At 43.8% G+C, this 96193-nt stretch carries 88 protein-coding genes, 1 tRNA gene, 10 pseudogenes, 1 riboswitch and 1 other annotated feature; of the genes and pseudogenes, 83 read left to right on the top strand and 16 right to left on the bottom strand.

Annotated features, from left to right (window positions below):
• The coding region (locus HMPREF0501_RS09055; RefSeq protein WP_050755771.1) for a hypothetical protein at positions 1–222 on the bottom strand (222 nt) is incomplete at its 3' end.
• Positions 223–413: 191 nt separating this feature from the next.
• Here HMPREF0501_RS09055 and HMPREF0501_RS06905 point away from each other — a divergent pair.
• The 13 genes and pseudogenes from HMPREF0501_RS06905 to HMPREF0501_RS06960 all read left to right on the top strand — a co-directional run bounded on the left by HMPREF0501_RS06905 (position 414) and on the right by HMPREF0501_RS06960 (position 14230).
• Positions 414–1082: a L,D-transpeptidase gene (locus tag HMPREF0501_RS06905; RefSeq protein WP_006917216.1), complete on the top strand. Its 669-nt coding sequence runs from the start codon at positions 414–416 to the stop codon at positions 1080–1082.
• Between the two features lie 185 nt (positions 1083–1267).
• Complete coding sequence (locus HMPREF0501_RS06910) at positions 1268–2332, top strand: YSIRK-type signal peptide-containing protein (RefSeq protein ID WP_006917218.1); 1065 nt, start codon at positions 1268–1270, stop codon at positions 2330–2332.
• Between the two features lie 87 nt (positions 2333–2419).
• Positions 2420–4765 carry a mucin-binding protein gene (locus HMPREF0501_RS06915; protein WP_040456107.1) on the top strand — a complete coding sequence of 782 codons (2346 nt, stop codon included), beginning with the start codon at positions 2420–2422 and terminating at the stop codon, positions 4763–4765.
• Between the two features lie 20 nt (positions 4766–4785).
• On the top strand, positions 4786–5499 hold the full coding sequence (locus tag HMPREF0501_RS09305) for a mucin-binding protein (RefSeq protein ID WP_155801173.1): 714 nt from the start codon (positions 4786–4788) through the stop codon (positions 5497–5499).
• A gap of 385 nt (positions 5500–5884) precedes the next feature.
• Positions 5885–6880, top strand: a complete 996-nt coding sequence (locus HMPREF0501_RS06925) for a sensor histidine kinase (protein ID WP_191975870.1) — start codon at positions 5885–5887, stop codon at positions 6878–6880.
• Complete coding sequence (locus HMPREF0501_RS06930) at positions 6877–7437, top strand: response regulator transcription factor (RefSeq protein ID WP_006917221.1); 561 nt, start codon at positions 6877–6879, stop codon at positions 7435–7437. Before HMPREF0501_RS06925 ends, HMPREF0501_RS06930 begins: the two co-directional genes overlap by 4 nt.
• Positions 7430–7501, top strand: a pseudogene (locus HMPREF0501_RS09390) (hypothetical protein); the annotation flags it as partial. The gene HMPREF0501_RS06930 and the pseudogene HMPREF0501_RS09390, both read left to right, overlap by 8 nt.
• A gap of 246 nt (positions 7502–7747) precedes the next feature.
• Complete coding sequence (locus HMPREF0501_RS06935) at positions 7748–8359, top strand: hypothetical protein (RefSeq protein WP_006917222.1); 612 nt, start codon at positions 7748–7750, stop codon at positions 8357–8359.
• A 20-nt stretch (positions 8360–8379) separates the two neighbouring features.
• Entirely contained in the window at positions 8380–9183 is an 804-nt protein-coding gene (locus HMPREF0501_RS06940; protein WP_006917223.1) for a PhzF family phenazine biosynthesis protein, read from the top strand.
• Positions 9184–9287: 104 nt separating this feature from the next.
• Entirely contained in the window at positions 9288–10679 is a 1392-nt protein-coding gene (locus HMPREF0501_RS06945) for an MFS transporter (protein ID WP_006917227.1), read from the top strand.
• Positions 10680–10824: 145 nt separating this feature from the next.
• A pseudogene (locus HMPREF0501_RS06950) lies at positions 10825–11868 on the top strand (zinc-binding dehydrogenase).
• Between the two features lie 168 nt (positions 11869–12036).
• A complete protein-coding gene (locus HMPREF0501_RS06955) occupies positions 12037–13428 on the top strand; it encodes a DHA2 family efflux MFS transporter permease subunit (protein WP_006917229.1) in 1392 nt (463 codons plus the stop codon).
• Positions 13406–14230 carry an alpha/beta hydrolase gene (locus HMPREF0501_RS06960; RefSeq protein ID WP_050755772.1) on the top strand — a complete coding sequence of 275 codons (825 nt, stop codon included), beginning with the start codon at positions 13406–13408 and terminating at the stop codon, positions 14228–14230. The genes HMPREF0501_RS06955 and HMPREF0501_RS06960 overlap by 23 nt, the downstream gene beginning before the upstream one ends.
• 46 nt (positions 14231–14276) lie before the next feature.
• Here HMPREF0501_RS06960 and HMPREF0501_RS06965 read toward each other — a convergent pair.
• Together HMPREF0501_RS06965 and HMPREF0501_RS06970 are read right to left on the bottom strand one after the other, a co-directional pair.
• Positions 14277–15622, bottom strand: a pseudogene (locus tag HMPREF0501_RS06965) (APC family permease).
• A gap of 106 nt (positions 15623–15728) precedes the next feature.
• On the bottom strand, positions 15729–16283 hold the full coding sequence (locus HMPREF0501_RS06970; protein ID WP_040456115.1) for a folate family ECF transporter S component: 555 nt from the start codon (positions 16281–16283) through the stop codon (positions 15729–15731).
• A gap of 53 nt (positions 16284–16336) precedes the next feature.
• Positions 16337–16430, bottom strand: a riboswitch (THF riboswitch).
• 115 nt (positions 16431–16545) lie between these two features.
• On the opposite strand from HMPREF0501_RS06970, the gene yaaA reads away from it, so the two are divergent.
• The 10 genes and pseudogenes from yaaA (at position 16546) to HMPREF0501_RS07020 (ending at position 24462) form a co-directional block, all read left to right on the top strand.
• Entirely contained in the window at positions 16546–17289 is a 744-nt protein-coding gene (yaaA, locus tag HMPREF0501_RS06975) for a peroxide stress protein YaaA (protein WP_006917235.1), read from the top strand.
• Between the two features lie 67 nt (positions 17290–17356).
• The gene (locus HMPREF0501_RS06980; RefSeq protein ID WP_006917236.1) at positions 17357–17950 is read left to right on the top strand and encodes a DUF4767 domain-containing protein; all 594 of its coding nucleotides are present in this window, start codon (positions 17357–17359) and stop codon (positions 17948–17950) included.
• Between the two features lie 97 nt (positions 17951–18047).
• Positions 18048–18716 (top strand): type 1 glutamine amidotransferase, encoded by a 669-nt coding sequence (locus HMPREF0501_RS06985; protein ID WP_006917237.1) that lies wholly within the window; start codon positions 18048–18050, stop codon positions 18714–18716.
• A gap of 438 nt (positions 18717–19154) precedes the next feature.
• On the top strand, positions 19155–20900 hold the full coding sequence (locus HMPREF0501_RS06990; RefSeq protein WP_006917239.1) for a mucin-binding protein: 1746 nt from the start codon (positions 19155–19157) through the stop codon (positions 20898–20900).
• Positions 20901–21143: 243 nt separating this feature from the next.
• Positions 21144–21323: a YSIRK-type signal peptide-containing protein gene (locus tag HMPREF0501_RS06995; protein WP_006917240.1), complete on the top strand. Its 180-nt coding sequence runs from the start codon at positions 21144–21146 to the stop codon at positions 21321–21323.
• A 9-nt stretch (positions 21324–21332) separates the two neighbouring features.
• Positions 21333–21677 (top strand): hypothetical protein, encoded by a 345-nt coding sequence (locus tag HMPREF0501_RS07000; protein WP_006917241.1) that lies wholly within the window; start codon positions 21333–21335, stop codon positions 21675–21677.
• Complete coding sequence (locus HMPREF0501_RS07005) at positions 21677–22462, top strand: mucin-binding protein (protein ID WP_006917242.1); 786 nt, start codon at positions 21677–21679, stop codon at positions 22460–22462. The genes HMPREF0501_RS07000 and HMPREF0501_RS07005 overlap by 1 nt, the downstream gene beginning before the upstream one ends.
• A 111-nt stretch (positions 22463–22573) precedes the next feature.
• A complete protein-coding gene (locus HMPREF0501_RS07010) occupies positions 22574–23212 on the top strand; it encodes a serine dehydratase beta chain (protein WP_006917243.1) in 639 nt (212 codons plus the stop codon).
• A gap of 40 nt (positions 23213–23252) precedes the next feature.
• A pseudogene (gene sdaAA, locus HMPREF0501_RS07015) lies at positions 23253–24136 on the top strand (L-serine ammonia-lyase, iron-sulfur-dependent, subunit alpha).
• Between the two features lie 11 nt (positions 24137–24147).
• Positions 24148–24462, top strand: a complete 315-nt coding sequence (locus tag HMPREF0501_RS07020) for a metal-sulfur cluster assembly factor (protein ID WP_040456116.1) — start codon at positions 24148–24150, stop codon at positions 24460–24462.
• A 30-nt stretch (positions 24463–24492) separates the two neighbouring features.
• Here HMPREF0501_RS07020 and HMPREF0501_RS09310 read toward each other — a convergent pair.
• From HMPREF0501_RS09310 to HMPREF0501_RS07030, 3 genes and pseudogenes are all read right to left on the bottom strand, one after another.
• A pseudogene (locus tag HMPREF0501_RS09310) lies at positions 24493–25496 on the bottom strand (M20/M25/M40 family metallo-hydrolase); the annotation flags it as partial.
• A gap of 66 nt (positions 25497–25562) precedes the next feature.
• Positions 25563–25823: a hypothetical protein gene (locus tag HMPREF0501_RS09320; protein ID WP_318175626.1), complete on the bottom strand. Its 261-nt coding sequence runs from the start codon at positions 25821–25823 to the stop codon at positions 25563–25565.
• A 345-nt stretch (positions 25824–26168) separates the two neighbouring features.
• Positions 26169–26507, bottom strand: coding sequence for a HesB/YadR/YfhF family protein (locus HMPREF0501_RS07030; protein WP_006917247.1), 339 nt, complete (start codon positions 26505–26507; stop codon positions 26169–26171).
• Positions 26508–26626: 119 nt separating this feature from the next.
• Between HMPREF0501_RS07030 and HMPREF0501_RS09180 the strand changes: the two genes are divergently transcribed.
• The 6 genes and pseudogenes from HMPREF0501_RS09180 to HMPREF0501_RS07055 all read left to right on the top strand — a co-directional run bounded on the left by HMPREF0501_RS09180 (position 26627) and on the right by HMPREF0501_RS07055 (position 32206).
• Positions 26627–26836, top strand: a complete 210-nt coding sequence (locus HMPREF0501_RS09180; protein ID WP_006917248.1) for a hypothetical protein — start codon at positions 26627–26629, stop codon at positions 26834–26836.
• A pseudogene (locus HMPREF0501_RS08845) lies at positions 26833–27317 on the top strand (alpha/beta hydrolase). The gene HMPREF0501_RS09180 and the pseudogene HMPREF0501_RS08845 overlap by 4 nt, the downstream one beginning before the upstream one ends.
• A 139-nt stretch (positions 27318–27456) precedes the next feature.
• Entirely contained in the window at positions 27457–28626 is a 1170-nt protein-coding gene (locus tag HMPREF0501_RS07040) for an MFS transporter (protein WP_006917250.1), read from the top strand.
• Between the two features lie 91 nt (positions 28627–28717).
• On the top strand, positions 28718–29236 hold the full coding sequence (locus HMPREF0501_RS07045) for a nucleoside 2-deoxyribosyltransferase (protein ID WP_006917251.1): 519 nt from the start codon (positions 28718–28720) through the stop codon (positions 29234–29236).
• A gap of 53 nt (positions 29237–29289) precedes the next feature.
• Positions 29290–29536 (top strand) — a binding site (T-box leader).
• A 62-nt stretch (positions 29537–29598) separates the two neighbouring features.
• A complete protein-coding gene (asnA, locus tag HMPREF0501_RS07050) occupies positions 29599–30612 on the top strand; it encodes an aspartate--ammonia ligase (RefSeq protein ID WP_006917252.1) in 1014 nt (337 codons plus the stop codon).
• A gap of 250 nt (positions 30613–30862) precedes the next feature.
• Positions 30863–32206 (top strand): annotated as a pseudogene (locus tag HMPREF0501_RS07055) (glutamate--cysteine ligase).
• Between the two features lie 38 nt (positions 32207–32244).
• Here HMPREF0501_RS07055 and HMPREF0501_RS07060 read toward each other — a convergent pair.
• Both HMPREF0501_RS07060 and HMPREF0501_RS07065 read right to left on the bottom strand, forming a co-directional pair.
• Positions 32245–32475 carry a hypothetical protein gene (locus HMPREF0501_RS07060; RefSeq protein WP_006917254.1) on the bottom strand — a complete coding sequence of 77 codons (231 nt, stop codon included), beginning with the start codon at positions 32473–32475 and terminating at the stop codon, positions 32245–32247.
• Positions 32476–32598: 123 nt separating this feature from the next.
• Positions 32599–33333 carry a gamma-glutamyl-gamma-aminobutyrate hydrolase family protein gene (locus HMPREF0501_RS07065; protein WP_006917255.1) on the bottom strand — a complete coding sequence of 245 codons (735 nt, stop codon included), beginning with the start codon at positions 33331–33333 and terminating at the stop codon, positions 32599–32601.
• A gap of 126 nt (positions 33334–33459) precedes the next feature.
• On the opposite strand from HMPREF0501_RS07065, the gene HMPREF0501_RS07070 reads away from it, so the two are divergent.
• The 10 genes from HMPREF0501_RS07070 (at position 33460) to HMPREF0501_RS07110 (ending at position 41752) form a co-directional block, all read left to right on the top strand.
• Entirely contained in the window at positions 33460–34053 is a 594-nt protein-coding gene (locus HMPREF0501_RS07070) for a phosphatase PAP2 family protein (RefSeq protein ID WP_081443441.1), read from the top strand.
• 4 nt (positions 34054–34057) lie between these two features.
• Complete coding sequence (locus HMPREF0501_RS07075) at positions 34058–34570, top strand: hypothetical protein (protein ID WP_006917257.1); 513 nt, start codon at positions 34058–34060, stop codon at positions 34568–34570.
• 13 nt (positions 34571–34583) lie between these two features.
• Positions 34584–35837, top strand: a complete 1254-nt coding sequence (locus tag HMPREF0501_RS07080; protein ID WP_006917258.1) for a D-alanyl-D-alanine carboxypeptidase family protein — start codon at positions 34584–34586, stop codon at positions 35835–35837.
• Between the two features lie 230 nt (positions 35838–36067).
• Positions 36068–36862 carry a PD-(D/E)XK nuclease family transposase gene (locus HMPREF0501_RS07085; RefSeq protein WP_006917259.1) on the top strand — a complete coding sequence of 265 codons (795 nt, stop codon included), beginning with the start codon at positions 36068–36070 and terminating at the stop codon, positions 36860–36862.
• A gap of 95 nt (positions 36863–36957) precedes the next feature.
• Positions 36958–37031 (top strand) — tRNA-Thr (locus HMPREF0501_RS07090).
• 305 nt (positions 37032–37336) lie between these two features.
• Positions 37337–37510, top strand: a complete 174-nt coding sequence (locus HMPREF0501_RS08975; protein WP_006917260.1) for a hypothetical protein — start codon at positions 37337–37339, stop codon at positions 37508–37510.
• Positions 37511–37517: 7 nt separating this feature from the next.
• The gene (locus HMPREF0501_RS07095; protein WP_006917261.1) at positions 37518–38714 is read left to right on the top strand and encodes a glycosyltransferase family 8 protein; all 1197 of its coding nucleotides are present in this window, start codon (positions 37518–37520) and stop codon (positions 38712–38714) included.
• A 93-nt stretch (positions 38715–38807) separates the two neighbouring features.
• The gene (locus tag HMPREF0501_RS07100; protein WP_006917262.1) at positions 38808–39698 is read left to right on the top strand and encodes an aldo/keto reductase; all 891 of its coding nucleotides are present in this window, start codon (positions 38808–38810) and stop codon (positions 39696–39698) included.
• Between the two features lie 22 nt (positions 39699–39720).
• Positions 39721–40881, top strand: coding sequence for a cation:proton antiporter (locus HMPREF0501_RS07105; protein WP_006917263.1), 1161 nt, complete (start codon positions 39721–39723; stop codon positions 40879–40881).
• Between the two features lies 1 nt (position 40882).
• Entirely contained in the window at positions 40883–41752 is an 870-nt protein-coding gene (locus HMPREF0501_RS07110) for an alpha/beta hydrolase (RefSeq protein ID WP_040456118.1), read from the top strand.
• Between the two features lie 54 nt (positions 41753–41806).
• Here the strand turns inward: HMPREF0501_RS07110 and asd are convergent, their stop codons facing one another.
• The 4 genes from asd to helD all read right to left on the bottom strand — a co-directional run bounded on the left by asd (position 41807) and on the right by helD (position 46269).
• Entirely contained in the window at positions 41807–42901 is a 1095-nt protein-coding gene (gene asd, locus HMPREF0501_RS07115) for an aspartate-semialdehyde dehydrogenase (protein WP_006917265.1), read from the bottom strand.
• A 74-nt stretch (positions 42902–42975) separates the two neighbouring features.
• Positions 42976–43539: a cadmium resistance transporter gene (locus tag HMPREF0501_RS07120; RefSeq protein WP_006917266.1), complete on the bottom strand. Its 564-nt coding sequence runs from the start codon at positions 43537–43539 to the stop codon at positions 42976–42978.
• A 91-nt stretch (positions 43540–43630) separates the two neighbouring features.
• Complete coding sequence (locus HMPREF0501_RS07125; protein ID WP_040456119.1) at positions 43631–43954, bottom strand: ArsR/SmtB family transcription factor; 324 nt, start codon at positions 43952–43954, stop codon at positions 43631–43633.
• On the bottom strand, positions 43951–46269 hold the full coding sequence (helD, locus tag HMPREF0501_RS07130; RefSeq protein ID WP_006917268.1) for an RNA polymerase recycling motor HelD: 2319 nt from the start codon (positions 46267–46269) through the stop codon (positions 43951–43953). Before helD ends, HMPREF0501_RS07125 begins: the two co-directional genes overlap by 4 nt.
• 178 nt (positions 46270–46447) lie before the next feature.
• On the opposite strand from helD, the gene HMPREF0501_RS07135 reads away from it, so the two are divergent.
• The 19 genes and pseudogenes from HMPREF0501_RS07135 (at position 46448) to HMPREF0501_RS07220 (ending at position 64912) form a co-directional block, all read left to right on the top strand.
• Positions 46448–47392 carry a Ppx/GppA family phosphatase gene (locus tag HMPREF0501_RS07135; RefSeq protein ID WP_006917272.1) on the top strand — a complete coding sequence of 315 codons (945 nt, stop codon included), beginning with the start codon at positions 46448–46450 and terminating at the stop codon, positions 47390–47392.
• Positions 47385–48638 (top strand): hydroxymethylglutaryl-CoA reductase, degradative, encoded by a 1254-nt coding sequence (locus HMPREF0501_RS07140; RefSeq protein ID WP_006917273.1) that lies wholly within the window; start codon positions 47385–47387, stop codon positions 48636–48638. The genes HMPREF0501_RS07135 and HMPREF0501_RS07140 overlap by 8 nt, the downstream gene beginning before the upstream one ends.
• A gap of 1 nt (position 48639) precedes the next feature.
• Complete coding sequence (locus HMPREF0501_RS07145; RefSeq protein WP_006917274.1) at positions 48640–49611, top strand: hypothetical protein; 972 nt, start codon at positions 48640–48642, stop codon at positions 49609–49611.
• A 4-nt stretch (positions 49612–49615) separates the two neighbouring features.
• A complete protein-coding gene (locus HMPREF0501_RS09395; RefSeq protein WP_412047821.1) occupies positions 49616–49738 on the top strand; it encodes a hypothetical protein in 123 nt (40 codons plus the stop codon).
• Positions 49681–50205 (top strand): annotated as a pseudogene (locus HMPREF0501_RS07150) (Sir2 family NAD-dependent protein deacetylase); the annotation flags it as partial. The gene HMPREF0501_RS09395 and the pseudogene HMPREF0501_RS07150, both read left to right, overlap by 58 nt.
• A gap of 96 nt (positions 50206–50301) precedes the next feature.
• Positions 50302–51490 (top strand): annotated as a pseudogene (locus tag HMPREF0501_RS07155) (MFS transporter).
• Positions 51491–51913: 423 nt separating this feature from the next.
• Positions 51914–52765 (top strand): DUF72 domain-containing protein, encoded by an 852-nt coding sequence (locus HMPREF0501_RS07160; protein WP_006917282.1) that lies wholly within the window; start codon positions 51914–51916, stop codon positions 52763–52765.
• Between the two features lie 94 nt (positions 52766–52859).
• A complete protein-coding gene (gene metG, locus HMPREF0501_RS07165) occupies positions 52860–54884 on the top strand; it encodes a methionine--tRNA ligase (RefSeq protein ID WP_006917284.1) in 2025 nt (674 codons plus the stop codon).
• A gap of 25 nt (positions 54885–54909) precedes the next feature.
• The gene (locus HMPREF0501_RS07170; protein ID WP_006917286.1) at positions 54910–55719 is read left to right on the top strand and encodes a TatD family hydrolase; all 810 of its coding nucleotides are present in this window, start codon (positions 54910–54912) and stop codon (positions 55717–55719) included.
• A complete protein-coding gene (gene rnmV / locus HMPREF0501_RS07175) occupies positions 55706–56278 on the top strand; it encodes a ribonuclease M5 (protein WP_040456121.1) in 573 nt (190 codons plus the stop codon). Before HMPREF0501_RS07170 ends, rnmV begins: the two co-directional genes overlap by 14 nt.
• Positions 56259–57155: a 16S rRNA (adenine(1518)-N(6)/adenine(1519)-N(6))-dimethyltransferase RsmA gene (rsmA, locus tag HMPREF0501_RS07180; protein WP_006917289.1), complete on the top strand. Its 897-nt coding sequence runs from the start codon at positions 56259–56261 to the stop codon at positions 57153–57155. Before rnmV ends, rsmA begins: the two co-directional genes overlap by 20 nt.
• Before the next feature lie 170 nt (positions 57156–57325).
• Positions 57326–58177: a 4-(cytidine 5'-diphospho)-2-C-methyl-D-erythritol kinase gene (gene ispE, locus HMPREF0501_RS07185; protein WP_006917290.1), complete on the top strand. Its 852-nt coding sequence runs from the start codon at positions 57326–57328 to the stop codon at positions 58175–58177.
• Positions 58178–58304: 127 nt separating this feature from the next.
• Positions 58305–59216 carry a metal ABC transporter solute-binding protein, Zn/Mn family gene (locus HMPREF0501_RS07190; RefSeq protein WP_006917291.1) on the top strand — a complete coding sequence of 304 codons (912 nt, stop codon included), beginning with the start codon at positions 58305–58307 and terminating at the stop codon, positions 59214–59216.
• Position 59217: 1 nt separating this feature from the next.
• Entirely contained in the window at positions 59218–59892 is a 675-nt protein-coding gene (locus tag HMPREF0501_RS07195) for a metal ABC transporter ATP-binding protein (protein WP_006917295.1), read from the top strand.
• Positions 59885–60679, top strand: coding sequence for a metal ABC transporter permease (locus HMPREF0501_RS07200; RefSeq protein ID WP_006917296.1), 795 nt, complete (start codon positions 59885–59887; stop codon positions 60677–60679). The genes HMPREF0501_RS07195 and HMPREF0501_RS07200 overlap by 8 nt, the downstream gene beginning before the upstream one ends.
• Positions 60680–60836: 157 nt before the next feature.
• Positions 60837–61667: a pur operon repressor gene (purR, locus tag HMPREF0501_RS07205; protein ID WP_006917297.1), complete on the top strand. Its 831-nt coding sequence runs from the start codon at positions 60837–60839 to the stop codon at positions 61665–61667.
• Between the two features lie 15 nt (positions 61668–61682).
• Entirely contained in the window at positions 61683–63050 is a 1368-nt protein-coding gene (gene glmU / locus HMPREF0501_RS07210; protein ID WP_006917298.1) for a bifunctional UDP-N-acetylglucosamine diphosphorylase/glucosamine-1-phosphate N-acetyltransferase GlmU, read from the top strand.
• A gap of 64 nt (positions 63051–63114) precedes the next feature.
• Positions 63115–64098 (top strand): ribose-phosphate diphosphokinase, encoded by a 984-nt coding sequence (locus HMPREF0501_RS07215; protein WP_006917299.1) that lies wholly within the window; start codon positions 63115–63117, stop codon positions 64096–64098.
• A 106-nt stretch (positions 64099–64204) separates the two neighbouring features.
• Entirely contained in the window at positions 64205–64912 is a 708-nt protein-coding gene (locus tag HMPREF0501_RS07220) for a hypothetical protein (RefSeq protein ID WP_040456126.1), read from the top strand.
• 75 nt (positions 64913–64987) lie between these two features.
• On the opposite strand, the gene HMPREF0501_RS07225 is transcribed toward HMPREF0501_RS07220, so the two are convergent.
• Positions 64988–66340 (bottom strand): HD domain-containing protein, encoded by a 1353-nt coding sequence (locus HMPREF0501_RS07225; protein WP_006917301.1) that lies wholly within the window; start codon positions 66338–66340, stop codon positions 64988–64990.
• Positions 66341–66478: 138 nt separating this feature from the next.
• Here HMPREF0501_RS07225 and HMPREF0501_RS07230 point away from each other — a divergent pair, with 138 nt between their 5' ends.
• The 5 genes from HMPREF0501_RS07230 (at position 66479) to HMPREF0501_RS07250 (ending at position 71063) form a co-directional block, all read left to right on the top strand.
• Entirely contained in the window at positions 66479–66886 is a 408-nt protein-coding gene (locus tag HMPREF0501_RS07230; protein WP_006917303.1) for a DUF1934 domain-containing protein, read from the top strand.
• A 45-nt stretch (positions 66887–66931) separates the two neighbouring features.
• Positions 66932–67492, top strand: coding sequence for a DNA-directed RNA polymerase subunit delta (rpoE, locus tag HMPREF0501_RS07235; protein ID WP_191975871.1), 561 nt, complete (start codon positions 66932–66934; stop codon positions 67490–67492).
• A 147-nt stretch (positions 67493–67639) separates the two neighbouring features.
• Positions 67640–69244, top strand: coding sequence for a CTP synthase (locus HMPREF0501_RS07240; RefSeq protein ID WP_006917314.1), 1605 nt, complete (start codon positions 67640–67642; stop codon positions 69242–69244).
• 208 nt (positions 69245–69452) lie between these two features.
• On the top strand, positions 69453–70715 hold the full coding sequence (locus tag HMPREF0501_RS07245; protein WP_006917316.1) for a UDP-N-acetylglucosamine 1-carboxyvinyltransferase: 1263 nt from the start codon (positions 69453–69455) through the stop codon (positions 70713–70715).
• 96 nt (positions 70716–70811) lie between these two features.
• Complete coding sequence (locus tag HMPREF0501_RS07250; protein WP_006917318.1) at positions 70812–71063, top strand: type B 50S ribosomal protein L31; 252 nt, start codon at positions 70812–70814, stop codon at positions 71061–71063.
• 44 nt (positions 71064–71107) lie between these two features.
• Here HMPREF0501_RS07250 and HMPREF0501_RS07255 read toward each other — a convergent pair.
• A pseudogene (locus HMPREF0501_RS07255) lies at positions 71108–72255 on the bottom strand (MFS transporter).
• Positions 72256–72397: 142 nt separating this feature from the next.
• Between HMPREF0501_RS07255 and HMPREF0501_RS07260 the strand changes: the two are divergent.
• Complete coding sequence (locus HMPREF0501_RS07260) at positions 72398–73084, top strand: class A sortase (RefSeq protein WP_006917324.1); 687 nt, start codon at positions 72398–72400, stop codon at positions 73082–73084.
• Positions 73085–73138: 54 nt separating this feature from the next.
• On the opposite strand, the gene HMPREF0501_RS07265 is transcribed toward HMPREF0501_RS07260, so the two are convergent.
• Positions 73139–73600, bottom strand: coding sequence for a low molecular weight protein-tyrosine-phosphatase (locus tag HMPREF0501_RS07265; RefSeq protein ID WP_006917325.1), 462 nt, complete (start codon positions 73598–73600; stop codon positions 73139–73141).
• A 133-nt stretch (positions 73601–73733) separates the two neighbouring features.
• Between HMPREF0501_RS07265 and HMPREF0501_RS07270 the strand changes: the two genes are divergently transcribed.
• From HMPREF0501_RS07270 to HMPREF0501_RS07305, 8 genes are all read left to right on the top strand, one after another.
• Positions 73734–74291, top strand: a complete 558-nt coding sequence (locus HMPREF0501_RS07270) for a LemA family protein (protein WP_006917326.1) — start codon at positions 73734–73736, stop codon at positions 74289–74291.
• Positions 74292–74313: 22 nt separating this feature from the next.
• On the top strand, positions 74314–75207 hold the full coding sequence (htpX, locus tag HMPREF0501_RS07275; RefSeq protein ID WP_040456133.1) for a zinc metalloprotease HtpX: 894 nt from the start codon (positions 74314–74316) through the stop codon (positions 75205–75207).
• 108 nt (positions 75208–75315) lie between these two features.
• On the top strand, positions 75316–76695 hold the full coding sequence (locus tag HMPREF0501_RS07280; RefSeq protein WP_006917334.1) for a UDP-N-acetylmuramoyl-tripeptide--D-alanyl-D-alanine ligase: 1380 nt from the start codon (positions 75316–75318) through the stop codon (positions 76693–76695).
• A gap of 85 nt (positions 76696–76780) precedes the next feature.
• On the top strand, positions 76781–78247 hold the full coding sequence (locus tag HMPREF0501_RS07285) for a DEAD/DEAH box helicase (protein ID WP_040456135.1): 1467 nt from the start codon (positions 76781–76783) through the stop codon (positions 78245–78247).
• Positions 78248–78266: 19 nt separating this feature from the next.
• Positions 78267–78638 carry a holo-ACP synthase gene (gene acpS, locus HMPREF0501_RS07290; RefSeq protein WP_006917336.1) on the top strand — a complete coding sequence of 124 codons (372 nt, stop codon included), beginning with the start codon at positions 78267–78269 and terminating at the stop codon, positions 78636–78638.
• Complete coding sequence (gene alr, locus HMPREF0501_RS07295; protein ID WP_006917337.1) at positions 78631–79767, top strand: alanine racemase; 1137 nt, start codon at positions 78631–78633, stop codon at positions 79765–79767. Before acpS ends, alr begins: the two co-directional genes overlap by 8 nt.
• Before the next feature lie 5 nt (positions 79768–79772).
• On the top strand, positions 79773–80123 hold the full coding sequence (locus tag HMPREF0501_RS07300; RefSeq protein WP_006917338.1) for a type II toxin-antitoxin system PemK/MazF family toxin: 351 nt from the start codon (positions 79773–79775) through the stop codon (positions 80121–80123).
• A gap of 71 nt (positions 80124–80194) precedes the next feature.
• On the top strand, positions 80195–81667 hold the full coding sequence (locus tag HMPREF0501_RS07305) for an MFS transporter (protein WP_040456138.1): 1473 nt from the start codon (positions 80195–80197) through the stop codon (positions 81665–81667).
• A 42-nt stretch (positions 81668–81709) separates the two neighbouring features.
• Here HMPREF0501_RS07305 and cbpA read toward each other — a convergent pair whose 3' ends face one another.
• Entirely contained in the window at positions 81710–82351 is a 642-nt protein-coding gene (cbpA, locus tag HMPREF0501_RS07310) for a cyclic di-AMP binding protein CbpA (protein ID WP_006917340.1), read from the bottom strand.
• Positions 82352–82531: 180 nt separating this feature from the next.
• On the opposite strand from cbpA, the gene pth reads away from it, so the two are divergent.
• From pth to lysS, 11 genes are all read left to right on the top strand, one after another.
• Complete coding sequence (gene pth, locus HMPREF0501_RS07315) at positions 82532–83095, top strand: aminoacyl-tRNA hydrolase (RefSeq protein ID WP_006917343.1); 564 nt, start codon at positions 82532–82534, stop codon at positions 83093–83095.
• Positions 83096–83117: 22 nt separating this feature from the next.
• The gene (gene mfd / locus HMPREF0501_RS07320) at positions 83118–86657 is read left to right on the top strand and encodes a transcription-repair coupling factor (RefSeq protein ID WP_006917344.1); all 3540 of its coding nucleotides are present in this window, start codon (positions 83118–83120) and stop codon (positions 86655–86657) included.
• A 10-nt stretch (positions 86658–86667) separates the two neighbouring features.
• Complete coding sequence (locus HMPREF0501_RS07325; protein ID WP_006917345.1) at positions 86668–86943, top strand: RNA-binding S4 domain-containing protein; 276 nt, start codon at positions 86668–86670, stop codon at positions 86941–86943.
• 156 nt (positions 86944–87099) lie between these two features.
• Complete coding sequence (locus HMPREF0501_RS07330) at positions 87100–87471, top strand: FtsB family cell division protein (RefSeq protein WP_040456140.1); 372 nt, start codon at positions 87100–87102, stop codon at positions 87469–87471.
• Positions 87472–87605: 134 nt separating this feature from the next.
• On the top strand, positions 87606–88109 hold the full coding sequence (locus HMPREF0501_RS07335; RefSeq protein WP_006917348.1) for a S1 domain-containing RNA-binding protein: 504 nt from the start codon (positions 87606–87608) through the stop codon (positions 88107–88109).
• Complete coding sequence (gene tilS / locus HMPREF0501_RS07340) at positions 88109–89455, top strand: tRNA lysidine(34) synthetase TilS (RefSeq protein ID WP_006917350.1); 1347 nt, start codon at positions 88109–88111, stop codon at positions 89453–89455. The genes HMPREF0501_RS07335 and tilS overlap by 1 nt, the downstream gene beginning before the upstream one ends.
• A gap of 15 nt (positions 89456–89470) precedes the next feature.
• Positions 89471–90022 carry a hypoxanthine phosphoribosyltransferase gene (gene hpt, locus HMPREF0501_RS07345; protein ID WP_006917352.1) on the top strand — a complete coding sequence of 184 codons (552 nt, stop codon included), beginning with the start codon at positions 89471–89473 and terminating at the stop codon, positions 90020–90022.
• Between the two features lie 85 nt (positions 90023–90107).
• Positions 90108–92234, top strand: a complete 2127-nt coding sequence (gene ftsH, locus HMPREF0501_RS07350) for an ATP-dependent zinc metalloprotease FtsH (RefSeq protein WP_006917354.1) — start codon at positions 90108–90110, stop codon at positions 92232–92234.
• A 97-nt stretch (positions 92235–92331) separates the two neighbouring features.
• The gene (hslO, locus tag HMPREF0501_RS07355) at positions 92332–93219 is read left to right on the top strand and encodes an Hsp33 family molecular chaperone HslO (protein WP_006917358.1); all 888 of its coding nucleotides are present in this window, start codon (positions 92332–92334) and stop codon (positions 93217–93219) included.
• Between the two features lie 57 nt (positions 93220–93276).
• On the top strand, positions 93277–94281 hold the full coding sequence (dusB, locus tag HMPREF0501_RS07360) for a tRNA dihydrouridine synthase DusB (RefSeq protein ID WP_006917360.1): 1005 nt from the start codon (positions 93277–93279) through the stop codon (positions 94279–94281).
• 14 nt (positions 94282–94295) lie between these two features.
• A complete protein-coding gene (lysS, locus tag HMPREF0501_RS07365) occupies positions 94296–95795 on the top strand; it encodes a lysine--tRNA ligase (protein WP_006917361.1) in 1500 nt (499 codons plus the stop codon).
• The last annotated feature ends 398 nt before the right edge of the window (positions 95796–96193 follow it).

A 96193-nucleotide genomic window follows, 5' to 3' on the forward strand; every position in this document is an offset into this window, starting at 1 on the left:
GTTTCCATTAACCAAATAATCCAACCCCGCCTTAAAGAACTGACAAATGTTCAAGACGATCAACATTCGAAAGAATAATCCGCCACTGATGGGATGCAGGTGAAAATGAATCACTTCAAAAAGAATTACGAGAATTAGATATAAGAGATTCGCTCGTAAAATATCTTTTGCCCAGTGGTGGTTTAAAATGTAGTACCAAGTTCTAATTAGATAGTTTTTCATTTAATTCATCCTAGTTTAAATTAGCTAAAATTACGGTAATAATAAAGAAAATGATGGCGGTTAAGTAAGAGATTTTTAAATTTTCACGCATTGTATGGGACTCCGATTGACAAACGAAAATACTTTCATAAAATTGAATAACGTATATAAATTATCACATATTCAGAAATAATAAGAAAGTTGTTTATTCTATGACAAACTGGAAGAAAAATCTAATTTACTGCTGCTTCTGTGTGGTAGTGCTTTACTTTGGCGCGGTACGACCGTTGACTCATCAAGCTTCCCATGTTGCGAAAAGCCGGACCAGTCAAACTGCTAATGAAAAATCGCCACGCAGTCACCACTCAAAACATCATCAACAGGCAGCGGCCGAGCAGTCGATTCGCCGTCCTATTAATTGGAAAAAGTCATCGGAAACTAAACCATACCCCGATTTAACGAAGGTTAAAAATTTTAACGTCTTAGTGAAGATCAAAAAGAACCGAACCTATCTGCGGGATGGCAAAAAGGTTATTTACACCATGTATAGTTCGGCAGGAAATTACCATCGTGATGCGCAAACAGGTAGTCAGACTAGTGATACGCCGACGGGAACCTTTTATGTTCAGGCTGAACGGGGCGCCAACTTTTTCAATAGCAGTTTAAATGAAGGCGCTAATTATTATGTTTCGTGGCTGAACCATGGTGAGTACCTATTTCATAGTGTCCCCACCAGTGCAGATGGTTCATACAATCTTAAAGAAGCCAAAAAACTCGGTAAGTCAACTGGCTCCCATGGGTGTGTCCGCCTATCAGTGGCTGATGCTCAGTGGATGATGGAACATTTGCCGGTTGGTACCAAGGTAACAATTGAAGATTAAGAAAATGTGAGAGCTTCAGAGTTCGGCAACGCCGGACGATGGGGCTCTTTTATTATGTATAAAGTTGGAAAAGCGTTGATCGTACCGACCCTTTCATAATGTTAGTAATGCTTTACAATTTAATTAATAGAACTATAATTATCAATGAATAAGTAACTACGCAATGTTAGGGGAGGAGACCAGTAATGCTCTCAAAAAATAATTTACGGTTGCTGGATGAAAAAAATGCCCAGCAACATCAACGGTTCGGTTTACGGAAACTGACGATTGGGGTTGCATCTGTCCTTTTAGGAACCACTTTTATGATTGGAACGGCACATGCAGCGGTTAATCAGTCATCAACACAGACAGCTACACCTGTCGCACAGCAGGTTCAACCAACATCAACTACAGATGATCAAATGATCAATCATGACAACGGTTTATCTAAAAATGATCATCAACTGGGGACAACTACGCTCCAAACGACTGCCGCTCGACCAGCAACCGTGCAGGCAGTTACAGAAAACAAGACGCAAGATGTGACAACGCCAACATTTTCTGGAATGACTAATTGGGAACCAAATAATACTGCTAAAAAGTGGACGGGGAATGCAGCTGATGCCCAATATAAGGCCGGCGACCAATCAACAATTAACTATGTAATTCAAAGCTGGGGTGGGACAAATGTTGCCAACTCTGCTGACTATCAAGGAACTAGCAAATACTTAATCATGATTCCAGCAGGCTTTGATACGCAAACTCTCATACCAAACCGTAGTGATGCTGCTTTAGGTTACCAACTGCAAAACCTGGGTTTGGTTGGCCCAAATGGTGAGCGGACGTTTATGCTGACATTAGCACAGACGCCAAGCTATGGTGCACCCTTGAATATTTCTGCGATCATTAGTCCATTAGCGACGGCGGGCGGAGCATACACCTTATACAATCAGTGGTCGCCATTATTAATGCCCCTTAACGACCATATGAAGGCCACCGGTGAAAGTGGTGCTGGAGGCGGTACTGGCACAATTACACTGAGAAATGGGACTACTTATACGTATATTCGTGATTTAACAAGCTTTAATAATGCTCAATGGTGGGATAATAATTCCAAGCCAGCCTATATAATCGTACCCGGAGCACAACAACTAGCTAAAGGTAATTACAAGGTTACTGGTGTTAAGTCGAATCAAGTCGATGCGACTCAAACCGGCCAGGCGGGGTATGAAGAAATTGACCCAACTATTCAAATTACCGGGGCGGTTTAAAATGGCGATTACGTTGATTTTCACCTCGGTATTCCTTACCATGATGAGCAAACTGGCGCAACAAAATATGTTACTTATGACCATAATTTGGCTAAAGAATTTAAGGTTGCCAATGTTGGAACTGTTTATAACATGGGCGATTACTACCGGTTAGTCTTTGACAACCAACTTGGCTTGCTTAATAGCCCAACCTTTACCCTCCAATTGAAGTGGGGTGCTAATGGTCAGCAGGCTTCTTTAAATAATTGGCAATCAAATTATGTTTATCAAACAACTACTGATCCAGATAAGGATCACACCCAATTTAAGTACACACCAACTAATGACGTTACCATTAACGGCCAAACGATGGCCAGCGGCTTTACCGTCAATGGGCAGTACATTTATACTGCGCAACCAATTGGGGTTGGTAACACACAAATCGGTGCTGGGACCTCCTATTCCACTAACCGGACGTGGAATCAGAAGGGTGATGTGCGAATCAACACTCAGTGGAATAACGTTCAAAATGCCAGCCTCTCAACCAAGGATTTAGGTGACGAATTTGACATTCGGACAACCATTACTAAGGATCCAACTGGACAGATTAATTTTACCTTTACCAGCGCCAATGATTTAGAAAAGGCAATTGAAAAGTCAGTTGCAGCGAATGACCAGCAGTCGTTGGCAAATGAAGTCGTTAATGATGGGCAAACCTACGTCAAGATGAACAGTAAGGCTGGTGAAAAACCAAAAATTAAGGCGACAGTTACAATGACGGTCACCACTGACGCAAAAAATCCAAATCAGGAAACAGCGGTTTGGCATGTTAAATTAACCAACTTAGAACCAGAAAAGAATCAGAAGATTGTTTTGAAGGGTTCAGTACCAGTCGTCACAGTTTCTGCCAATAACTTTACCATGCCAGATGGGATTACTTCCTATGATCAAGATATGGCAGCAGCCAAAACGGTAGCAACAGGTACGTATAATGGTGCGAAAACGAATAATACAGCTTTGATGAAGACTCTGCAGACTCTTCCGGTCGCCTTAACTCAATTTGTTTCATATCAAAATGGTCAACCCAAGGATTACTCTGGACAATTTGGGGCACCATGGACTGCTGGAATTGCTTATGATGGCAACAACACCGTTGATGGTGGAGGCTCGGCAGCCGACCTCGTCACCAATACACTCAGTTTCAAAGATATTGATTCAGGTCAGGCCGTGGCCAATGATGTTTCATACCAAGGAGCGACTGGCTCGACGATTAAGTTCGAAGGTGGGCAAGCTGTTTACGATGGCCTGAAAGGGTATCATTTTGTAAAAGCAGTCAGTGTGCACAATGGTCAAGAAACGGTCTTAACAAACTTTGATCCTGATAAACTAGCGGCCTTTAGTTTTGGAACTGCTGGCAAGAGTCAACCACATGAATTCATTATTTACGTTCAAAAAGACCAACCGGTTCAACAAACGGCGAGTGTTACTGAGGTTATTTACTATAAGTTTGGTAGTAAGAGTGGTCAAGATGCCAGTCCGTCATTTAAGAAGACTGTTAACTATACTAAGACTGGTGATGGAGATTGGCAGGCTGATGGTAACTTTACTAAGGTTGTTTCGCCGATCATCACAGGTTACACCGCTAACTACGATCACATTGATGCACCAAAGCCAACTGATTTGAAAGACGGCGCACAAGAAACTGATACGTACTATGTTATTTACTCAGCTAATGAGCAGAAAGCTGAAATCAAGTATGTTGATGATACGACTGGGAAGACTTTAAACACAGATCGCGCCACTGGTTCATATAATTCACTAATCAACTTTAAGAACGATCCCGATCAACAAATTGCGGACTACCAAAAACAACACTATATTTTGGTCAGCAACGATTTCAATAATAGTCCAAAGTATCAAGCAGATAACCAGAAAAATAGTTTCACGGTTCATTTGAAACATGATCTTCAGAAGGTTACTAAGACGACCACCAAGACCCGGACGATCAATTACTTCTTGGCGAATGGCCAATCTGCAGCTCATTCAGTCGAACAAAAGGTAATATTTACGGGAACTGCTCAACACGACTTGGTTACTAACCACACCGGTGATTACGCATGGAAGGTGACTACCGGGGATGCCAACTTTAAAGCAGTAACATCGCCGAAGATTGCTGGCTACCATTTTTCAACTGTTGAGAGTTCTACTCCTGATCGAGTTGACGGTCAGAACGTTCGTGCAATGGTGATGACGCCAAGCTCAGATGATGTTGGAGTAACTGTCTATTATGCCAAAAATCAGCAGGCCAATTTAAACTTTGTCGATGATGAGACGGGGAATTTAATCCACCCATCCATCGCGGTTAATGGCGAGACTGGCAAACCCTCTTTGGCAACTTTACGGATGCTAATCAGAGTTTCACGATTCACTTTACCCATGCCCATGTATTGTTAAGTGCTCAACATCAGCGGACGGTGACAGAAACGGTTAACTACCAAGACCAAAAGGGAAATCAATTAGCAACGCCGCACAAAATGACATTGACCTTTAATGGTACTGGCTACCGTGACCTTGTCACAAATCAAAATGTCATTAGCGGCTGGAAACTTGCTAACGGTGAAGAGGATAGCGGTAGTTTTGCGAGTGTTGGTAATCCACAAATCAAGGGTTACCACGTCGTAGCGGCAACCGATGATCAAGGCAACGATGTTTTAGATACCACTACTAACCAGGTTAAGGCGCAAACCGGGATCACACATACTTCACCAGATATTCAGGTACTGGTGACCTATGCTGCCGATCCGCGACCGACTCAGCCAACTAAACCTTCAGACCCCGTTCATCCAACTGAACCAACCAAGCCAGTTCAACCGACGAAACCGGTAGAACCAACGCGGCCAGCTCAGCCAATCCAGCCCACTGAACCAACTCGACCAATTGCTACTGAACATCCTAAGGAAACGCAACCAGTGATTGTCCATGCTCAAGGAACACTAGCTGTCACATCCCATCAGAATGTGGTCCAGCACGATTCTGCTCAGCAGAAGAATTCGGCTGCAAAGACGAAAGCGACATTGAACCGCCTGCCGCAAACGGGGAATAGTAATCCAGTAGCGATTATTGGCTTAGGAATTGCCTCGTTGTTCGGAACATTAGGTTTCGCAAGTCGAAAACGTTCAACAAAATAATTTCCTCAATAGGAAAAGTCACGAACGTGAGATAAGAAAAATGTGAATCAATTTGGTTGATGTTATCAAGGTTAATTAATGATATTTGTAATTATTTGATGGCAAAATTAAAAATTGATTTATTATTCAAATTGCCATATGATAGACAAAACACGCTTTTTAACGTGTTTTCTTTTGAACAAATTAAGGTGTTAATATGGATGATAAAGTAACTCATCGAAAAATTGAACTTGAAATTTTACGGATGATCCGCTGGTTCTTCTTTTGCTGGATCTGGATGTTTGCTTCAATCATTAACAGTTTATCGGCTTTACGTGGCCCCAGTATAAATAAGTAGATTGTGCCATTAATCCTTATTTTTGGTCTCATTTTAATGATGCCTTACTTGGCCAAATGGTTGCCGGCTGAAATTCTGTTGATTGCTCAAGCGGTAGTAATTCTATGGCTAGGTTCAACCATGATTGACGAAAGTCAAATTATTTTTGAAATGGCATGTTTGCCGGTCCTCCTCTTTCAGGAATTAACGGTATTGCGTAACTTTAAGTATCCACCAGTAGTAACTATTTTGTATGCTATTCCATTCTTTACTGGTCATAAGGGTTTGGATATTTGGCTTTTACTGCTAGAAGCAGTTCTGACCATTGTAGTCCTGACTTATGCGGCCTATTACAGTGTCTATCGCCGTTTTTATCAAGCTGAAGAGTTAACACAAACCAACCATAAATTAAACCAGGCCAATGCCAAGATTGCGGAATTAACTTCGCAACGGGTGCGACAGGAAATTGCACGTGATTTACATGATACGTTAACCCAAGATATTGTGGGGATTAACATGCAATTAGCGGTAGTTAAGCATTTGGCTGATCAGCAGGATTATCCGAAAATGCGTCAAATGCTGGAACGGACAGAAGGAATGACATCATCAGCAATTAAAGAATCCCGTCAGTTAATCCAACAATACCGGAAGGCAGCGGAAGATCAACCACAGCGGTCGTTGAAACAGGCGATTGTGCGGTTAATTAACGATATGCGGGAGAATTACCAGTTGCAAACAAAACTGCAATTTACGCAGGATTTGTTAATCGAAAATGAAAAACTGCATGATATTAGTCAAGTCGTTAGGGAAGCCTTGATGAATGTGGTTAAACACGGTCGTACTACACAAGCGGCAGTTGAAATTCACCATGATCAGAAATGGTTGACAATTTTGATTATTGATCACGGTCGACGTTTTGTCCCACCGACAAAATTAACGAATCACTTTGGATTGAAAAATATGAATGAACGAGCCGCTAAACACGGTGGTCAAGTCACGGTTGAATCTCTTAACGATGGAGTTAAGGTCGTGGCCCGGTTTAAACTTGAGGAGGAAACTTTATGAAACACACAATCATGATCGTTGATGATCATCCCATTGTTCGGGAGGGACTCAAACAGGTTATCGAAAGTTATGATGATTTAGCAATTGTTGCGATGGCCTCGGATGGTGAGGAGGCCCTGAGAAAACTAGATGAATTAGATAGTTTCCCAGAATTGGTGATTGTTGATTTATTGATGCCCAAGATGGATGGAGGATCTTTAATCGACCAGTTAGTCGGTAAGACTGAAATCATGATTTTATCAACGGAGATTGACCCGCAAATTGCACGGCAAGTAGTTAAGAAGGGAATTCGTGGTTACCTATTAAAGAATGAAGATCCCTACAAGATTGCGGACAGCATTGAAGATATTCTCCGGGATCCAAACTACATCGCGATCAGTCGGGAAGTTTTGTCATCAGTACTGAAAGATGAAGAACACGGTGGTGACGTCGAACTTTCCGCCCAACAGATTAAATTGCTGAAGATGATTGCGGATGGTAAAACAAATGCTGAAATTGCGGAAAAACTTTTTTGTCACCACTCGGACTGTCAAAAATTACTTATCCTCCGTTTATGAATTGCTAAAGGTGCATAATCGAGCGCAAGCGATTGCGGTTGCAGTAAAAAAGGGTCTGATTTAAAGGCATTGCAGTTCTGACCATTAGTGGTATATTAATAGTTAATCGATAACGAAAAACGGGGGAATTATAATGAGTAAGTATGTTGTTGAGTTAAGTGCAGAAGACTTGCAAATGTTGAAGGATTGTCATTCCAAGAACCCTTCCATTATGAAGTCATTAAATAACGCAGAAAAGAAAGATTAATGCAAATGACAATTTCCCGGGAAATAACGGGGGATTGCCTTTTTTTATTTGAGGTGAGGAATAATGCGCCGAGTTTTAGCGGTCGCATTAGCTGTTGTTTTAAATTCAATTGGTCATTCGATGACAATCGTTACGAACATGGGAAGTATGCCATGGCCGGCTTCAATCGTTAATATCATGCATACACTGCAGTGGACCATGACAGAAACTATTTTTACCGAGGGACTTGTGGTAATTATTTTGAATGCGCTTATTACTGGCCGGATCATTTGGGCGAACCTCGGCAAGGAATTTGCTTTTCTGATTCCGTATAGTATTTTAATGCAGTGGTTTGCTGGATGGTGGCGACACTTTGGGATTGATCGTTTGCCCATGGTATGGCGCTTAGCTTTTGATCTGTTGGGCCTGGTGACAGCATTTACTGGTTTTGCTATTTATCAACGTGCTCGGTGCTGCCATCCGCACGATGACTTGTCCGTCACACTGAAAAAACATTTTAACGTTCACTTTACAATGGGTTTTAACATGGTCTTACCCATCATCATTATTGTGATCTGTGTGCTGCATAATCATGCCTTATATGCAGTGCATGTGGGAACGGTCATTGGCTTGCTTATTCAGCCCCGCATTGTTAATTTCTGTGATGAGCACATGCCAGCCTTTTGTCGATGTTAGGGAGTGAAATCATGATTTCAATGTATGTCGTGGATGCCTTTACTGATGAATTATTTAAGGGGAATCCTGCTGCGGTTTGTTTAGTCAAAGAGTGGCCGCAGGAACAACTAATGATGAATATTGCTAAGGGAAATCGTTTTTCTGAGACTGCTTTTGCAATTCGTCGGGATGCAAACCACTATGACTTGCGGTGGTTTACGCCCGGTGGGGAGATTGATTTATGTGGGCACGCCACTTTAGCGACGGCCTTTGTGATTTTTCAAGAAGCAGCCCCAGCGGATAATGATACCATTATTTTTCAAACGAAGAAAAGCGGTCAGCTCGTAGTGACTAAAAAGAGTGATCGCTATGAAATGGCATTTCCATCGTACGATCTTAAAGCGATCCCAGTGACTGCTGAAATGACGGCCGCTTTTGGGGTTCAACCACGTGCAGCATATCTTGGCCGTGATCTGTTATGTGTGTTTGAAAATCCGGAAACGGTTATTAAGGAAACGGTTATTAAAATGAACCCTGATCAAACGAAGTTAGCTCAACTACCAGGCCTTCTTCAAAATGTGACGGCCAAAGGGCAAAAGTATGACTGCGTCTCCCGATCTTTTGCACCTAAATTGGCGGTGCCAGAAGATCCAGTTTGCGGCAGTGGTCATTGTCATATTATTCCGTATTGGGCACGCAAGTTAGGTAAAAATGAATTAGTAGCTTACCAGGCTTCTGACCGAGGCGGCGTTTTGTATTGCACATACGCTAGAAATACCACCAAATTGGCGGGGAAATCAGTTCTGTATTCTGCGGGACAATTAAATTTGTCAGAAAAAAGTTAGGGGGCCCTTTGCTTTTATATAATAATTCAGGTAAAGTAGAATTAAATGATTCAAGCTATGGCAAAGCAAATTGCCGTAGCTTTTTATTTTGAGGAGGGGATTTTTTGGCAACAAATCAAAAAGTAAGCGGACGAACGTATGGTGCCATTTTTTCGGTCGCCTTATTAAGTTTTATTGGAATTTTAACGGAGACCGCCACCAATGTGACCTATCCAGAACTGTCGCGGGTGTTCAATATCTCGCTGGATACTACCCAGTGGATTACCGCTGGCTACCTATTAATGGTTACGATTGTAATGGGGACCACCTCTTTTCTACTCAAACGGGTTTTTGTTAAAAGACTGCACTTGATTGCCGTAGCCGCTTTTATTATCGGTGACATTATTTGTGCATTAGCAGGGAACTTTCCGGTTTTGCTGTTTGGTCGTTTTGTGCAGGCTGCCGCGACTGGTTTGTCGACCCCGATGATGTTTCAACTGATTTTTACTAACATTCCGCGGTCCAAATTAGGCTCAATGACGGGAATTGCTGCGATGGTAATTTCGTTTGCGCCGGCATTGGGGCCGACATATGGTGGATTAGTTGCCACGGCGCTATCATGGCGGATGATCTTTTGGTTAGTGCTGCCCCTTGCGATTATTTCTCTAGTATTAGGGCAGTGGTTGATTACTAATATTCCGTTGGCAGAGACGAAGCCATTTAGTACGGGCAGTTTTATACTTTTGGCACTAGCAATGATCATCTGGATTTATGCTCTTTCGATTATTGGAAAAACTGGCTTTGATTTCAAGTTTTGGGTAATTTTGTTAGCTGCATTACTGCTCTTTGCTGGATTTGTGAAGGCCAACGGGAGCGGAACCACGTCCCTAGTAGACTTGGGGATTTTTAGGGACCTACCCGTGGCCCTTGATGGCTTGAATTACTTTAATTTACAGTTTATCAATATTGGGATCTCCCTGGTGATTCCAGTTTATTCTCAATACACGTTACACGCGTCTGCGTTTGTCTCCGGGGTTGTTTTGCTGCCGGGAGCGATCTGTGGCGCGATTATCTCACCATTTGCTGGTCATCTGGCAGACCAGTATGGTTTTAAACTGCCAGTGCTATTAGGGAATGTTTTATTCGTGATTGGTGGACTGGGTTTTTGGCTACTTCAGCCTCACCTAACGCCCCTGTTAATGATGGTATTGTTCATTATTTTGCGAACCGGCTTTAATTTTGCCTTCTCAAACACGATTTCAAATGCGACGGTCAATGTGGCTGCGGAAAGTGCCGCGGACGTCAGCTCACTTTTTAACATGATTCAACAATTCGCTGGTGCAACGGGGGTTGTTTTTCTAGCATCGTTAATGGCGATTTTTCAGAATCATGGGACCGGATCGATGGCCCAACGGACCTATGTTGGTGGACAACTCGATTTTATTATGACCGTAGCTTTGACCATCCTCACATTAGTGATTTCATTATTCAATTATCACCATCAAGATCAGCGCTAATAAATACCAATCATGCATTTTGCATATAGAAATTAATCAGTAATAGGTATTTCACATTTGTTAATCAGCGAACTATAATGTAGTCAGTAATGTTGATAGCAGTTGATAAATGACTGTAGTTAAACAAAGAAAGGAAGCTCTAATCATGAAGAATGCGATTTTAGCTCAAGCTGGCGAAATGAAGATTGTTGATTCACCAAAGCCAACCATTCAAAAGGATGACGACGTGATTTTAAAGGTCGTCCGGGCCTGTGTTTGTGGATCTGACCTGTGGAATTTCCGTGGTATTAACAAAGTCGAACCAAATTCGGAAAACTCTGGGCACGAAGCCTTAGGAATTGTTGAAGAAGTTGGTGATGCCATTACCACCGTTAAGCCAGGCGACTTTGTAATTGCACCATTTACCCACGGTTGTGGACATTGTGCAGCTTGACTTGCTGGTTTTGACGGCGTTTGCCAAGACCATAGTAATAACTTCTCTACTGGGACACAAGCGGAATACATTCGTTTCCAACACGGTCAATGGGCATTGGTTAAGGTTCCTGGTCAACCAAGCGATTACAGTGAGGGCATGCTGAAATCTCTATTAACACTCGCCGATGTCATGGCGACTGGTTACCATGCTGCACGGGTTGCCAATGTTCAACCTGGTGACACGGTGGTTGTCATGGGTGACGGGGCTGTTGGCCTTTCCGCAATTATTGCGGCTAAGCTCCGTGGTGCTAGTCGAATTATTTCCACTAGTCGGCACGAAGATCGTCATCAGTTAGCGGTTGAATTTGGTGCTACTGATAATGTTGCTTCGCGTGGTGACGATGCCGTTAAGGAAATCATGGATCTTACTAATGGGAGCGGCGCAGATGCTGTTCTTGAATGTGTCGGGACAGAACAATCAACTGAAACGGCAATGAAGGTTGCTCGTCCAGGGGCTGCCGTTGGTCGAGTTGGATTACCGCACATGCCAGCAATGGATATGACGCAATCCTTCTATAACAACACCACGATTGCGGGTGGCCCTGCTTCAGTTACGACCTATGATAAGCAAATCTTATTAAAGGCAGTGCTGGATGGTAAGATTAATCCAGGTAAGGTCTTCACGAAGACCTTTACCCTTGACCAAATTAATGATGCTTACCAAGAAATGGCGGACCGGAAAGTCATCAAGTCATACGTTAAAGTTAGTGACTAATTAAATAAGCTCAATCGGCTTTCAGGGTCGCGGCAAACCGTGGCCTTGAAAGCCTTTTATGTATTGTGCTATGCCGACTTGCGATCTACACAAAATTTTAATTTGAGAATTGTTTTTTACCCCAATCCCGTGTATGCTGATTAGGCATTAGAAAAAGAGGAGTAAAAAGTGAGTCGAAAACAAAAATTCGTATTATCAATCATGGTGCTAGGAACGTTCTTTGGAATCATGTGTTCTACAATGATGAACATTGCCCTGCCGACTCTAATGCGGGACTTTGATTTATCGTCTGCGCGGGTTCAGTGGGTCAGCAATGGGTATATGTTGGTTAACGCCCTGATGATCCCGGTAAGTGCGTACCTGATTAAAAAGTATTGCTACCGCAACCTGTTCTTAATTTTCACCGCAATTTTTGGGATTGGAACGGTCATTGGTGCGGTGGCGCCGACATTTAATATCATTGTTGTAGGGCGGATGATTCAGGCCATTGGTTCTGGAATTATGATGCCACTGGTGAATGTGATGGCGATGAAGTATGCCACGGATGGTCATCAAGGAGCGGTAATGGGGATTGTTGGTTTAGCATTTAATTTTTCACCAATTATTGGTCCTTCGGTGGCTGGGTTAATTTTGGACTTCTTTAGCTGGCGCTATTTATTTATTTTAGTGCTACCATTTATCTTGATCACGTTAGTATTATCGTGGATTGAGATGCCAAGCTTGGCCACAAAAGAAAACCCGCAATTTAACATTACGGGTTTGATCACTTGTAGTATTAGTTTATGGTTCTTGTTAAATAGTTTCTCTAATTTTGGTAGTCAGTCATTCCTGAGCTTCGGCGTTGCCGGTGCACTCTTCATTGGCTTGTTGGCCTTAGTGATTTTTGTGGGCACCCAGTGGCATAGTCAACACCCGTTCGTTAACTTACGGATTTTCCGTCACACCCAGTTTACGTTGGCGGTGATGGTCAACTTTCTATTGGTTTCAACGATGTACGGTAATACGATTTTGTTACCGTTATTAGTGCAGAATGTAATGCACCAGAGTGCTTTTGTTTCGGGGTTAGTAATTTTGCCAGGCGCCTTGTCAACTGGATTACTATCACCAGTTAGCGGGAAGTGGTTTGACCGTTACCCTATTCGCTGGATGGTGACCTATGGATTGGTAGTGGATCTTTTTGGGACCGCCATGCAAGCGTTTATTGGTGTCCATAGTGGAGCAACTTTTGCGGCATTCTGGCAATTTGTCCGGCAATTTGGGATCGTAATGTTATTAATCCCACTCCAAACGGAAGCATTAGCGATTTTACCGAATGACCAATTACCGGATGGGGTAGCAATGTTTAATACGACTCGGCAAATCGCCGCAAGTTTCGGCATGACGTTTGTGGTCGCAATGGTTAACTTGACGGATCACCATTATCATATTGGAACGTCCGCAGTTGGGATTCAGGTTGGGTTCATTACCTGTTTCGCAATTTTATGTTTTGCGCTGGTCATTGCCCAATTTTTCCACACTAATCGTCAGGAGTTTCAACATGCAGAAATGGGAAGGGAGTAATGAGATAATTAAAAAAGGATCGTTAATTGGAATTGTTGCAACTGTGGTCGTACTGCTCGGTGGCGGTGGAGCGTTCGCTAAGCAACAAGCCGCTAAGCAGTGGGTTAATTCGACAACACCAACTATTTTTATTCATGGTTACGGTAGTAGTTATCATGCCGAAGAGTCGATGGTCAAGGCTGCTCAAAAGGCGGGGGTAACAAAAAGTGTCGCTTTGGCACGAGTTGATAAAAACGGGCAAGTCAAAATTTCCGGCGATAAGATCGCGGGACAACGTAACCCAATCGTAGAAGTTAATTTAGCCAATAACAAACAATCTGATATGGCTGAAGGCGCGAAGTACATTCGCAATGTTATTCAAGCATTACAAAAACGGGATCATATTACGAAATATAATTTTGTGGCGCACTCCATGGGTAACATGGACGCCTTCAGCTATTTAAATGACTATGGTACGCAGTCTGGAATGCCAGAACTGAAGAAACAGGTGGTCATTGCCGGTGGTGGTTTATCTGGTTGGACACGTGATAGTGCCAACGTTGAAAAGATGCGCTCGCATATGGATAACTTAAAGAATGTTTACCCGCATGCGGATGTCCTCGTCATTGGAGGTAACACTGGTAATGGGTCAGATGGACGGGTACCAAATGCGGCAACGCGTTCAGTCCGGGAGATGCTCGGTGACCGGCCAGCTTCATTCCGGATCAAGATGTTCCAAGATAAGCAATACACGCACAGTGGCTTGCATGAAAATAAACAAGTCTTTAAGCTGATCAATAATTTTCTCTGGAAAAAGAACTAAATAATCAGGGGTCCGAAACCGATTAGGCTTCAGACCCCTTTAGTTATTAATTATGTTTCAAATCTTCAAGGAAATCTAAATGTTTTTGTACGAACTTTGGATCGACATCAATGAAGAAGTAAGCGGCCGCAGATGCAAGGGCAACGAAAGCACCAAGTAATAGTGTTTTAGCAGTAAAGTTTGTAACCATATAGCAGGAAACTAACAGAGCAAATGCAGGGATTAAATATTTCCCGGGTAATGAAAAACCATGGTTAGGAAATTCATTCGAATGTTTAAACTTAATTACCGCGAGGATTGATGGAACATACTGGATAAAGGAAGCTAAGACAGTACAGTTAACCAGGAAGAGGTAACTTTGGGTACAGAAGAGGAGACAAATAATAGCGGTTACCCTGATTCCAGTGACTGGAGCATCGTGCTGGTTCTTTTTTCCAAAAACCTTTGGAATCATACCGTGTTCATTGGCGAGCGAAGCTACTAATGACGGTGTATTAAATGATGCACTAAAGGCCACGCCAAAGATACTAATAAGCATTCCACAGATAATGAGGTAAAAGCCCCATTTACCAACGCCCATCCCAAAGGTATTTGCTAACGGGGTGGAAAAACCACCAAGTTTTTGACCGGCAATGCCGACGGCGACAAGCATCATTAAGGCATCAAGAATGGTAACACTAACCATGACTGCAATGAGGACCCGTGGAATATTCTTTTCTGGATTATTCATTTGCTTGGCCGCAATCGGTAAAAATGAAAAGCCCGTAAATAGGTAGAAAATTGGGGTAAAGGCGGCACCAAAGTGTTTCATAAACGGTAAGGGCCCCTTGAGTGCCGCAGTTGGAATAACCGGATTGAAGTGCGTAACGTGGATACAAAACGCACCAATTAAAATAAAGACTAGGAGGGTTAAAATTTTGGCCGCTGCGGAAATATTGTTAACGGCTTTTACTAAACTGCGACCAAAATAATTAATGATCGAAATAGTAAGATGAGGACGATTACCTATCCAGCGTAGACCCATCGGTTATCAAAAACTGGTAAGAAACTTTTGAGAGTTGTTAGCAGCGCCACAATTTCCGCAGATAGGGTACAACAACCGAGAAACCAAGTAAAAATTCCCAATTCGTATCCGGTAAAACGACCAAATGCATTGTAGCCGTAAAACCATGCAGCGCCAGATCCTTTAAAGCGGCTGGCTAAATCAGCGTAGCAAAGCGCAATTAACGAAACGGTAACTGCTGTACACAAGAGGACCCCGACTGAAGCAAGGTTCATATCACGATAAATAACCGCGGGTAACAGGAATGTTCCTGAACCGATAACACCATTAATACCAAGAAAGTAGATCGACATAAAGGACAGCTTTTTTGGTGTTGATTGAGATTTCATCATCAAAACACCTCTTATTTAAAATTAGACACCCCCATTATAGTCATCAAATATTGATTCGTTAATTAAAAACCAGGATCGCCGAGAGCGCGATCCTGGTTTTTAATTATTTTGGTAATTGGTTTAATCGAGTCCGGCTAAAGGCGCGTAGAACAATTAGAACGATTAGACTTTCTATTGGCCAAGTGATGACTTCCTTTGGTAATCGAATTGCGAGTAACGCAGTTAAGGTCCGGCTTGTTGAACCAGCATTCAGGCTCATGATGTAGAGCCAGAGTGTTGTAAAAACTACGTTCGTAATCAAAATCTGGAAGAATTCATAAACAAATACGCGTTGCCAGGTTAGCTTTTGCTGATAAAGAAACATTCCGGCAATCACGCCTGAAATAAAGGCCGAAAAAGTAAAACCGGGAAAGAAGAGACTACCGGTATTAAGAACGGTATTACTGATCAAATCATTAATGATCATTACCATTCCGCCCATCCAAGGGCCCAAACAATAGCCAACTAATGCGGTTGCAATAAAGCCCAGCCCGATTTTTAAAACTGCTGGGTCACCAACTGATAGTTTGCCGAGAATTACTTCCAAAGCCGTTAACATTGCGGCAAGTGTTAAATGACGAGTGGTCCACCGGGGACCAGAAAATGATAGAATTGACATGGTCATACATCCTCCCTGAAGATTAATTTGTTAGGGAACACATTGACTGGTCGAGTGGTGAATGCGGAACCACAAGGCGACCAAAGCCTTCTTCCACCGTTCACATTCCGTTCCGGTGGACAGTAACCCAGTCGTTCCTACCCCAACACCCGTTAATATATCCTATAAGGAAACATTATGCAATAGTAATTTTATATAATTAACGATTTCACAATCTTTATTGGTTAATCACAGGAAAATAATTCGGAAAAAGGAGCAAATAATGCAAATTATTATTTCACCTGCGCGGCGTATGCAGACGGATACGGATTCATTTCCGGTTGCTGGCCAGCCGCAGTTTTTGAATAAGACCAGGCAAATTCTCGAATACCTTCAGCAATTATCATATCCCGAAATTCGTAAATTATGGTGGAACTGTAGTGAGCGGATTGCCCGTCCTAATTATGAATGGGTTCACCAAATGAACCTCCAGGAGAATTTAACTCCAGCTATCATTGCATTTACCGGGTTGCAGTACCAATCCATGGCACCCGACGTTTTCACGGATACTGAATTAGAATATGTTCAGGAGCATCTGAAGATTATGTCAGGATTTTATGGCATGCTGCGCCCGTTTGATGGCATTGTGCATTACCGACTGGGGATGGGCGATCGTGCTCAGGTTGCCAGTACTAAAAATTTGTACCAGTTCTGGGGCGCCCAACTTGCGGATGACCTTTACCGTCAGGATCAGTTAGTTATTAATCTAGCATCGCAGGAGTACAGTAAAGCGATCCAACCATTTGCCATTGGGAAGCGACAGTTGGTTACTTGTCGATTTGTGGAAATAATTAATGGGCGACCAAAGCAAAAAGCAACTTTAGCTAAAATGGCGCGGGGCAATATGGTCCGCTTTTTAGCTCGGCAAAATGCGACAACTCTTGATCAGGTGCGTCAGTTTAACCTCGGATATCAGTATGATCCGGCACTGTCGACCACTGATTTAATCACTTTCGTAAAAGAATAAAGTGGCAGGTTGAAAATTTTCTAAAATCATTAATAATAAATAAAGATAATTGGGAGGAGTTTTATGAATGAAAAAACTAGGTTTAGGCGTTGTGGCAATTTGTTTAGGTGTTTTATTATCAGGATGTGGACAACAAAGTTCGCCAACTAACCACCGCAATCCGGCAACTGAAAGCAGTTCGATACCTCAGACCAGTCAAAGTTCAGGCACCGCTGGTCAAGAAAATGCTAGTGAACAAACGGGGGAGCATCAAAATAGTTCATTATGGAATGGTACTAAAGATCGCCAATTAGAAGAGTTTATTAATTTGTGGGCACCCACGATGCACCAGTCGTACCAAAAGTATGATGGCAGTAACCAGTTGCACGTGTCCGTTGGTGGTAATTACCCGAGCGACTTAAAGCGTGAAATTACCCCAGATGGTGGATCAATCGGCTGGGCGCCGTCTGGGAAGGGGCCTTACGACTACAACGTGGTTGCAATTTATAACTATGATGGGACGGAACCACCACTTCCCAATCGGATTACCTATTTCTTTGCCTTTCATCATGGTAAACCAGTGGCATTAGTGGATCAGAGTCGGGATGGTGATCCACGCTGTCATCCAACTGCCAATACTGATGTGGCTAGCAATTTTACCCGAATTGCGGATGGTAAGTAACTATTTACAAAATCATGATTTGTAGTAAAATAACGTCAATCTTAGGTATGTGCAGGCGAAACCTATGCCAACTTTGCCGTTGATGGAAAGGAATACTATGAGAATCAACGTTTTGCAGCACACCCCAAATGAAGGACCAGGTTCCATTCAAGAATGGTCACATGCACGTGGCCATGAAATGTATGTATATCATCCAGCTCAGTTTCATAAGTTACCGACGGCCGATCAGACTGACATGCTAGTCATTTTAGGTGGACCAATGAGTCCGAATGATGATGACGAATGGATCCACCAAGAACGTACTTTGGTCCGTCAATTACATGCTCAGCAGACGCCAATATTCGGAGCATGTTTTGGTGCACAGCAAATTTCCAAGGCGTTTGGTGGCCAGGTTGGCGCGGCGCCACATAAAGAAGGCGGTTGGGCACCAGTATACCGACAGTCGACCGTGATTGAGGGAATACCGGAACAACTAGCGGCGCTCCACTGGCATCAGGAAATGTTTTCTATTCCCGATGGTGCAGAGTTACTCTTTTCTAGTGACTTAGTTACTAATCAGGGTTTTGTCCTTGATAATATGGTGGGCCTTCAATTTCATTTTGAGCCACTGGCGGATAATGTTCGTGAGATTGTTGTTAACGATGGTGAATATGCACTTGATCATAATGACCTGCATCAAACACCGGCCGAGATTATCGACCATGGGGTACCAGCTGAGAATCAACAGGTAATGTTTACCATTCTCGATTATCTTTCGCATCAATAAAAAAATGGACCATGATTAATTGTAAATTTGGCCGCTGCCATAGCCCGTGTTTTTTGCAAAGTAGCACCGAAATAGTTTGCCTGGGGGGGCAGTTCATTGATGATCTTGTTAGTGGTAAACTAAGGATAGTTGTCAGCTAGTATCATCGAGGAGATTAGAAGAATGAAACGACAAGCTTACATGAGAAAATTACTGGCGGGAACCGCTAGTTTCTTGATTGGTTCCAGTTGTGCCGTGGTGCTTAGTCTGCACAATGCGTAGGCTGCTACCACCACTGCACCAGATTCAGACACATCTCAACAGAATGCGCAGACAGGGGTTGAGCATGACCATTCAGTAACAATTGATGACCATTCTGGGGTAAGGTTAGCGGCACCGCAAGATAATAACCTGACTGCAACCAACCAAAATAGCTCCTGGGTACTGGCACATCCTGGCATGCATGAACACGCTAGTGTTGATAATAACGGCGGTTACGACTCGGCTGTGTGGGGCAAAGTTGATGTTAATGATTGGACAACCTCTGCTTACCATGATGATAATAACCCGAACGTTATTTTAAAAATTACCGGCTATAAAGGGACTGTTCAATTGGATGACCAGGGACGGGCTAAGGACTTGAACGTGATTATTCCTAATAGCCAAGGCTTTATTAATGCGGGAATTATTAAGCCTGGTCAAGAGGTCGGGATAGATAGTTTTAGTTCACTAACGGTTGATAATGATGGTACGCCCGTTGGACTGCTGAACGTCTTAGATAATACCTATATGACCGATCCTCAAGCCGGCCACTTGAATACTTTTGCTGTCAGCAAAACAGGCAATGCAAAGATCGTCTACCTCGGGCATGCCATCGGTTATAATCAAACATCTAATTCGGAAATTGCTGGCATGATGCCGGATTTTGCAGAGCGAAGGTTTAATCACGCCCTGATTGATGTTGCCAATGTTGACACGCGAAACGTGACGGATCTGTACTGCGCGTTTGAGGGATTCCAGTCTGAAAAGACGGCGCTAGATTTATCCGGGTGGGGCGTTTCTCACGTGACTAATTTCTCTGATGCCTTCAGCGGCGGTTCCGGCGGACTTCTCATCGCTGGACTAAACTTGTCAAACTGGAATCTAATACAGGGTGTTAAGGGTATCAGTTATCATAGCAATAACCTTTTTAATCGGAGTTCTGCTTTTTTAGATATTGGCGAGTTACGGCTGGCCAACATGAAGTTCCCACAGACAACAATTACTATCGATGATGATAATGGCAAGCAGATCCAGATCCACGGTGGAATCGTACCTGCCATTTGGCAATTTGTTAACAATGGTGATGGTAATACGCTGGGGCAAACTAAGTTGATTGATTTGTCGGGTGACGACTTGACCGGCTTAACGTATGATCTGCTGGCGGCCATCAACCGGCAAAATGAAATTACCCCTATTTTTGTTCAGGGAGCCAAGTTGATTTTGAATAATGTGTCTAATGTGCCGCCATTGTCGCCAGACGCCAAAATTAAGGCAGTTCAGGTTCCGAATGGTGATAGTATCTTTGACTATATGACTGCACAGTGGCCGCATACGGGAATTACATTTGAGACAAATAATGATCATCTGTTACAAAGCTTGGGTTCTGCCAACTATCGGGAGATGAAAGCGTTGAGGGGAACGTCTCAGCGGACGATTAACTTTAACTTCCCGGCTAGCTTCATCAAGGCACATCCGGAAATAGCTAAGCAAGTCGTGCAAAAAATAGATACCTACCAACGGCATGCCATCATTGATAACGACTCGAAGAAAATTGTTGGGTACACCGACTGGCAGAATATCGGAAAGGAGCAGCAATTTGCCGTGGTTACGGTTCCGCAGATTTCTGGCTACCAAGCATCTATGGCTACAGTAGCGGCTCAACCGGCTCAAGTTGGCGACCAGATCGTGGTGAACGTTGATTATCAACCAACTGAGCAGGCAGATGACGAGCGGCAAGCAATAGTCCAAAATAGTTCAGCGCAGCCGCTGCACCGTGTTAATGAAAGCAAGCAGGATGCGCTGCCTTCTACAACTGTGCCACAGGGTCGACGCTCCATGCTGCCGCAAACCGGATCTAACGACGGAACATCGGTAGCTGTTCTTGGTGTGGCGGCCATGCTGACACTGCTAGGCCTGAGTGGCAAAAAACAGAAAAAACAATAAGGATAAGTAGGCGTGAAAAACGTTTAGTATCTTTGAAGAGTGGTCGTTAACGGCTGAGCTTGCCAGCTGTTAACGATCACTTTTTTTCGTTAATGGACAATTGTTCAGTGGGAAAATGAATAATTTTTGTAATTCGTTTTATCATCAACAATGATGAGACTTTAATGATCACTTGAAAAGTCGCCCACTCTGGGTTTATACTAAAAATGAAAAATAAATATTAATAAAAGGGTGGCGTGGTTAATGAATTGTAATAATTATGGTGCTAAGCAGCGTTTTGGATTGCGAAAGCTCAGTATCGGTATTGTTTCAGTTATGCTGGGGTTGACAATGTATGGTGTCAATACGGCTCATGCTGATGGGAACCCAAGCAATATTACTACTAATGTCAATACCAACCGGATTGTTAGTCAGCCTGCATAAACTAATAAAGTGGTTCTGCCGGTCATTAGTCAAGCGGGGAAACAGTCATCGGCTGAAACTTTGGCTACAACCCAAACCAGCCAATCGTTAGCAACTGATAATCAGCAAAATCAACTACCAGACTGGCAGCACATTGTTGCGGGCAAGGATTTCGTTAACCAGGATGGTCAGGTAATGCATGCTAAGAATGACAATAATGTTACCGTTAATTCTCATTATCAATTTCGGTTGACTTATCCTGATGGGCAAGTTAAGGATTTATATAACAAGACTATTGCAACCACTGTTTACTGTTACCAAAACCCATCTGGAGACTTTGTGTACTATACAAAAGATGGCGACTGGGCGATTTGATGGATGCTTATAATGACGTTGACTCGCCTAACGGTAAAACAGCAGTGACAGTTCCCCGGATTGATTTAGCTGGTCCGAGTTATGATGGCTATTACGCAACGAGTGAAAACAGGCTTCACTATGATAAGGCTAAGAAAGTCTGGTACTTGCCTGAACAAAAAATGCGTGCTGAACAGTCAATCACAGACGGCGAGCTATTAAATAAGATGAATACGGAAAAGAAGACTGTTCAGCGGGTTATTCACTACCGTTATATTGATGGTTCGCAGGCGGCCGCTGATGTTACCCAGCCAGTCACGTTTACTCACCAGTGGGAAACCTGGTGGGGTTACGGAAATGGTACTATGTCTAATGACGACGGTTGGACACCGCAGCAGGGTTCTTATGTAGCAGTTATCAGCCCAGTCCTTGATGGGTACACGGCAGACAAGCTGACAGTGCCTCAGGCAACGGCCCGATTGAACCAGGGCGATCAGGTAGTCAACGTTACCTACACGAAGAATGCACCTGTAAAGCCTAATAAGCCTGCTCAGCCGGTCGTTAACAATGATGATAAGAATACCAAGTTACCAGCAGTTCCTGCGCAACACCTTGCTCAGTCCGGCCAACAGCATATTGTATCGACGGCTGTTCCTGCTGCTAATTCAGCAGTGTCGCCAGTTGCTCGTCACCATCGTCAGCAGCTGCCACAAACGGGCAACCAGCATGAAGCATTGGCAGCCGTTGGCGTTCTGGGGATGGGCTTAACGGCTCTGCTGGCATTAGTTGCGAAAAAGCGCCAATAGGCTAGGCATTTAATCATTTTTTGATAATAAAATGGGACCAATGAATGGTCCATTTTTGTTTTAAAACGCTTTATAATTAGGGTATGAAATCATTAAAGGAGCAATAAAATTATGAGCGGTAACTACCGGAGCGTGTTTGACATTATCGGTCCGATTATGGTCGGCCCCTCTAGTTCGCACACTGCAGGGGCAGTGGCGATTGGTAAGGCGGCGCGAGCAATCTTTCAAGAGCTACCTAAAAAGGTGACAGTTCACTATTATGAATCATTTGCGCAAACCCATCGGGGGCACGGAACCGATTTTGCGATCGCTGCTGGGATCATGGGCTTTCCACCGGATGATGCCCGAGTTCCGATGGCACCAGAATTAGCTAAAAAAGCTGGAATTGATATTCGCTTTGTCGAAGAGCAGGGTCCTAGTCCCATTCAGCACCCGAATACTGCGATTCTAGATCTCTCCGATGGTGCACATCACAACACGCAGGTTGGTGGTTGTTCAGTTGGTGGCGGTGCGATTGAAATTCGCTCAATCAAAGTTCAAGGGGTTGAATTACATCCTACCGGTCCACTACCGATTGTGTTATATCTTGATCGGGATAAAAATAAACCGTTAGTGAATGGTCTTGCTAAGATGTTGGACCGGAGTGCCAAACTAAAAAAACGGCAGACTAAGCTGGTTCATGATTGCGAGCTGTACGAATTTGACATGTTTAAGTATCTGAAACCGCAACAAATTGCCGAGCTGAAGTAAAAGTTCAAGGGCATTGTTTGTCTAAAGTAGGAGCAATGTGATGTTTGATAGTATTAAAGAAATGGTCGGTGCGGCCAACGAAAGTGGTAAGCCGTTGTCTGAGTTAGTGATTGAGACAGAAGTCGCAAATTCAGGTGTACCACGGACAGAAGTTTGGGATAAAATGAAGCGCAATTTAAATACGATGCGTCAAGCGGTAACGAAGGGTGAAACTGGCGAAGGAGTTCATTCACCAACGGGATTGACCGGTGGTGAAGCAGTTAAAATTCGTGAATACCGCAAGCATCATCGGACCTTATCTGGAGATACGATGATGGGGGGGGCGGTTCAGGCTGCCATGGCGACCAGTGAAGTTAATGCATCGCTGGGCGTCATTTGTGCGACACAGACAGCAGGATCAGCCGGAACCTTGCCGGGCGTAATTGAAGCATTACAGGAACGGCTCGATTTAGATGAAGCGGCTTTAATTCGGTTTTTATTTACCGCTGGGGGTCTCGGCTTGGTGATTGCTAACACGCCGGCATTGCCGGAGCAACTGGTGGGTGCCAAGCAGAAGTGGGGAGTGCATCAGCGATGGGGGCAGCTGCAGCTGTGGAAGCAGCGGGTGGCACTCCTCAGCAGAGCGCGGAGGCCCTTTCGATTGCCATTAGTAATTTACTTGGCTTAGTGTGCGATCCTATTGCGGGACTTGTTGAGATTCCGTGTGTGAAGCGAAATGCGATTGGGACTGCTAATGCACTGGTTGCTGCCGATTTAGCCCTGGCCGGGTGCGTTAGTAAAATTCCTGCGGATGAGTGTATCATGGCGTTGGATAAGGTTGGTAAGCAAATGCCAACATCACTGCGCGAAACAGGGTTAGGTGGCCTAGCAGGCACCCCAACTGGTCAAGCAATTAAGGCTAAAATCTTTGGTCACGATGCTTAGTGGTGGTTGGTATGCGAACACCAGAAATTATTAAGAATGATATTGTCGCTGAATTAGCCACCGTCATTGATCCTGAACTAGGGATGGACATTGTCAATATGGGCTTTGTTTACCGAATTGATTTGGATGATGACGGGATTTGTTTGGTGGAATTAATGCTCGAAATTCTCGGGTGCCCGTTAACTGGGATCTTAGCGAAGTTAGTTAAAGAAGCTGTGCTGCGGGTTCCAGAAGTAAAGAACGTGGACGTTGAGTTTATCACGACTCCGCGGTGGACGCGGGACCGGATGACAGATTATGCTAAATTAACGTTGGGCGTATATTAAAGGAGTTGGACGTAAAACGCCCAACTCCTTTTAAAGTTGCTGCAACACCCGATCTAGCAGGCTGACTGCTTGCACTGCGTCATTCAATTTAATGTTTTCGTTAGCACCGTGGGCTCGTGAATTAGCATTGCCAATCCCAAAGCCAAGTACGGGTAAACCTAAAAGGCGGCCGAAGGCATAGGCGGGACCGGCGCCGGCGCTATTCAAGACATATTCAACGCCATCAGCACCATAGATTGCCCTGGCGCTCTCGTTAACGAGTTTAACAAAAGGATGCTGAACATCGCTACGGTATCCTGGTTGGCCAACTAGATAGTTAACTTTAACATCCTCAAAGCCGTTTTTGGCGAGTTGCTTACGAACTAGGTCAGGAATTCTGGCTGGATCTTGACTAGGGGCCAAGCGGAAATCTAATTTAGCGGTGGCTAGTCGTGGCAAAACGGTTTTAACCCCGGCTTCTTGGTAGCCCGCGGTAATCCCTTCGATATTGATGGTGGGTTCATTAGCGAGGGCTTGCTTGGGTTTTGTCGCTAGAAGGGGCCGCGTTAACCCTTCTGCTTGTGCGACTTGTGTAGGATCAAAGGCTAGTTGCTCAACAAAGGCATTCTCAGCAGCAGTTAAAGCGGTGACGTCATCATAAAGTCCTTCAATCTTAATTTGTCCAGTCATGTCGTCCCGGAGAGATGCTAACGCTTTGGTTAACCGCCATGGAGCTGATTCGGCGTAAGCAGCCTTGGAGGAGTGGAGATCAGCGTTAGCCGTTGTGACGCCTAATTCAATACAAGAGATGCCCTTGAGGCCACCAGTAATTGCTAATTGGCCAGCGGCGTTTTTGGCGCCTCCTTCCCAGATCACCGCGTCAGCTTGGAGTTGTTGCTGGTGGGCTTCGGTGTATTTGATTACGTGCCGACTGCCAATTTCTTCTTCACCTTCAACGTAGAATTTTACATTGACCGGTAAACCGCCGTGTTCTTGATAATACTTAAGCAGCGCGTGAGCCGGAAAATGAGCTCACCCTTATCATCGTCGACGCCACGGGCAAATAGGGTACCATCTTTGACAGTGGGGTTAAACGGATCTGTTGCCCATTGGTCAAGTGGTTATGCTGGTTGGGTATCATAGTGGTTGTAAAAAAGTACTATCCGATCGCTGTTACCGTTAAAATCGGAGAAGATGACCGGGTTGCCACCTTGATCGGTCCACTTTTCAACGTGGTCCGCGCCTAATTGCTTAAATTGCTGAAAAATCCAGTTACTTGTTTCTGCAATACCGATATCTTGAGCAGCAATTGTTTTGAACCGTAAGAGATCACTGAAGTCTTGCCAATGGTTAAGAGTATATTCTTGTAATGATTCTGTCATGCTGGTTTCCTCCTTAAAATAAAAAAAGCCCCGCAAACTGCAGCTGCAATTTGCGGGACGTTGATAGACAACGTGTTACCACCCGAATTTAAGACGACTTCACAATCGCCTTCTTACTGAGTACCCAAATGGAGACTCGGCCGCGTTAACGGGCGGACCCGTGCTTAGTTAATGATTCGCTAGGCAACAATTACCAGACCATCTTCGTTAAGGCTGGTTGACCGCTTTTCATCAACCGCGGCTTGCTGGGCAATCAGGCCATTAATTACTCTTCTGGAAAATTTAGGATTTAAATTGTCATCATAATGTTAAAAAAAGATGAGAAAGTCAACCGTTATTTTTAATTTACATCAAGTATTTTTCGTAATTAATTGATGCACCAGCTACGGTGTCAGGACCACCTTGAAATTTAAAGGTAAGGCCGGTATCCGGTGAATAATCGATGTGGGTTTCTAAATTGGAGAAGAACCAGTCATCATCAAAGTTGACATGGTAATTAATCCCGTCTTTTTGAATTTCATAAATCGGCCGATCGGGATGGTTGTCTTTGGCAAACCCTTGTTTTGAACCATGTTCAGCGGGAATTTTGGTTGAAGCAGCAAAAAACTTGACACCGTCACCAGGCTTGAGAGCGAGCTCTTTAATTAACCATTGACTGGCAGCATCAGAAATTTTGATAATCATGAAAATCCTCCTTCCATAATTAAAATGAATGGTAAAAAATACTCAACAAGTATTTCACAACTGGGGTTTAATCTGGCTATAATATTAGCATATGAAAAGTAAATTGAGAGGGTGATTATATGGGAAAAACAAAGAAGTTTTCACTTATCATTACGGTTTTGGTAATTATCGTGGCGGCTTTGGCCGGTGTTCAAGCACATCAACGTCAGGTACGGGCGGCCAAGTACGTGGATAATCGGACCACCACGTTCTTCTTCCATGGTTGGGGAAGCAGTTACCGGGCAGAACGCCAAATGGCAAATGGGGTGACTATGCTGAATCAGCAGTGAAGGCCGTCCAAAAGAAATACCAAATTAAAAATATTAACTTAGTGGGTCACTCGATGGGGAACATTGCAATTATGTACTACTTGGTTAATAATGCTCAAAAGACTAACATGCCGACCGTTCGGCACCAAGTTGACATTGCCGGCCACTTTGATGGTGGGATTGGCTTTGGTTATAACAAGAAGACAACGCTGGATAGTCAAGGCAAACCATCCATTATGGAGAAGCACTATCGCGACTTCTTGCCACTTCGGAACACATATCCAACAACATCGCTGGTGATCTGGATGATGGTTCCAAGTCAGATAGTCAAATTCCACTCAACTCAGCATTCTCTTTGAAATACTTAGTTGCTAACCGGGCTCGGTCTTACCAAGAAAAGACGATTCATGGCAAGATGGCCCAACACAGTAAATTACATGAAAACAAGCAAGTTGATAAGCTCTTAATTAACTTCTTGTGGGGAAAAGCACAAAATAATTAATTGATCCAGATCCCGGATTTTCTGTTAAGGAAAGTACGGGATCTGCTTTTCAATAGCGCAAATTTCCCGTACAATGGATTGAGTGACTTTAAAAGAAAGGACGTCAGGGACGAAAAATTCGTCAGGCGAGGGCGAGAAAATGTCGAAATATCGAATGCAAGCAATCTTGTTTGTCTTTGTGGCTTTTATGCTGGGATGTAATGAATATATGATTGTCGGGGTGCTTCCCGACGTGGCCAGTGAATACCATAGTTCATTATCATCGCTTGGTTATTTGGTCACAATGTTTGCAATTATCTACGCGGTGTTTACACCAATCATTACTTCATTGGCCAATCGGTGGCAACGTCACCATGTGTTGCTAACGCTGATGGTAATCTTCTTCATCGGAAATACGTGGACGGCGATGGCCACTAATTATACTTCGCTCCTGCTGTCACGGATGCTGACGGCATCGGTCGCCGGGGCCATCATTTCAATTGTCTTGGTGCTTGCCAGCTATGTTGCGCCACGTGAAAAACGGGCCAGCTTGGTCTCATGGGTTTTTGCTGGGTTCAGTATTGCCTCCGTTATTGGGGTGCCGTTAGGAACCGTTATTAGCCAACGGCTTACCTGGCACGATAGTTTTTGGATGATCACTGTATTGACGATCGTTGTCTTCGGTCTCTTAGTTTGGTTAGTCCCACATAATACACCGCAAGTGGCGGGTCACCTGAGCGATCAATTTTCCCTTTTTCGGGACAAGCGTGTCGTAGTTGGATCGCTGTTTGTAATTACGGTTTGTGCGGCTGACTATACTTTCTATACTTATATCCGGCCATTAATTACTAATTTGATGGGCTTTGATGATACGTGGTTGAACTGGATCTTATTCATGATGGGGATTTTCTTCATTGTTGGTAACAAGTTTGGTGGTTATTTGGCAGATAATGGTGGGGTCCACCGTTTGCCATGGGTGTACGTCGTTATGACGGTATTGCTACTGGGCTTGGCTCCAGCATTCCACATGAAATGGTTGGCGATTGCAATTGTCGCGGTTTTGTGTATTACCTTTGCCAGTTACGGGGCGTCGACTCAGTTGATGTTCCTCGACATTGCCGAAAAGAATTACCCGCAATCCCTTGATTTGGCTTCATCGTTAAACTCGATTTTTGCCAATATTGGGATTTCGTTGGGGTCCTTAGCGGCTGCGGAAACTGTTCGATTCTCTTCGCTAGGAAACGTTGGTAACGTTGGGGCCGTCTTTGGAATTTTGGCAATCCTATTAATTACTTTCGTTGGTCGCCATTATCAAGTAGAGCGACGTTAATAAACAGCCGACCAATCAATGGTCGGCTGTTTTAGTAGTGTGGCCTATGCTAAAATAATTATTCAAACACAAATTATTGGAGGAAGAGTTTATGGAAACAACAGTCACTTTTGCTGGAAAGCAATACGTTGATGTTACGGCAAACGAGACGATTGCTCCAGTTCGAGCTTACATTCAATGCTCATGGTTTAGTCCGGAAGAAATTAAGTTTATGGAGGAATGGTTAACTGCTTTAGGGAAGAACCCAACCGTCTCTTTAAAATATAGTCACCAATTTAATGATATTAACGTGAATGAGCACCCAGAGGTGATGGATGATTTAACCTGGCAGCAAAATACCTATCAGATGGACATGCATGCAATGTACGGTAACGACATGGGGATTGGCTTTTTTATGCCAAGTAAGCCGGATGTTGGCCAGGCTTATGAACAAGGGGTACTATATGCACTGCATAAGCCAAATGTGGTGGTAGTTCCTGATGATGAGATGACTATTCCCTTGAACTTAATGGTAGGGTGCGGGAATACCCAGATTATTAAAATGAGCGAAGTTGCTGAATTTGATTTTCATGATGTCGTCTTTAAACCCTACCAAGGAAAAGTTTTTTAGAAAATGCTTGCCTTTTTTGAAAAATGGTTTATAGTATTTACTAACAAGTTAATTAAAAAACGATTAGAAAGACGAGTAAATATTAACATTCGTTTAGTGAGCTAAGGATAGTGCAAACTTAGCCGACCCTGTAATATTGAAAAACCCTTTCCAAGTTGCTAACCCAAATGGTCACCAAAGTAGGCTTAGTCGTCTCCAGCACGTTACCGCTGGTTGAGTATGTTAGTACTCGAATGAAGTGGTCTAGTGCAAACTAGATAACTTGGGTGGCACCGCGGAAAGAAGCCTTTCGTCCCATGATTGCAGGGACGGAAGGCTTTTTATTTGCGCCCCGATTTAGCAATATGAAGGAGTGCATAATAATGACAGAGTTAATTATTCCTAAGGACTACGATCCACGGTTGTCGATTCGTGAAACTGAAGCAGCGATTCGCTACATTCGGGAAACATTCCAAGATGAATTTGGTAAGGAACTGAACCTGCAACGGATGTCGGCACCAATGTTTGTCGAAAAGAGCACGGGCTTAAACGACAACCTGAACGGGGTGGAAAAGCCAGTTTCTTTCACAATGAAGTCATTACCAGATGAAACCATTGAAATTGTTCATTCTTTAGCCAAGTGGAAACGCCTGGCGTTAAAACGGTACGGATTCGGTATGCATGAGGGGCTTTATACCAACATGAACGCCATTCGTAAGGACGAAGAGCTGGATAACTTCCATTCTATTTACGTTGACCAGTGGGACTGGGAAAAGGTTATTGCTAAAGAAGAACGGACTGAAGAAACGCTCAAGGCCACGGTAAGAAAAATTTTCAAGGTCATCAAACATATGGAACACGAAGTCTGGTATAAATTTCCCCAAGCGGTTTACCACTTGCCAGATGAAATCCATTTTGTGACGACCCAAGAGTTAGAAGATCGTTGGCCGGACTTAACGCCAATGGAACGCGAAGAACGGATCGCTAAAGAGTTAGGGTGTGTCTTCGTGATGAAAATCGGCGATAAATTAAAGCGGTCTGGGAAGCCGCATGATGGCCGGGCACCAGATTATGATGACTGGGCATTGAACGGTGACATCATTTTCTGGTATGAACCGTTGCAACGCAAACTGGAAATTTCTAGTATGGGAATTCGGGTCAGCCCTGAATCAATGAAGTATCAGCTAGAGCAAGCGGGGGCCGTAGATCGAGAACAATTACCATTCCATAAAATGCTTTTAAACGGTGAATTACCATACACGATTGGTGGTGGAATCGGTCAATCCCGGCTCTGCATGTTATTGCTTGGCAAGGCGCACGTTGGTGAAGTGCAAGCAAGTATTTGGCCAGAAGAAATGCGCGAAAAATGTGCAGCGGCAGGCATCCAATTACTGTAAACCAGTGGTTGGGTGGTCGGGTTTGAATTTTTTATTAATAACAATGACTGCTAACGGTTTTGTCACAATTCCTACTTCACACTTTTAGTTAGCAGCATCGGAATAAATAAGCAATGGGATTCGAGAGTTCAACTTTGGCGAACACTGGGATCCCATTTGTGTGTATTTTGGTTGGTTAAACATTTGCCAACTGCAAAAATTAGAGTATAATGATAAAAAATTAAAAAAATCTAATTAAGTAGGTGGTGCTATGTTTAGCAAAGTTGGACAACTAATCTTTCAAAATTAAGCGGTCGCGCAAACTGCTGATTTTACAATGGGCATTGAAATTGAAATGGACCGAATTGATAGTCAAGGAAATCTTAGTCAAGAACCCTATCCAGCTAGCATTGGTGATGAAAAGACCAAACCATGGATGACCAATGACTTTTTGGAAGTGATGTCTGAAACGGTTACTCCAGCAGCCGATTATGCGCTGGAAGCGATGCACTATCTCTACGCATTAAACACCACGCTCCGCAATGCGTTAGCGCCCGGAGAACTATTATGGCCTCTTTCAATGCCACCCCGGTTACCAAAGGATAAATCAAAGCTAGTGTTAGCGAAGATGGGCCCAAAAAAGGAAGCCTATTTACATGAATGGGCAAAACGACATGGCTATTCGCAAGGGACACCGTGTGGTGTTCACATTAATTTGAGTATTAAACCACACATTGTGGACTTAGTCCGCAAGCAGCTACCAGATCGGTTTCCAGATGAACGTTCCGCGATGAATTATCTGTATACGGTGGTGGCCCAAGGTTTTGTGCGCTATCGGTGGTTATTGACTTACTTATTTGGGGCGAGTCCGGTCGCGGAAGCTAATTATTTGGAACCCAATCAGAAACTAGCCCACCCGATGCGGAGTATGCGGCAAAGTTCGTACGGATTTGGAACTAAATTCCGCGGTGATTTTACTAATCTTGATCGCTATGTGGCCCGGATCGAAGAAGGAGTTAAGGAAGGAATCTTGACCTCGGATTATGAATTTCACGGTCCAGTCCGTTTTAAGGGTAACGCGGAGTTAAAACGGCTGCATAAAGAGGGAATTAAGTATGTCGAATTGCGGATGCTTGACCTTGACCCAACCACGGCCGTCGGAGTAAAGACAGTCACGCTGCGCTTCATTCGGTTGCTTGCCAGCTACCTTATCATGCATCCAGCGATGCCAGAAAATGAAGTTGATGATGTCCTCAAACAAGCGGATGAGCGCAACCGGGTAGTGGCAGAAGAAGATCCACGGAAAAAGACCAAGTATCAAGCAACAGCCTTGGCAATGATTAAGCGTTTGGCGCAGTATGCTAATCAAATTCAATTAGGCCCAGAATATACAGAAATCCTGGATGAGTTGGAAGACCGGATCTTGAATTCGCTGATGACTCCAAGTGGCCAGTTAATGAACTATGTTCAGGATGGCTCGCTGGAGGCGTACGCATTGCAACGGGCTAAGCGATACCAAGAGGCAGCGCTAGAAAGTCTTCATCCGTTCCATGGCTTTGAAGATGGTAAGATTTATACGACGAAAGAATTAAAAGCAGCGTTAGATGCACTATAATCAGAAAGCGGCAGCCCAGTTTGGACCGCCGCTTTTTACTATTCAAATAAAGCTTTTATTTCATCATCGGAAAGGTGAAATAAAAGCTTTATTTTTTGTTGTAATTGATCTTCGGGAATCCCTAACTGGCGTGTGATTGTGATCATTTGCTGGATAGCTTGGGTCTTTCCCTTTTTGATTCCTGATTCTTCACCGATTTGGATACCTTCTTGGCGTCCTTCTTCACGAATGTCTTCATCATGAAACATCATATGTGTTTTGTTATCCATATATTCATTCCTCCATCTGCGATTTTGACTGAGTTGGTGAATATAATTCCGTAGTTAATCGACATACTGATCATCTTGAACATCTTTATTATCTACGTAATGGAGGAAATTTTGGAGACATCATTAGTTTCGTTCAGCTACCTTCGTAGCCCGTGCCACAAGGTCGTGGAAGATATTTTGGGCCACTTGGTCGTGTTTGTACATGTTTTCCGGGTGCCATTGCACTGCGAGAATTTGATCGCTATCAACGGATTCCACGGCTTCAATCACTTGATCATCAGCAGTTGCCGTGACCTTTAACGATGGAGCCAGTTGATTCAGACTTTGGTGGTGACGGGAATTAACGTATGGACGGTCACCAGCCAGTTGCTGAATCCGACTGCCAGCAACTGTGGTAACGTGATGGGTTGGTAGGTTACCCGGTGCCTTTTGTGAATGTAACAGTTCAGCATGTGGATTTTCTGCCATGTCTTGGTAGACGGTGCCACCTAAACCGATATTAATCAGTTGCATTCCTCGACAAATCCCCATCACAGCTTTACCTGCCTTAACGGCTTCCTTCAATAATTGGAGTTCAGATAAGTCACGCTTACGGTAGGTCATCCCTAGGCCGGGGTGGGGCTCTTCCCCATAGAAGGTGGGGTCGATATCCTCGCCGCCCGCGAAAATGATGCCGTCAAACTGGTCGACGTAGTTTTTTGCTAATTCTGGCGGCACACTGGGTACGATGATCGGAAGAGCATGTGATTTAATGAGAGCTTCAATAATGGGACGGGGTGCAAATGATGCATCCCGTTCGTTAATGATATTGGTGGCCTCAGTTAATGTGTCAGCAGAAATTGCAATTCGTGGAATCATACGCCTCATCCTCTCATCTAAATTTAATAATAATAAAATACCATAAATTACCAGACTTTGTATAGAATCAATACTCAAATTCCGGAAACTTTGGTACACTAATGAAGTTACGATAAAGGTGGTGGAATGATGCATCCGCAATTAACGATTGGCTGGCTATTGCAACTACTGATGACGGGATTAATCTTTGGCAGTTTATGTTGGGGAATTCGTTATTCGCCGCAGTTTAGTTTAGTTGAAGAACGGCTGCAGCATCGGATCATTCGGCAACAAAATAATTGGTGGTGGCAGCTGGTTGCCACCGCTTTTGACCCTAAGGCATTAGTCATGTGGGACTTTTTGCTTGCCGGATTATTGGTGGTGCAGGGACGCTGGCTTCGAGCAATTTATGTTCTAGTAATGCTAGCCTCTGTTGATGCATTTGGTATTTGGATAAAACATCATCTCAAACGACAACGACCAGCAACATTTGTTCAAGCCACCCCTACGTATAGTTTCCCTAGTGGTCATACGCTAGGAACCACCATGATGGCGATGATGATCGGAATGCTATTTCCACACTTACTGATTTGCGATTTAGTGTTATTGGGCTGGCTTCTGGTTATTGGTTGCCGACTGACTCTCCATGCTCATTATCCATCAGACGTGTTCGGTGCAGTTGTGCTAGCTTATGGCTGGTGGATTGGCGGCGAGTTGTTATACATATTGATAACGAGGTAAAAGGATGGAAGCACGTTTAATTCAATTTCATATTAGCCCACAGGTTAAGCAGCCTGCTGATCAAACGAAACAGCAGCCAACGCAAAATGGGTTTAATCTCGAATTTGTGGCGAAAAATAAGTACATTTCAGAAGATATGCGGGGCGTTCCGCAGTTTCGTCGTGAATTGCGGCATAAGATGCAACACATTGTCGATCAATTTAATGAATACTATCAGTGGAATATTGATAAGACTTCTGAAATGGAAGCAAACACGGAAAACTTCGGGGCGTTAGAAAACCTCAATGATGCCGCTAAGTATTTGGTTAGTCTGCTTAAGAACGACTTCTTGGTACCGGACGAATTGGAATTAACTGCAATCCACTTAGTTGGTGATTTCAACGTATATAACCCGGGAAATAATACGAAGTTAAAGAAGGATGCGGCGAAGATTCGCCAAGAGTCACTCGAACGGTTCCGGGCGAGCCAGCAACCACGGCCAATGCCAGCACCCATGAACATGGGTCCGCAAAAGTAAGAGGAGGATTATTTTGAAGAAACGATTAATGCAGTTAGGGCTACTGCTTGCAACATTCGTGATGATTTTCAGTTGCTTCACAGCGGCCTTTATTTCAACGGCCCAGGCTGATCAAACTAAGTTAGAAGCCAAAGCGGCGATTACGATGGATGCGCAAACTGGTCAGATCCTGTTTCAACAAAATGCTAATCAGAAATTAGCGGTGGCTTCATGTACCAAAATTTTAACCTTAGCGGTGATTGAGCAAGACATTGCGGATGGAAAGCTGAGTTGGAATCAAAAAATCAAAATCAATCGCAAGGTCGCTAAAACGTCAACGGACTGGCACTTTTCTAATGTGGAGTTAAAAGCAGGTCATCGCTATACGGTTCGTTCATTGTGCGAATCAATGATGATTGTGTCGGCGGATGGTAGTGCGGAAGCCTTGGCATTAGCTTCAGCCGGCAGTACCGCAGCTTTTAATAAAAAAATGCAGGCAGTGGCCAAAAAGGCTGGTGTTCATGATGCTAAAATCTATAATATGATCGGGCTGTCAAATGGTGAGCTTGGCTCTAATGGGATCAAAGGTGTCTCTAAGAAAGCGGAGAATGCTTTTTCAGCTAAGGATATGGCGTTGATTAGCCGGTATTTAGTGACTAAGTACCCGGATGCATTGAACATCACTAAGGCAACGAACGTTGAATTTAAAGTCGATGATAAGCAAAGTTATAATATGCTGAATATCAACGGAATGCTGCCTAATAATGGAAATGCACCGAAAAATGGCACGATGGATGGCTTGAAGACGGGATCAACGGATAAAGCCGGTAACTGTTTTGTGGGGACTGGAGTTTTCAATAATCGCCGATTAATCACGGTCGTATTGGGAACCGATATTCATGATTATAGTAAGCAGTTTAAAGAAACTAACAAGATGTTGGAAGCCGTTCAAGGTGCTTACCAACCGGTAACTTTGAAACAACCTAGTGATTTGAAAAAGCTCACTAATCAAGTGCGGGTTGCGCATGGCAAACGTAAGACGGTAAAGATTGGTTTGAAACAAACAGCAGCATTGTGGTTGCCAAAGGGAAGCAAGATCAATCAAGTTAGTGGACAATTGACTTTGTCAAAGGGCAAACGGACCATTGGCCAACACAAGCTTCGTGTGCCATTGAAGAAGGGCGAAACGGTTGGTCAAATTAAGGTGACCCCGATTAAGGGCCAGCCAAGTTTGCACCTACCAGTGGTGAGCCAACAAAATGTCACTAAAAAATCATTAATGAATTAATTTTAAGGGAGACTGGGAATTAACCCAAGCTTTTTACTGTTTTAAAAGATAAGAATGTTGCAACGCAGTAGCTGGCTGGCAGTTCAAACGCTGATAAGTCAGCATTTGACCAACCTAGCCATCCTTGCGGGGGTGGGAAGACGAACTAGACAAGCTAGTTCTGTCCCACTCCCTTTACGTCTTTAAATAATGGGCAGCAGAGTCTGTACTAATTATTTGGAGGATAATTAATGAAGCAAGAGACGCAGTTAACACAGTATGAACAGTTACGGAAGAAATGGGAATCACTTGGAATTGCGAGCGATGTGATGTTTGGAATGGTGATGCAGAAAAAAGAGTTATGTTTGGAACTAATTCAACGTGCTGTTCCTGAACTAAAGGTCCAAAAAATTGAATTTCACCAACACCAGTATACGGTGGATGGGCCATTAGACTCACGAGGATCACGATTTGATATTTATGCCCGCGATGACCAAGGGCGGATTTTCATGATTGAAATGCAGGTAGCAAATCATCATAATTTACCGTATCGGTTACGGTATTATTTGCGGCAATCTGATTTTGATATTTTGAACCCAGGGGACGGTCTTCATGAAATTATTTTTAATGCCAAAGCTGCAGTGATTCATGATAAGATGAAAATAAAGAGTTTTCTTCAATTGATGGAAAATAAGGTTAATTTAAGAGACCCATTTGTGGTTAAAATTATGGAAACGATGCGAGAAATTAAAGCGGATCCAGAAAGGAGAAGGTGCTTTATGACATACGAGATGAATCTAGCGGATGCACGAGCCGCGGGTCGTGAACGAGGACTTGAAGAAGGCATGGCAGAAGGTCATAAGCAAGGGATGGCGGAAGGCCATAAACAAGGAGTTGTGGAAGGTCGCAAAGAAGGGTTAACGGAGGCCGCGAAGAAGACAGCAGCAATATTGAAAAAGTATGAACCAAATCATAATGAGGCGGTTCATACATTGATGAATCAATTCGATTTATCCGCCGCGGAAGCTGAAACCTACCTTAAATAATTAAAATAACGTCCTGGATGAAATATTATTCAGGACGTTTTTCAGATCGCTGATCAATCTTGATGACGGTTGACTAAATCAGTTATACTAACAGTGCCATCTTAGCTCAGCTAGGTAGAGCACATCCATGGTAAGGATGAGGTCGTCGGTTCGAACCCGATAGATGGCTTATTATTAAGATGATATGAGTTGTTCAACGTTGATTTAATCGGTTTTAAGCCTTTTAAAACCATCAAAAAATTTAGAGAATCTATTAATATTGTCGCAGACCTGCAACACGTGAAGCAAAGCGTGTTGCAACAGATTATAGGGAAGTAACGATTATCATCGTCATACCAATGTTTAAGGGTAGTTAAATGTGTTGCAATTAACTAAAAAAACTGGTTATCAGTTAAATGTCTGATAGCCAGTTTATTCAGTGATCCACGCCTTTTGCTACTAAATTGTTATAATTATTAACGGGTAGGTGAAAAAATGGATAAGGTTTCGGTAATTGTTCCCGTATACAACTTGAAAAGGTATTTGGATGAGAATTTACGAGCGGCATTAATTGATTTAAGGGACAAGGCACAACGAGTTAGTGATTATGATTACTACCAAAGAGCAATGGCTGCACTAACGGTGTTGGATGCATTAACAAAGGAGTAAGAATCTCATGGGAACTAAAAAAGCGATTGTCCTCTCTGGTGACAATCATTATACGGCGCAAATTACCACGACAATTAAGTCGATCGTGTACCATTTGCGGCGTGTTAAAATTTACTTAATTAATTCAGATATTCCTCAGGAGTACTTTTTTAACTTAAATCTCCGGTTGAAGCAGCTTGATAGTGAGCTAGTTGATTTAAAGATTAATCCAGAATTATTCAGTAATGCCGAGTCGCCTAAAGCCCACATTAGTAAGATTACCTACGGACGTTTAATGATTCCACAACTGGTTACTGAAGATCGTGCACTGTACATTGATAGTGATGCGATTGTTGATCAAAGTATTAGCGAATTGTGGACAATGGACCTTGGTGATTATCCAATTGCGGCGGTCCATGATGTCTTCTTAGCAGACATTTTTAATGCCGGAATTATTCTGTTCAACAACAAGAAGCTGCGCGAGGATCCCGACTTGGTCGATAACATGCTGGCCGCGGCACAGCAGAAGGGAATCTTAGATGCCGACCAGACGGTTTTAAATCAATTCTTTAATCATCAGTATTTAGAATTAGGCTTGGAATATAACTATGTGATTGGTTATGATCGGGACGTTTCCTTAGCTCCTAGGAATGCGCCGGGGTATTTTGAGAAGATGCTTAATTGTCCTCAACCAAAGATTATTCACTATGCTTCTCCCGACAAACCATGGAATTTACAGTCCGCTGGTCGAATGCGAGAAAAGTGGTGGCAATATCATAATTTAGATTGGGTAACCATTACCCAGCATGGTCAATTGCCACAACTGACGAAGCCAGTTAAGGGCAAGTTTTTCACCCTAACCGCGTCCGATTCAATGATTCATTTAGCCAAATTGGCACAGGCGCTACCGGATTACGAATTCCATGTGGCGGCCTTCTCATTAGTTAGCCCAACCTTGTTGAACTACATGCGTTTCCACAACGTTCATGTTTATGCCAGCATTTCCAAGCCACGAGTTGAAGAATTAATGCATGATTGTACAGCTTACCTCGATATTAATCGGGAAACTAAGTATCAGGATTGGATTGAGCGCTTCGCCAAGAATGGCCGACCGGTTTATTCATTTGCTAGCGATGCTGCAGCATTGAGTGACCAAGTTCACCAGGAAATTTTTGCTGATGACGATTACCAAAAGATGGTGCAAAGAATTCAGAAAAATGGGTAGGTGAAAGCCGCCCAGTTGCATTTTAGCGACTGGACGACTTTTTCTATATAATTTTTTCTAATCAGTTTATAATGTAAATAGGAGGTGTCGAGGATGAATACAAATTTACAGCCAAAAATTACATTAAATAATGGTGTGAAAATCCCACAGCTCGGCTTAGGAGTTTGGAAAACATCGTTAGATGAAACACGGACAATGGTGAAAACGGCCTTAGCAAATGGTTACGTCCTGATTGATACGGCCAAGCAGTATGGAAATGAATCCGGTGTTGGTGCCGGCATTCAAGATGCCATCACAGCTGGTATCATTAACCGTGAGCAAATTTTTCTCACCACCAAGATTTTTAACGGTGATCAGGGGGATTATGATCGGGTTCGGCGCGGCTTTGAAGGCCAACTTAAGGATCTTCAGACGGACCATGTCGACCTGTTGTTAGAACACTGGCCAGTTAATGGTAAGTTTAATGAAACGTGGCGGGCCATGGAAGCCATCTTGAAGGATGGTCAGGCACGTGCCATTGGGGTCTGCAATTTCGATAATGGCCGGATGATCAACCTGATTGATCACGCGACGGTTCTACCAGCCATTAACCAAATTGAATTCAACCCAGGCATTTTGCAACGCCCGATTGTCGAATTTTGTCAACAACAAGGGATTCAGCTAGAAGCCTGGTCACCACTTGGTAACGGAAAGTTGCTTCAAAATGAACGAATTCAAGAAATTGCCCAACGGCATGGCAAGACGACTGCCCAAGTAGAATTACGTTGGAGTCTCCAACACGGCTTTGTCGCCATTCCGAAAACGACGCACGAACAGCGAATGCAGGAAAACGCTGATATTTTTGATTTCACTTTGAGCACCAACGAAATGTTAATGATTGACGCCTTAGACCAACAGCACCATGCTATTTGGTATGACAAATTCAAATGGTCCGGCAATCCGGACGGCGTTGATGACTACGTCGCGACACCAAGTAATTGGTAGCCACTAAATCACGGAGGATTTTATGAACTTTATTGCAACGTTAGCCATTATTTTGTTAGTCACTCAGGTTGTTTCACACTTTAGTATGCGGATGGGAATTCCCGATGTGATCGGACAGATCTTAGTCGGCATTGTGATGGGTCCCGCGGTTTTTGGATGGATTACCCAGACCCACATGATTAATGAATTTCAAGAAATTGGGGTCATTATCTTAATGTTTATTGCTGGTTTGGAAAGTGATTTGAGTTTGCTCAAAAAGTATTTAAAACCAGCGGTAGTGGTTGCCTTGATGGGAATGATTCTCCCGATTGTCGTAATGGGCGTCGCCGCTGACTTGTATGGAATGCAGTGGTTTGAGTCGCTCTTTATCGGGGTGATCTTTTCTGCAACCTCAGTTAGTATTTCTGTGGCGGTCCTACGGGATTACAACCAGCTCGGCAGTAAAGAAGGGGCCACGATTCTAGGGGCAGCCGTTGCTGACGATATCGGTGGTGTGTTCCTTTTGAGTATCCTGATTAGTATGATGAATGGTCAATCGGGACAGCGGATGAGTTTGCCATTAGTTGTTCTTTTACAGGTGATCTTTTTTGGTGGTACTTATTTCTTGGTGCGGTGGTTGGCACCATACTTAATGGAAATCAGTTCTGACTTGTTGACGACCGCGGCACCAAGCGTTGTGGCGATGATTTTATGTCTAGGAATGGCCGCTTTAGCGGATGCCGTTCACCTGAGCGGGGCTGTTGGTTCATTCTTCGCGGGAATCGCCATTGCGAATACGAAGAAAAAAGAAGTTATTAACCGCAGCTTTGTTCCAATTGGTTATGCGATGTTTATTCCGATCTTTTTTGTGAATGTGGGGTTAAGCATGCGTTTTGACCACTTCCTGGATTCATTGTGGTTCATCATTATGATGACCGTACTGGCCTGTCTGACGAAGCTCCTTGGCTGTGGAGGCGGTGCTAAGTTAACTGGCTTTGACCTCAACAGTAGTTACATTATCGGGAGCGGGATGATTGCCCGGGGTGAAATGTCATTGATTACGGCCCAAATTGGTTTTCAAGCCCACTTACTTTCCGAAAAGTACTACTCAGATATCATTACTGTTATTGTCTTAGCAACGATTTTGGCACCGTTTATTTTGAAACATTCGCTTCACCGGATGCACGGTGCCCAGGAGGATTAGGATGAAAAAAAGATGGTGGTTGCTACTGGTGATTCTGGTAGTTGCTGGATTAGGCTTTAGTTATTATTCTGGCTGGTTATTTGCTAAAACAGTTTCTTATCACCCCGTTAACGGGCGAACGACAATTGGAACGCCCACACTATTTTTCCATGGCTATGGAAGTAGCTACCACGCTGAAGAATATATGGTGAATGGGGCAGTTAAAGAGGGAATTACAAGCAAAAATGCGGTGATTCGGGCCAACGTCCGTCCAAATGGCAGTGTGAAGTTGACGGGTAAAATTAAGGCCAAGAGTACGAATACCATTGTTGAAGTAAACTTTGACAATCCACGGAACGGTAACTATCGAACGGATGGTCGCTGGGTCCGAAACGTGATTGTCACGTTACAAAACCGGTACCGTTTCAAGCGGATTAATTTAGTAGGTCATTCAATGGGAAACATGGCGATTATGTATTATCTACGGCAATTTGGTAATGATCAGCACCTGCCCAGTTTGAATAAGCAGGTGGCGATTGCTGGTCACTTTAATGGCCTGGTCATGGCAGACACGAATAAGAATCATGATCGTCTAGCCAAAAATGGTCGTCCTTTGAATAACGTTACAAAGCAATATCGCTATCTAGAAGGTCTACGCAAAACGTATCCACGTTCGGCGATGGTACTGAATATTTATGGAGATAAGGGTTCAGGAACGGATGGTGACCTCACCGTTCAATCGGCGCAATCAATGCGTTACTTGGTTGCCTCCCGGGCGAAGTCCTTTCAAGAACAGGAGATGAAAGGCAAGCAGGCATCGCACAGTCGACTGCATTCCAATCCAGACGTGAATGCGCTATTGAACAGTTTTTTGTGGAACCGGACAGTATAAAAAAGACAATCGTAACAGGATTATTTTCCCGTTACGGTTGTCTTTTTTATATCATTACTTTGGTTGAATGTAACCTTGGGCCTTTAACAGTTCCGCAAATTCAATCGCACCACCAGCAGCACCACGTGCCGTGTTGTGGGATAAACCAATGAATTTCCAATCAAAGAGCTTGTCTGGACGAAGGCGTCCAATTGAAATTCCCATGCCGTGTTCGAAATTAACATCGTAACGTACTTGTGGCCGGAAGTCATCTTCTAAGTATTGGATGAATTGCTTAGGCGCACTTGGCAAGTTGAGTTCTTGGGGAACTCCACTGTAATCTTCCAATGCTTGGATTAAGTCTTCCTTAGTTGGCTTTTGCTTGAAGTTAACGAAGGAAGCTACGGTATGACCATACAAAACTGGAACCCGCAAACATTGACTAGTGATGACAGGACTTTCTGCCTTGACAATGGCCTTCTTGTCATCATCAATGTGACCGAAGATCTTCAATGGTTCATCTTCGGACTTAGCTTCTTCACCAGGAATGTATGGAATGACGTTACCTTGAATTTCAGGAGCCGTTTCTAATGTCTTTCCTGCTCCAGAAATGGCTTGGTAAGTACATGCCAACACTTGGGTTGGTTCAAACTTCTTCCAGGCTTCCAGCGCTGGGGTGTAGCTTTGAATCGAACAATTGGGCTTAACTGCCACGAAACCGCGTTCCGTTCCTAACCGTTGCCGTTGATACTTAATTACGTCAGTATGTTCGGGGTTAATTTCCGGAATTACCATTGGTACGTCCGGGGTCCACCGGTGAGCACTGTTGTTAGAAACAACTGGAGTTTCATGCTTGGCATATTCTTCTTCGATGTTGCGAATTTCATCTTTTGACATGTGGACTGCCGAGAAGACAAAATCAACTTGGGACGCAACCTCATCAACATTTTCCGCATCCAAGATTGTGAGATCCTTGACACCATCAGGAATTGGGGTATCGCCCATCTTCCACCGGTCTTTGACTGCGTCACCGTACTTTTGTCCAGCACTGTGTTTACTTGCTGCCACCACAGTTACTTCAAACCACGGGTGGTTCGCCAATAGCGTAACAAAGCGTTGGCCCACCATTCCGGTGGCACCAATGACGCCGACCTTGAGCTTTTGATCCATAATCACAACCTCCATATCTTTCTAATTGAAATTTAATTATAAACCGGTTACCGGAATAAACCAAGGATATTTTACTAAATAAAAGTAATTAAATGGTGAACTAAACCACTGTCGAATAGAACATAAATGCCAATTCCGATGTAACAAATTTTCATCGGTGGTTCTCCCCAGCGGCGAATTAAAGATTGGACGGGCTGAAACTGGCGAATCCAGTTAATTAAAAAGACAATCAGAATTGTGAGTAGACCAATGTATACGATCGTCAGCGAAAACGTGATCCACGATTGATTGGCGAGAACGGGTAAAAAGAGTGACAAGTTGCACCCGGCACAGACAGATAGATAAGTCAGTAGGGTGGTGAGGATTGGGCGACGCTGGGTACTAATTTGAAATTCTTCGTCACGATCGTGCAGGGCTGTCCAAATTGGAATGAGTCCTAAAAGGCCCAACAACCATTCTGGCAGAAAGTGTTGCAGGGTTTGTCCAATTAAAAAGGCGCCGGTCATTAAAATTAACAGGCCCATTAGATACCCAATCAGGACATCCCGCAGTGCGAAGTGCTGGCATAAGAAAAGTAAGATCACAAAGAAATCCAAATTAACCGTCAAAAATGTAATTGTAATCAAAGTTAAATTCATGTTGACATCTCCTTTATATAACATATTCAATATATGACATATGTTCGCAAAAAACAATCCCGAACTTAAGTAAGTCCGGGATGATTTAGTTTTAGATTTGATGATTCCAATGATCACGATGATTCATCGTATGTTGAACGTGCGCGAGCATATCATTTAACACTTCGATTATGTGGGGATCATCAAGGGTGTAAAAAATTTGTTTACCATCTCGATGGGCTTGGACCAACTGGTACTGGCGAAGTAGAGCCAATTGATGGGAGACACTTGGTTGGGGAAGTTCGAGTTGTTCACTTAACTCACTGACGTTGAATGAATGATTTTCCAGTAAATAGAGGATTCGAATCCGTTTTTCATTGCTGAGCAATTTAAAAATCTGTTCAGCAAAGTTAATTTGGTGTTGGTTGATAATTATTCCCCCTTTTCCATTGCTTCGCGACTAACCACCAGTTGGCGAGTCGCGGTCTCAGTAAAAGCGTCGCTCACGGGACCGTTACTGATCATGGACAACCGATGCGTGGCTCGGGTCGCCATGGTGTATAGTAGCCCGGTAGCTTGCTTGCCTAATGACTGTTGGCTCACATCTGCTAAAATCACCGTATCGAATTCCAGTCCCTTAGCTAAATAAGCGGGGAGGATGACCACACCACGATGTGGTAGTTTGGTGTCATGGCTCGTTAACCGGGAAAGAGTCGAGACTTTTCGATAAAGAGCATGGTAGACTTTTTGCGCCTGAGTTTGATTTTTAGTTAGGATCGCCACCGTCGGGAGGGACTGGAGTTCCTGCTGCACCAGTTTCGTCAACTGCGCTGCCCATTCTTGATCATTATAGGTCATCGTCAGGGTTGGGACGTCTCCATGGCGGATAAAGGCATGGATTTGCTGACCATCTGGGAGGAGGGCCTTAGCAAAGTTGGTAATTTCAGTTGTTGACCGGTAGCTTTGCCGGAGGGTGATTAGTTTTGGATGGTGCGCTTGAAGATCTTCAGCCACGGTCTTTAGCAACTGTTCAGGGAGTTGAAGAGGATAGAAAAGCGCTTGTTCACTATCACCCAAAATCGTAAACCGGGCTTCTGGAAACGTGTGGTGGAGATAGATAAGCATCGCGGAGGAGTAATCTTGCATTTCATCAATAAAGACGAATTGGAAGTTCCGGTTTTGCCCGTTCCCGGTAATGAGGTCCCGTAAGTACATGAGTGGTGCGGTATGCATCAATGGTAATTGATGGAATTCAATCGCATGCTGGTATTGTTCAATAATGGCATGTCGAGTGGCAGTCGGAACTGCTGCCGGCCAGTGGAGATGATGAAGGAAATCAGCATACTGGCTACTGAAATCTAAAAAGTAATTGTTGTAGACAGCATCAGCGACGACGCGCAGCCGCTGATGAGCTAGTCGACGAGCCAGATAACGAACTTGCGCCTGCTCATCAGGAAAATCATCAATTGTATGCTTCCCCATCAAACGGTGAATTGCTTGGGTATCGATCTGATTAAGCTCCTTTTGCAGCCAATCTTTTTGGGCCTCTTGGCGGGAACGTTTTTGTACTTCACGGATGAGAATGTTCTTGGTGCGAATTAGCCGGTCTGGAATTGACATTGCCACTGGTTGCTGGTTAAAAATGTCTGTAATATGTTGGGCGCTGAAGAAGACTCGTTCATGAAAATTAATATTAGTAAAACTGAGTTGTTGCTGGCCAGTCTGCAATTCACTTAAGTACTGTTGCACCGCTTCCATTGCGGCAGTTGATTCAAGAAAGTGCTGGCCGGCTCGAGGAGCCTGATTCTGCTGTTCATACCGATCAAAAATGGTTTCCACATTGAGGCCTTCAAAACGTCGTTTTAAAAAGCCGGTGAGGGTGACCTGCCGCATGTTGCGTTCCCCCAAACTAGGCAACACTTCAGAAATGTATTGACTAAAAAGTTGGTTAGGTGAGAACAGGACAATCTGGTCGGCGTTTAAAGATTCCTTAGCGTGATAGAGCAGGTAGGCAATTCGTTGCAGAATTGTCGAAGTCTTCCCACTGCCGGCTACCCCTTGGACGACGAGGAGGTCACTACTGGTATTTCTGATGATATCGTTTTGTTCTTGCTGAATGGTGGCCACGATGTTTTGCATGGTTTGATCATTTTGCTGACCAAGTGCTGCTTGGAGCATTTCATCGCCAACCGTTTCGTTAGTGTCAAACATGTTAGTGATTTGGCCATCCACGATGGTGAACTGACGTTTTTGCACGAGTTTGACCGTTTGTTGACCTGCTGGTGTATCATAGGTGACTTTTCCAAGGTTTCCGTTGTAGTACACACTGGAGATGGGTGCTCGCCAATCATAAACTAAAAAGTCGGTCTTATCGCTGTTCATCAATGAGGCGATGCCGATATAGAGGGTTTCTACTTCATTACTGCCTGGTTCTTGAATTTGGATCCGCCCAAAGTAAGGTGACTTGCGCAGTTCTTGGAGGGTGGCTAACTGCCGCTTGAGAATGTCTTCATTTTCGGAAGCCCGGGCAACCAATTGGCGTTGCTGTTCCAGAGCGGAGCGAGATTCAGCAATATCATCAATTTCGTAACGGTTGATTGAGGCATTTTCACCGTAGTTTTGTTCAACCGCGCGGGTTTCTTGATGCGCCGCTTTGATGGCTTGCTTGGTCTGTTGAATTTGCTGATCAATATTTTGAATGACTTGATCAACACGTGCCTGTTCAACGATTTTTTCATTTGTAGTTGCCATGCCAAGACCTCCATTGACAGATAATTGAACTTACTTATTTTAACATAGTGAGCAGCTGACGCTTAGTGGGATAATTTTTTTGAATTAGGTTAACTTTACTAATGTTAGTGAAGAAATATCATGGTACCATTAAAAGGGTATAATTTCGACAAAAAAATCAAAAAGAAGGTGATGGGTCGTGGAGAACCTCGCGATTGTTGATCTAGGGTCTAATTCCGCACGGTTAGCAATAACCCAGATCAATCCAAATGGAACGTTTCACGAGATTAAGCGGGTCAAGGAAAATACACGACTCTCTGAAGGGATGGGTCCCGAAAAAATCTTGCAAACTAAGGCGATGAACCATACCATTGCTGCCCTGAAGCGTTTTAAAAATGTCTATGAACGCTTTAACAATGTACAAGTAATTGCCATTACCACGGCAGCGGTTCGCCAAGCACGCAATCAGCAGGAGTTCTTAGCTCGGGTTAAAAATGAAACTGGCATTGAACTACGGGTTTTGTCAGGTCGTCAGGAAGCTTATTACGACTATTTAGGGGTTGTTCGGACACTTAAATTGGACCACTGCTTAATTTTAGATGTTGGTGGGGCCAGTTGTGAGTTAGTTTTGATCCAGCACCGGAAGGCGCGGGATATGATTTCTTTACCGTTTGGTGCGGTTAATATTTCAGAACAATTCCATCTAGGTGGCTTTGTTCGGGCAGCTGAGTTATTTCGAGCCCAGACAATGGTGACGCAACGCTATAATAAGGTGCCGTGGCTGCGTTATGCTAACCGGGTACCAATTGTTTTGTTAGGAGGTGCCAACCGGACGCTTGCAAGGATGAGCAAGACTCACCGACGGTCAAAGTACCGGGGAATTCATGGTTATCGTTTAACCTCACGGATTGTCTATGCTACTTACCGGGAGTTATTAAGCAAAAATCTTACCCAACGAAAAAAGATGCCGGGTTTGGAAAGTGATCGGGCGGACATCATTGTTGGTGGAATGCTGCCTCTGATTTGCCTTCTACAACGCAACAGTGATGGCCGGGTCATTTTCTCGGAAAGCGGGGTTCGCGAAGGAATTATTACAGAGTATATTCAGCACCGCCAAATCCGGGACGGTGACGGTCATGCGTAATGATTGGCTGAAAGGACTTTACCAAAAATCAGTCACTGAACGGCAACGGTTGATTGCGAAATATTGTCAGTTAACGTTAGCTGAAGAACAAACGTTACGCGACCAGACCACGTCGATTAATAACGAATTGATCGAAAATTACGTGATGGACTATCAGCTCCCGGAAGGGGTAGCAATCCAGCTCAAGGTGAATGGTCAACATTATGTTGTCCCAATGGCCATTGAAGAACCGTCAGTAATTGCTGCTGCATGTAACGGTGCCAAACGGATTTCAGCCAGTGGCGGCTTTCAAGCTGCTCCACAAACCCGGATTGTGCGTGGCCAGGTTCTGATTAGTGATGCGGATGAGCAGCAGTTTAGTGAATGGTGTCAAAAAAATCGTGAAATTATTTTGCAAGTTGCTAATGATGCGCACCCATCGATGAAAAAACGGGGAGCGGGTGCCAAAAACTATCAGGTACGGCGCACTGGACGGTTCCTTAGTTTAGACATTCTCATTGACGTTGATCAAGCCATGGGAGCCAATAGTGTAAACACGATGGCAGAAGCCGTTGGTGAATATTGTCAGCAACATGAATGGCATGTTTTAGCAGCGATTTTGAGTAATTATGCAGTTGATGCCGTGCAAACGTTGAAGTGTTTAGTACATAATGGCGAGCTTGCGACAAAGAAAATGACGGGGCGCCAAGTTGCTGAACGGATTGCAGAGTTGAGTGAAGTTGCGCAAGCAGATCCTTATCGCGCAGTGACCCATAATAAGGGGATTATGAACGGAATTGATGCTGCGGTCATCGCCAGCGGTAATGATTGGCGTGCGGTTGAAGCTGGCGCCCATGCCTATGCGGCCCGTGACGGTCAGTATCGTGGCTTAAGTCAGTGGCGATTAGTTGATAATGGGCTAGAAGGAATGCTTACTATTCCATTAACGGTGGGGGTGGTTGGTGGATCCATCAAATTGACCCCGCAATCCAAAGTTAATTATCAAATCAGTCAGATTAAAAATGCGCAAGAATTGAGTGCGGTGATTGCCAGTGTTGGCTTAGCACAAAATTTGGCGGCATTACGGGCACTTGCCACGACGGGAATTCAATCCGGTCATATGAAATTACAGTATCGTTCACTTGCAATTAGTGTCGGTGCTAATACTAATGAAATTGAACCATTAACGGAATTATTGCGGACCGTGCCAAAAGTCGATACAACGGTCGCTAAGCAACTATTACAGCAGTTACGAAAGGAGCAATAACATGCCGAAACCATTTCAATTAAACCAGGAAGCCCAAAGCTTGTTGGATGCGGTCAATGAGCTTTATCCGGAGGGTAGCGTTTTCGTGCAGTTTGATCAAGATAAGGAACCCGTTGGCTATGTTCGTCATGACCAGGCCCGGCAAACAACATTGCCAGGTGGCTTAGTAATTACGGTGACAGACATGACGGCGCCAAACTATACGGCTTCCCATGAATTATTGCATTTATTGATGCTTTTGCGTGGCTTTCCGCAGATCTTCTTCCAGCTTTCACTTGGTGATGAGCAGTTGGATGAACAAATGATGATTATGTCAACTGACTTATATGATGTCGCAATGCACCGGGTGGTGGTGGCTGAACAACGGAAGCACGGCTTAATTGATGAACAAGTCGAAGTCGAATATTTAAAAGGAATTCAAGCGACAATTTCTAAAGAAAACGACCAGGGCGATGACGATGAACGGACGCTTCGGCTATTGACGCTGCTTGACGCACTGGTTTTTTATGGTGACCACATTGACCAAGTTAAGGATCAATTGACTACTGATTATCCAGTCGCATTCGCAGCTGCCCAAAAGATGTATGATCAAATTACGGAACGGCGGATTGATTCTCCATTTGAAATGCGGCGTCAAATCGTCAAATTGTATCAGCTTTTTGATGCGCAACTCCTTGAGTGGGGACTGCCAGCATTGCATAATAATGAATTTACAACGGTTTCGCCGGTATTAAGTGCGCGCCAACTACGGCTCAAGGTCCGGCAGGTCTTTGAAATCTTCCATTCAGATATGGAGGATCGGCAGGGACATGATGATGTTTACATTGGCCTTCGGCGGAATGACCACCAAAATTCCTTTACCTTACATGGGCCCGCAGGGAAAGATCGTGCTCAAGCATTTGTGAAGATGTATGACGAACCAGTGGAACAATTATTAAAGGAACTAAACGTGCCATTCATTGTAAGGAAGTGATCAAATGGCAGTCGCAGAACAACAACTTTTTGATGGAGCAAATCATATTGTATTTCTAACTGGTGCGGGGGTTTCCACAATTACTGCAAACAGAACCTGTACTTTCCGGATGCACGGCCCAATGTAATTCATGAAAAGCAGGCGGCGCTAACGCAGCAGGATCGTGCAACCGTAATTACCCAGAATATTGATAATTTATATGAAGAAGCAGGAACGAAGCATTTAGTCGACTTTCATGGCAATCTTTACCACGTCTACTGTGAAAAATGTCATGAAACAGTTCCAGTGGCCGATTATTTAAAGAGTCGGATTCATGAGAAGGATGGGGGAAGCTTGCGTCCAGACATCGTGTTATACGATGCAGGAATTTCTCAAGCGGCCATTTCACAGTCAGTGAATGCGATGGCCAATGCAGATTTGGTTGTTATTGTCGGAACGTCCATGAAAGTATATCCATTTGCGGGGTTACTGCAGTATGCTAATCCAGCAGCGAAAGTGTTGGCCATTAACCAACAAGCTTTAAATTTGCCAGTTGATTTTACAATGATTCAAGCAGACGCCACTAAATACTTTGCTGAATTGGCCGTTCAATGATAGACTGAATTTAAAATAAAATCGTAGTCTCCAAAGTTGGTTTGCCAACCTTTGGAGACTTCTTTGTACGTACTAAGACGAAAGGAGGGCGATTCAATGAGTAAACAGGTCAAATATACAATTGGAATTGTCTTATTTTGTGAATTTTTAATTTGTTTAGGGATGAGTCTCATTTTCCCGGTCATGCCGTTTATCCGGAATGAATATCACTTTTCGGCATTTGATATGGGAATGATGTCATCGCTATTTACCCTCGTGCAATTTATTGCTTCGCCGATCGTAGGCCGTATTTCTGATCGGACGGGTCGAAAACCGATGTTAGTTTGGGGGCTGATTGGTTTTCGGCCTCGCTGAATTTGTCTTTGCTGCAACCAGTAAGCTCTGGCTATTTGACTTGTCACGGGCGGTCGATGGCCTTTCTGCGGCAATGTTTGTGCCGACTTCGATGGCGCTGGCAGCTGATATCACTACTCGTGAACAACGGGCAAAAGTAATTGGGTGGCTTTCCGCAGCCTTTAGTGGTGGTTTAATGCTCGGCCCCGGACTTGGTGGTCTGCTGGCCAACATTAGCTATAAAATGCCATTTTGGGTTGCCGGAGTTTTGGGCATTATTAGTGCCATTGTGGCGTTCTTTGCCTTGCCAGCGGATGCACAAGAAGAGCGGCAAATCCATACTGAGCGGGCGGATGAAGAGCTGGCCGGCAGTAGTTGGGATGCCGTGAAAAAGATGATGACCCCGGCTCTGGTGGTTCTCTTCGTAATGATTCTCGTCTCTGCCTTTGGCCTGGCCGGCTTTGAAAGCATTTATAGCCTGTACGTTAACCAAGTTCACCATTTTGATCTGACTACCATTGCGGCTGTTTTAACGGTTAATGGAGTATTGTCTTTGATGTTGCAAGTCTTTTTATTTGATCACCTTGTGATTTGGTTCGGCGAAGTCCAGATCATTCGGTGGAGCTTCTTCATTAGTGTGATCGGGACGCTGATTGTGATTTATGATCATTCCCACTGGCAGTTATTTGTGGCTATGTTAGTGGTTTATGAAGGCTTTGATATGTTGCGCCCGGCAATTACGACTTTACTGACCAAGATGAGTGAAAGTAATCAGGGATTGTTAAACGGGATTAACATGTCGTTAACGAGCATTGGTAACATCATTGGTCCACTGCTCTCTGGAGCCTTATTAGATATGAATTACCAGGCACCATACTTAGTAGTGGCCGTTTTTATGCTAGTGTCATTCTTTATTACCTTTGGAGTGAGTCACGAAATGAAGATTGCATAATTAAAGGGTTGGCAATTATGCTTTGCCAACCCTTTTTGGTTAACTAAAATTAATGGTTTTACCCGCGACTTTCCAGATCCGTGGCAGACGATCCTTACGTTCATGCTGACTTATCTGGTGAGTGGTTGGTAAACGGTGTAATAAGTGTTTAAACATAACTATCGTCTCCTTTCATTTCATCCTTAAAATAACACGATGAAATGCCGTTTTAAAGGGATTTGTGGTACTATGAGAAAGTGATAAAAAATGAATGCAAAGGGCTATTCAGTCGAATGCAATTAATTACTGTTTTTCCATGACAAAATGATAGATTATGCATAAATTGCCTGAATATAGTAAAAAATATACACTTAGCATTTTTTAATTAAAAGCCGAATTATGAGTAAATGAATTTAAATTCTTATTTGAAAAAGGAGGGATCAAATGAAGACGACACTCGCTTTGACGACCTGGACGGAGCATCCCGCACTTATCAATGAATCACGACCAGTGACCTTACGGGAATATGCCCAGTATTTACCAGCAGTCGAAGTGGACACCTTTTTCTATGCACTGCCCCAATTAAAAACGGTGCAGCAATGGATTAATGATGTGAGTCCAGATTTTCAGTTTATTGTCAAAGCCCACCAATCCATGACGAAGCATCCACGAGCGGTAACGCCAGATGGAATTTCATTACCGGAAATGTTTGCGTGTTTTAAGCAGGTCCTTCGTCCATTATTGGCAACTAATCAGCTCAAAACAGTCCTCTTCCAATTTCCACCACAATTTGATGCCACAGTAAAAAACATTGAGTACTTGATGAAGGTTCGTCAGTGGATGGGGTCGTTACCGATTGCCATTGAATTGCGAAATCGGAGTTGGTATCGCTCGGCGGTGGTGAAATCGTTAGTGGGTTATTGTCAGGATTTAAAGCTAACGTTGGTGGCGGCTGACGAACCCAACCAGATTGAGGCATCAGTGCCATTTTATCTGGCCACTACGAATCCCAATTTAGCGCTGATTCGTCTTCATGGACGAAATGCGCAGGGATGGAATCACCCGGGACAGGAATGGCGTAAGAAGCGGACTTTATACCGTTATTCTGATGAACAGCTGCAAAGCCTCAGTCAACGAATTTTAGCACTACAGCCAGCGCCAAGGGAGGTTTGCGTGATCTTCAATAATAACTCTGGACGGGATGCTGCACCAAATGCGCAAACCTTACAGAAAATCATGGGATTGCATTTTCGCGGACTGGTTCCCCGCGATCCCAAACAGCTCGACCTTTTTTAAACCGTACCCCAATAAATGGGCGGTAATAATCGAATTTTCGGGCGTTCTTTGCTATACTATTTTTAATTACCACATGAGAAAGAGGGAATGCGGAATGGCTGACACCAAACCAACATACTACATTACAACACCGATTTATTATCCATCTGGCAAACTGCATATTGGAAACTCCTACACTACAATTGCCTGTGATGCAGAAGCCCGTTTTAAGCGGCTCACTGGTTATGATGTTTTTTATTTAACTGGGACGGACGAACACGGCTTGAAGATTGAACAAAAGGCTGAACAGTTAGGAATGAAGCCCCAAGAGTACGTTGACCAAATGGCTACAGGCATTAAAAAGTTATGGAAGACTTTAGATATTACCAACGATAAGTTCATTCGGACGACGGATGACTATCATGAACGGGCAGTTCAGAAGATTTTCCAGCAGCTGCTGGACCAGGGTGATATTTACAAGGGCAAGTATACCGGCTGGTATTCAGTGGATGATGAAGAATACTTCACGGAGAGTCAGCTTGCGGAAGTGTACCGTGATGATAATGGTAAAGTTATCGGCGGGAAAGCGCCATCGGGTCATGAAGTCCAATTGGTCGAAGAAGAATCATATTTCTTCAAGATGAGCAAGTATGCTGATTGGTTAATGGACTATTACAAGGAACATCCGGATTTCATTGAACCACACACGCGGATGAACGAAATGGTTAATAACTTCCTGAAACCAGGGCTTGAAGATCTAGCGGTGACGCGAACTTCCTTTAACTGGGGTGTCAAGGTGCCAAATGATCCTAAACACGTGGTTTACGTGTGGATTGATGCGCTGTCAAACTACATTACGGCGCTTGGCTACGGTTCAGATGACAACCGCTTATTTAAGAAGTACTGGCCAGCGGATGTGCACATGGTCGGTAAAGAAATTGTCCGTTTCCACACGATTTATTGGCCAATCATGCTGCATGCCCTTGGACTGCCATTACCAAAGCATGTCATTGGTCACGGTTGGTTAACGATGAAGGACGGCAAGATGTCCAAGTCAAAGGGGAACGTCATTTACCCACAAACCTTAGTGGAACGTTACGGTTTGGATGCCACACGTTATTACCTGCTGAGAGCAATGCCATTTGGTAACGATGGAATTTTTAGTCCAGAAGACTTTGTTGATAAAGTTAACTTTGACCTGGCTAATGACCTCGGGAACCTGCTTAACCGGACGGTAGCGATGATTAATAAGTACCAGGGTGGTCAAGTTCAGGGGACCAACACGGCAATGACGCCATATGACCAAGATCTTGAACAAACCGCCGCAGATGTACTGGCCGAATACAGTGATTTGATGGATCAATGTCACTTTGCCGAAGCCTTAGCTAGTGTTTGGAAATTGATTTCCCGGGTCAACAAGTACATTGATGAAACCGAACCTTGGGTATTAGCTAAGGATGAGGATAAAAAAGCTGAATTATCTGATGTTATGACTCATTTGGCAAAGGCATTGCGGTTTATTGCAGCACTCTTGCAACCAACAATGCCCAACGCACCAAAGGAAATTTTGCAGCAATTAGGGTTAGCAGATACTGAAATAACTCTGAATGACTTATCATTTAATGATTTTCCGACAGCGGCCACTGTGGTTAAGAAGGGAACACCAATCTTCCCACGGCGTGATGTAAAGGAAGAAGTTGCTTTCTTGAAGTCCCAAATGACGGCCAACACCAAGCAAAAGGGGCGTAAGGCAATGGAACAAGCCAAGAAAGCAGCCCAAGAAAAGGAACAAGAGCAGACGACCGGAAAGAAAGCAATTCGGATTGAAGCCTTTGATAAAGTGGCCTTACTGGTTGGTGAAATTAAAGCCGCTGGTCACGTTCAAGGAGCGGATAAATTGCTGAAATTCCAAATTGACGATGGCACACCAGAAGGTCGGCAAATTCTGTCTGGAATTGCGCAATGGTATCCGAAACCCGAAAAGCTGGTTGGTAAGAAGGTGGCATTTGTTGCCAACTTGAAGCCACGAAAGATGCGTGGTGAATTAAGCCAAGGAATGTTACTGTCTGCTGAACATGATGGCGAAGTTCAATTGCTGATTCTGCCAGATAGTCTGGTTCCTGGTTCAGAAATTGGCTAATTAAGCGGTTGTGAAGGAGTCCAGAATGGTTAGTCCAGTCATCCCATTAAAAATTTATGATTCCCATACTCATTTGAATGATGATTGTTTTTATCATGATGTGCCAGCTTACCTGGCTCGGGCGCGTCATTATGGCGTAGTAACGATGAATATGGTAGGTTCAAATCAGGTTCTGAATGAACGCGCGCTTCAATTAGCGCATCAGTATTCCGAACTGCGCGCCATCGTTGGCTGGCATCCGGAAGATGCTAAGGATTATGATCAAAAAGCCCAAACTACACTACGAGCTCAGTTAGTGGATTCATGTGTAGTTGGGATTGGTGAGATTGGCTTAGATTATCACTGGGATACTAGTCCGCACGCAGTCCAACAGCGGGTTTTTGAAGAACAACTAGCGTTAGCTCGTGAATTGCAGTTGCCGGTTTCCATTCATTGTCGAGAAGCACTAGCGGATACCTACCAAATTCTTAAAGCGAATCATGTTGGCGACTTTGGTGGGGTTATGCATAGTTTTGCTGGTGATGCCGAATGGGCGCGTAAATTTCTAGCACTGGGGATGCACCTCTCATACAGCGGCGTGGTGAGTTTCCATCGGGCAACCGCGGTGCATGAGGCGGCAAAGGTAACGCCATTAGATCGGATGATGGTAGAAACGGATGCACCATATCTGACGCCCATTCCTTACCGGGGTAAGCAGAATGAACCTGGTTTTACGTATTATACGGTGTTGGCATTAAGCGAGTTATTAGACGAGTCACCACAGACGATCGCCCAGGTAAGTTATCAAAATGCTGATCGGTTATTTAAAGAAAGAGTCCCACATGAAAAAAATTAAAGAAGTCATTGTTGTCGAAGGCAAAGATGATACGAAACAAGTTCAGCGGGCGGTAGATGCAGACACGTTTGAAACAAACGGGTCTGCTTTATCGTTAGCTGACATTGAGCAACTAAAGAAGCTCCAGGTGCGGCGTGGCTTGATCGTCTTTACCGACCCGGATTTCAACGGGGAACGGCTGCGCAAAATGATCAGTCAAGCGATTCCAGGAGTGAAGCACGCCTTTATTCAACGGCGACAAGGTGTACCGACAGAAGCGCACGGCAGTTTGGGGGTGGAACATGCCTCGCAGCAGGTGATTCGCGAAGCTCTTAGTAATTTGTACACCGAAGAAGAGGTTGATCAGCCCGAATTTACCCGAACCGATATGGCAAAGGCCAATTTGGTTGGGGGTGCGACTGCTCGGTACCGTCGTGAACGGTTAGGACAAATTTTGGGAATTGGTTACGGTAACGGAAAGCAAATGCTAAAACGGCTGAACGTTTTTCGGGTCTCTCGAACGCAGTTCCAAAAGGCAATGGTACAAGTCAATCAGGAGGATGAAGATGGCCATAAGTGAGATTGGGAGTAGTCAACGGACTCGCGAAATCATTAAAAAGTACGGGATTCATGCCAAAAAAGGGTTTGGACAAAACTTTTTAACTGATTTGAACGTGCTGACGGGGATTGTCGATGCAGCCCAGATTACGAAACAAGATAATGTCATTGAAATTGGCTCCGGTTTGGGGGCCTTGACCGAACAATTGGCTAAATCAGCTGGTGAAGTCGTAGCCTTGGAAATTGACACTGATTTATTGCCGCTTTTGGCGGATGTTCTGTCACCGTACAAGAATGTCAAGGTGATTAATCAAGATGTTTTGAAGGCAAACCTACCGAAGTTAATTCAAGAAGAGTTTACTGATCCCAGTCGACCGGTTAAAGTGGTCGCTAATTTACCCTATTACATTACTAGTCCCATTTTGATGAACCTGCTTAATAGCTCTGTGCAATGGGCAGCCATTTGTGTCATGATGCAAAAGGAAGTGGCAGAGCGGCTAACGGCTAAGGTTGGGACTAAGCAGTATGGAGCTTTGACCTTAGCCATTGAATACTCGATGACCGCACAGCTTGCGTTTGGCGTATCTCGGCATTCGTTTGTTCCAGCGCCCAATGTTGATTCTGCCATCGTGGTACTAACACCGCGTACCACAGCGCTTACGGAGCAGCCTTTCGATCAAGCCAAACTATTTAGTTTGATTAAGACCTGTTTTGCCCACCGGCGGAAAAACTTGTGGAACAATCTGAAACCGTTAATGAGGAAGAATAAAACAAAACAGCAAGCGGTCAAAGACGCTCTGGATCATCTTCAGATTGCCAGCACCGATCGGCCAGAAACCCTCTCGCTTTTGCAATTTATTCAGTTAGCAAACGGACTGCATGAAAAACAAATAATTTAGACTACGAAAAGAACATAGAGTAAGCCCCAGAGCTGGAATTGGTCAGTGCTGGAGCTTATTTGTTTATTCGTGACGCTTTTATCCACAGCTCCTCCTGAATTGTTCTTGCCTTAAATGATGAAGCAAGTTACTATAAAAAGAAAATAGACAACTGAGGGAGGGGTGAGGCAATGATTGTCACGGAGAAGGCACCTGCGAAAATCAATTTGTCATTGGACACACCAATGCGCTACCTAGATGGTTCGCCGCAATGGAACATGGTGATGAACTCGATTGATTTGGCAGATTATTTAACCATCGATATTCATACCCGACCACAAACGATTAAGATTTACACTGATAGTGGCTTTTTGCCGAATGACCAACGTAATTTAGCCTATCAAGCCGCACATATCTTAAAGACCAGATTTCACCGTCCAGAAGGGGTCACGGTGCGCATTAAGAAAAATATCCCCGTGGCGGCTGGCCTGGGCGGTGGTTCTTCAGATGCTGCTGCAGTGTTACGTGGCCTCAATTGCGGCTGGAATTTGGGCTTATCCTTGAATGAGCTGGCTGAATTATCATTGACGATTGATTCAGATGTTCCTTATTGCATTTATAGCCATACTGCCCACGTGACGGGACATGGAGAACAAATTCGTTTATTGCTGCAGTGCCCTCATTACTGGGCGATCATTGCCAAACCAAGCGTCAGTGTTTCAACGCCGACGATTCTGCGTCAAATTAATTATGAAAAAATTGTACATTTGGACAATGAAGGGTTACTCGAGGCCATTGAGCAGGAAAATTGGCAACATGCCTTTGCCAAAATGGGGAACGTTTTAGAACCAGTAACAATGAAGGAATATCCTAAGATAAAAAAGCTCAAGGACGGAATGCTCAAATTAGGCGCTGACATGGCACACATGAGTGGTACTGGTCCGACCGTCTTTGGCCTCTGTCACAGCGAATCACGAGCTAAGCGAATTTATAACAGTATGCGTGGCTTTTGTGGTGAAGTATATTTAGTGATGTTGTTGTAAAAATATTGATATCCAAGATAACTGGGAGCAATCCCAGTTTTTTTGTTGATTATTTTTGGAAAGTTCGGTAAGATATTTTTCGTAGATTAATAGTAATAATTACGATTAACGATAAAGTAGTAGTGCGATGAAGAAAAAGCGGTGGGGTTTGATTGGTTTAATTACTAGTTTGGCTGTTGTCTTAATTCTAATGATCACTGGTTGGCAACCACATTTACATCGCCAGCAACGACCGATTCGGGTGGTCACCAGTTTGAACTTTTATGGTGAAGTTGCCCAGAGTGTTGCTGGTAAATATGGAGATGTGACGTCTTTTATCAATAGTTCAGCCGTTGATACACACGATTTTCAACCATCGACCAAGCAGGCGCAGCAGTTAGCCGAAGCTAATGTCGTGATCGAAAATGGTTTAGGGTATGATACCTGGTTGCAAAAAATGACCAAGTCCACGGACCATGAGCAAGCCGTGATTAATGTTGGCCGAGAAGTGGCCCATAAAAAAGCAGGAAACAATGAACATGTTTGGTATCAGCCATCCACAATGAGTAATTTGGCCACCCAACTAGCCCAAAAGTATGCTAAATTAGATCCAAAACACCGCGCGTACTACTACGCCCGCGCCCAGCGTTATCAAAAGCAATTAGCTCCGCTTAACAAAACGATTGCGCAAGCCAAACGCGGAGTGGACTCCCAACGGAATGTTGTATTGGTGAGTGAGCCAGTTTTTGACTATGCTCTAGATAATTTGGGGTATCGAATCGCGAACCAGCGATTTGCAAAGGCGGTTGAGGATGATAATGATCCCTCACCAAAGGAAATTGCGGCGATGCAATCAGCAATTTGTCAGCATCGGGTGGCGTTCTTTGTTAATAATAAGCAGGAAAGTAACTCTACAATTAAAAATATGTTTAAACTTGCTCGGCAATCCGGTGTTCCGGTCCTCAACGTGACGGAAACCAAACCGGACCACCAAACCTATACCGAGTGGATGCAAACACAGTATCAGCAACTAATTAAGATTCAAGAACAGGGTGAATAAGATGGCATTGATTTCAGTTGATGACCTTAGCTTAGCGTATGGTGACCATACCGTTATTGAAAATTTAAGTTTTCAGGTCAATTCAGGCGACTTTTTAGTAATGATTGGTGAGAATGGTGCCGGAAAGACGACGGTGGTTCGTGCCTTATTAGGGGAGTTAAAGCCCCGCCGCGGTGAAATTAGTCGGGCCAATCACTTAAAGATTGGTTATGTCCCACAGTTTCGCAACTTACCGGCTAACTATCCATTAGCGGTCCGGGATTTTGTGGCGCTCAACCTTACTCAATCACGCTGGCCCTGGTTAAAAAAGACTGAGCAGCATCGTTTAGACCGGATTATTCGGAAAACTAATTTAACCACGATTGAAGACCGACCACTGGGGTTAGCATCCGGTGGTGAAAAGCAGCGGGCCTATTTGGCCCAAGCACTCGTTGATGATCCGCAACTATTAATTTTGGATGAATCGACGGCCAGTTTAGACAATGAAATGAAGTACGATTTATTAGATTTTGTAGCTAAGTTTCAGCAAAATGGCTTGAGTGTGCTCTTTATCACTCACGATTGGGATTTAGCAAAGCGCTATGGAACACGCTACTTACAGTTATTACCAGATGGCTCCTACCAAAGTGGCCCCATTAATGAATTGCCTAGTGATGAGGAGGTGCGCAATGTTTAGTCTCAGCTTTATGCGTTATGCGTTTGTGGCCGGTACATTTATTGCAATTGTCAGTGGAGTAATTGGGGTTTTTGTGGTGGCGCGGAATATGCCATTTATGACCCACACTCTTTCAGAGATTGGTTTTGCTGGTGCATCGTTTGCTCTTTTTATGGGCTGGCCGGCTTTAAATGGGATGATTTTATTTACCATTCTTAGTTCAGTGATGGTTGGTCAATTGAGCATTGATGAATCTCGCCGCGAGTCAGTTATTTCGGCAGTGTCAGCGCTATTCATCGGGTTAGGAATTCTCTTTTTGTATCTTTCCAGTAAAACTGCCAGTTCAGCCACGAGTATCTTGTTTGGGAGCGTTGTCGGCATTAGCCGCCATGAGGTCGTGCAGCTGGTATGCCTCTCTGCGGTTGTTCTCGTGATCGTTTTCCTTATTTACCGTAAATTGAAATTTTCCTCATTTGATCCTGAGGGTGCAGCAGCGAACGGGTTAAACGAAACAGTGATTTCCGTCATCTTCCTATTGCTCTTGGCAATGAGCGTTAGTGTGGCAGTCCAAATTGTGGGGACACTATTGATTTTTGTCCTATTGACACTGCCTGCGGCCAGTGCAAAATATTACACGACCGGGACTGCCAAGATCATTGGACTAGCAATTTTATTCGCGCTATTGGGAATTTGGCTGGGATTGTACTTAGCCTACATTACAAACTGGCCAGTTAGTTTTTTCACTTCGACAATTGAAGTGCTGATCTACTTATCCGCCCTGTTATATCGGCAGCGAGCTAACGATTAAAATGAAAATAATTGGTATTTACCAAGCGAGCCGAATGAGGCCCGCTTTTTTTAGTGAAATTATGGAAAAATCAGTTAAAAGCCGAACAATTATGTTATGATTTGAAGGTACACAAAACGTTTGTATTAACAGCATAATGAATTAAAGGAGCTACATAATGAAAGTTAGACGAAGCAACCGGCTAGTGGACATGACTCGCTATTTACTGGATCACCCACGAGAACTGGTTTCCCTAAAGTTTTTTGGCCATCGTTATGACTCAGCTAAGTCATCAATTAGTGAAGATTTAAGTATTATTCGGAATACAGTTGAACGATGGGGTGTCGGTCGCCTGGAAACTCTTCCCGGAGCTAGTGGCGGTGCACGTTTGACGCCACTGTATTCTAAGAAAAACGCGGCGACAGTAATTGATGAACTGGTCCAAGCGGTGAATGATGATAGTCGATTGTTACCAGGTGGTTATGTTTATTTATCTGATTTGCTGGGGCGTCCGGACATTTTACGTGAAGTGGGTCGCTTGATTGCTACCCAGTACGTTGATCAAGATGTTGATGTGATCATGACCGTAGAAACCAAGGGGATTCCAATTGCCCAGAGTGTGGCGATGTATCTCAATCGACCGTTTGTAATTGTTCGTAATTCTTCCCATATTACGGAAGGTTCGACCGTCAGTGTTAACTACGTATCAGGTTCATCCCAACGGATTAAAAAGATGGAACTGTCCCGTCGAACGATGAAGGAGGGCGCTAACGTGGTTGTAGTTGACGACTTTCTCAAGGGTGGTGGGACGATGAACGGAATGAAGTCCCTTATCCAAGAATTTGGCGCCCACCTAGTGGGTATGACCGCGTTTGCAGAAGGTCAGTTTGACGGTGAACGACTAGTGGAAGATTGTACTTCATTAATTAAAGTGGATGCCCAAGATGGGGTTAACCGGCATTTAAGTGCCCAACCAGGCAACTATTTGGAAAAAGTTTTTAAGAAATAAGGAGCAATGAGAGTCATGCAACAGAAAAACGCAATTATTCTGGCAGCCGGCAAGGGTACCCGAATGAAGTCTAAATTATACAAAGTTTTGCACGAAGTTTGTGGTAAAAGTATGGTGGAACACGTACTGAGTCAACTTGAAGCGGCTAAGATTGATAATATTGTGACCGTGGTTGGCTATGGGGCGGAAAGTGTGGAAAACACCATTGGTCCCCGTTCTAAGTTTGCCCTCCAAAAACAACAATTGGGGACTGGTCATGCCGTGATGCAGACTGAAGACCTACTAGGCGACATTGATGGTGAGACACTGGTAGTCAGTGGTGACACACCATTATTTACGGCTGATACCTTTAACAAGTTGTTCGAATACCATAAGCAACGGAAAGCGGCAGTAACTATTTTAACTTCCGTTGCTCCTGATCCAACCGGTTACGGCCGGATTGTCCGGAATGATGTTGGTATTGTGGAACGGATCGTGGAACAAAAGGATGCTAGTCAAAAAGAACGGGAAATCCATGAAATCAACACAGGGGTCTACTGTTTCGATAATAAGAAGCTTTTTGCAGCCCTGAAGAAGATTAATAACGATAACGCACAGGGTGAATACTACTTGACTGATGTGATTGCTATTTTGAAGCAACAAGGTGAAGTGGTAACGGCATACAAGATGGCTGACTTCGATGAATCGATGGGGGTCAACAACCGGGTGGCACTGGCCCAAGCTAATAAGATCATGCGGAAGCGGATCAATGATGAATTAATGATGAATGGGGTTACGATGGTTGATCCAGAAACGACCTATATTGATGCTGGTGTTAAGATTGGCCGCGATACAGTTGTGGAAGGCAACGTTGTAATTAAGGGCAATACTGTCATCGGTAGTGACTGCTTGATTGGTGCTGGCTCCCGAATCACGGATTCACGGATTCATGATGGCGTCCAAATTATTTCATCCACGCTGGAACAAGCGGAAATGTATGATGGCTCTGATATTGGTCCGAATAGCCACTTACGGCCCCAAGCGGAAATTGGTAAACATGTTCACATCGGTAATTTCTGTGAGGTTAAGAAAGCCTACATTGGTGAAGGAACCAAGGTTGGCCATTTAACCTATGTTGGTGATGCCACTCTTGGTAAGAACATCAACGTTGGGTGTGGAGTAGTCTTTGTTAACTATGACGGTGCAAAGAAGCACCATACCAATGTTGGCGATCACGCATTTATCGGTAGCAATAGTAATTTAGTAGCCCCAGTTAACATCGCGGCTGATTCATTTGTGGCAGCCGGTTCAACCATTACGGACGATACTAAACAATTTGACATGGCAATTGCCCGTCAACGGCAAACAAATAAGGCGAATTACGCAAAAAAACTCCCGTGGTAGTTGCTTTTTCGCACCCCAATTAATAAGATAAGAGTGGTAAAGGGATTTTAATTTGGAGGACCTCATGAAACAGAAATATTTTGACCCGAATCTGAAGATTTTTTCTTTAAGTTCAAACCGTCCATTGGCCGAAAAAATTGCCGATGAAGTTGGTGTCGAACTTGGTAAATTATCCGTTGACCGGTTTAGTGACGGTGAAATTCAAATCAACATTGAAGAAAGTATCCGGGGCGATAATGTATATATTATTCAATCCACGTCAGCACCCGTAAATGATAACTTAATGGAATTGTTGATTATGATTGATGCTTTACGGCGTGCGAGTGCCAAGACCATCAATGTGGTCATGCCATACTATGGTTACGCCCGTCAAGATCGGAAGGCCCGTTCGCGGGAACCAATTACAGCCAAATTAGTGGCTAATATGCTGCAAAATTCTGGTGTTGATCGGGTGATCGCTTTAGATCTGCACGCAGCACAAATTCAAGGGTTCTTCGATATTCCAGTTGACCACTTGATGGGTGCACCATTACTGGCTGATTACTTCATTAAGCAGGGAGTAGCGAAGGATGCAGTCGTAATTTCACCAGACCATGGTGGGGTTGTTCGGGCCCGCGCCTTAGCTGAATTTTTGAAGGCACCAATTGCCATTATTGATAAGCGGCGGCCCAAGGCGAATGTTGCCAAAATCATGCATATTATCGGGAATGTTCAAGGTAAAAAGTGTATCATGATTGACGATATGATTGATACAGCCGGGACGATCACCTTGGGATCAAAGGCATTAATGGAGGCCGGAGCAACCGAAGTCTATGCTTCTTGTACCCATGCGGTATTATCTGGTCCGGCAATTGAACGACTAGAAGATTCACCAATTAAAGAAGTGGTGGTTACTGACTCAATTCAATTACCAAAGGAAAAGCAAATTGCGAAGATTAAGCAAGTTTCTGTGGCCCCATTAATTGCTGATGCAATTAAGCGGATTAATGAAAACCGGCCAGTGAGTCCATTGTTCAAAAACCTCTTCGATAAAGTTAGTAAAGAATAATTTTAAATCGTTTATTAAGATCGGTACTGACCTTAGTAAACGATTTTTGGTTATTCGGTAAAAATGGTATAATGTTCCTAACCCTGATTAAGGAGGAATAATGAAAATGAAAAAGAGTTTAATGTCTAAGTTGGCACTTTCCACAGCGGGAGTTGCCCTGGTGTTCGGGTTAGCCGGATGTGGACAAAAGAATAGCGCCAGTTCAGATAATAACTCAACGAAGTCAGCGAAGGTCACAGAAAGTGCCGCTGATAAAGCTTATAAGAAAGCTAATGATTTAATTACTAAGGGCCAATACCAAAAAGCCTATGACCTCTTAGATGATGTCGAACACGAAAACAAAAAGGTTGAATATCTTGAAGAAGACTTGGATAGTTACCTTGAAGCCCGTGAAGATTATAATAAGGGTGACTACCAAGAAGCTGAAGCCGAATTACCAGGTATGAAATCCAGCAGTAAGCCAATGAAGAAGGACTACAAGGCATTACGAGTGAAGATTTCGAAAGCCATTAATGGTGAGATTGAATCAAGCTCGACCAAGCAAACGAGTCAAAGCAGTAGTTCACAAGCTACTTCCAGTTCACAACGGGTAGCCAACGCGGATGCAGCGCGAGCAACTAAAGAAGATGTGGTAACGGACTTTGCTAATAAGATGGGCTTCAATAAGAAGGGGTACGGAATTATTCCAGTTTCCAAGCAAGGGAACGTATATCGCTTTGAAGTTCGGCAAAATAATTCCGATAATTCAGTTGCAAGCATGATTGGTATTTATGAATATAATTCTAATACTGGTTCAGCAACGAAAGTTAACTAAATCATCAATTTAAATAAAAATGGAACGTGATTGAGCAGTCAGATGGACTGTTTCCACGTTCCATTTTTTAATTTATTAGGGAGCAACAATATGATTATTTTGAATGTACTGTTGGAATTCATCGTAGATTGGCTGGAAAATTTCAATATTGTCATGTTGGACGAGCATTTCTTTCGGGAAGAAGAATCGTTCATCGCCCGCTTCCTTACCGGCAATACTAGCAACGAGGGTACTGACCTGTGATAATTCAATCAGTTCACCATTAGGTTGAATTAACTCAATCTGACTTTGGGGCTGGGAATCACGGGGGTTATAAGTGTCATACGGCAATTTATAGCTGGAATTTGTAGCCGTATAGTAATGGTCATTAAAGCCGGCGGTTGAAATCAAATCCCGCAATTTTGGTAAGAACGGTTCAGTGGTTGCATCATATAGGGCTGACTTTAGCGGCCGACGGTTTAAAAAGCGTTGGGCTAAATCACTCAGAATATCGTCACCAGAATTACGCCAATGCAGAAAGTAGGTTGTCAACACACCATCATCCAAAGAAAGGTAGTCATTAATGGTATAGTGACCATTAAAAAATGGCATGAGCAGGTGAGGTGTAAAAACCGGTGAATAGTCACTTGGATGCTGGTAAAGGTACTTAGCTCGCATCAGCAGGTGGTCTAAAATGACTTCCATTGAACGGGAAACCGGGTGAAAGTAAATTTGAAGGTACATCTGCAACCGACTAATGATGTAGTCTTCAACCGCATGCATTCCCGAAATTTCAAAAGCAATCCCGTTGTGAATGGGGCGCATTACTCGTAAGACTCGGTCGAGATCGTACTTACCGTAGTTGGTACCGGTATAATAAGCGTCCCGTTGCAGATAATCCATTCGATCAGCATCGACTTGACTGGAGATCATTTGAACGACCTGCTGATTCGGGTACGTATGATCAATCACACTGGCTACCTGTTGCGGAAATTCAGGGCCGACCCGTCGTAAAATTTGGTTAACATTGGTTCCAGGACTAGTGATGATTTGCCTGGTAATGGCTTCGTGGTCAGTGTGGAAAATGTGCTCAAAAGTGTGTGAATAAGGGCCATGGCCAAGGTCGTGCAGGAGTGCAGCAGTCAGTGCCACTGGTCGTTCACGATCATCCCAGAGACCATCACCAGGGCGCTTGCTGGGATAATTTCTTTGAAAATGATTGCACATCCGACGGGCAATTTCATAGACCCCTAGGCAATGACCAAAACGGGAATGTTCTGCACCGTGGAAGGTCAACGAGGTGGTACCGAGTTGTTTGACCCGGCGAAGTCGTTGAAATTCCGGGGTATTAATTAAATCGAGAATAATTTGATTATCGACAATGACGTGGCCATGAATTGGGTCCCTGAATACTTTTTCGCGAGGTAGATCTTCGTCTTTAAAACTCATAGTTCGCTTCCTAACGTAAACTTTTTTCTCCATTATACAAAACCTGCTGCCAGAAAGCACTGGTGGTCATTTAGCGATGGTCAGTTTATAATTAAAAGGATTAAAGGTGGGTGAAGAGCAATTAAAGAAGTATTTCCAGTGACAGTTCACTTGACGACTTCCATGACGATGGGAAGTGAGACTGAACACTTTGAGTTTACAGAAAGTGGTCAATTAATCCGGTTGAACGGCGGGCAGGTTTACCTGCGCTACCTAGAGCACCAGGATAATCAAGAGACGACTGTCCAGTTCCGACTGGATGAGGACCGGGTGCAATTAGACCGCCGGGGTCCACGTCAAACTAGGCTAGTCTTTGAGGCGGGGTCTGAAACGATGACTAGGTACCAAACTGAGTACGGAATTATTCACCTAGGGGTCGAAACCCGCCAATTAATTAAAAAGGTGGAGTTTACTAATCATACGGGTTCACTGCAAGCGACATATCGGTTGAAGAATCAGGGACAGGTCTTGGGAACTTACCGAATTCAATTGCAATTTGCGCCCTGATATTGTAATATGTAACTTAGACTTTTTGAAGGGATGTGCACCAATTTGGATTTAAAGGTTTTCGATGGCCAAGATAAATCAGAACTTTCGATGATCGAAGTCGCCCACGCCATCTTAGCTTATCATGGTGAAGCAATGGCCTTTGCCGACTTAACAAATGAAATTCAGCAATATCTTGGTAAGAGTGATGAGGAAATTCGGGAACGACTTTCCCAGTTCTACACTGATTTGAACGTCGATGGCAGTTTTATCTCCCTTGGTGATAACACTTGGGGATTACGTGCATGGTACCCATACGACTCAATTGATGAAGCCACGATTGGTGAATCTGATGATGACGATGATGATCGTCCAAATAAGCGTCGGCGGAAGGTCAATGCCTTCTTGACCGGAAGTGACGACGATGATGATGTGATCGATTACGATAATGATGATCCAGAAGATGATGATCTGAATGACGATGACGATTCAGATGATTACGATGACAGTGATGATGACGATGATGACAATCCGATCGAAGATGATGATACGGATAGCGACATTGAAAGTCACTTGTCAGAATTACATGACGATGATGATAGTTACGATGATGGAGATGAAGAATAAATTTCTGCTTGACTATTGTGACTAGCCTTTGTATTATTTTACTTGGGCTCCCAAGATTGCTTGGTACATCTCGTTTCAATAGCTCCCTGTTTCACTAAGAAATGGGGAGTTTTTTCGTTTGTAGCGTATTAGAAAAGGAGAGTAAGAATGACAAAGTACATTTTTGTAACTGGTGGGGTTGTTTCGTCACTTGGTAAGGGAATTATTGCGGCATCATTAGGACGCCTGTTAAAGAACCGGGGGCTGAAAATTGCGATTCAAAAGTTTGATCCATATATCAATGTTGATCCCGGTACGATGAGCCCATACCAACACGGTGAAGTTTTCGTAACGGATGACGGAACGGAAACTGACCTTGATTTAGGGCACTACGAACGATTCATTAATAATAATTTAAATAAATATTCTAACGTAACGACGGGGAAAATTTATTCTGAAGTATTGCGGAAAGAACGGCGTGGTGACTACCTTGGCCGGACGGTTCAAGTTATTCCGCATATTACTAACATGATTAAGAATAAGATCAAACGGGCTGGCGAAAGTACGGATGCTGATGTTGTGATTACGGAAATCGGTGGGACCGTTGGTGACATTGAATCCCAGCCATTCGTGGAAGCTATTCGGCAAATGAAGAAGGAAGCCGGAGCGGACAACGTTTTATACATCCACGCAACGTTGATTCCATACTTACGGGCAGCTGGTGAAATGAAGACTAAGCCAACCCAACATAGTGTGCATGAATTACGGGGCTTAGGAATTCAGCCAAACATTCTGGTTGTACGGACGGAGAAGCCAATTACGGAAGAAATGCGGAAGAAGATTGCTCTTTTCTGTGATGTTGATCCAAAAGCCGTTATTGAATCCCTGGATGTACCAAACTTATACGAAATTCCATTAAACTTGCAAAAGCAAGGGATGGATCAATTGGTAGTGGACCACTTCAAGTTGGATGCGCCAGTTGCTGATATGCGTGAGTGGACAAAGATGGTTGATCATATTGAAAATGACCTGACTAAGACGGTGCGGATTGCGATGGTTGGTAAGTATACCGATCTTCAAGATGCCTACATTTCTGTTAACGAAGCGTTACGTCATGCGGGATATCCAGTTGATGCAGATGTGAAGATCGACCACTTTAATGCGGAGAATATTAATGAAGAAAACGTTGCCGAGACGCTGGGCGATTACGATGGAATCCTCGTTCCAGGTGGTTTTGGTAGTCGGGGCATTGAAGGGATGATTACCGCAATTAAGTACGCTCGGGAAAATGATGTGCCATACTTAGGAATCTGCCTTGGAATGCAAACGGCCTGCATCGAATATGCCCGGGACGTGCTTGGCTACAAAGATGCCAACTCGACTGAATTCGATCCGAATACGGATCACAATATTATTGACTTGATGGCGGATCAAGCTGATGTCGAAGATCTTGGTGGAACGCAACGTTTGGGTGCTTATGCATGTCGTTTGAAGCCTGGAACGATTGCAGCGGCTGCTTATGATAACAAGCCAATGATTCACGAACGGCATCGGCACCGTTATGAATTCAACAATAAGTACCGTGATGAAATGGAAAAAGCCGGCTTAGTAGTTTCGGGAGTTAACCCAGAACGGAACCTGGTTGAAGTAGTTGAACTTCCAGAGAAGAAGTTCTTTGTGGCGGCTCAATACCACCCAGAATTTCTGTCCCGGCCAAACCATCCAGAAGGGCTCTTTGGGGCCTTTGTTAGGGCAGCGGTGGATAATAAGTAGCTTGAATGAAATAAGACGCAGTTTACTGAAAAGTGAACTGCGTTTTTTGGTGCAAGATGGTGAAAATTAATTTGAAGAAAGTTTAATTATTTAACGAAAAGGTTGTAATTTAGACGGAGGTTCTTTATTATGTTTATTGACTGTTTAAATATAATAATAATGAATTAAAAAGATACAAAATAAAGATTTTAAGTGAGGAAAGATCAACATGAAAAAACTGATCATTCAAGGAGGAAACCGAATAGCTGGCGAAGTAACCATCGGTGGTGCCAAAAATAGTACGGTGGCATTAATTCCGGCAGCTATTTTGGCAGACACGCCAGTCCAGTTTGATACTGTCCCTGACATCTTGGATGTTCATAACTTGATGATTATTTTGGAGTCAATGAATGTCAAATCCAACTTCACCCACGGGGTATTAGACATTGACCCAACTCAAATCGTTGAGGCAGAACTACCGAGTAAAGCAATTAAGAGTTTGCGCGCATCGTACTACTTTATGGGCGCCTTGTTAGGACGATTCCACCGCGCAACTCTGACTTTTCCTGGTGGTGATAACATTGGCCCACGGCCAATTGATCAGCATTTAAAGGCCTTTAAAGCATTGGGGGCTAACGTTAGCGAACATGCGGGAACTGTCTATCTGGATGCGCACAATGGGTTGCACGGGACACGGATCTTCATGGATATGGTTTCTGTCGGGGCCACGATTAATGCCATTCTGGCAGCTGTTCGTGCTGAAGGAACGACGATTATTGAAAACGCAGCTCGGGAACCGGAAATTATTGATTTAGCAACCTTCCTTAATAACATGGGGGCTAAAATTCGGGGTGTCGGAACGGACGTGGTGCGGATAACCGGAGTTGATACCCTGCAATCGATGAACACCCACACGATTATTGCAGACCGGATCGAAACGGGAACTTACCTGTCTTTAGCGGCAGCCTTGGGTGATGGTGTGATGCTTAAGAATGTAATTCCAGAACACTTGGAAGCATACACTAGTAAACTGATGGAAATAGGGGTAGATCTGCAAATCGATAGTGATAAGATCTATGTTCCCGCAACTGACCATCTTAACCCAGTTCATGTTAAGACAATGCCATATCCTGGTTTTGCAACTGATTTGCAGCAACCATTAACCCCGTTGATGTCATTAGCAAATGGGGAGAGTACGGTCGTTGATACGATTTATCCAAAACGGGTTAAGCACATTCCCGAATTACAGAAAATGGGTATGAAGATTAGCGCTGGGGATGGACAGATCACCATTGATCATACGGAAGAATTACACGGTGCGGATGTTGAAGCCGGTGAAATTCGCGCTGGTGCCGCACTGGTAATTGCCGGTTTGATGGCCAAAGGAACCACTGTAATCCATAAAGCGGATAATATTCTGCGGGGCTATGACCGGATTGTATGGAAGCTGAATCGTCTCAATGGGGACGTTACAATTGAAGACGACGATTAATTAGTTTGCGTTCAGCTTCAAATTATGTTATTCTATCGTAGTTGTAAAAATAACTATGTTTCAGGCAATGATTCATGGCAAAGGAGCGTATAAATTATGAAACAAGGAATTCATCCAGATTATCATTACGTAGTTTTTGAAGATTCTTCAACTGGCTACAAGTTCTTGTCTGGCTCAACTGCTACTTCAAAGGAAACTGTTAAGTGGGAAGACGGTAACGAATACCCATTAATCCGGGTTGAAGTTACTTCTGACTCACACCCTTTCTACACTGGTAAGCAAAAGTTTACCCAAGCCGATGGGGCAGTCGACAAGTTCAACAAGAAGTACGGTTTCAAGAACAACTAAGCTTGATAATTCAAAAAAGATCTCGACATTTTGCCGAGATCTTTTTATTTAGCTTGCAATTTTAAGGGCCGGTAAACGTTGAAGATAAAGAGGATCATATTGATTAATACAATGAAGGCGGTGGAAAGGAAAACGGCACTGTAATCGTAAAGCCCCGCCACCAAGCCACCAATTAATGGACCCATGATATTACCGATATACATAAAACTTTGGTTCCAACTAAAAATTCGGCCCGTTAACATACTTGGTGAGTTTTTAGTCAGTAACGTTTGGACCTGCGGGAAAAGCGAAGCGTCAGCAATTCCAATCAGGAAGCGTAAAATCCCCAGTTGCCAGGGGTTTTGCACAAAGGCGCTCGGTACAAAACACAGGATACTGATAATAAAACCGGAAATGAGAATTTTTTGCGTCCCAATTTGGTCTCCAAGGCGACCGAGCAGTGGGGCAGCCACCATGGTTGCCACCCCTGGCAATGCCGCAATGACACCGCTGACGAAAGTAACCCCTTTCCCACCGTGCATTAGTTCTTTAATGAAGAGCGAAATAATCGGATTAATTGAGTTGTTAGCGGCTTGAATAATCATGGTCGTAATGAGCAATCCGAAGATAATTCGTGGTGATTTCAGCTCATGGATGACTCCTGTTGCTTTATCTAGTTTTTGGTCTTGAACTGGTTGGAAACCTTCTTCATGGACGAAGAAAAGACAGCCAAGAAAGATAATAAAAAGGATCGCTCCGGTAATGAAAAAGGTAACTCGGTAGCTAAATATTTCGGCCAATGTTCCACCTAATAATGGCCCGAGCAAATTTCCGCCAGTTACGCCGGCTGCCATTGTGCCAAGGGCCTGACCGGACTTCTTTTTGGGGGGGGTTCAGTAGCAATTAAAGCGTTCGAATTACTTACGAATCCTGCAAAGACCCCCTGGGCCATGCGTAAGCCGATTAATTGCCAAACGTTGGTGACCACTCCCATTGCAGCAATGACAATGGCCATTCCTAATGATGCCCGCAAAATCATCGGTTTTCGGCCTTTTTTATCAGCGAGTTTTCCCCAATATGGCGAAACAATGGCCGATACACAATACATGACCGCAAAAACTACGCCAGAGTAAAAATTCAATTGTTGGTGAGAGTAGTTACCAATGGTGGCAATGTAAAGAGAAAGGAATGGCATAATTTCGGAAAACCCCATTCCGGCAAAGAAAACCCCAATTGATAACACTCGTAAATTACGGACCCAACCTGGTTGTTGTCCGGACAAAATTATCACTCTCCTGTAAAATGTTGTATACTAATTCTGTTATGATAACACTAACGAAAAGTAGGTAAAAGGGATGAAAAAGAAAGAATGGCTCCGCTGGACAGCAATTGTGGTCCTGTTCATCGTCAGTTTAGCCTTAATTTTTAATCAACAAATTAAGTACTATTTAGTGGGGACGTACCACCCGCGGATTACTCAACAAACGGTCCAAAAAAACAACCAGAAGAAAGCAAAGTATGATTTTAGTAATGTGCAGGATTTGAATCTCCAATCTGTTGCTCGTGCCCGAGCTCGCCGTCAATCCATTAATGTGATTGGAGTGATCTCAATTCCGGCAATCAAAATGTCCGTACCAATTGGTAAAGGAGTTGATAATAATACCTTAGCGTTAGCTGCTGGAACGATGCGTGCCGATCAGAAGATGGGCGAAGGTAACTATGCGTTAGCTGGTCATAATATGGCACATGGATTCCGGATTCTTTTCTCGCCACTCTACTATGATGCTAAGGTTAGTCAAAAAATTTATCTGACCGATATGACGAAGGTTTACGAGTATCGGATTACTCAACGGCAGTTTATTGACGCGACGCGAGTGGATGTTGTTAATAATACGCCCGAAAAAATTGTGACGCTGATTACTTGTAATAAAACTGGCTCGCGTCGGCTAATGATTCGGGGATCCTTTGTCAAGTCGATGAAGTTCAAGCAAGCACCAACTAAAGTCCAAAAGAGTTTGAGTCAGGGCTATACAAATCATTAAAAAGAAGCGGTTCAGAGATGGCGATTGCTATTCTCTGAATCGTTTTTTAAGTAGCTATTGATGATCAGTAACGTATTGAAGCCAGTACGGAAGTGCTTCATGAAGAGCGTCATAAGTCTTTTGAAATTCGTGGGTATACCATGGGTCTGGAATGGTCGCACCTTGTTTACCAGGGGTTAGATCATAAATACCATGAATTTTGCTTTGTGCGTCTGCGGGGGCGATGGCGTGGAGGTGGCGCAGGTTCATATCGTCCATCCCGATGATGAGGTCGAATTGATCAAAGTCATTCATCGTGATGGGTCGGGAAACCAGCTGATGACCATCCAGATGGTACTTGGTCATGATTTGCTGAATACCAGGATAAGGGTGATTGCCTTCTTCCTCACTACTGGTTCCGGCTGAATCAATGGTAATTTGGTTACTTAAGCCATGTTCTTTGACTATTTGCCGAAACATTGCTTCGGCAAGCGGGGACCGACAAATGTTACCTAAACAAACAAATAAAACTTTCATTTTGAATACCTCGCTTTTTTCTTAATCATACGTAATTGGTAGTTAAAAAGCCACTTTTCTTAGTAAAGACTTAACTTTTCCTTGATTCAAATCACTGGTATTATTATATAAAAATATGAAGGAGATTGATCATATGACGACAATTATTATTATCGTGGTGCTTGCGGTAATCGTTGTGGCCTACATTAGTATTTACAATGGTTTAGTCAAGATGCGGACCAATGCGCAGGAATCATGGAGTCAAATCGATGTGCAATTGCAACGGCGAAATGATTTGATTCCAAATTTAGTCCAAACGGTGAAGGGCTACAGTAATTACGAAGCGAAAACTCTGGAAAAGGTCACATCTTTACGGCAGCAAATTAGCGAATTACCGGCAGATGCTCATCAAGAGAAAATGGCGGTTTCCGATAAGCTGACCGGAGCACTGAATTCTCTTTACGCAGTGGCTGAAAATTATCCTGATCTAAAGGCCAGCAGTGAATTTAGTAAGTTGATGGAAGAATTAAGCAATACGGAAAATAAAATTGCGTATTCCCGACAACTATATAATTCAACGGTAGCGGCTTTTGATGCTCGGATTCAAACATTCCCTGCCAATATTGTGGCCGGAATTCATCACTTTACTAAGCTTGACTACTTACAAGTGCCTGAGGAGGCTAAGGCCAACCCGAAAGTGGATTTGATTTAAATTAGTGAGTTGGTGGTGACTGATGTTATATCAACAAATTGCACGGAATAAGCGAATGACGGTTGTGGTGATGGCAGGTTTTACTGCCCTAGTAGCGCTGGTCGGCGCAGCTTTTGGTTACCTTTTTGCCGGGAGTGCGGTTGGCGGAATTATTATCGCTCTGGTCATTGCTTTAATCTATATTTCAGTGATGGTCATGCAGTCAACGGATGTTGTGATGCGGATGAACCATGCCCATGAGCTTCACTCTGCCGATGAGGCACCAGAGTTATGGCACGTTGTTGAAGATATGGCAATGGTTGCGCAAGTTCCTATGCCACGGGTTTACGTCATTGATGATCCGAGCCCGAATGCCTTTGCTACAGGTAATGATCCTGAACATGCGGCGGTGGCTGCAACGACAGGACTTCTGCAGTTGATGAATCGGGAGGAGTTGGAAGGAGTAATTGGACATGAAATGTCGCATGTCCGTAACTACGATATTCGGCTTCAAACGATTGCGTTGGCACTGGCGTCGGCAATTGGGGCACTGACTGGATTTGTCAGTCATATTTGGTGGTTTGGCGGAAGCAGTCGGGACGATGATCGTGATGGTGGCGGCGTAATCGCAATTTTTGGTTCGATCCTGCTAATTATTTTAGCGCCGTTGGCAGCCTCAATTGCCCAAATGGCGTTATCTCGGAATCGCGAATACTTGGCCGATGCCGGTGCGGTTGAATTAACCAGAAATCCGCACGGAATGATCTCGGCACTGAGTAAGCTAAAAGACGCGGTACCAATGAAGAATGCGGATCCTAATTCTTCGGCACTGTACATTAGTGATCCGGAACAAAATGGCAAAAAGCGGTGGTTTAGCCACCTTTTTGATACCCACCCGCCGCTGGATGACCGGATCGCCCGCCTCCAACGAATGTAGGATTGAGCTAACCAGAAATGGTTAGCTTTTTATATTGTCCCGTGGGGGCGATCAGTGCTATAATTTTAACTTGATCATTAACTGGATGAAAGAAGAAGAGGATTACTCATGAAAATGAACATCGCAGAAATCGCTCGGGCGGTTGATGCACAAAATGATATTGAGCAATGGTCTGAAATTGAGGTTTCTGGTGTCGCTTTTGACAGTCGGAAACTTAAAAACGGTGATTTATTTGTTCCGCTACAAGGGGCCCGCGATGGTCATGAGTTTGTAGCAACGGCCTTTCAAAATGGGGCAAGCGCCACGTTATGGGCAGCTGATCGTTCTTACGAAGATGATGGTTATCCACGGATTGTGGTGGACGATCCTTTGGCCGCATTGCAACAATTGGGTAAATACTATCTCCACAAGATTAATCCGTTAGTCGTAGCTGTAAGTGGCAGCAATGGCAAGACGACTACTAAGGATATGATTGCCTCCATTTTGAGCACGCAAATGAACGTTACCAAGACCTATGCCAACTTTAATAATGCGATTGGTGTACCTGTGACGCTATTGAATATGGAGTCCAATACGGAAGCCGTCGTGGTTGAAATGGGGATGAGTCATTTTGGTGAGCTGGATGAATTAAGTAAGCTGGTTACGCCAGACATTGCTGTATTGACAATGATTGGTGAGGCGCACATCGAATTCTTCGGCAGTCGAGACCGGATCGCGGATGCTAAGATGGAGATTACTCATGGGCTACGTGAAGATGGTACCTTTGTCTACAATGGCGATGAACCGCTGTTGCGTGAACGGGCGAAGGATCTCAAGCAAGGACAGAAGACATTTGGTCGGCAACTTGATAATGACATCTATGCCACTAGCGTTGAACAGTCGGACCATGATTTGCGCTTCAAAGTTAACCTTTGGCCTGATGAAGAATTTACGATCCCAATGATTGGTGAATACAATGTGAATAACGCAATGGCTGCGATGATGGTTGGTCACTTATTGCATGTGACACCAAGCCACCTTAAGATTGGGTTAGCCAATGTTGAATTAACGGAAAATCGCGCTGAATGGCTGACTGGTCAACAGGGAGAAAAGATTCTCTCAGATGTCTATAACTCTAACCCAACGGCAGTTAAGGAAGTCTTGGAGACGCTAAATGAACTTCCGGAAACAGGCCGGCGGTTGATTGTACTCGGCGATATGTTGGAACTGGGGGATGCCTCAGCTAAATTACACGCTGGTTTGGCAACGGAGATTGACCATCAGCATTTCCAAAAGGTCTTTCTGGTTGGTAATGAAATGACGGCGTTAAAAGACCAGTTGTTAGCTGATGGCTACCCAGCCGCTGATCTCAAACACTATGCCAGTGATGATCAAGACCAGTTGATTGATGATTTACAAAAGACAATTCAGGCGGATGATATTGTGCTTCTAAAGGGAAGTCATGGTATTCACCTAGAAAATGTTTTAAACGCACTTAAAGCAAAATAATGTTTGGCACCACTACTATTGGCCAGATATCAACGCCAATGAAGTAGTGGTGTTTTCAGCAGAAATTAATTATGAGGTGAATTTTTTGAAATTTGGAGAATTAGGTTTATCGAAGAGTTTGTTGCGGGCAGTGAAGCAAAGCGGTTATGAAGAAGCTACCCCAATTCAAGCCCAAACAATTCCGATGGTTTTAAAGGGTCAAGATGTGATTGGCCAAGCCCAGACTGGGACAGGGAAGACGGCGGCGTTTGGCTTGCCGATTATTGAACATATTGATTTAGATAATCCTGCCATCCAAGCGATTGTGATCTCGCCAACCCGGGAATTAGCAATTCAAACTCAAGAGGAATTGTACCGATTGGGCCACGACAAGCACGTTAAGGTACAAGTCGTTTATGGTGGGGCAGATATTCGGCGACAAATTAACTCGTTGAAGAAGCACCCACAGATTTTGGTCGGGACGCCCGGCCGACTGCGTGATCATATTAGTCGTGGAACTGTTAATCTAGAGCATATTCAAACTTTGGTCTTGGATGAAGCAGATGAAATGTTGAACATGGGGTTCTTGGATGATATTGAAGCAATCATTAAGGAAACTCCAGAAAAGCGCCAAACACTGCTCTTTTCAGCGACAATGCCACCAGAAATCAAGCGGATTGGGGTTCAATTTATGCGGGACCCACAAATGGTGAAAATTAAGGCCAAAGAACTAACGACAGATTTAGTTGATCAATATTATGTACGGGCCAAGGATTACGAGAAGTTTGATATTATGACGCGGTTGATCGATGTTCAAGATCCAGATTTGACGATCGTGTTTGGACGGACTAAGCGGCGGGTTGACGAATTATCCAGAGGATTAGTGGCTCGTGGTTATAATGCGGCCGGAATTCATGGTGATTTGACACAGGATCGGCGTTCAAAAATCATGAAAAAGTTTAAAAATGGTGATTTGGATATCCTCGTGGCAACTGATGTGGCTGCACGGGGGCTCGATATTTCAGGCGTTACCCATGTTTATAACTACGATATTCCATCTGACCCTGATAGTTACGTTCACCGAATTGGACGAACCGGCCGGGCCGGACACCATGGTGTGTCATTGACCTTTGTCACCCCCAACGAAATGGATTACTTACACGAAATTGAAAAACTTACTCGGGTTCGAATGTTGCCATTGAAGCCACCAACCGAAGAAGAAGCCTTTCGGGGTCAAGTCGCCAGTGCAGTCAACGATATTGATGACTTGATTAAGGATGAAGCAACAGATAAATATCGGCAATCAGCAGAAAAATTGTTGGCAACCCATGATGCAGTTGACTTAGTGGCGGCACTTTTAAATGATTTGACCACTGATGATGCAAGTAAGGTGCCAGTTAAGATTACGCCAGAGCGGCCATTGCCAAGACGGCACCGTCATCACCAATCACGGGGACACAATAGCCGGAATAATCATCATTACCGGGGACACCGTAATTCTGGAGAGCGTCGTCATTATGGAAAGCGACGGTCAAATGGTCATAAATTTAGTATGCGGCGTAAAAAGGATTAATTGAAATTAGGTGATTGTGGTGTTGTATGGAATCGGCATCGACCTTACGGAAATTGAACGCGTCAAGCGAGTGGTAACTAAGCAACCTCAATTTGTAGAACGGGTCTTAACACCCAACGAGCAACAGCAGATGGCCCAATTTCGAGGTCAGCGGAAGTGGGAGTACCTAAGTGGCCGGTGGTCACTGAAGGAGTCCTTTGCCAAAGCCTTTAGAACGGGGATTGGTGCTCAAGTAGGTTTTCAAGATATTGAAATTATTGATAATGCAGCGGGACGGCCAATCATTACCAAGTCGCCTTTTTGCGGACAATCTTTGGCATCGGTGAGCCATACTGGTAAACTAGTAATGACAGAGGTAGTTTTAGAAAAGGAGATGACAAACGATGAATAGCGCTCGTTTACGAAATACAAATGTGGTAGTTGACCTTGGTGCATTGCGTCATAATATTCGTGCTCAAAAAGCAGCATTGCCAGCGGGCAGTCATATTTTTGGAGTAGTGAAGGCTGATGCGTATGGTAACGGAATGACGCAAGTTGCCCACGTTCTTTCCGAAGAAGGAGTCGCTGGTTTTTGTGTTGCGCTATTAGACGAAGGTTTTACACTGCGGAACGCTGGTTTGCAGGAGACCATCTTAGTATTAGGGATCACGCCAGTGCAGTACGCACCATTAGCAGCTGAAAACGGAATTTCCTTAACGGTTGGTTCTGTAGACTGGTTAAAGGAATACCAACAGGTCGCTCAAACTAACCACGTTCGTCAACCATTAAAAGTTCACCTGGGGTTGGATACTGGAATGGGGAGAATTGGCTTTCAGGATGTGACTGAATTTAAGCAGGCATTGCAACTTGTCCAAACGCCAGAATTTGAATTTGAAGGTATCTTTACACACTTTGCAACAGTCGATAGTGCAGATAAAACATATTTTGAGCATCAGTTAACCAAGTGGAAGCAGTTTTTAGCGGTAGTTGACCACCGGCCACGTTATGTGCACATGGCTAATTCTGCAACAGGCTTATGGCATCAGCAGGATATTGAGAGCAATACCGTACGGATGGGGATTTCCCTGTACGGCTGCAATCCATCTGGTCGTGAACTACAGCCATCGTTTGAGTTGCAGCCAGTGACATCATTGATCACTCACGCCACTTTCGTGAAAAAATTGCATCGTGGTGAATCAGTTAGTTATGGAGCAACCTATACCGCTCAACAGGATGAGTGGGTAGCCACTTTACCAGTTGGTTACGCAGATGGCTACCGTCGTGAATTGACAGGTTATCATGTTTTAGTAAATGGTCAGGTTTGTGATATTTTAGGGCGAATTTGTATGGATCAAATGATGATTCGTTTACCACACCAAATGCCAGTCGGAACCGAAGCAGTTTTACTCGGCCGGTCTGGTGATCAAGAAATTACGGCAACTGATTTGGCTGATCAACTTGGCACAATTAATTATGAAGTCCTGACTGGCTTTGGCGATCGTCTTGCACGTAAGTACATTGATTGTCAAGAAGAGGAGTGACAACTTTGGGGCAGCAGATTCAACGGGGAGCAATTTATTATGCCCGGCTTTCACCAGTGATTGGGTCGGAGCAGGGAGGTTTTCGGCCCGTGGTGATTGTACAAAACGATGTTGGTAATCTGCATAGCCCGACGATGATTGTTGCTCCGATTACAGCCCAAATGCAGAAGCATCGGCTGCCAACTCACGTTCCAATCAAACAAAATGTGAAAGGAATTAAACGTGATTCGCAAATCCTGCTTGAGCAAATTCGGACAATCGATAAGCAACGCTTAGCCGACCAGATTGGTCAATTAAATCAAGCAACAATGAAGGCAGTTAATCAAGCACTGCAAGTTAGTCTCAGTTTAAATTAATAATAGAATTAGCGGTCTCTAGTGTTCGTCATGGGCGAAAGCTAGAGACCGTTTTGAAGGAGGAAACTTTTTTGGAACAACATCAACGGCGGACGATTGTTACCGGTGCGTTACTGCTGTCGAATATCATGGCAGGGATGGATGGAACAATTGTCAATACTGCATTACCGGCTATTACTAGTGATTTGCATGGTTTGCAATACATGGGCTGGATTATTGCAACCTTTCTGCTGGGAATGGCGGTCGCCACGCCCCTGTGGAGTAAATTTGGGGAACACAAGGGGAATAAGCAGGCTTACATTGCAGCAACCACATTATTTTTAGTGGGAGCAGTTTTCCAAGCCTTGGCGCCAAATATTTTGTGGTTTATTATTGCCCGAACGGTAATGGGAATCGGTGCTGGTGGAATGAACACCATTCCATTTATCGTTTTTGCGGAATTATATGAAGATCTTCGTCAGCGAGCTCAGGTATTAGGAATTGCCAGTGCCTGTTTTGGGACGGCTTCAATCATCGGCCCATTATTAGGTGGCTGGATTGTCGACGCGTTGAGCTGGCACTGGGTGTTCTATGTTAATGTGCCAATTGCGTTATTGGCCATTACGATCGTTAGTCTATTTTATAAAAACGTTTCAAAGCAGGCTGCGGGGAAGCCGGTTGATTACTTAGGTGCTTCACTATTAGTAGTTAGTTTGGTAATCATTTTGGTAGCAGTGCAGTTACTGGGTTCAGCATCACCGCTTCTGGTTACGTCCTTAATAATTGCGGGAATCGCCCTCTTAATTTGGATGGTCCGGGTCGACACGGTTGCTCCTGATCCAATCATTCCAAGTCGGCTGTTTAAAAATCGTGAATTAGTCATTGATTTTTTACTATTCGTGATTATTTGGGGATCATTCATTGCTTTTATTACCTATATTCCGATGTGGGCTCAAGGAATTTTAGGGTTGAGCGCCCTATTAGGGGGAATGACACAAATTCCCGGAGCGATTACTAATTTTATTGGTTCTGAATTAGTACCATTCTTGCAAGACCGGTGGGGCAAATATTGGATTGTAACCTGTGGTGCTGGTGCAATTTTCATTGCGTACCTTGGTATTATGATTGGTGGCCAGAATTCCCCATTCTGGTTGTTGTTGGTAATGGGCGCCTTCGAAGGTTTTGGTGTCGGATTGGTGTTTAATATCCTGCAAATTAATGTCCAAACAGATGCGGAACTACGGGATGTCCCGATTGCTACTTCCCTTGGTTATTTGCTGCGGATTTTAAGTCAGACTTTGATGTCAGCCGTTTATGGAGTAATTTTAAATCATGAGTTATTCTTAGGGGTTCAGCAACACCATGGAATTACTTTACGGATGCTGAATCAGCTATCAAATGCCAAAACAGCAGTGAATTTACCGAAAAGTCTTTTACCAATGATGCGGGAAATCCTTTATCAAGGCTACCGTAACATTATTTGGGCAGCAGTGGTCTTAATTGTTGTTTCTTTGGTAATTGTCGTTCCGTTAGGGTGGCAACACCATCTTAAAAAAGAAAATTAAAACAAAGCGCGAAGTTGTAATAATGCAACTTCGCGCTTTGTTTTAAACATTACTATGATGCAGATCTTCGACTTCAGTAACGGTAAAGCCCTTCTTTTGCAAACGTTTCACGATTTTGGTGACTCGATCGCGATCCACATTGGCTGGGAGAGTGAATAACACCTGCTTGCCGTCTTGATCATCTGGGTCTAACGAGATGACGTTGGCGATTTGGCAGAAGCGAGTAATCTCTTTAGTGGTTTGGGCCAGTTCACCCCGCTCATCGGAGAGGTGGACATTGAGAACATAGCGACCATTGTTGACATTCCAAGCTTCGGCCAACAGTTTTAACAGACTGTTATGGGTAAGAATACCATAGAAATTGTTGTGACTATCTAAAACCGTAATGTACGGTAAATCACGGATTGTAAAGAAGACGTTGTAAAAGTCGGCATTAATTGAGATAAACTTCGTTGAATTTTTTAATAATGAAGTCACCGGTAATGACATATCACCACCGCGTGATTTATGGCGGTAAATATGCATTTTGTAAATATTGCCCCGAAACATTTTTTTGGAAGGATCAAGCACTGGAACACAGCGGTAGCCAGAGTCTTCCAAGACTTTTAAAGCTTCTGCAAGTGTTACATCTTCGGTCAGGATAGTTAATTCATCCTTTGGTTTAATCAGTGAATTAAAGATCATTATTCAAGCTCCATTTTTGTATAATAACTACCATCATCATACCATAAAATTAAAAAATCATGAGAAAACAAATCAGGAATTTTGCATTCTGCGATGCTAGGGTATAATGATAATAACAAAGCTGGGCAAGGGGCGGAATGCTCTGGCGCGGCCTTTTTGTAGTTCAAAGGAGATTTTAAAATGAAAATGATTGTTGGCCTTGGTAATGTGGGGACCCGTTATGATGAAACTCGTCATAACACCGGATTTATGGTTGTGGAACAGCTGGCGCGTGATTATCATTTAGGTGCCTTTAAGCACGCTAAAAATATCGAAGCCGTTGTTGTTTCCGGAATGATTGATGGTCAAAAAGTCATGCTGGTCAAGCCAACGACCTTTATGAATGATTCCGGACGAGCCGTTAAACCATTAATGGATTATTACGATATCCCGCTAGAAGACATGGTGGTTGTGAATGACGACCTGGATATGCCCGTGGGAAAGGTCCGTCTGAAAACGCACGGTAAGTCTGGTGGCCATAATGGACTTAAAAGTATTATTCACTACATTGGCACGGACAAGTTTAATCGGGTCAAGTTAGGTATTGATCATCCAGCGCATGGGACCGTGGTAAGTCATGTGTTAGGAAAATTTAGTAAGGATGAACGGCCCCAATTTAATGAAGCTGTGATCACGGCTGAACATGCCCTCGAAGATTGGGTACACGGGGAAAACTTTGCAGAACTAATGAATGATTATAACTAATGAACTAAAAGGAGGGAGCTACTTGCAACTTGAAGAATTTGTCGCTAGCACACCCCAATTTAAAAAGATTCAAGCGGGATTGCATGATGGTGGACGACAGTTAGTGACGGGGGTTGGCGGCTCTGCTAAGACGGCCTTACTAGCCACCATTCAACAAAATAGTAAGACACCTCAAGTGGTAGTGTGCGATAGTTTATTCCACATGCAGTCGCTCGCCGCTGATCTAGAAAATTTATTACCAGAAACGGTAGTCTATCAATTTCCGGTTGAAGAGTCACTGGCGATGGAGATTGCCACGAGTTCACCAGATTTTCGGCTACAACGGGTTCAGGCAATGAATGCTCTGCTGAACGGACAGTCAGCAGTTATTGTGACGGCAACCGGTGGTTTACGTCGGCCGCTAGTTGCACCTGAGACCTTTAGTGATGCTCGGTTGGAGATCAAAATTGGTGGGGAGATTGACCCGCAACAAACAGCGCAAAAATTGATGATGATGGGTTATCAACGCCAAAAGATGGTAATGGCACCGGGTGACTTTGCAGTTCGGGGATCAATCATTGATATTTACGCACTGAATACCAAGTACCCGGTCCGGATTGATTTATTCGACACTGAAGTTGATTCATTACGGTATTTTGAAGCAAACAGTCAACGTAGTATCGAAAATGTTCAAGCAGTGACGGTGCTGCCGGCCACAGATTTGATTATCGATCAACAACGGTTGCCAGCATTACAGCAGCAATTAACGACAGAATATGAAACGCTGCACGAGCAGGCTAGTGACGAACAAGATGCTCGGCAAATTGAAAACCATTTTCGGCCCTTGCTAGAGGGCTTGAAAGCCGGTAATTTAGAGAATGGGTTATTAACGTATGCGGATATGGTTTATCCACAACCAGCTAATTTGTTAGATTACCTGCCTGCGGATGGGACTTTAATCGTAGATGATTTTTCACGGATTAAAGAAACTGATCGAGATCTGAAAACGGATGAACAACAATGGGTGCAGGAACGGATGAGTTATCATCAACGACAAAATGTCGGCAAATTGGGGAATGATGCTGACGAAGTTATTACGCATGCGCAGCAGGCGGCATTGTTTCTCGCCCTCTTCAAAAAGGGAATGGGAGCGCTCCGCTTTAAGCAGATTGTCGAATTGACCACCCGCTCCATGCAGCAATTCTTTGGCCAGATGGAATTGTTAAAAACCGAACTGCAACGTTTTAAAGAGCAGGGCGAGACGGTAGTCATCATGACAAAGAGTGATGAACGACGCCGTCAGGTTGCCCAGACGCTGCAGGATTTTCAAGTTGATGCACTGGAAACAGATTTTGCAGATCTTCAGCTACATAAAATTGAATTGGTGGCTGCCAATCTTAACCATGGGTTTGAAATGCCGGCGGCCCAATTAGTCGTCATTACTGAAGCGGAGATGTTCAAACAGGTGAAAAAGCGGCGTCCCCGGGCACAAAAGCTGGCGAATGCGGAACGGATTAAAAATTATACTGATCTGAAGCCTGGTGACTACGTCGTCCACGTTAACCATGGAATTGGTATCTTTGCGGGAATTAAAACGATGACGGTCGATGGGGTCCATCAGGATTACATCGTGATTGACTATCGTGACCATGCCCAAATTTTTGTTCCCGTTACGCAATTAAACTTGGTGCAAAAATATGTTTCTTCCGAATCAACGAAACCGCACATCAATAAACTAGGCGGTAATGAGTGGGCAAAAACCAAACGCCGGGTCGCGCAAAAGGTTGAAAATATTGCAGGCGACTTAGTGGATTTGTATGCCCAACGGAAGACGGCCAAGGGCTTTGCCTATCCCAAAGATGATTACTTACAAGAAAAATTTGATCATGAATTTCCGTATTCTGAAACCAAGGACCAACTGCGGAGCATCAATGAGGTCAAGGCAGATATGGAAAAACCCAAACCGATGGATCGCTTGCTTGTTGGAGACGTTGGTTATGGGAAAACTGAAGTGGCGCTGCGAGCGATCTTTAAGGCAGTTACCGGTGGTAAGCAGGTTGCCTTTTTGGTTCCGACCACGATTTTAGCCCAACAACACTATGATACGATGCGGGAACGGTTTGAAGGCTTTCCAGTAAAGATTGAAATGATGTCACGTTTCCGGACGCCCAAACAAATGAAGACCATCGAAAAAGGGTTAGCAGATGGTTCCATTGACGTGGTTGTCGGGACCCACCGCTTGTTGTCGAAGGATGTCCATTTTAAAGATCTCGGTCTGTTAATTATTGACGAGGAACAACGCTTTGGAGTTAAACATAAGGAAAAGCTAAAACAGTTGAAATCCAACGTTGATGTTTTAACGCTAACGGCAACGCCAATTCCCCGCACCTTACATATGTCGATGCTCGGTGTCCGCGACTTATCCGTCTTAGAAACGCCGCCAGTGGGTCGTTTTCCAATTCAAACCTACGTTTTAGAGCAAAACTGGTCAGCGATTCGTGATGGAATTCTGCGTGAAATGAAGCGTGGGGGTCAGGTTTACTACTTGCATAATCGAGTTAATGATATTGAACGGGTTGTTAACGAAATTGAAACCTTGGTTCCTGAGGCACGGGTGGCCGATATTCATGGTCAAATGAGTGAAGCCCAGTTGGAAGGTGTTTTGTATGACTTTATTCGTGGTGAATACGATGTACTAGTCACTACTTCTATTATTGAAACTGGGGTGGACATTCCAAATGTCAACACGTTGTTTGTAGAAAATGCTGACCGGATGGGGTTGGCACAGCTTTACCAAATTCGGGGACGAATTGGGCGAAGCAACCGAGTGGCCTACGCATACTTTATGTATCAACCAAATAAAGTTTTGACGGAGCCTGGAGAAAAACGACTGGCAGCGATTCGCGATTTTACAGAATTGGGTAGTGGCTTTAAGATTGCCATGCGTGATTTGGCAATTCGTGGTGCTGGTAATCTGTTAGGTAAACAACAGCACGGTTTTATTGATTCTGTGGGATATGATTTGTATTCGGATATGTTAGCGGATGCTGTTGCTAAAAAACAGGGACATCAACGGCCAAAAACCACCAATACGGAAATTGATGTGGCAGTCGAAGCATACTTGCCAAGCGATTATGTGAGTGACCAGCGCCAAAAGATCGAGTTATATAAACAAATCCGCAAGGCCCAAAGCAAGGATGAATTGTTAGACCTGCAAGGAGATTTGATTGACCGCTTTGGCGAATATGGTCAGCCTGTTGCAAACCTGTTATTGATTGGTGAATTAAAGATGAATGCGGATCAGGCTATGCTGACGAAGATTAAACAAAAGGGGGATAATATCCACCTGACGTTTGATCATCAGGCCAGCCAGTATGTGAAGGCGGCCGATATTATCCAAGGAGTCGCCCAAACCCGCTTTAAGTCTACTTTAGGAACCACTGATGATGGGGCCATTACTGTGCGGCTAATCATTCAGCCGAAGATGACTCAACAAGATTGGCTGCAACAGCTCTTGCAACTAGTTGAATATTTAGCGGCCCTTGTGCAAGATGCTCAGGATGAACAAGAAACAAAGAAATGAGGAAAAATACATGCGTTTAGATCGATTTTTAAAAGTTTCACGAATTATTAAGCGCCGAACCATTGCTAAAAAAATCGCCGATCAAGGGCGGATTTTGATTAATGATAAAGTGGCTAAATCATCAACGGATGTTCGCGCTGGTGATGTGTTAACGATTAAATTTGGCAATAAAACGGAACAGGTCAAGGTTAATCAAATCCTTGAAACAACTAAAAAGGCAGAAGCCGAAAATATGTATGAAATTTTAGATGTCAGTTATGCGGAAAATTTTGATGATCAAATTTAACGTCCGCTAAATTGAAGTTCAAAAGCTTAGTAAAATTATTAGAGATTTACTAGTAATTTGGGGACTTTTCTGCTACGATTTATTATAAAAGTTGTAGACATTTTGTTGGCTTGATTGGTATACTTTATTACTGATAAGCAAAGCGGGGATTATGTAATGAAAAATCAGTTTAAAAATAACATTACAAAATTAAATACTCCCTTTACTCGGCAACGCGAGCTGGAGCAAAGCAGTGAACAGGCCTATCGTTATCAGGTTCATATGCGCCGGGCAAAGGTTATTTTGGCGATTTTTATTGTTTTATTCCTGATCTTGGCAATCCAAATTATTGGGACCAAGCGGGAATTGGGGAAGGTTAATCACAACATTGCGAAAGCCAATGTGACCCTCACAAATAAAAAGGCCACCAATACTAAGCTGAAAAAGCAAGTCAAAAAAATGCATAATCCAAGCTATCTACAGGAATTGGTTCGTGAAAAGTATAATTATGCGAAAGACGGCGAAACAATTTATAATTTCGTCAAGTAGCGATAATGAACGGGGCGGGAGTTTTCCAGTCCCGTTCATTATTTAATGTAATTAAGAGACTATTAATTTAACCATTGGGTATGCTATACTCGGGTAGATTAAAATTTTATTAGAAGTAGGAGGATTGCTAGTTCATGGCAATTGAAGAAGGAGCTAAGGTTACTGGAAAGGTGTCTGGCATTACTAATTTTGGGGCATTTATTGATTTAGCTGATCACCAGACCGGATTAGTTCACATCAGTCAGGTATCAAATCATTACGTCAAAGATATTCATGATGTCTTATCAGTTGGTGATGAAGTCACGGTCAAAGTCATTAAAGTTGCGGATGATGGCAAGATTGCCTTATCCATTAAAGCAGCGGAAGAACAAAAGAGCGACCATCATCATGAGCGGCATGATCATCATGAACATCGATCAGCAAATGAACATCACGGAGCTCATGAGCGTGGTACCCAACGATCAGGACATTTTCAACGAAGTCACCATGGTGCCCCAGGCGGCTTTGGCACACGCCATGAAAAGAGTTATTTTGACGATATGCTAGCAAGCTACATGAAAGAGAGTGAATCACGACTATCAACCTTAAAACGGCAAACTGATGGTAAGCGTGGTGGCCGTGGTGGCCGGCGGAGCTAATGGCTGATCAACTTCACTTGACAGTAAAACGGTGCCTAGAGCGGTACCGTTTTTTTTCGTTGAAGCAACCGCTGGTGGTGGCCGTTTCTACCGGTGTTGATTCAATGACTTTACTCCATGTGCTTGGCTCACTGCTCTCTGCTGACCAGTTGGTAGTGGCCCATGTCAATCACCATTTGCGGGCGCAAAGTCAGCAGGAAGAACAATTTTTACGGCAGCAGTGTCAACAAATGGGAGTGCGATTATATGTTGACCAGTGGGAAAACCATCCGCAGCATGGAATTGAAAACGCGGCGCGTCAGGAGCGATACCGGTTTTTTGCTAAGGTAATGCATGAAACGAAGGCAGCTTATTTGCTGACTGCCCATCATGAAAATGACCTTGCGGAAACGATGCTGATGAAGCTGTTGCGAACTGGAGATGCTACCGCCACTGTTGGCATTCGTGAAGCCCGGCCGTTTGCGAATGGACAGTTGTTGCGCCCCCTTCTGCGAGTTACCAAAAAATCCTTAGTTGAGTATGCTCGTGTACATCAATTGAAATGGTATGAAGATGCAACAAATCAGGAAGACATGACGTTGAGAAATCGGGTCCGCCATCACTATCTGCCCGAATGGGAACGGGAAAATCCTCGAGTGGTGGATCACTTGCTTAAGTTCCATGACCAGCTAACGGAATTATTAACGATGAAGGATGACATCGTCAGTCAGCTTATGACTAGGATTGTTCATAACGGTCAACTAGATATCACCAGTTACCAACAACAGGTGCCGGTTATTCGACATTGTTTACTGTATCGCTGGGTTAATGATCAAGGGATGTTTGCTCTACAAGAACAACGCAGTCACCAAATTGACCAGTTCCTGTGTAATCAGCAGTCACCATCTTCAACAATGATGATTAGTAATGATTTACAGTTAATTAAGAACTATCAGCAGGCAGAGCTAAAAAAGGTTCAGAATTTACCCACAAAAAATCAAAAAGTCAGCGATTTTATGGTAAAATTTGACCATTGGTACACGAGGCCTGCTGGTGATCAATGGGGGATTTTTAGCCACCCGCAAGAACGCACCATTGCTGAGCTATGGCTAACTGGTGGTCAGTTACCACTTCGCGTACGGACGTGGCGACCGACGGATCGAATTCGTCTCAAGTCGGGTCATCATCAAGCAATCCGCCGGGTTCTTATTAACCAAAAAGTGCCGCTTAACCAGCGACAACAGCAGTTAGTGGTTGTTGATCGGTTTGATCAGGTACTTTGGTTAATTGGTCACAAAACGACGTGGTTGGATCGGCAACAGGTTCGTAACCAACGGTATGAAAAGAGATATTTTTGTCAAAAATAGATACGGGAGAGAACGATGAATAACGATATTGAACGCGTCATTTATGACCAACAAGAAATTGACCAGCGGGTCAGTGAGCTGGCCAAACAATTGAATCATGATTATGCTGGTAAGCGAGATGTAGTTGTGGTTGCGGTCTTAACCGGGGCGATCATGTTTACGATGGACCTCTACAAGCGCCTTGATTTATATGCCCACATTGACTTTGTCGATGTTTCCAGTTATCAAGGTGGTACTTCTTCGACGGGCTCAGTTAAGTTATTGCATGACCTGAAAAATGATATCAAAGGAAAAGATGTCATTGTCTGTGAGGATATCGTCGATACAGGACGCACCCTCAAGTTCTTAATCGATTTACTGAAGGATCGTGGCGCTAATAGCATCAAGATCTGTTCAATTTTTGACAAGCCAGCGGGGCGGGTCGTCGATGTTCAAGCCGATTACGTCGGCTTTGATGTGCCAAACGAATTTTTGGTAGGCTACGGACTGGATTATCAGGGACTGTATCGTAACCTGCCATATATTGGGGTTTTAAAGCCCAGTGTGTACCAAAAAAAACATGACTAAATTATTGGTCAGTGATGGTCAAATATGCTATCATAAATGCACTGTAATCAATAAGCACCAACACTGCTAGGAATAGGAGGTTGTTATGAACAACAATCGTAAAAATAACGGATTTACTCATAACGTGCTCTTCTATGCAGTTATCTTCCTGTGCATCATGGGAATTGTTTACTTTTTCTTTGGTGGCAATAATAATGGTGGCCAAAGTAAAAACGTTTCCCAGACTCAGTTTGTGACTGCGTTACGTAAGAATCAGGTTAAGAGTTTCCAAGTTCAACCAAATGGTGGTGTTTACAAAGTTACGGGGACTTATCGAAAGCCGCAAAAGATGTCTAGCGACAATCAAGCTGGTTTTTCCTTAATGAACCAACGCTCAAGCACTACTACTAATTTCCAGAGTTCTGTTTTGCAGAGTGACGTGACCGTTAACCAATTACAAAAGTATGCGGATAAAAATAACGTTAAGATCACTACGCATCCAGAAGAGTCCAATAGTATTTGGGTTAACTTATTAGTCACAGCCTTACCAATTGTGATTATGATCCTCTTCTTCTACATGATGATGGGTCAAGCAGGACAAGGTGGCGGCCGTGGGGTGATGAACTTTGGCAAGACCAAGGCCAAGCCATCTAACTCCAAAGATAATAAGGTTCGCTTCTCAGATGTTGCCGGTGAAGAAGAAGAAAAACAAGAACTGGTCGAAGTTGTTGAATTTTTGAAAGACCCAAAGAAGTTTATGAAATTAGGTGCCAAGATTCCATCTGGTGTCTTGCTGGAAGGACCTCCAGGTACTGGTAAGACTTTGCTAGCCAAAGCTGTTGCTGGTGAAGCGGGTGTACCATTCTATTCAATTTCTGGTTCGGACTTCGTTGAAATGTTCGTCGGGGTCGGTGCTAGTCGTGTCCGGGATCTTTTTGACCAAGCCAAGAAGAATGCACCATCGATCATTTTCATTGATGAAATTGATGCCGTGGGTCGTCGCCGTGGTAACGGCATGGGTGGTGGCCATGATGAACGGGAACAAACCTTGAACCAATTGTTGGTTGAAATGGATGGTTTCCAAGGCGATGAAGGAGTCATTGTTATGGCTGCGACGAACCGTTCCGACGTCCTTGATCCTGCCTTGCTGAGGCCTGGCCGTTTTGACCGGAAGATTCTGGTTGGTCGGCCGGACGTTAAGGGCCGTGAAGCTATTTTACGGGTTCACGCTAAGAATAAGCCGTTGGCGCCAGACGTAGATTTGAAGGAAATTGCTAAACAAACGCCAGGATTTGTCGGGGCGGATTTAGCTAACCTGTTAAATGAAGCGGCGTTGTTAGCGGCCCGGCGAAACAAGACAGAAATTGATGCATCTGACGTTGATGAAGCTGAAGATCGGGTAATTGCTGGACCTGCCAAGCGTGATCGAGTAGTTTCACCACAAGAACGCAAGACAGTTGCATACCACGAAGCTGGTCATACCATTGTTGGGTTAGTCTTGAATGATGCACGAGTTGTTCACAAGGTTACGATTGTTCCTCGTGGTCGAGCTGGTGGTTATGCCATCATGCTGCCAAAGGAAGACCAGATGTTAATGAGCAAGAAGAATGCTGAGGAACAAATTGCTGGTCTGATGGGTGGTCGTGCTGCTGAAGAACTGATTTTCAACTCCCAATCATCTGGGGCTTCGAATGACTTTGAACAAGCTACCCAAATTGCTCGTTCCATGGTTACCCAATACGGGATGAGTGACAAGATTGGACCAGTCGAACTGCAAAGCTCTGGTCAGGTCTTTACTGGTCAAGGTTATGATCAGTCGCCATATTCAGAAAAGACTGCGGCTTTAGTTGATGAAGAAGTTCGGCGGATCTTAACTGAAGGTCACCAACGGGCATTGCATATTATTGAAACACATCGTGATCAACATAAGCTGATTGCGGAAGCATTGCTGAAGTATGAAACGCTTGATGAAAAACAAATTCTCAGCCTTTACAAGGACGGGAAGATGCCAGAAAAGGATGTTGAGGCTGCGGAAGATGAACAGCGGGCAGCAACTTTTGAGGAATCAAAGCGTGAATTAGAGCGTCGAGAAAACGCAAAGAGTGACCAAGAAAACGCGGATGAACTGCCGGACAGTTCTGATGCAACGGTTACGCCAAAGAGTAGTGATGACAATTCATCAACTAATGGTGAAGATAACACTACCGACCATCATTCTACAGATGATGATTAATTGAGTTGAAGGAATTGTGCTGAGAAAGCACAATTCCTTTTTTAGTAATGATTTAATGATAAAATAGGTGCAGAGATTTTAACTGGAGGAGTCAAAGATGACGGAAGATTATTTAGTAAAAGCAGTAGCAGAAAATGATATGTTTCGTGCTTATGCGGTTAACGCGACGCAGTTGGTTGCGGAGGCGCAAAGAATTCACGGTACTTGGAGTGCCGCTTCGGCAGCCCTTGGCCGGACGTTGATTGGAACATTGTTACTGTCAACATCCGGGTTACAGGGTGATGCAGGCTTAACAGTCAAAATTCAAGGAAACGGTCCAGTTGGTTTTATCGTGGCAGACGGGACTGCAAATGGAACGGTCAAGGGTTATGTTCACAACCCTCACGTTAACTTACCGCTGAACAGTAAGGGAAAGATTGATGTGGCTGGAGCGGTTGGTCATCAGGGAACGTTAGCAGTTACCAAAATGAATCCGGGTGATAAAACGCCATATACTGGAGAGGTTGACCTAGTTTCAGGCGAGTTAGGTGATGATTTTACTTACTATCTCGCGCAGTCAGAACAAATTCCGTCCGCAGTTGGGTTATCCGTATTTGTCGAAAAGGATGATCAGATTGGGGTTGCCGGTGGATTTATGGTGCAAGTATTGCCGGGAGCAAAAGACGAACAAATTGCGGATTTGGAAAAATCAATCAAAGATCTGCCATTAGTTTCAGAAATGCTTCGGGATGGTGATACGCCGGAGGATATCTTAAAGCGCATCTTTGCCGGGAAGGAATTAAAAATTTTAGATAAAATGCCGGTAAAGTACCAATGTAATTGCTCAAAAGAACGTTTTGCTAAGGCTTTAGCTAGTGTGAAAAAGGCCGATTTACAAGAGATGATTACGAAGGATCATGGTGCGCAGGCGGTCTGCCAATTCTGTGGCAAAAAGTATGAATTTACAGAAGATGAATTAAAGGCAATGCTTACTGCCCAAAAATAGTTTGCATTGCTGTGATACAATAGTGATTGTGATTTTTTAAGAGAAGGGGGAAAGCTCATGGAATGGCACATTGGGGACGTTAAAATTCCCAATCAAGTCGTTGTCGCACCAATGGCCGGGGTCACAAACAAGGCTTTTCGGGTCATTTGTAAAAAATTTGGTGCTGGTTACGTGGTTTGTGAAATGATTTCCGATCGCGGAATTATGTATCATAATAAAAAGACCTTGTCGATGACGACGGTAGATCCGCATGAACATCCAATGGGAATCCAGATTTTTGGTGGTACCAAGGAGACCTTAGTTGAAGGGGCTAAGTTTATTGATCAGCACACGGCTGCCGATGTGATTGATATCAACATGGGGTGCCCAGTCAATAAAGTTGTTAATACTGATGCTGGAGCACGGTGGTTACTTGATCCCAACAAGGTGTATGAGATGGTTTCTTATGTCGTGGATGCTGTTCAAAAGCCGGTGACCGTCAAAATGCGGACTGGCTGGGATGATAAACATATTTTTGCGGTTGAGAATGCACTGGCAGCAGAACGGGCAGGGGCGTCGGCAATCGCAATGCATGGTCGAACCAGAAAACAGATGTATACAGGACATGCTGATTGGGATATCCTAAAAGAAGTGGCCGGACAATTAACAATTCCGTTTATGGGTAATGGGGATGTCAAAACCCCAGAAGATGCCAAACGAATGTTAGATGAAGTGGGTGCTGATGCTGTGATGATTGGTCGGGCAGCAATGGGTAACCCATGGATGTTGACCCGAACAGAACACTATTTGGAAACTGGGGAGTTACTGCCGGAAGCGACCCCTCAACAAAAGATCCAGACCGCTAAGGGTCACTTAGCAGCACTTTGCGATTTAAAGGGTGAGTATGTTGGGATCCGTGAATTTCGCGGTCAGGCGGCCTATTATCTCAAAGGAATTCCTCGGTCTGCACGGACCAAGGTTGCGCTAATGTCGGCAACTAAACAGGCCGAGGCCGATGAAATTTTTGACCGTTTTTTGGATCAATACGAAGAACGACTCGTTAAGAAGCAAACCGCACAGTAAGAGGAGGATTATTGATGGCAAAGGAAGAAAAGTTAAATGATCAAATGTTTGTTCGTCGGCAAAAGATGGACGCATTGCGTGAGCAAGGGATTGACCCATTTGGGCACCGTTTTGCACCGGATCACGATATTTCAACGGAAATTCGGGCAAAGTACGGTAATGACAGTGAAGAATTATTAGCTCAACAACAAAACGAAGTGACCATTGCTGGTCGAATGATTGCCAAACGGGGTAGTGGGAAGGCTAGTTTTGCTGACTTGCTTGACCGGGGTGGTAAGATTCAATTTTATGTTCGTCAAGATGTAGTTGGTGAAGAAACGTACCAGCTGTTCAAAGATTCAGACATTGGTGACTTCTGGGGAATCACTGGTGATGTGATTAAGACCCGGATGGGTGAATTAACGATCCGTGCACGTAAGATGACTTTCTTGACGAAGGCTCTGCGCCCACTCCCAGATAAGTATCATGGTTTACAAGACCCTGAATTAGTATATCGTCAGCGGTACTTGGATTTAATTACCAATCGTGACAGTTTTGAACGCTTCCAGACGTGGACCAAGATCATTAAGGCAATCCGGAATTACATGGACAGTAACGACTTTACGGAAGTTGAAACACCAATTTTAGAAAACGTGGCATCAGGTGCCGAGGCGCGGCCATTTATTACCCACCACAATGCTCTTGATATTGATATGTATATGCGAATTGCTACTGAATTACGCTTGAAGCGTTTAATTGTTGGTGGCATGGAACGAGTTTATGAACTTGGCCGGATTTTCCGAAATGAAGGAATGGATCCGCACCATAATCCAGAATTTGACACGATGGAAACGTATGCCGCCTACTTTGACTTTAATGATGTTATGCAGGAAACTGAAGGAATCTTTAAGACCGCTGCCAAAGTCGTTAGTGATGATCTTAAGGTTAATTATCAAGGGACAGAACTTGATTTCAGCAAGCCATTTGAACGGATGCACATGGTTGATGCCATTAAGAAGTTCACTGGGGTTGACTTCTGGCCTGAAATGACTGTTGAAGAAGCTCGCAAACTGGCCGATGAAAATGGGGTTCAGTACGAAGATTGGTGGAAGGTTGGTCATATTATTAATGCCTTCTTTGAAGATAAGGTACAGGACCAGCTGGAACAACCGATCTTTATCTATGGTCATCCAAAGGAAATTTCACCATTAGCACACTTGAACCGTGAAGATCCACGATTTACGGATCGGTTTGAACTGTATATTTTGGGGAATGAATACGCAAATGCCTTTACAGAATTAAATGATCCAATTGACCAACGGCAACGTTTTGAAGCAGAAGCAAAAGAACATGCAGAAGGTAATGATGAATACCAACCAATTGATGAAGACTTTGTGGAAGCACTCGAATACGGGATGCCACCAACAGGAGGACTCGGTGTTGGAATTGATCGGTTAGTGATGTTAATGACTGATGCAAAGTCCATTCGGGATGTTTTACTGTTCCCAACAATGCGGCCAAAGACGAATAACTAAAATAAAGAAAAGTCATTTTTTGACTTTTCTTTATTTTTTTATTGTTAGGTATTTAGTTTTTGAAATGGAATAATTAAGTAACATAAGCTAGTAAAAGTTCGCAATTCATGGATAATATATGATCAATTTTACATAAAGTTCGTGATATAGCTAATTAGTAGTTGTGCGATTAAAAAAAGTGTGTTGACTTTTAAGGAACAGTTCTTTATAGTATATAAACGTTGTTACGACAGGTTGTTGTTTCAACGGAAATATATCAAACTTGTTGTTGACGATGAGTTATCAATATGATATATTTTAAAAGTTGTCAGTTTTGATTAACTTCTTCAAAAAAGTTGTTGACAAATCCTTGATAACGTTGTAGTATAATAAATGCTTTCTGAGTTATCAGTCAGCAT

Origin of the sequence: Limosilactobacillus coleohominis 101-4-CHN, assembly GCF_000161935.1 — a bacterium.
Lineage (GTDB): Bacteria > Bacillota > Bacilli > Lactobacillales > Lactobacillaceae > Limosilactobacillus > Limosilactobacillus coleohominis_A.

Coding starts and splice junctions, on each gene's coding strand:
- HMPREF0501_RS06905 (WP_006917216.1), top strand. CDS start 414: ATGACAAACTGGAAGAAAAATCTAATTTACTGCTGCTTCTGTGTGGTA.
- HMPREF0501_RS06910 (WP_006917218.1), top strand. CDS start 1,268: ATGCTCTCAAAAAATAATTTACGGTTGCTGGATGAAAAAAATGCCCAG.
- HMPREF0501_RS06930 (WP_006917221.1), top strand. CDS start 6,877: ATGAAACACACAATCATGATCGTTGATGATCATCCCATTGTTCGGGAG.
- HMPREF0501_RS06935 (WP_006917222.1), top strand. CDS start 7,748: ATGCGCCGAGTTTTAGCGGTCGCATTAGCTGTTGTTTTAAATTCAATT.
- HMPREF0501_RS06940 (WP_006917223.1), top strand. CDS start 8,380: ATGTATGTCGTGGATGCCTTTACTGATGAATTATTTAAGGGGAATCCT.
- HMPREF0501_RS06960 (WP_050755772.1), top strand. CDS start 13,406: ATGCAGAAATGGGAAGGGAGTAATGAGATAATTAAAAAAGGATCGTTA.
- HMPREF0501_RS06970 (WP_040456115.1), bottom strand. CDS start 16,283: ATGTCAATTCTATCATTTTCTGGTCCCCGGTGGACCACTCGTCATTTA.
- yaaA (WP_006917235.1), top strand. CDS start 16,546: ATGCAAATTATTATTTCACCTGCGCGGCGTATGCAGACGGATACGGAT.
- HMPREF0501_RS06980 (WP_006917236.1), top strand. CDS start 17,357: ATGAAAAAACTAGGTTTAGGCGTTGTGGCAATTTGTTTAGGTGTTTTA.
- HMPREF0501_RS06985 (WP_006917237.1), top strand. CDS start 18,048: ATGAGAATCAACGTTTTGCAGCACACCCCAAATGAAGGACCAGGTTCC.
- HMPREF0501_RS06990 (WP_006917239.1), top strand. CDS start 19,155: ATGCATGAACACGCTAGTGTTGATAATAACGGCGGTTACGACTCGGCT.
- HMPREF0501_RS06995 (WP_006917240.1), top strand. CDS start 21,144: ATGAATTGTAATAATTATGGTGCTAAGCAGCGTTTTGGATTGCGAAAG.
- HMPREF0501_RS07005 (WP_006917242.1), top strand. CDS start 21,677: ATGGATGCTTATAATGACGTTGACTCGCCTAACGGTAAAACAGCAGTG.
- HMPREF0501_RS07010 (WP_006917243.1), top strand. CDS start 22,574: ATGAGCGGTAACTACCGGAGCGTGTTTGACATTATCGGTCCGATTATG.
- HMPREF0501_RS07020 (WP_040456116.1), top strand. CDS start 24,148: ATGCGAACACCAGAAATTATTAAGAATGATATTGTCGCTGAATTAGCC.
- HMPREF0501_RS09320 (WP_318175626.1), bottom strand. CDS start 25,823: ATGACAGAATCATTACAAGAATATACTCTTAACCATTGGCAAGACTTC.
- HMPREF0501_RS07030 (WP_006917247.1), bottom strand. CDS start 26,507: ATGATTATCAAAATTTCTGATGCTGCCAGTCAATGGTTAATTAAAGAG.
- HMPREF0501_RS09180 (WP_006917248.1), top strand. CDS start 26,627: ATGGGAAAAACAAAGAAGTTTTCACTTATCATTACGGTTTTGGTAATT.
- HMPREF0501_RS07040 (WP_006917250.1), top strand. CDS start 27,457: ATGTCGAAATATCGAATGCAAGCAATCTTGTTTGTCTTTGTGGCTTTT.
- HMPREF0501_RS07045 (WP_006917251.1), top strand. CDS start 28,718: ATGGAAACAACAGTCACTTTTGCTGGAAAGCAATACGTTGATGTTACG.
- asnA (WP_006917252.1), top strand. CDS start 29,599: ATGACAGAGTTAATTATTCCTAAGGACTACGATCCACGGTTGTCGATT.
- HMPREF0501_RS07060 (WP_006917254.1), bottom strand. CDS start 32,475: ATGGATAACAAAACACATATGATGTTTCATGATGAAGACATTCGTGAA.
- HMPREF0501_RS07065 (WP_006917255.1), bottom strand. CDS start 33,333: ATGATTCCACGAATTGCAATTTCTGCTGACACATTAACTGAGGCCACC.
- HMPREF0501_RS07070 (WP_081443441.1), top strand. CDS start 33,460: ATGATGCATCCGCAATTAACGATTGGCTGGCTATTGCAACTACTGATG.
- HMPREF0501_RS07075 (WP_006917257.1), top strand. CDS start 34,058: ATGGAAGCACGTTTAATTCAATTTCATATTAGCCCACAGGTTAAGCAG.
- HMPREF0501_RS07085 (WP_006917259.1), top strand. CDS start 36,068: ATGAAGCAAGAGACGCAGTTAACACAGTATGAACAGTTACGGAAGAAA.
- HMPREF0501_RS08975 (WP_006917260.1), top strand. CDS start 37,337: ATGGATAAGGTTTCGGTAATTGTTCCCGTATACAACTTGAAAAGGTAT.
- HMPREF0501_RS07095 (WP_006917261.1), top strand. CDS start 37,518: ATGGGAACTAAAAAAGCGATTGTCCTCTCTGGTGACAATCATTATACG.
- HMPREF0501_RS07100 (WP_006917262.1), top strand. CDS start 38,808: ATGAATACAAATTTACAGCCAAAAATTACATTAAATAATGGTGTGAAA.
- HMPREF0501_RS07105 (WP_006917263.1), top strand. CDS start 39,721: ATGAACTTTATTGCAACGTTAGCCATTATTTTGTTAGTCACTCAGGTT.
- HMPREF0501_RS07110 (WP_040456118.1), top strand. CDS start 40,883: ATGAAAAAAAGATGGTGGTTGCTACTGGTGATTCTGGTAGTTGCTGGA.
- asd (WP_006917265.1), bottom strand. CDS start 42,901: ATGGATCAAAAGCTCAAGGTCGGCGTCATTGGTGCCACCGGAATGGTG.
- HMPREF0501_RS07120 (WP_006917266.1), bottom strand. CDS start 43,539: ATGAATTTAACTTTGATTACAATTACATTTTTGACGGTTAATTTGGAT.
- helD (WP_006917268.1), bottom strand. CDS start 46,269: ATGGCAACTACAAATGAAAAAATCGTTGAACAGGCACGTGTTGATCAA.
- HMPREF0501_RS07140 (WP_006917273.1), top strand. CDS start 47,385: ATGCGTAATGATTGGCTGAAAGGACTTTACCAAAAATCAGTCACTGAA.
- HMPREF0501_RS07145 (WP_006917274.1), top strand. CDS start 48,640: ATGCCGAAACCATTTCAATTAAACCAGGAAGCCCAAAGCTTGTTGGAT.
- HMPREF0501_RS09395 (WP_412047821.1), top strand. CDS start 49,616: ATGGCAGTCGCAGAACAACAACTTTTTGATGGAGCAAATCATATTGTA.
- HMPREF0501_RS07160 (WP_006917282.1), top strand. CDS start 51,914: ATGAAGACGACACTCGCTTTGACGACCTGGACGGAGCATCCCGCACTT.
- metG (WP_006917284.1), top strand. CDS start 52,860: ATGGCTGACACCAAACCAACATACTACATTACAACACCGATTTATTAT.
- HMPREF0501_RS07170 (WP_006917286.1), top strand. CDS start 54,910: ATGGTTAGTCCAGTCATCCCATTAAAAATTTATGATTCCCATACTCAT.
- rnmV (WP_040456121.1), top strand. CDS start 55,706: ATGAAAAAAATTAAAGAAGTCATTGTTGTCGAAGGCAAAGATGATACG.
- rsmA (WP_006917289.1), top strand. CDS start 56,259: ATGAAGATGGCCATAAGTGAGATTGGGAGTAGTCAACGGACTCGCGAA.
- ispE (WP_006917290.1), top strand. CDS start 57,326: ATGATTGTCACGGAGAAGGCACCTGCGAAAATCAATTTGTCATTGGAC.
- HMPREF0501_RS07190 (WP_006917291.1), top strand. CDS start 58,305: ATGAAGAAAAAGCGGTGGGGTTTGATTGGTTTAATTACTAGTTTGGCT.
- HMPREF0501_RS07195 (WP_006917295.1), top strand. CDS start 59,218: ATGGCATTGATTTCAGTTGATGACCTTAGCTTAGCGTATGGTGACCAT.
- HMPREF0501_RS07200 (WP_006917296.1), top strand. CDS start 59,885: ATGTTTAGTCTCAGCTTTATGCGTTATGCGTTTGTGGCCGGTACATTT.
- purR (WP_006917297.1), top strand. CDS start 60,837: ATGAAAGTTAGACGAAGCAACCGGCTAGTGGACATGACTCGCTATTTA.
- glmU (WP_006917298.1), top strand. CDS start 61,683: ATGCAACAGAAAAACGCAATTATTCTGGCAGCCGGCAAGGGTACCCGA.
- HMPREF0501_RS07215 (WP_006917299.1), top strand. CDS start 63,115: ATGAAACAGAAATATTTTGACCCGAATCTGAAGATTTTTTCTTTAAGT.
- HMPREF0501_RS07220 (WP_040456126.1), top strand. CDS start 64,205: ATGAAAAAGAGTTTAATGTCTAAGTTGGCACTTTCCACAGCGGGAGTT.
- HMPREF0501_RS07225 (WP_006917301.1), bottom strand. CDS start 66,340: ATGAGTTTTAAAGACGAAGATCTACCTCGCGAAAAAGTATTCAGGGAC.
- HMPREF0501_RS07240 (WP_006917314.1), top strand. CDS start 67,640: ATGACAAAGTACATTTTTGTAACTGGTGGGGTTGTTTCGTCACTTGGT.
- HMPREF0501_RS07245 (WP_006917316.1), top strand. CDS start 69,453: ATGAAAAAACTGATCATTCAAGGAGGAAACCGAATAGCTGGCGAAGTA.
- HMPREF0501_RS07250 (WP_006917318.1), top strand. CDS start 70,812: ATGAAACAAGGAATTCATCCAGATTATCATTACGTAGTTTTTGAAGAT.
- HMPREF0501_RS07260 (WP_006917324.1), top strand. CDS start 72,398: ATGAAAAAGAAAGAATGGCTCCGCTGGACAGCAATTGTGGTCCTGTTC.
- HMPREF0501_RS07265 (WP_006917325.1), bottom strand. CDS start 73,600: ATGAAAGTTTTATTTGTTTGTTTAGGTAACATTTGTCGGTCCCCGCTT.
- HMPREF0501_RS07270 (WP_006917326.1), top strand. CDS start 73,734: ATGACGACAATTATTATTATCGTGGTGCTTGCGGTAATCGTTGTGGCC.
- htpX (WP_040456133.1), top strand. CDS start 74,314: ATGTTATATCAACAAATTGCACGGAATAAGCGAATGACGGTTGTGGTG.
- HMPREF0501_RS07280 (WP_006917334.1), top strand. CDS start 75,316: ATGAAAATGAACATCGCAGAAATCGCTCGGGCGGTTGATGCACAAAAT.
- alr (WP_006917337.1), top strand. CDS start 78,631: ATGAATAGCGCTCGTTTACGAAATACAAATGTGGTAGTTGACCTTGGT.
- cbpA (WP_006917340.1), bottom strand. CDS start 82,351: ATGATCTTTAATTCACTGATTAAACCAAAGGATGAATTAACTATCCTG.
- pth (WP_006917343.1), top strand. CDS start 82,532: ATGAAAATGATTGTTGGCCTTGGTAATGTGGGGACCCGTTATGATGAA.
- HMPREF0501_RS07325 (WP_006917345.1), top strand. CDS start 86,668: ATGCGTTTAGATCGATTTTTAAAAGTTTCACGAATTATTAAGCGCCGA.
- HMPREF0501_RS07330 (WP_040456140.1), top strand. CDS start 87,100: ATGAAAAATCAGTTTAAAAATAACATTACAAAATTAAATACTCCCTTT.
- HMPREF0501_RS07335 (WP_006917348.1), top strand. CDS start 87,606: ATGGCAATTGAAGAAGGAGCTAAGGTTACTGGAAAGGTGTCTGGCATT.
- tilS (WP_006917350.1), top strand. CDS start 88,109: ATGGCTGATCAACTTCACTTGACAGTAAAACGGTGCCTAGAGCGGTAC.
- hpt (WP_006917352.1), top strand. CDS start 89,471: ATGAATAACGATATTGAACGCGTCATTTATGACCAACAAGAAATTGAC.
- ftsH (WP_006917354.1), top strand. CDS start 90,108: ATGAACAACAATCGTAAAAATAACGGATTTACTCATAACGTGCTCTTC.
- hslO (WP_006917358.1), top strand. CDS start 92,332: ATGACGGAAGATTATTTAGTAAAAGCAGTAGCAGAAAATGATATGTTT.
- dusB (WP_006917360.1), top strand. CDS start 93,277: ATGGAATGGCACATTGGGGACGTTAAAATTCCCAATCAAGTCGTTGTC.
- lysS (WP_006917361.1), top strand. CDS start 94,296: ATGGCAAAGGAAGAAAAGTTAAATGATCAAATGTTTGTTCGTCGGCAA.